Source organism: Cedecea sp. (genome assembly GCF_036500665.1).
Classification (GTDB): domain Bacteria; phylum Pseudomonadota; class Gammaproteobacteria; order Enterobacterales; family Enterobacteriaceae; genus Cedecea.
In genome coordinates this window covers 1-84761 of the sequence record NZ_DASYBS010000016.1, presented here as the reverse complement: position 1 = coordinate 84761, position 84761 = coordinate 1, and the positions used below count along the sequence as shown (strand labels likewise).

The following is an 84761-nucleotide window of genomic DNA, read 5'->3' as shown; positions in this document are numbered from 1 at the left end:
TTGATGCTCAAAGAATTAAAACTGTTTATAAAATCAGTAGTCACTCTTCAAGACTTGATATTTTGTTGCATCCGAAGATGCTGAGATATCAATCCTGCGAGTGCCCACACAGATTGTCTGATAAATTGTTAAAGAGCAGTGCTACTTTCTCAGTAGCGCGGGCTGTGCATATTACGCTTTCCCGCTGCGTAGTCAAGCATTTATTTTTCGCTTCACTTCGCCTGACACGCCGCTTTGCAAGCCGTTGTTCCGTGTCAGTGGAGGCGCATTATAGGGAGTTCTTCGGCGGTGACAAGCGTTTATTTAAAAAAACTTTCTGACCGCATTCTTTTTCGCCAACCCGCTTATTTACAACACTATTTGATGCTTAACTGCTCAATTTCATGGGCAAACCGGGTCACCTGCTGCCAATCGGTGTAAACCACTTCTTTACTCGTATCGGTTTCGCCATCGGTCATTTTCATAATTAAACGGATCATGAAGCGGTCCAGCCAACCATAGCGCGGGTAGCGTAGTGCCCCAGCAAATACCGCGCAGTGATCGGGACGCCACACTGAGTTAAGCAAGAACTTACGTGTATAGGCGTTAGTTTGAGGAGAACGCTTCTCCGGTTTACGCGCAACCAGGTTTACCGAGAAGAAAGCGCTGGCTCGCTCATTCAGCTGCTGCTGGTGCTTCTTCACAAATGTATCGACAGAAGCATGGAAATGCCCGTAGCGGATAGAAGCCCCGATCACTACCCGGTCGTAGTTAGCCCAGGCGATATCTTCGCAGCGATGAAGATTCACTACATCACTCTCAATGCCCAGCTCTTTCAGCTCAGAAGCTATATAGGAAGCAATTTCACGAGTTTGACCATCTCGGGTCGAAAACAGAATTAGGGTTTTCACACAGGCTCCGGTTACTCGCGCCAGAAGGTTGGCGTGAACAGTACTAATAGGGTGAAGACTTCAAGACGGCCAAACAGCATATTCACGATCAGGATCCATTTGGCGACAGGATTCATACTGGCAAAGTTATCCGCCACTACACCAAGACCTGGGCCGAGGTTATTGAGCGTTGCCGCAACGGAAGCAAAAGCCGAGAAGTCATCGACGCCGGTCGCAATGATGGCCAGCATACTGACGATAAATACCAGCGCATAAGCAGAGAAGAATCCCCATACGGCTTCGAGGATACGTTCCGGCAACGCACGGTTCCCAAGCTTGATGCTATAAACCGCGTTCGGGTGTACCAGGCGTTTTAGCTCACGGTTCCCTTGTTTAAACAGCAGCAGGATACGAATAACTTTCAGGCCGCCACCGGTAGACCCTGCACAACCACCGATAAATGCAGAGCAGAGCAGCAGTACCGGTAAGAATAGCGGCCAACGGGCAATGCTGTCTGTGGTAAAACCCGCAGTTGTTGCCATCGAAACGACCTGGAAGAAGGCCTGGTTGAGCGTCTGCAGGGCAGACTGGTAAGTATTGTGGAACCAGAGCACCAGCGTGCAAACCAATACTAGCGTTAGCTGCACGCCGATGAACATACGGAATTCAGGGTCGCGCCAATACACTTTCAGGCTCCGCCCGCTGAGCAAAGAGAAGTGCAAACCGTAGTTACACCCAGAAATCAGCAGAAAGATAGCGATGATGGTATTGATTGTTGGGCTATTGAAGTAGCCAACGCTGGCATCATGGGTAGAGAAGCCGCCAATCGCGATAGTGGAGAAGCTGTGCCCGATAGCATCGAATGCTGGCATACCCGCAAACCAAAGCGCCAGCGCACAAGCAACCGTCAGCAGAACATAGATAAGCCACAGCGTCTTTGCCGTTTCGGCAATACGCGGGCGCATTTTATTGTCTTTTAGCGGCCCCGGCATTTCTGCCCGATAAAGCTGCATTCCCCCGACGCCAAGAATAGGCAGTATCGCAACAGCCAGCACGATGATCCCCATCCCGCCAAACCACTGCAGCATTTGGCGATAGAAAAGAATGGCGTGAGGTAAGGAGTCAAGCCCTACCAGCGTGGTTGCTCCGGTAGTTGTCAGCCCGGAGAAGGATTCAAAGAAAGCATCGGTAACCGTCAGATTCGGCCGCTCGGCGAAGACAAAAGGCAGTGCCCCCACGCTCCCCAGCACGGTCCAGAACAGAACGACTATCAGAAATCCTTCCCTCGGCTTCAGCTCCCCCTTCTCTCTGCGGTTAGGCCACCACAGCAGGGAGCCTATTGTCAGAGCAACGAAAAACGTTTGGGTAAAGGCACGGCCGGCACCATCGCGATAGATTAGAGCCACTAAGCCGGGGAGTATCATGGTTCCGGAAAAGAGGATAACCAACAGACCAACGATTCGGGTTATGGCGCGAAAATGCATTTCAGCCGCTTCCTTAAATATCTATAAATAACGAGGTGGGATTATTGTTCAAACGGCAATAAATGCAATGCACCGCGGCTAAAATCACTCAGCCTGGCGCTGAAGGCTACCACCTGGGTTTGCGGCAACGCTACGTGCAAATCAACGGCAACCTGGAAGTCGCTTTCCACGATAAGACCATCGCTTTGCTTGAGCAGCGCTTCCACACCCGCCAGCTGCGAATAGTCGCACTGCAAAGTATATTCGGTTAACGGCACTTTGAGCACTGTCGGAAGCTGGTTTAACGCCAGCTGTACGCCGCCGCCGTAGGCTTTCACCAGGCCACCCGTGCCCAGCTTCACCCCGCCATAATAGCGCACTACAACCGCCGTGATTTCACCAATGCCTTTACCCATCAACTGAGCCAGCATGGGTTTCCCTGCGGTGCCGGCAGGTTCGCCGTCATCCGAGAAACCGAGCTGCTGCGAGTCATCCGGCGCTCCGGCGACCCACGCCCAGCAGTGGTGCCGGGCGTCCGGGTGTTCAGCCCGGACCTTCTCAACAAACGCTTTAGCCGCTATTACCCCGTCCGTATGAGCGACAAGGGTAATGAAGCGGCTTTTCTTAATCTCCTCGCTAACCGTGACGGGCTCTGCGGGGATTGGCCAGCTTTCCATTACGCGAGCTTCAGGTTACGCGTCATGTTTTCGGTGCTGTTTTCATAGATAACGACGTTATCTTCAATACGAATGCCGCCAAACGGCTTCAGGGCTTCAATGCGCTTCCAGTCGAAGTGCTTGCTGTATTGCCCTTCACGCCACGGTGCCAGCAACGATTCAATGAAGTACAGGCCAGGCTCGATGGTCAGCACCATGCGAGGTTCCAGCACACGGGTACAGCGTAGATAAGGATGCTGGGAAGGCGCTGCCAGATGCGTCCCGGTATCGTCCTGCATAAACCCGGCTACGTCATGAACCTGCAGGCCCAGCGGATGCCCGATGCCGTGAGGCATGAACGGCGTGGTGATCCCGGCTTCCAGCATCGCCTCTTCACTGATGTCGTTCACCAGCTTGTGGCGGTGCAGCAGCTTAGCCAGCCGCTGATGGAACTGGATGTGGTAGTCGGTGTAGCGCACGCCGGACTTCATGGTGTCAATAAGCGCCAGTTGCTCTTCGTTGACATCTTTAATCAGGTGAGCAAAGTCGCTGTCACCGTGGGTGGTCCAGGTGCGGGTCAGGTCGGCGGCATAGCCGTTATATTCTGCCCCGGCATCCAGCAGGAAACTGCGGATTTCGGCAGGTACGCGGTGATCCAGCTTGGTGTAGTGCAGCACCGAGGCATGCTCATTGAGCGCTACGATATTGCCATAAGGCACGTCAGTATCGCGGTGGCCGGTTGCCGTCAGATAAGCGATGTTAATATCGAACTCGCTCATACCGGACAGGAAAGCTTCATGCGCAGCACGATGGCCCACGACCGCCGTTTTCTGCGCTTCACGCATGCAGGACAGTTCGTAGTCCGTTTTATAGGCGCGATAGTAATGCAGGTAATCGATAACCCCTTTCGGGTTGATATTGGCTGGCGTGATATCTAGCTGCAAAGCGCGCTCTGGCACCGGGCCAATGTAGCCGATATTGCCGCGAGCGGCAGGCAGTTGGCTACCAATGCCGTCGGCTTTTGGCAGCGCTATCACTTCAATATCATCGGTCCAGAAGGATTCCGGCAGCGGCTCTACGTTATGCCAGTAATCCACCGGCAAATAGAACCACAGCTTCGGCTTATTCACGCCGTCCACCAGCAGCCAGCAGTTTGGTACCTGAGTGACCGGCACCCACGCCTTAAACTGCGGGTTAACTTTAAACGGATAGGCATGGTCATCAAGGAAGACGTTGAACAGCTCCCCGGAGTGAATAAGTAATGCATCAAGGTTAAAACGCGCCAGAACGTTGCGGGTACGCTCCTGTAGCGTTGCCACATGATCTTTGTAAAGCGCGGCCAGTGATTCCATAATTTATCCTTCTGTTTTTGTACCTGTTCGCCACGCATCTTAGCATACCGCACAAACCGTCGAGTTATTTCCGCCGCCTGTGATCGAGTTTGCAAATATTTAAAGAGAAATTTGCATTTCGTTAACATCAATTCCACACTCCGCCTCATCTGGTACGACCAGATCCCATTGCTGGATTCAGGAGACTGACATGCTCTACCAAGGTGAAACCCTACATCTCGACTGGCTGGAAGACGGCATCGCCGAACTGGTGTTTGATGCCCCCGGCTCCGTCAACAAGCTGGATACGGCGACCGTCGCCAGCCTCGGCGAAGCGCTGGCCGTGCTTGAAAAGCAGCCGAACCTCAAAGGCCTGCTGCTGAGCTCCAGCAAGTCCGCCTTTATCGTTGGCGCCGACATTACCGAATTCCTCTCGCTGTTCCTGGTCCCTGCCGAACAGCTGACCCACTGGCTGCAGTTCGCCAACAGCGTGTTTAACCGCCTGGAAGATCTGCCGGTCCCGACCATCGCAGCCGTGAATGGCTATGCGCTGGGCGGCGGATGCGAATGCGTACTGGCGACGGATTACCGCCTCGCCACAGCAGATGCCCGCATTGGCCTGCCGGAAACCAAATTAGGCATTATGCCTGGCTTCGGCGGTTCCGTTCGCCTGCCACGTTTGTTGGGCGCAGATAGCGCGCTTGAAATTATTACCGCAGGCAAAGACGTCGGTGCGGCAGAAGCGCAAAAGCTGGGCCTGGTCGACGGTGTAGTGAAAACCGAAAAGCTGCGCGACGGTGCGCTGGCGATTCTGCGTCAGGCAATCAAAGGCGAACTGGACTGGCAGGCTAAGCGCGAGCCGAAACTGCAGCCGCTGAAACTGAGCAAAATTGAAGCCGGTATGAGCTTCACCATTGCCAAAGGCATGGTGGCGCAGATCGCCGGTAAACATTATCCGGCCCCGATGACCGCGGTAAAAACGATTGAAGCCGCCGCTGGCCTTGGTCGCGATGAAGCTCTGAAGCTGGAAACCCAAAGCTTTGTACCGTTGGCTCGCTCCAATGAAGCCCGCGCGCTGGTCGGTATCTTCCTGAACGATCAGTTTGTTAAAGGTCAGGCGAAAAAGCTCACTAAAGATATCGAAACGCCTAAACACGCGGCCGTACTCGGCGCAGGCATTATGGGCGGCGGGATTGCTTATCAGTCCGCCTGGAAAGGCGTGCCGGTATTAATGAAGGACATTAATGAGAAATCGCTGGCGTTGGGGATTAATGAAGCCAGCAAGCTGCTGAACAAACAACTCGAGCGCGGCAAAATTGACGGCATGAAGCTGGCGCAGGTTATCTCAACCATCCAGCCAACGCTGGAGTATGCAGGGTTTGACCGTGTCGACGTCGTTGTTGAAGCCGTTGTTGAAAACCCGAAAGTGAAAAAAGCGGTACTGGCAGAAACAGAAGATAAGGTTCGTCCTGACGCCGTACTGGCTTCCAACACCTCTACTATCCCTATTAGCGAACTGGCAAGCGTGCTGAAACGCCCGGAAAACTTCTGCGGCATGCACTTCTTTAACCCGGTTCACCGGATGCCGCTGGTTGAAGTCATTCGCGGGGAAAAAACCTCGGACGTGACGATTGCCAAAGTGGTGGCGTGGGCGAGCAAAATGGGCAAAACGCCTATCGTGGTAAACGACTGCCCGGGATTCTTTGTGAACCGCGTGCTGTTCCCCTACTTCGCAGGCTTTAGCCAACTGCTGCGCGACGGCGCAGACTTCCGCCAGATTGATAAAGTGATGGAAAAACAGTTCGGCTGGCCAATGGGCCCGGCTTACCTGCTGGACGTGGTCGGGATTGATACGGCCCATCACGCTCAGGCAGTGATGGCCGCAGGCTTCCCGCAGCGCATGAGCAAAGATTACCGCGACGCGATCGACGTTCTGTTCGATGCCGGGCGCTACGGCCAGAAAACCCAGCAGGGCTTCTACCGCTTTAAAGAAGACAGCAAAGGCAAACCGCGCAAAGAGCAGGACGAAGCTGTCGATAGCCTGCTGGCAGAAGTCAGCCAGCCGAAGCGTAACTTTAGTGACGAAGAAATTATCGCCCGCATGATGATCCCGATGGTCAACGAAGTCGTTCGTTGCCTCGAAGAAGGCGTGATTGCCAGCCCGGCGGAAGCCGATATGGCGCTGGTTTATGGCCTCGGTTTCCCTCCGTTCCACAGCGGTGCCTTCCGCTGGCTGGATACGCTGGGCAGCGCGAAATATTTCGATATGGCGCAGCAGTACCAAAACCTCGGCCCACTGTACGTCGTGCCTGAAGGCCTGAAGGCCAAAGCATCACGCAATGAGCCATACTATCCACCGGTTGAGCCCGCCCGCTCGGCCAGTGACCTGAAAAGCGCCTGAGGAGTGATTATGGAAAAGGTTGTTATCGTTGATGCCATCCGTACGCCGATGGGCCGCTCTAAAGGCGGCGCGTTCCGCAACGTTCGCGCGGAGGATCTGTCGGCGCACCTGATGCGCAGCATTCTGTCCCGCAACCCGGCACTCGAAGCCGCAGCGCTGGATGATATTTACTGGGGCTGCGTGCAGCAAACGCTGGAGCAGGGCTTCAATATTGCACGCAACGCGTCGCTGCTGGCGGAAATCCCTCATTCGGTCCCGGCCACCACGGTGAACCGTCTTTGCGGATCGTCAATGCAGGCGCTGCACGATGCCGCACGCATGATTCAAACCGGTGACGCGCATGCTTGCCTGATTGGTGGCGTGGAGCACATGGGCCACGTGCCGATGAGCCACGGCATTGACTTTCATCCAGGCCTGAGCCGCAACGTGGCAAAAGCCGCCGGCATGATGGGCCTGACGGCTGAAATGCTCTCCCGCCTGCACGGCATCAGCCGTGAAATGCAGGATCAGTTTGCCGCTCGCTCGCATCAACGAGCCTGGGCCGCAACGGAAGCCGGACACTTTAAAGCCGAGATTATGCCTACCAGCGGTCACGATGCCGACGGCGTTCTGAAGCGCTATGACTTCGACGAAGTCATTCGCCCGGAAACCACGGTTGAAGGCCTGGCGGCGCTGAAACCCGCTTTCGACCCGGTCAACGGCACCGTAACCGCAGGCACATCGTCTGCGCTGTCCGATGGCGCATCCGCAATGCTGCTGATGAGTGAATCTCGCGCCAAAGAACTGGGCCTGAAAATCCGCGCTCGCGTGCGTTCTATGGCCGTCGTCGGCTGCGATCCGTCCATCATGGGCTACGGTCCGGTTCCGGCATCAAGGCTGGCGCTGAAAAAAGCAGGCCTGACGGCTCAGGATATCGACCTGTTTGAAATGAACGAAGCGTTTGCCGCTCAGATCCTGCCGTGTATTAAAGATCTGGGGCTGATGGATAAGATCGACGAGAAGATCAACCTGAACGGTGGCGCGATCGCGCTGGGTCACCCGCTTGGCTGCTCCGGCTCACGCATCAGCACCACGCTTATCAACCTGATGGAGCGACGCGACGCGCAGTTTGGCCTGGCCACGATGTGTATCGGTCTGGGTCAGGGCATCGCGACCGTATTTGAACGCGTTTAATAAAAAACGAAACTGGGTTTAGTTGCCGTGTTTCCCGCCTGTCAGGGGCGGGTTTTTTTATTTATTCGGCATAAAAAAACCACCGACGATGCGGTGGCTTATTCTGACGACGGACGGCCTTAGATAAAGGAGAACGCGTCGCCGAACATGTGATCAACCAGTGCACCGCGCTCGTTGCAGAACAGGTCACGGGCGATTTTCGCCATTTCGAAACGGCCGGCGATATAAATATCGTGCCCGCTCAGTGAACTGTAATCCTGCATAACGGCGGTCAGTACTGTCCCGCTACGCCCGCGCCAGCCTTCTTCCGGCTGCTCAACCACGGCTTCAACACGGAGATTCTGGTGCTGTAAGGTCAGCCCTTCAAGCTCGGCCAGATCGTAAAGATGCTTCTCTTCACGACCGCCCCAGTAAATGGCAATTTCACGCTGCGGATTACGCGCCAGCGCCGTCAGCAGAATGGAGCGAACGTAAGAGAACCCCGTTCCCCCGGCAATCAGAATGAGCGGGCGGTCTTCATCTTCACGCAGCCAGGCATCGCCGTGTGGCATATCAACCACAATTTCCTGCTCTTTCAGAATACGGTCCATGACCGCCATGGCGTAGAGGTTGAGCTCTGAGGCACCGATGTGCAGCTCAATGAACTCATGCTCGCTCGGCGTGGATGCCATAGAGAACGGGCGCTTATCCCGCTCGTCCATCACCACCATCAAATACTGCCCGGCCTGGAATGAGAAATCGCCTTCCGGCAGCAATCGAACGCGATACACCGTGTCGGTTATCGCTTCTACCGAGTTCACTTTACAGCTTAAGGTTGTCATGCGTCCCCTCTGTCGGGTCAATAATGCTAAACCGTAAAGGTCGCCGCTCAGGCGCCTTTGTCGTTATCAAAAATAGCCAGTTCATCCCAGATTGCATCAATACGCGCGCATACCTCAACATCTTTCTTGATTGGGCGCCCCCATTCACGCTGGGTTTCGCCCGGCCATTTATTGGTGGCGTCCAGTCCCATTTTAGAGCCCAACCCGGAAACCGGGGAGGCAAAGTCCAGATAGTCTATCGGTGTGTTATCCACCAGTACCGTATCACGGGACGGATCCATGCGAGTAGTGATCGCCCAGATAACATCGTTCCAGTCGCGCGCATTCACATCGTCATCGCACACGATAACGAATTTGGTGTACATAAACTGGCGCAGGAAGGACCACACGCCCATCATCACTCGCTTAGCATGCCCGGCGTACTGCTTTTTAATCGTCACCACCGCCAGCCGGTATGAACACCCTTCCGGCGGCAGGTAGAAATCGATAATTTCCGGGAACTGCTTTTGCAGGATAGGCACCAGCACTTCATTGAGCGCGACGCCCAGCACCGCTGGTTCATCCGGCGGGCGACCGGTATACGTTGAATGATAAATCGCATCCTGCCGCTGGGTAACGTGAGTCACGGTAAACACCGGGAAGCTGTCGACTTCATTGTAGTAACCCGTGTGGTCACCGTAAGGACCTTCCGGCGCCATTTCGCCAGGCTCAATGTAGCCTTCGAGAACGATTTCCGCGCCCGCTGGCACCTCAAGATCGTTGGAGATACACTTAACGACCTCGGTTTTTGTGCCACGCAACAGCCCGGCAAAGGCGTATTCTGAAAGCGTGTCAGGCACCGGCGTCACGGCACCAAGAATGGTTGCCGGGTCGGCGCCCAACGCTACGGAAACAGGAAAACGTTCGCCCGGGTGAGCCTCACACCACTCCTGGAAGTCAAGGGCACCACCACGGTGGGATAACCAGCGCATAATGAGCTTATTCTTGCCAATCAGCTGCTGGCGGTAAATACCCAGATTTTGGCGCTCTTTATGCGGGCCACGGGTCACCGTTAGGCCCCAGGTAATCAGCGGAGCGACGTCCTCCGGCCAGCAACGCATAATTGGAATACGATTCAGGTCGACTTCATCACCTTCCCAAATCTGCTCCTGACAAGGCGCGTTACGCAGACGTTTGGTTGGCATATTCAGAACTTGTTTAAACTGCGGCAGCTTATCAAACAGGTCACGAAAACCTTTTGGTGGCTCCGGCTCTTTGAGGAAAGCCAGCAGTTTTCCGACTTCACGTAAGGCGGTGACATCCTCCTGCCCCATGCCCATTGCCACGCGTTTCGGCGTTCCAAACAGGTTGCACAGCACCGGCATGGTGTAGCCTTTCGGATTTTCAAACAGCAGCGCCGGGCCACCGGCTCGCAGAGTGCGATCGGCAATTTCGGTCATTTCCAGATTCGGATCGACGGGCAATGCGATACGTTTGAGTTCGCCCTGCTGCTCTAGCAGCGCAAGAAATTCGCGTAGGTCGTGGTATTTCATGCAATTTATCATGACGTCGGATTTTGCCACCATTATACGGACTTCACTGCCGCCATGCTGTATTTTTGTTAAATTAGCGTGAAGCTGGCCGCCTACTCCCATCCCGGACCTGGTTATACTGAAGCTGTCTATCTCTGGGGAAGTCGTTTTGGTATTCTGACGTGCTCAAGCGGATGAAAAGAGAAATTATGGAATCCTGGTATCTTCTGTACTGTAAACGTGGCCAATTACTGCGCGCAAAAGAACATCTTGAGCGCCAGACGGTAAATTGCCTTACGCCAATGATCGCGCTGGAAAAAATAGTGCGTGGCAAAAGAACTACGGTCAGTGAGCCCCTGTTCCCTAATTATATGTTTGTTAAGTTCGACCCGGAATTCATTCATACCACCACAATCCATTCAACTCGTGGCGTCAGTCATTTCGTGCGCTTCGGCGCCCAGCCGGCAACGGTTCCGGAGAAGGTGATTGGCGAACTGGTGCACTACCAGGATGAGAATATCACCGATCCTGAGACACCTTATGCGGGTGACAACGTGGTCATCACCGAAGGCGCCTTCGAAGGGCTCCAGGCAATCTTCGCCGAGCCAGACGGTGAAGCGCGCTCAATGTTACTGCTTAATTTATTGAACAAGCAGGTGCGGCAAAGCGTCAGGAATACCGACTTCCGTAAGGTTTAATACAAAAAGGCCAGCAAATGCTGGCCTTTTTAGTTTGGTGACAAACAGCGGAAAACGCGGTTTTCAGCTGTTTGGGGCAAACCAGAGAACATCATTCATTGTTTTTATCAGGCCTGGGTTACGGCTTTTAAGGATAATGGACCGCGTCAGAACCTGAAAGGCCAGCAAATGCTGGCCTTTGAATAACGTCAATGCGACTAGCGCTGCATCTGCTCGTCGTGCAGCCACTGGGCGACACGTTTTGAGAAATACGTCAGCACGCCATCGGCTCCGGCACGCTTAAAGCACATCAGCGATTCCATAATTGCAGGTTTCTCTGCCAGCCAGCCGTTCTGAATAGCCGCCATGTGCATGGCATATTCACCGGACACCTGGTAGGCAAAGGTCGGTACGCCAAAGGTATCTTTCACCCGACGAACAACGTCAAGGTAAGGCATCCCTGGTTTCACCATCACCATATCAGCCCCTTCCTGCAGGTCCTGCGCCACTTCCTGCAGCGCTTCATCGCTGTTGGCAGGGTCCATCTGATAAGTCTTCTTGTTGCCACCTTTCAGGTTACCCGATGAACCAATTGCATCACGGAACGGTCCGTAGTAGCAGGAAGCGTATTTTGCCGCATAAGACATAATCTGGGTATTCACGAAGCCATCCGCTTCCAGATGATCGCGGATCGCGCCAATACGTCCGTCCATCATGTCGCTGGGCGCAACGATTTCTGCGCCAGCTTCAGCATGAGATAACGCCTGGCGAACCAGAATTTCGCGTGTCACGTCGTTCATAACATAACCATCGGCATCAATAACGCCGTCCTGGCCGTGCGTGGTATACGGATCCAACGCGACGTCGGTCAGCAAGCCAAGCTCAGGAACCGCATCTTTAAGTGCACGCACGGCACGCTGCACCAGCCCGTTAGGGTTATATGCTTCCTCTGCATGCAGAGATTTACCATCGCTTTCGATAACCGGGAACAAAGAGAGCACCGGCACACCCAGCTTCGCGACCGCCTCTGCTTCTTTCAGCAGCCGATCGATAGTCATGCGATAAACGCCCGGCATTGACGGCACTTCCTGCTGCTGGTTGTGGCCTTCCATGACAAACACAGGGTAGATGAGGTCGTTTACCGTGAGTTGGTTTTCAGCCACAAGGCGGCGGCTGAAGTCATGGCGGCGTACGCGACGCATACGACGACCGGGAAACGTACCGGGAAATGCATAGCTCATTTAACTTTCTCCTGATTAAAACCCAGTCGGAATAACCGACGAGCGTTGTCATCTGTTACCTGCGCAAGCCAGGCCGGGTCTTCACCTCGCCATTCAGCTACCTTATTCAGGATATGGGGCAGATAACAGGGTTCGTTGCGGCGGGACGCAGGTTTTGGTTGTAGATCCCGGGGCAACAAATAGGGTGCATCGGTTTCCAGCAGCAACTGCTGAGCGGGAATTACCGGAAGTAACTCTTTTAAGGCCAGCCCGCGACGCTCATCGCAAACCCAGCCGGTAATGCCGATAAACAGTCCGCGCAGCAGGCAGTCGCGCGCTTCGGCTTCAGTGCCGGTAAAACAGTGCAGCACCACGCCAGGCAGTTGCTCAAGCCATGGATCCAATAGTGCCAGGAAACGCTCATGTGCATCGCGACAGTGTAAAAATACAGGCATCATTAGCTCAGCGGCCAACGCCAACTGCGCGGTAAAAGCGCGTTCCTGCTCGGCCGGGGTAGAAAAGTTGCGGTTAAAATCAAGGCCGCATTCGCCTATGGCGACGACCTGAGGTGCTGCGGCTAACTGGCGGATGGCGTCCGCTGTTGCGTCATTCCACTGGCTGGCATAGTGCGGATGTACCCCCGCCGTCGACCAGCAGTTGTCATACTGCTGCGCCATGAGCAACGCGTGTTCACTTTCATGGAGGTTGGTACCGGTCAACATCATGCCGCTCAGGCCAGCCTGCCACGCTCGCGTGACCACTTCCGCATGGTCTTTCGCGAATTGCGAACTGGTTAGATTCACGCCAATATCAAACATCTCACCCTCCAAACGACAACCGCCCCTGAGGGCGGTTATTTAGTTACTGCTCTTTTTCAGAGCGCGTTTCTTCAGGTTCAGACTCATCATCTTCATCGCCATTACGCCCTTTACCGACGTAGAAGCGGGAGAAGAAGACGCCAACCTCAAACAGGCAGTACATTGGCACCGCCAGAAGGGTTTGCGAGAAAACATCCGGCGGCGTCAACAGCATGCCGACAACAAAAGCGCCCACCAGAATATAAGGACGTTTCTGTTTCAGCGACTCCGGTGTCGTCACGCCCATCCAGCACAGCAGAATAATGGCGACGGGCACTTCAAACGCCACGCCAAAGGCCATAAAGAGCGACATCACGAAGTCGAGATATTTCGTTATATCCGTTGACACCACCACCCCTATTGGCGCGGTTTTCGTCAGGAAGCCAAACGCGAGCGGGAAGACAACAAAGTAAGCAAAAGCAATGCCGATATAAAATAGCAGCGTGCTGGAGAACAGCAGCGGCATCACCATTTTACGCTCATGCTTGTACAGCGCAGGCGCGATAAAGGCCCAAATCTGGTAGAGAATGACCGGCGCTGCCAGGAACACCGAAACGTAAATCGTTAATTTAATCGGCGTAAAAAACGGTGATGCGACATCGGTCGCAATCATCGTTGACCCCAACGGCATGTGTTTTATCAGCGGTGCAGAGACTACCTGATAGATGTCGTTGGCGAAATAAACCAGCGCCAGGAAAATTACCAGCACGGCGATCATGCTGTTCAGCAGGCGCTTACGCAGCTCAATCAGGTGGCTGATGAGCGGTTGGGTATCTTCAACAGCCATGGTTACGATTTTTCACTCGGAGATTGCGTTGAGGTCGTGACGGGTGCAGCTTCAGACGCGGGTTTCACCTGCTGTTCAATAACAGGTTCCGGTCCCCCCCCCTGCGAGGCGGCTTGTTCCTGAGGAGCGACATCAGGCGAGCTGGCCTGATGCGCAGCGCTGGCAGGCGTCACGCCTTCATGGCTTTGCAGCTCATCCTTCACCAGAGGGTTATGGATGGTATGCGCCTCGTCACTGTTCTTTTCGGGATCGTTCTGGGTATACGAACGTTTCATCGACTCGGCGGCCTGGCGCAGTTCGTCCATTGACGCCTTTAGTTCTGGCGTCAAATTATCCATACTGGCTTTCTCGACCTTTTTCAGGCTGTCCTGCAGCTCCTGCAGCTTCAGTTCCTGAGCGAGTTCGTTCTGCACCGTGGTGGCGAGAGAGCGCAGCGCGCGTACCCAACCAACAACTGTTTTTACCGCCACCGGTAAGCGCTGCGGGCCCAGAACAATCAGGCCAATCACAAACACCAGCAGCAGTTCGCCGAAACCAATGTCGAACACGGTTTATACCTGCTCTTTGTCGTTGCTTTTCGCTTCGTCTTTTTTCACGTCGCTCGGTTTTTCAGAGAGGGATTTCGCTGTGAAATCAGCATCCTTCTCACCCTTTTCTTTCTCTTTACTGTCATCGTCACCCATGGCTTTTTTGAAGCCTTTAATGGACGCCCCAAGATCTGAACCTAAAGAGCCCAGCTTCTTGGTGCCAAACAATAAAACAACGATAACGACAATGATTAGCAATTGTGGCCAACTGATGCCCATACCTACTCCTGAATAAAGATGTTAAGGCAATGAGAACCGCTATTATACGGCAATCACCCGTTAATTCCGATTAAAGTTCAGGCAGTACGCCGCCAGCCAATGAGCCAAACAACGATTCCACCCGCCATCAACCAGGCAGGCATAAAGTCCCACTCAGGTTTGTTGATCAGCAGCAGCGTGCCACTCAATATGAGCGTGGCACCCATGCCGAACAGATAACGCGACTGTCCCTGCCGCACGTGATGAACTTGCAGGTCGCGCTGAATTTTATCAACGCTCTGCTGTAATTGCTTGCCCTGGCGCAAACTGTTGTACACCAGTTCCGGCAATTCCGGCATTTTTTCCACCCAGAAGGGGGCTTTTTCTTTAAAAGCTCGAACCAGGGCAGGGATACCAACCTGATCTTTGATCCAACTTTCAAGGAAAGGTTTCGCCGTTTTCCACAAATCAAGCTGCGGATAGAGCTGACGACCAACCCCTTCGACGTATAAAAGGGTCTTTTGCAGTAAAACCAGCTGTGGCTGCACTTCCATATTGAAACGGCGCGCGGTATTAAACAGGTTCAGCAGCACGTGGCCGAAGGAGATTTCAGCCAGCGGCTTCTCGAAAATAGGCTCGCAGACGGTGCGAATGGCAAACTCAAACTCTTCGACGTTAGTGTCCGGCGGTACCCAGCCGGAATCCACATGCAGCTCGGCGACTTTGCGGTAGTCACGGTTGAAGAAGGCGATAAAGTTTTCTGCCAGATAGCGCTTATCGTCTTTGTTCAGTGAGCCCACAATGCCGCAGTCGATGCCAATGTATTGCGGATCTTCCGGGCGATCGTAGCTCACGAAAATATTGCCCGGGTGCATATCGGCATGGAAGAAACTGTCGCGGAAGACCTGCGTAAAGAAGACCTGCACGCCACGCTCGGCAAGAAGCTTCATATTTGTGCCCTGAGCTTCCAGCGCGACGGTGTCGGACACGGGAATACCGTAAATTCGTTCCATCACCATCATATTTTCACTGCAATAGTCCGAATAAACTTCCGGCACATATAGCATCGGGCTGTTTTCAAAGTTGCGACGTAGCTGGATGGCATTGGCAGCTTCACGCAGCAGGTTTAGCTCGTCAATCAGCGTCTTTTCGTACTCACGCACCACTTCCAGCGGACGTAAACGACGACCATCAGGCAGCAAACGAGGCACCCAGCGGGCAAGGCGATAGATGAGCTTCATATCAGCCTTAATCACCGGAAGGATGTCCGGCCGAATAACCTTAATCACGACCTCTTTGCCGCTCGCTTTCAGCCGGGCGGTGTGCACCTGAGCGATAGATGCAGAGGCCAGAGGTTTGATTTCAAAGTCATCGAACCAGCTTTCAACCGGGATGCCGCCCATCGCCAGCTCAATTTGCTTTTTCGCCAGCGCACCGTCAAAAGGCGCAACTCTGTCCTGCAGCATCGCCAGCTGATCGGCAATCACCGGCGGGAAGAGATCCCGGCGGGTGGAAAGCATCTGGCCGAATTTAATCCATACCGGCCCCAGTTCCTGCAGCGCAAGGCGAAGACGTTCCCCCAATGGCTTCTCACGATGACGGTTAGGCATCCAGAACAGACAGCGCCGCCAAATGCGCAGCGGCAGCGTAATACGAATTTTAGGGATTAACTCATCGAGGCCATAGCTGAGGAAGGTACGGACAATGAAATAAAGGCGACGAAGTTCTCCTGGCGTCATTTGCCCTCCAGCTTATCCAACCGGTCGCTGAGCGTGGCCACCGAGCGAGCGAGCGCTTCGGTTTCCTCTGCAAACCAAGCCACCTCCAGTGAACCAGGAGCAACGCGCCACTCTTCAGTGAGCGCTTCGCCGAGGTACTGCTGATTGCGGATAAATCCTTTTTTCAACAGGCTCCCCCCGCTGCGAACGACTTTACTGATGCTTTCCGAGGCAATATCACCAATATAAGGCGCCAGTAATTCTGCCGGGTCAAACTCCGCGAGATCCATCAGGGATGCCAGATTTTGTACAACCTGAATGTCACCTTCGACTTCCAGCTCGCCGCTACGGATAAGCGCAGTGAGCTGCTGGCGGTCCCGCAGCTTTGGTAATACACCAATGCGCGTCGTAACATTACAGTCCGCCTCACCTTCCCACTGGCTCAGGACATCCAGATGCTGTTCACTGAACACCAGCACCAGCGGTGCGGAAAACTCTTTCAGGCTAACACGTAGCGTTTTGCCCTGCAGGCGCTGACGCGCAGATTTCAGACTACGGTCGCGCCAGAGGAAGGTGTTCAACACACCTTCAATTCCGGCAGTCATAAGCGGCATAAATGGCATCGCGACTCCCTGGTTAAAATTTATAGCCACGGTGCAGGGCGACGATCCCACCGGTCATATTGTAATAGGTGGTGTTTTCAAACCCTGCGTCTTCCATCATCCCTTTTAGCGTCTCCTGATCCGGATGCATGCGGATGGATTCTGCCAGGTAGCGGTAGCTTTCGCCATCCTGAGCCACCATTTCACCAATGCGCGGCAAAATGTGGAAGGAGTAGGCGTCGTAGGCTTTGTTCAACGGCTCGAAAGCCGGTTTGGAAAACTCAAGCACCAGCAGGCGGCCACCAGGCTTGAGGACGCGGAACATTGAGCGCAGCGCGGCGTCTTTATCTGTGACATTGCGCAGGCCAAATGAAATGGTGATGCAGTCAAAGGTGTTATCGGGGAACGGCAGCGCTTCGGCGTTGGCCTGCACGTATCTCACGTTCCCAACAATGCCGATGTTGCGTAGCTTTTCGCGCCCCATTTTCAGCATTGAGTCATTGATGTCCGCCAGCACCACTTCACCGGTTTCACCCACCAGGCGAGAGAATTTCGCCGTCAGATCGCCCGTGCCGCCCGCAAGGTCCAGCACGCGCTGGCCGCGACGTACGCCGCTACAGTCAATCGTGTAACGTTTCCACAACCGGTGGATACCAAAAGACATCAGGTCGTTCATTACGTCGTACTTCGCCGCAACAGAGTGGAACACGTTCGCCACCATATCGACCTTCTGCTCTTTTGCTACGGTACGGAAGCCAAAGTGCGTTGTTTCCTGGGATCCGGACTCCTGGGATTCATCAACCATCTCAATGCCTGCTTAATCAAGAAAATGTTCGGGAAGTGTAACAGAATGGGCGCGAAAGCCCTATGATTCAACCGTGCGGCTAAACCTTAGCTCAACGCCCTTCTCCTGAACGTTGTGAAGCAAATTCATCAAATTCAGGCGCTGATTCTGCGCTCTCGTGGCCCAGCCGTGCGGAATCATCTTCATCTTCCTGATGAGCACGTTCGACCAGATCTGGATTAATCTCACGCTTCACTTCTACCCCAAGCCCGCGAAATGCCTCAGCCTGAACCAGAATATTTCCACGCCCCGACGAAAGCTTTTTCATCGCCTGGCGGTAGTTATCTTGTGCCTTATCGAGGCTTTGGCCAATCGCGGACATATCATCCACGAACAGGCGCATTTTGTCGTACAGACGCCCAGCGCGCTCGGCGATTTGCTGGGCGTTACGGCTTTGATGCTCATAGCGCCACAAATTGGCAATGGTACGCAGCGCCACTAGCAGCGTCGTCGGGCTCACCAGCATAATGTTGTTTTTCAGCGCTTCACTAATCAGCTCGGGCTGGCGGTCGATTGCCAGCAAGAAGGCGGGTTCAACCGGGATGAACATCAGCACGTAGTCCAGCGAACGCAGGCCCGGCAGTTGCTGGTAATCCTTACGGCCCAGAAGGCGAATATGGCTGCGGATAGCGGCAATATGCTCATTCAGCGCGCTTTCACGCGTGAGTTCATCTTCACCGTTGAAGTAGCGCTCATAGGCCACCAGCGTCATTTTCGCGTCGATAACAACGTCTTTGCCCTGCGGCAGGCGAACAATGACGTCCGGCTGCATACGGCTGTTGTTTTCAAGCTGGATGTTCACCTGAGTCTGGTATTCATGACCTTCGCGCAGGCCAGAAGCTTCAAGCACGCGGGTTAACACCACTTCCCCCCAGTTACCCTGGGTTTTGTTGTCACCCTTCAGCGCTTTGGTGAGGTTCAGCGCCTCTTGCGCCATATGGGCGTTGAGCTGCTGCAGGTTGCGGATTTCGTGCGTTAGCGTATGGCGCTCGCGCGCCTCCTGGCCAAAACTCTCCTGGACCTGGCGACGGAAGCCGTCGAGCTGTTCGCGAAGTGGCGAAAGGAGCACATTCAGGCTTTGGCGGTTCTGCTCTTCCACCTTACGCCCGCTCTGCTCAAAAATACGGTTTGCCAGATTCTCAAACTGCTCGTTCAGGCGCTGCTCGCTGTTGAGCATTTGACGATGCTTGTCTTCGGCATTGAGCCGGGTTTGCTCCAACAGGGTGGTCAGTTCACGGATATCCGCCTCCTGCCCGCTATTGATTTCCATCTGGGTGCGGACTTCACGGTTAAGCTGCTCGCACTCTTCCCGCCAGTGCTGACTTTGCTGAAGCTCCTGGCGCGCGGCGGCAAGCTCCCCGTAGATTTCACGCTGTTCTTCGTGCAAAGCCGCCAGCCGCTGAGCCGCACGCAGGCTGGCAATAAGCCAGCCGGTCAGTAAGCCCACCAGCCCAATGCCCAGCCCAAACAACAGTGAAATATCCATGCTTCCCCCAAAACGATACCAACAGCGGCAAGATAAAATTCTGCTGTATAAATGTCCAGATGAAAAGGAATTTTCCGGAAGGCGCTACGCAAAGCATAAAAAAAGCCGGCGAGCGCCGGCTTCGAATTGAAAACAGGGAAAACTACAGCAGGCGACGGGCCGCCTCGACCACGATTTTCACCGCGTGGCTTTCCGTTTTCTTCATGGTTTCCGCGTTAGGGATCTCTTGCTGGGTACGGTTCACGATAACCCCGGCAACCATACCCGCACGCAGGCCCTGGCTGGAGCACATGGTCAGCAGCGTGGCGGATTCCATTTCATAGTTCATCACGCCCATCTCCTGCCACTCTTTCATCGAGCCCTTGAAGCGGCTAACGACGCGGCCGGACAGCGTGTCGTAACGCTCCTGCCCCGGGTAGAAGGTGTCTGAAGAGGCGGTTACGCCAATGTGGGTCGTGGCGCCTACGGCTTTTGCCGCCTCGACCAGCGCGGTGGTACAAGCGAAGTCTGCTACAGCCGGATATTCCATTGGCGCGAAGTGCAGGCTGGCCCCGTCAAGGCGAACGGATGCGGTAGTCACCAGCACGTCGCCCACGTTGATGTTCGGCTGAATCGCCCCGGTAGTCCCGACGCGCAGGAAAGTACGGATGCCAAGCTGCGCCAGTTCTTCAACCGCAATAGAAGTAGAGGGGCCACCGATGCCGGTAGAGCAGATGATAACCGGCTTACCGTCCAGCTCAGCACGCCAGGAAGTGAATTCACGATGGGAAGCCAGCTTAACCGGCTTGTCCATCAGCGCGGCGATTTTTTCCACACGCTCAGGATCGCCAGGGACGATGGCGAGCGTAGCCCCTTGCAGGTCATTTTTAGTGAGGCCGAGATGGAAAACATCAGACTTGGACATAACAAACTCCTCTGTTGAGTAGGTTTCAGGAGAAGCAAAGCGACACTTTACAGAACCCCTGAGCATAATTTCGTGATGACGCTCACTTTGAATGAAACAAATTACATTATCCGTATTCATATAAGTGACCAAAGTCACATATACAAATCGATCGGGCTATTTTTTGAACTTCATCTGCGTTTTTTGGCGACCAGATTTGTTACTAATCCTGGCTATAGTTATCACACTGCGCTAATGCTGGTTCGGAGAAAACCATGAAACAAAAGCAAACAACACATAACACACCGGGCGAAGGCTTCGCACCGGCGGCCTCACCCATCGCTTCCACCACCGTGTTAACACCGGACGATGCCATTGTTTCCGGGGAAACGTCCATTCCAAGCCAGGGCGACAATATGCCGGCTTATCACGCGCGGCCTAAAAATGCCGATGGGCCGCTTCCTGTGGTTATCGTCGTTCAGGAGATTTTTGGCGTACATGAACATATCCGCGATCTTTGCCGCCGACTGGCGCTTGAAGGGTATCTGGCCATCGCGCCAGAACTTTACTTTCGCCAGGGCGAACCGGGAGACTTCGCCGATATCCCAACGTTGCTGAGCGGGCTGGTTTCAAAAGTGCCGGACAATCAGATACTGGGCGACCTTGACCATGTGGCCAGTTGGGCTTCCCGTAACGGAGGCGACGCGCATCGCCTGATGGTGACCGGTTTTTGCTGGGGCGGGCGCATTGCCTGGCTGTATGCCGCGCACAATCCACAGCTTAAAGCCGCGGTGGCGTGGTACGGCAAGCTGGTAGGAGACAAAACATTAAACTCTCCGCATCATCCCGTAGATATCGCCGTCAACCTTAATGCCCCGGTGCTCGGCCTATATGGCGGCCAGGATACCGGGATTTCTCAGGAAAGCGTCGAGACGATGCGCCAGGCGCTGCGAGCGGCAAATGCCAATGCGGAAATCATTGTCTACCCGGAAGCCGGCCATGCTTTTAACGCAGATTACCGCCCGAGTTATCATGAAGAGTCGGCCAAAGACGGCTGGGAAAGGATGCTGGCCTGGTTTAAGCGGTATGGCGTGAGGAAATAACGCCTGTCGGATGCCTGTGGCCTGCACACTATGACGGGCCGTGGTATAGGCGGCTACGTCACATTTTTGACTGATTCAGATATTTCTCGCAATTTTCCACGAGTAAAATTAATTTAAGGAGTATGACGAAGTTTTGACCAATGGATGAGGTCTCGCATGATACGGGAAATGAACGATATAGATCGAGGCGGGTTAAGAAGGTTAACGCTCGGTGAGGTTAACCTGGCCCGCACACTCTACGCTTTCACCCTCCGCTATAACGAAGTTTGGATCCACCGCAGCAGCTACCTACCGTTTAATCTACAAAATAACAATTATGCCATGTCACCAAACGGCGAATTTTACTTTCAGGAAGGAACTTATGAACCTTATTTTTCGCACCCGTATTTAAATAATGATCGCGTGGGCGGACAACATCTATTTTTACATGAAATGATGCATGTCTGGCAGCACCAGAAGGGAATGATGGTGAGAATGCGAGGCTTGTTCTCTTGGGCTGTCGATTACAACTACACGCTAGATAAAGCCTCTCTTTTAGACTACGGGTTGGAGCAGCAAGCTGCAATGGTCACTGATTATTGGCTGCTTAAAACGTATGTATTCGGCAATCGCTCGGATTTGTATCGCCTCAAAGATTACGATCCTTCTGAGTCTACCCTTAGCCTCATGGCCCGCTATGAGAAGGTGCTGGGGAGGTTTCCGCATTGAAACGATTATTACTCATCTCTGTCTTGTCCACGCTGGCTGGATGTGGCGCAGGAGACCGGGTGCCCCCGTGGCGTAGTTTTCTCATCATGCACGATTTACTTTGCTTCTCCGTCAATAAGTCTGACGTCCTAAGCCGCTACGGCATCTATTCAGAACAGGGCAGAGACTACAAGATATTAGCGGAGAGGTCGCGTGTAACGCTCTCCTATCCTGAATCCTGCCTAAAAGTGCCGCTGACACCGGGCTACATCTATGCGACGTCATACACGCTGAACGGAGAGAACTACCGCTACAATTTTTTTATCGACAAAAACGGAAAAATACTAAGCACAAAAGCAGGAGAGCGATAATGTCATTACCAACCTACGTGTACATTTACGATGAGAACGGGCAACAAATTAAAGGCAGTTGCCTGTCGTTGGGCCGTGAGGACGCGATAGAAATCATGAATAGCGGTTAGAGCATGTACCAGGTGACTTGTTCAAGTACTGGTAAACTTATTATCGAGTGGTTTTACATCGACGGGAATATTAAATATGACGATGACTGGAGTCGCCCGGTTGGCTACAATCGCCAACAGCAGCAAAAACGAATCACTACCGCAGTGATTGGCTACTTTAGCCACTCACTAAGCGCCTCATAAATTGCCTTTTTGTCGGCCCCCCAACAGTCAGCAGCTCCAGTATATTTTGATATTCCCGGCATAAAGAATCGCAACAGCGTATGGGAGTAACCAGCTACCCTGTGAAAAGACGGAGACTCTCGCCTCCGTGACTAGCATCAAGCACTACGCAGGTTCTGTGCCGCCTGGACCATGTTCGCCAACGCCGCACGAGTTTCTGGCCATCCGCGCGTTTTCAGGCCGCAATCCGGGTTAACCCACAGGCGCTCTGCCGGTACGGACTCCGCGGCTTTCTTCAGTAGCGCTTCAATCCACTCAACATCTGGAACGTTTGGGGAATGGATGTCGTACACGCCCGGCCCGATTTCGTTCGGGTATTCGAACTCTTTGAACGACTCCAGCAGATCCATATCGGAACGAGAGGTCTCGATGGTTATCACGTCTGCATCCAACGCCGCGATAGAGTCCATGATGTCGTTGAATTCGCAGTAGCACATATGGGTGTGGATCTGGGTGTCGTCACGCACCACGGCGGCGTTCAGGCGGAAGGCCTCAACGCCCCACGCCAGATAAGCCTGCCAGTCGGACTGACGCAGCGGTAAACCTTCACGCAGAGCGGGTTCATCAATCTGGATGATACCGATACCTGCGGCTTCCAAATCCGCCACTTCATCACGCAGGGCCAGAGCAATCTGCTTCGCGATAGTCTCACGGGAAACATCTTCGCGCGGGAAGGACCAGCAAAGAATTGTCACCGGGCCCGTCAGCATACCTTTAACCGGTTTGTCGGTAAGAGACTGCGCGTATTTCGCCCACTCAACGGTGATCGGCTCAGGGCGACTGATATCGCCAATAACAATCGGCGGCTTCACACAGCGAGAACCGTAGCTTTGCACCCAACCGTTCTGAGTAAAGACGAAACCATCCAGATGCTCGCCGAAGTATTCCACCATGTCGTTACGCTCGGCTTCGCCGTGCACCAGCACGTCCAGGCCCAGACGCTCCTGCTCGGCAATCGCCTGTTTAATGTGTTCGGCGATGCCGGTGCGGTAGTTGTTGGCATCCAGCTTCCCTTTCTTGAAGTCCAGGCGCAGGCCACGGATTTCGGTCGTTTGCGGGAAGGAGCCGATGGTCGTCGTTGGCCACGCCGGCAGATTGAAACGTTCACGCTGTGCCGCCGCACGCGCGGTATAGGAACTCTGGCGCTGGCTGTCCTGCGCGGTGATTTTCGCCAGGCGTTCGCCCACTGCGGCATTGTGCACGCGCTTAGACTGACGGCGAGCCTGAATCGGCGCACTCCATTCGGCAATTTTCGCAGTATCGCCGCTGTTCAGCGCTTCGGTCAGTAAGGACAGCTCGGCACACTTCTGCAGGGCAAAGGCAAACCAGCTTTTAACTTCAGCATCCAGACGAGTCTCTACGCTCAGGTCAATTGGGCTGTGCAGCAGGGAGCAGGAAGAGGCTACCCACAGCTCACGTTTACCCCCCAGGTCTTTCAGTTGAGCATATTTCTCAGTCAGGTCGGCACGCCATACGTTACGGCCGTTGATCACGCCCGCAGACAGCAGCCAGTTTGCAGGCAGCTTCTGATGAATCTCTTTCACATCATCTTTGCCGTGAACAAAGTCTACGTGCAGGCCCTGTACCGGCAGCGCAGTGATGGTCTCCAGGTTCGGGCCAACGCCTTCAAAGTAGGTGGTCAGCAACAGCTTAACCTGGCCGGTCAACGCGTCGTAAGCTGGTTTGAACGCATCAAGCCACGCCTTTGGCAGCTCCAGAACCAGCGCAGGCTCGTCGATCTGCACCCATTCAACGCCGCGTTTCGCCAGCTCGGCCAGAACCTGCTGGTAAACCGGCAGAATGTCTTTCAGCAGGCTCAGGCGGTCAAACTGCTCGCCCTTCACTTTGCCCAGCCACAGGTAAGTCACCGGCCCCAGCAGGACAGGTTTCACCTTGTGGCCCAGCGCCAGCGCTTCGTCGATTTCTTCCAGCAGCTGAGTCCAGGTCAGTTTGAACTGCTGACCCTTGGTAAATTCCGGCACCATGTAGTGGTAGTTGGTATTGAACCATTTGGTCATTTCTGCGGCGGCGGCAGGCTCGCCGGTTGGCGCACGACCACGACCGATGCGGAACAGCGTATCGATATCGACGCTGCCGTCTTTGTTCTGATGACGAGCCGGCACGTTACCGAGCAGCAGGCTGGTGGTCAGAACATGGTCGTACCAGGCAAAGTCGCCCACCGGCAGTAATTCAACGCCGGCCTGTTTTTGTTGGTCCCAGTGGCGGGCGCGCAGCTCGCGGCCAACCGCCAGTAATTCTTCACGGGAGGTACTCCCTGCCCAGTAGCTTTCCTGTGCTTTTTTCAACTCGCGCTTAAGGCCGACGCGAGGGAACCCCAGGGTGTGATTATGGATTGTCATGGTCTTTCCTCTATTCGGTGCGATGTATTTAGACGTCCAGATGTTTACACTTCTATAATCCGCAGGTACTGTATATTCCTCAAGCGCAATTTGTTCATGCCGAAGTGAAGGACTTTCATGATCGAGATTAAACACCTGCGGACGCTGCAAGCGTTACGAAACTGTGGCTCACTGGCCGCAGCGGCCGCCGCACTGCATCAGACCCAGTCGGCCCTCTCCCACCAGTTCAGCGATCTGGAGCAACGGCTTGGCTTCCGCCTGTTTATCCGTAAAAGTCAGCCGCTTCGCTTCACGCCACAGGGGGAGATCCTGCTGCAGCTTGCCGAGCAGGTGTTACCGCAGATTGGCCGCGCGCTGCAGGCCTGCAACGAACCGCACCAGACGCGGCTGCGTATTGCGATTGAGTGCCACAGCTGCATTCAATGGCTGACCCCGGCGCTGGAGCAATTCCGCCAGCACTGGCCGCAGGTGGAGATGGACTTTAAGTCCGGCGTGACATTTGATCCGCAGCCCGCGCTACAGCAGGGTGAACTGGATATCGTATTAACGTCCGATATTCTGCCGCGCAGCGGGCTACATTATTCGCCGATGTTTGATTTTGAAGTTCGCCTGGTGATGGCCACCGACCATCCTCTGGCGAAGAAAGCGAGCATCGAGCCCGAAGATTTAAGTGACGAAACGCTGCTGATCTATCCGGTACAGCGTGAACGCATGGATATCTGGCGTCATTTCCTCCAGCCAGCGGGCGTTAGCCCATCGCTGAAAAACGTCGATAACACGCTGCTGCTGATTCAGATGGTGTCGGCGCGCATGGGCATTGCCGCGCTACCGCACTGGGTGGTGGAAAGCTTTGAGCACCAGGGCCTGATCGTCACAAAGACCCTGGGCGAGGGATTATGGAGCCGACTGTACGCCGCGGTCCGCGATGGCGAACAGCGCCAGCCGGTGACCGAAGCGTTTATTCGCTCGACGCGCCAGCACGCCTGTGACCACCTTCCGTTTGTGAAGAACGCGGAGCGCCCCATCGGCGATGTACCCACAGCGAGGCCATTATCACCGTTCCCCCAATGATAAAGCTCGGCCAGTGCGGCTGCTCCTGCCAGATGGCGAGGTTAACCAATAGCCCGGCGGGCACGTGAACGTTATTCATGATGCCGAGCGTACCGGCGTCCACCTGGGTTGCACCGTAGTTCCACATAAAGTAGCCCAGCCCGGAAGCCACTACGCCAAGCCAGACCAGAATCCCCCACTGTAGCGTAGTGGTGGGGAGCTTTTGTGGATTACCAAGAACAAACCAGGCCGCTGCGGCAACGATAAATGCCCCAAGATAGAACCAGGAAAACGCACAATGCTGCGGCATCGGGTGCGTTTCCATCAGGCGCTTGTAGCCAACCATCCCAATGGCGAAACAAATATTTGCCCCCTGCACCAGCAGCAGGCCAACCCAGAAATGGTCGCTCACTTTGTCGTAGCGGATGATCGCCGCGCCGATGACCGCCAGCCCCGCGCTTAGCACATAGCCCCAACGTAGCTTATTGCCGCTTAGTAAATCGTAGATAAGCGTGACGTACAGCGGCGTCATCACCGTGAACAACAAGAATTCGGAGACCGTTAGGTATAAATAGGCGCGGAAGCTAAGCAGGTACATAACGCCCAGTTGAAGCGCCCCCACCAGCATATACAGCAGCAGCGTTTTTAGCCGGTAGCCCTTAAAACGCAGAAACGGCAGGAATACCAGCGCGGCAAGCCCGACACGCATCAGCACCGAGAAGTAGCTGTCCACATGCCCGGCAAGGTATTCGCCTATCAGGCTAAAAGAGAAGGCCCACAGAATCGTGGTGATGATAAGTAATGGCACAATGAGCAGTCCGCAACGAACAAGATTACGCCATTGTACCCAGAGGCCAGAGCATCAGCTTAACTATTTAGTTGACGAGTGGTCACGAATAAACCACTCGTCATTGTACCTGTTATTCAGCCTTAAGGAACAACCTGCGCAGGTAGTGCGGCACGGCGTTATCGCCGTTGGTGCCAATCACTTCAAGCTCCGGTAGCAGGTCTTTCAGGCGCTGATGAGCATTGCCCATGATGCAGCCCTTGCCAGCCATGCTCAGCATCTCAGCGTCGTTCATGCCGTCGCCGAAGGCGATGCACTCTTTCAGGCCGTAGCCCATTGCTTTCGAAACTGCTTCCAGCGCGTGCCCTTTGGAGACGCCGCCCGCCATCACTTCCAGGCAGGTAAGGGTAGAAAAGCTCACGTTTACGCGGTCACCCCAGCGGGCGTTAATCGCCTGCTCCAGCGGCAGCAACGTATCGTGGTCGTCACAGGTGAAGAACACCTTGCTGACGCCGTCTGCCTCCAGCAGGCCCGGCTCAAATAAGGTGTAGCTGAATTTGGCTTCCTGGAAATATTTCATCTCTTCCGGGCGGTGGCGGTTCATAAACCACTCGTCGCCCCGGTAGACGTTGGTCACGATATCCGGGTTGTTATGCACCACTCCAAACAGATCCTGAGCAATATCATGGTCGAGATCGTGAGAGAAGAACAGATTGCCGTCGGTATCGTGCACGCGCGCCCCGTTAGAGGTGATCATGTACGCCTTGATCTCAAGGTTATCGCGGATTTGCGCCACATCGATATGGTGACGACCGGTAGCAAAAACAAAGTTAACGCCTTCAGCTGTGAGCAGTTTTAACGTTTCTTTCGCATAAGCGGAGAGGAAATGATCGGGAGACAGCAAGGTGCCATCTAAATCTGAAGCAACGACGTGGTACATAGAGACCTCTGGTAATACTCGTCATACTTCAAGTTGTAGGGGTGTTGGCTGCACTCACTTACCCAAATCACTTACTTCAGTAAGCTCATCGGGATAAGCTCTCTGGCCGCCTACCTACAACTCGAATTATTTAGAGTAAATTAATGAATTATGCCGGTCGAAAAACTCAAGCACGGCAGACAATGCTCTGGCACGCATAGCGTCCTTCTCAAACAGGATCTCGTGATACGCGCCTTCAATAACGTAAGGTGTTTCCCCCTCACAAGGGTGGCCCGCCGCGGCCATAATTTCGCAGAATCGCTGGTGCGCGCGGTTATCAACCACTCGCTCCTCTTCCGCCTGGAGTAAAAAGATCGGCGTGGTGATGGCAGTGGCTCCTGCTAACACCTTTTCTCCGGCGAGGATCCCTTCGCGTACCCAATGGAACGTTGGCCCACCCACCCGCAATGCTGGCTCATCAGCATAAAAACGCAGGCTGCGGCGATACCGCTCTTCACTGTGGGTCAGGACGTTAACGCTAAACGGCAGCGCGCGCCAGCGGCCAGTCCCAATGGCGTATCCTTCCCGAATACGTGGATGCCCTTCGGCCCAGTCAAGAATGTGGCGCACCATCCATTCCGGCCAGCGCAGCGTAATGCCGAACATCGGCGCGCAAAGCGCAACCGCGTCAAAAGCATCAGGTGCTTGCTGTAGCCATAATGCGGCAATAGCGCCGCCCATCGAATGGGCCAGCAGATAGCGTTTACGCCAGTGCCCTGACGCGACTTCCTGCTGATAGAAGCGGTCAAAATCTTCGACATAGTCGCTAAAATTGACGACGTGCCCACGGTGAGAATCCGACAGCATCCGCCCTGAACGGCCCTGCCCGCGGTGGTCAATTATCAGGACATCAAACCCGCTATAAAACAGGTCATAGGCCAGCTCAGCATATTTCACATAGCTTTCAATTCTGCCCGGGCAGACAACAATCACGCGGTCATGCTGGGGCGAACAGAAACGAACGTAGCGAACCGGAACGTCATCCACACCGGTGAACTCGCGCTCTTCCCGCCTGCGCCAGAAGTCCATTAGCGGACCCGTAGCAAAAGCAGCAAATGCGCCTTCCCGTTCTAACCATCCATTTTTATGCTGAGATATAGGGGTCGGCATCAGGTATCTGTGATTTTTTTGTGGCTCATAGCACGCTTATCAACAATAGCGTATTGTGGCATAAAAGTGCGCGTTCAGGGAGTTTCGCATGACCTTCGAGTGGTGGTTTACCTATCTGCTAACCACAATAATTCTTAGCCTTTCCCCCGGGTCCGGAGCCATTAATACTATGACCACCGCCATCAGCCACGGCTACCGCGGCGCAGCGGCCTCGATTACCGGGCTGCAAACCGGGCTGGCGCTGCATATTGTGCTGGTCGGCGTGGGGCTTGGGGCGCTGTTTTCACGCTCGCTGCTGGCCTTTGAAGTGCTGAAGTGGGCGGGTGTCGCCTATCTTATCTGGCTGGGGATCCAGCAATGGAGAGCAGCCGGTGCGCTGGATCTGAACACGCTGGCAACCACCCAACCGCGCAGTAAACTGTTTAAGCGGGCGGTGTTCGTTAACCTGACCAACCCCAAGAGCATCGTGTTTCTCGCCGCCCTGTTCCCGCAGTTTATCGTGCCTCACCAGCCTCAGGCGATGCAGTACGTGGTGCTCGGCGTAACAACGGTGGTGGTGGATATCATCGTGATGATTGGCTATGCGACTCTGGCAAAACGCATCGCCGCCTGGATTAAGGGGCCGCGCCAGATGAAGGCGTTGAACCGGGTCTTCGGCTCGCTGTTTATGCTGGTTGGCGCGCTGCTTGCCGGAGCGCGCCAGGCCTGATTATCGGGAGATGATCAGGTGAATACCAAACCCGGTAAACAAAGCGCCCGCCATACCGTCGATCCATTTGGCGAGGCGCTGGTAGCCGCGGCGCATTTTCGGTAAGGCAAACAGACTCGCCACAATCGTGAACCAGGCGAAAGTTTCAATCGCAATCAGCACAAACAGCCCCCAGCGCTCCGCGCTGCCCACGTCGTCGCCAACAAACAGCGAGAACACGCTGCCGAAGTAGATAATCGCTTTCGGGTTTGCCAGGTTCGTCAGCAGCCCTTTCACAAAGCTCTTCCCGCCGCTCGCCAGCTCAACTTTCGGGGCTTCTTCGCCTTTAGCTTCTTTCTTGAATGCGCCGCGCAGCATCTGATAACCCATCCAGCACAGATACAGGCCACCGCCGACCATAATGATGTTATGCAGCCAGGCCATTTTTTCGAGGATCAGGTGCAGGCCAAGCAGCGCTACGCCCGCCCAAACCATCACGCCAGCGGTAATGCCCATAACGCCCATCATCGCCTCTTTACGAGAGCGGCTTACGGCAGTCTGGGAAACAAAGAAAAAGTCAGGACCGGGGCTCATCAGGGCAACGATGTGCACCAGCGCCACGGTCAGGAATAGCATTAACATAGGGAATAGCTCGCGTGCAGATAATTTGAAGAGTCATTATCCTGCCACTTTTCATCGCGGCAGGCTACTCTTCATCCACACCATCGACATGGTCGCGAATCATCGTCATAAACGGGCGGCCAAAGCGCTCCAACTTGCGCGTGCCCACGCCGTTAATGCCCAGCATTTCACCCGGCGACAGCGGCATTTGTTCGGCCATCTCAATCAGAGTCGCATCGTTAAAGACCACGTAAGGTGGAATGTTTTCTTCGTCCGCGATGGACTTACGCAGTTTCCTGAGCTTGGCAAACAGCTTGCGATCGTAATTGCCGCCAAAGACTTTCTGGCTGGCGCGCGGCTTAATAGCCACGACGCGCGGTACCGCCAGCATTAGCGGCTCTTCGCCACGCAGATAAGGACGCGCCGCTTCCGTAAGCTGGAGGGCCGAGTGTGCGGCAATATTTTGCGTCACCACGCCAAGGTGAATGAGCTGGCGAATCACGCTGACCCAATGCTCGGTGGTGTGCTCGCGGCCTTCACCGTAAATCTTCAGCTTGTCATGGCCGAGGTCGCGAATACGCTGATTATTAGAACCACGCAGCACTTCAACCACGTAGCCCATACCAAAACGCTGGCCGACGCGGTAAATACAGGAAAGCGCTTTTTGAGCATCCATAAGCCCGTCATAACGACGAGGCGGATCGAGGCAGATATCGCAGTTGCCACAAGCCTGCTGGCGACCTTCGCCAAAGTAGTTAAGCAGCACCAGACGGCGGCAGGTTTGCGCTTCAGCAAAAGCGCCCATCGCGTTGAGCTTGTGGCGTTCGATGTCCTGAAGCTGCCCCGGCGCTTTCTCTTCGAGACATTTGCGCAGCCAGGCCATATCCGCCGGATCGTAAAACAGCATCGCTTCAGCAGGCAGGCCATCACGTCCGGCACGGCCGGTTTCCTGATAATAAGATTCGATGTTGCGCGGAATATCGAAGTGGGCGACAAAGCGCACGTTCGGCTTGTTGATGCCCATACCAAACGCGACGGTTGCCACCACAATCTGCAGGTCGTCTCGCTGGAATTTTTCCTGCACTTCCCCGCGTACCTGGTGTTCCAGGCCAGCGTGATAAGCGCCAGCGCTGACGCCCTTGCTTTGCAGACGAGCGGCGATGTCCTCCACTTTTGCCCGGCTGTTGCAGTAAATAATGCCGGATTTGCCGCGCTGCTCCTGAATATAGCGGGTTAGCTGATCGAGCGGCTTAAACTTCTCCATCAGCATGTAGCGAATATTCGGCCGGTCAAAACTGCTGATTTGTATAAACGGATCGTTAAGCCCCAGCAGGCGAACAATATCAAGCCGCGTGGTGTCATCCGCCGTGGCCGTTAATGCCACAAAGGGGACGGCAGGCAGTCGTTCGCGAAGCTGGCCAAGCGCGGCATATTCCGGGCGGAAGTCATGCCCCCACTGCGAAATACAGTGCGCTTCGTCCACCGCAACCATAGAAAGCTGCCAGTTGCTGAGATGGTCGATGAAGTTATCCATCATCAGGCGTTCAGGCGCGATATACAGCAGGCGAATTTGCCCGGTACGACAGCCGGTCATCACTTCCAGCTGCTGTTCGCGGGTCTGGGTCGAGTTAAGACAGGCCGCAGCCACGCCGTTAGCCAGCAGCTGATCGACCTGGTCTTTCATCAGGGAAATCAGCGGAGAGACCACCACCGTCAGGCCGCCGAACACCAGCGCAGGAATTTGATAACACAGCGATTTACCGCCGCCGGTCGGCATCACCACCAGGCAGTCACGCCCCTCCAGCACCGTATCGATGATGGTTTCCTGGCCAGGACGGAACTGTTGGTACCCGAAGGTTTCCTGCAGAACCTGCCTCGCCAGCGACGCCTGATTGATTACTTCCGCCTGTGTCACGCTATCCCCACTACCTAAAATCCAGGCGCCATTTTCAGCGCCTGGAAGAGAAACTGCAATGCTTTAGAAAAGATCGTTTAGCATAACGCCTACGCCAACCCGTGTCTGGTTAAAGTTGTAGTCGATCAGCGATTCGCCGTAACCGCTGTACACCTGGGTATAGAAACGAACGTTTTTCGAGACCGGGTAACTCACTCCAAACTCCGCACCACCGTAACCGCTGTTCCAGTTATATTGCCCCTTCACGCTGAAAATCGCGTCGCCGAGCTCGTATCCAACCTTAAGCTGGTAGTAGCCCATGTATTTGGTGATATCCGGGTTATCCTCAATGCTCCCCACGACATACCAGGGTTTCACCTCTACCTGCCAGTTGCCGTTCTGCGCCATCAGGCGGGTATAGAGGCGGTTCCAGCCGCGGGAAGTGGGGTCGGAACGACCGTTCGAGTCATGGTTATAGCCGAACTCCACGTCCCGCAGCGTCCAGCCGGCAAACGTGGCGTCAGTAGCAAAGCCGAGAAACAGCTGCGGTTCGTAGTTGGTTTCACGGAACGGTGAGGATTCATTGCGATTAGAAAGCTGCCACCAGGATTTCTGAGTATAGGAAGCGCCCAGTACCGAGTTTTCACCAAGAATACCGCGCCAGAGCGGGAACGCCAGGCTCAGCTGAAATTTCACTTCATCTTTACGCGCATTGCTGGCCCAGTCGTAAGAGCTAATCGCCTCTTTATTCAGGTCGCTAGTCCAGGTGTACAACAAGTAGTTTGTGTCGTAAGGGTATAGCGTAAAGGGGTTATCGTGTTCCTGAAGTAGATTGGCGATGATACTGCCGCGTACAGCGGGTTTGTCGTGGATTTTATCGATGGTCGCTTCTTGTGCGAAAGCGCTAAGAGGCAGCATCGCGGCCATCCCCCAGCCCAGAGATTTCAGCATTGGTCCCGTTCTCCATAACAAAAAAGTTTCAAAATATTAAGCACAGATCATTCTACAGCGTTATGCCTTACACCGCGTCCTTACGGTTCCAAAAGTGGAAAGCAACATTTGAGAAGCATAAACTAAACATCCTGTTAACTTACTTCTTTTTTGTTCGAGGAATGAACCATGTCTTCCCCTGTACTGACTACAGAAGCCGCCCTCAAGCTGGTGGGTGAGATCTTCGTGTATCACATGCCTTTTAATCGTGCACTTGGCCTTGAGCTCGAGCGCTATGAGAAAGCATTTGCCCAGCTGAGTTTTAATAATCAGCCAATGATGGTGGGGAACTGGGCACAAAGTATTTTGCATGGCGGCGTTATCGCCTCCGCGCTGGACGTCGCGGCAGGCCTGGTCTGTGTTGGCAGTACGCTGACTCGCCATGACACCATCACGGAAGATGAACTGCGCCAGCGCCTGTCAAAAATGGGTACCATCGATTTACGCGTCGACTATCTGCGTCCGGGCCGTGGAGAGCGTTTCACGGCCAGCAGCAGCCTCTTACGCGCGGGCAATAAAGTTGCCGTAGCTCGCGTGGAGCTGCATAACCAGGATCAGATACATATCGCCAGTGCAACGGCTACCTACATGGTAGGGTGAAAAGGTAAACCCTGTTATTATTTGTTCGCTATTTTTTTGGCTGAGTTTTCTTCATGGATCCGAAACAGACTCGTCAGGGTATTTTGCTTGCCCTAACGGCTTACTTCATCTGGGGCATCGCACCGGTATATTTCAAATTTATTCATTACGTACCGGCAACGGAAATCCTGACCCATCGCGTAATCTGGTCATTCTTTTTTATGCTGGCGCTGATCACCGTCTGCCGCCAGTGGCCGTTGGTGAAACGCGCCTGCCAGAACCGTAAAAAGATCCTCACGCTGGCGCTAAGTGCCGTACTGATTGGCGGTAACTGGCTGCTTTATATCTGGGCGGTCAATAATCACCACATGCTGGAAGCCAGCCTGGGTTACTTCATTAACCCTTTAGTTAACGTCGTGCTGGGAATGCTATTTTTAGCCGAACGCTTCCGCCGCATGCAGTGGCTTGCCGTGCTGCTGGCTACCTGTGGCGTGCTGGTGCAGCTGTGGACCTTTGGTTCGTTGCCTGTCATCGGTCTGGGCCTGGCCTTCAGCTTTGCTTTCTATGGCCTGCTTCGCAAGAAAATTGCCGTAGATGCACAAACCGGAATGCTGTTTGAAACGCTGTGGCTGCTGCCGATTGCGGGAATTTATCTGTTTGGCATCGCTGACAGTACGACCAGCCATATGGGGCTGAACCCGTGGTCGCTGAACCTGATGCTTATCGCCGCTGGCATTATCACCACCGTGCCGCTGCTGTGCTTTACGGCCGCCGCGACGCGCCTGCGCCTTTCAACGCTCGGTTTCTTCCAGTACCTGGGGCCAACGCTGATGTTCCTGCTGGCTGTCACGCTCTACGACGAAGTGGTGACTGAAGATAAGCTGATCACTTTTGGCTTCATCTGGGCAGCCCTGGCGCTGTTTATCGCCGATGCGATTTATACTCAGCGGCGCACAAAAATGAAGTCACTGAAACAGAAGTGAAAAAGGAGCCGAAAGGCTCCTTTTTTCTTACAACCAGTTTTTGCGCTTAAAGTAGAGATAAGGCGCCAGACCGGCGAGCATCATAAAGATAATCGCGCCAGGATAGCCGAAGCTCCACTTCAGCTCCGGCATAAACTCGAAGTTCATCCCGTAGCTGGATGCTACAAGCGTAGGCGGCAGGAAGACAACCGAAACCACCGAGAAGATCTTGATGATGCGGTTCTGCTCGATGTTGATAAAGCCCATCGCCGCTTGCATCAGGAAGTTAACCTTCTGGAACAGCGATTCATTGTGCGGGAGCAGGGATTCGATATCTCGCAGGATCTCACGGGCCTGTTCCAGCTGGCTGCCTGGCAAACGCGCCTTACGTACCAGGAAGTTCAGTGCGCGCTGGGTATCCATCAGGCACAGGCGAACCTTCCAGCCGATATCTTCCAGCTCCGCCAGCGTTGAGAGCGCGGCGTCGTATTCATCGCCCTGGTGCCCTTCCATGATCACACGGCTTAGCTGCTCCAGGTCGCTGTAGATATTTTCAATTTCATCCGCCAGCTGTTCGATTTTGGTTTCAAACAAATCAAGCAGCAGTTCCCACGCGTTGCCGTCCACCATCGACTGGTTACGGGCGCGCATGCGGTAAAGACGAAACGCAGGTAGCTCACGTTCGCGCAGCGTATACAGCCGGCCTTCGCGAATCGTAAACGCAACCGTGCTGTTGCCCGCGTGATCGTCCGCATCTTCAAAGAAGAAAAAGGAGTGGATATGAAGACCATCTTCATCCTCGAAGAAACGCGCGGAGGCTTCGATATCTTCCAGCTCTGGTCGGGTTGCCAGGCTTTGGCCAAGTTCCGTTTGCACACGCTCTCGCTCGCTCTCTTCTGGCTCGACCAGATCCACCCACACCGAGTTGGCCAGGGTATCTGTCTCGTCCAGCTCAAGGCGGGCAAGGCGATTATTTTCCAGTTGAAATGCGCTCAGCATGACCGGGACTCCCAATGCAAAAAAAGATCAGGGACAATTCGGTTGGCACACAGACAGAAACAATAGAGGTTTCAGACCATTAAACAGTCTGACTCAAGGGGCGACGGAATGAAAATACACGAGGTCGCTGACAACCACGAAGGCTATCAGCATCAGAGGATAGCCTTAGAAGTTGTACCTGGATGACAGGTTATTGAGCCAGTATCTACTGGGTGTGTCCAAGGCGAGTGTCCTCTTAGCGTAATCGTGCGCGCATGTTACGCCACCACCAATATGGCGTCAACACGCAACGGAACACGGCCGAACAAGTTCATGCCAGTGACATATTAAAGATAGCGCACACACATAAAATTGCTATTACTTTCTGTAGGTTACACCGTTTCCAGACGCGCGTAAGCGGCAACCAGCCACTTGATTCCCTGGCCCTGAAACGCCACCTGCAGGCGGCTGTGCTCCCCGCTGCCTTCAAGGTTCACAATGGTCCCTTCGCCAAACTTAGGATGGCGCACACGCTGCCCAAGGCTAAAGCCAGAATCGTTCTGCGCAATAGGTGTGCCCATACGCTGATGGCTTACCGGGCGGCTGATGCTTGCGCGCAGGCGCACTTCTTCGACGCAGTTCTCCGGCAGTTCGCCGATAAAGCGTGAAGGGCGATGGTAGGCTTCTTTACCGTACAGACGCCGCGTTTCCGCATAGGTCAGCGTCAGCTTCTGCATCGCACGGGTCACGCCGACATAGGCCAGGCGACGCTCTTCTTCAAGGCGTCCCCCTTCATCGAGGGACATCTGGCTCGGGAACATGCCCTCTTCCATTCCCACGATAAACACCTGCGGGAATTCGAGGCCTTTTGCCGAGTGGAGAGTCATTAACTGCACCGCATCCTGCCAGGTATCCGCCTGTCCTTCGCCCGCTTCCAGCGCGGCATGAGAGAGAAACGCCTGCAGCGGCATCAGGTCTTCGTCTTCATCGTTGTAACTGAACTGGCGCGTTGCCGTCACCAGTTCCTCTAAGTTCTCAATACGAGTCTGGCCTTTCTCGCCTTTTTCCTGCTCATACATCATGAACAGGCCGGAATCTTTAATCACCCGGTCGGTCTGGACATGCAGCGGCATATCCGCCGTTTCATGGGCGAGCGCATCAATAAGCTCCATAAAACGCTGCAGGGCCGAAGCCGCACGACCGGCCAGCACTTTTTCCTGCAGCAGCAAGCGGCAAGATTGCCATAGCGTTAATTGCTGGTCGCGAGCGGTCTGGCGCACTACGTCGAGCGTGCGATCGCCGATGCCGCGAGTTGGCGTATTCACCACGCGCTCAAAGGCCGCATCGTCGTTGCGGTTGGCCATCAGGCGCAGATAGGAGAGCGCATCTTTGATTTCCTGACGTTCGAAGAAGCGCATCCCGCCGTAGATACGGTAAGGCATGCTTCCCTGCAGCAGCGCTTCTTCCAACACGCGTGACTGGGCGTTACTGCGGTACAGAATAGCGCACTGCTCCAGCGCACCGCCGTTTTCCTGCCAGGTTTTAATGCGGTTGACCACGAAGCGGGCTTCGTCCAGCTCGTTGAACGCACAATAGATTGAGATAGGCTCGCCGTCGCTGCCGTCAGTCCACAGCTCTTTGCCGAGTCGGCCGGAGTTATTGGCGATCAGGGCGTTGGCGGCATTCAGGATATTGTTCGTCGAGCGGTAGTTTTGCTCCAGACGGATAGTCTGCGCGCCAGGGAAGTCATTCAGGAAGCGCTGGATATTTTCCACCTGAGCACCACGCCAGCCGTAGATCGACTGGTCATCATCGCCCACGATCATCACTTTGCCGGTATCTCCGGCCAGCAGGCGGATCCACGCGTACTGGATGCTGTTGGTATCCTGGAATTCGTCCACCAGGATATTGGTGAAGCGTTCACGGTAATGATTCAGGATGTGCGGCTTGTTCAGCCACAGCTCGTGTGCGCGCAGCAGCAGCTCGGCAAAGTCCACCAGCCCGGCGCGGTCACAGGCTTCCTGATAGGCCTGGTAAACCTTCTGCCAGGTTTGTTCCACCGGGTTGCCGTAGCTTTCTACGTGGTGCGGGCGCAGTCCTTCGTCTTTTTTGCCGTTGATGTACCACATCGCCTGGCGCGGTGGCCACTGTTTCTCGTCCAGGTTCATGGCTTTAATCAGGCGCTTAAGCAGCCGAAGCTGATCTTCGCTGTCGAGGATCTGGAAGTCCTGCGGCAGGTTTGCGTCCATGTGGTGAGCGCGCAGCAAACGGTGAGCCAGACCGTGGAAGGTACCCACCCACATGCCACCCTGGCTGGTGCCCATCAGCTGGCCAATACGGTGGCGCATTTCCGCCGCCGCTTTGTTGGTAAAGGTCACCGCCATAATGGAGTACGGCGAGCAGTTTTCTACCGTCATCAACCACGCGATACGGTGCACAAGCACGCGCGTCTTACCACTGCCCGCCCCGGCCAGCACCAGCATGTTGCTGCGCGTGGCGGCAACCGCTTCGCGCTGTTTATCGTTGAGGCTGTCGAGCAGGTAAGAAACGTCCATTGGCACCGCCGAAAAAGAGAAAGAGTTGGCTCAGCCAACCACTGGTGATTTGTACAGAGTTACTGTTGATTATATCAGCGCGGTCAGGGATGCCAACCGCGAAATTTCCAGATGTGGTAGCAAACGGCTGTCATCGATTCGCATCAGGTCGCCTTCGCGCAGGTTAATCCAGCAGGCCTGCATACCGCAGCGCAGCGCACCTGCTACGTCAGTAGTCAGGTCATCACCTACGTGCAGGATTTGCTCCAGCGGAACGCCTAAGCGCTGGGCGGCGGTATGGTACATATCGCTGAAGGGTTTCGCCCGACCATCCGGCCCGGCGCGAAGGATAAATTCAAAGTAGTTATCCAGCCCAAACAGGTGCGGCTCTGCATTGCCGTTGGTTATCGCTACCAGCGGCCATTTCTTCGCAAGCTTTGCCAGCGTGTCGTGCGTTTCCTGCGGCACGTCGATGCGGCTGCGCCACTGAGCAAAGTTTTCCATGGCGGCTGCCGCGCCGGAAAAAGCGTCTTCCGGGCTAAGTCCTGCATCCAGCATCATCTGCTCGACGGCACGTCTGCGCCACTCGGTGACATCATGATAGATATCCGGCTCGCTCAGGCGCAGCGCCTCGCGGCTGCGGTGGAAGTCCAGTGCAGTGAAAGCGCTAAGCTTCGGATGGTAGCTCTGCACAAAGGCCAGAGACTCCTGAGTAGTACGCAGAATCACCGGATGGTTATCATAAAGCGTATCGTCGAGATCGAAGGTCAGAGCGGCAATTTGCCCGAGCGGGCGGTAAAAATGCATTACGATTTCCCCCGTTTGGCGCGTGGATGCGCGGCATCATACACCGAGGCTAAATGTTGAAAGTCGAGATGGGTATAGATTTGCGTGGTGGAAAGATTGGCGTGCCCGAGCAGTTCCTGAACGGCACGCAAATCGCCACTAGACTCCAGCATGTGCGTGGCAAAAGAGTGGCGCAGTTTATGCGGATGTACGTGGCTGCTTAGCCCCTGCTTAATACCCCATTCGCCAAACCGCTTTTGCACGTTGCGGGCAGAGATTCGCTTTCCCGTCTTTGCCAGAAATAACGCATCGTCGTCAGGGCCAAACAGCTCGCGCAGATCCAGCCAGTGTTCAACCCAGGTGACTGCACTTCGGCCAACGGGCACGCGGCGCTCTTTGCTGCCTTTCCCCATCACCCATACTTCGCCGGTGGCGAGATCAATATGGCCGCAGTTCATGTTCACCAATTCGGAAAGACGTAGCCCTGCGCCGTACATCACTTCAAGCATCGCACGGTCGCGCACCGCCAGCGGATCGTTGAGATCGATATCCAGCAGATGATTAACGTCATCCACTTCAATGTTCTTCGGCAGATGCCGCCCGGCTTTTGGCGTTGTGATGCCTTTTGCCGGGTTAGCCTTCAGCTCGCCCTGGCTGACCATCCAGTCAAAAAAGCTGCGTAATGCGGATAGCCTCAGCGCGAGGCTGGATGCCTGCAGACCGGCTCTACGGCTGCGTACGGCCAACGAACGCACCGTCGCGGCGTCGCACCCTGGCCAGCTTTGCAGCTTCATTTCTTCGCCAAGGTGAATTATCGCCGTAAGCTGGCGCCGGTAGTTAAGCAGGGTAAGCGGGCTGAGCTGGCGCTCGACCTTCAGGTAACGCAGAAAACCATCAACGGCAGGCTGCAGCGGAGAGGCCGTCATGCCCGTTCAACCCAGCGCTCCAGCAGGTCAGGCAGCATCAGCGCCAGCTCGTGCAACAGCTGAGTCCCCTGCCCCTGTTGATAGTGTTGTGGGTCGCGGCTGCTGAACAGCAGGACGCCAAGATCGCCGTCGCTGCCCATCAGCGACATAGCAACAGACCCAATCGCTTTCGCCTGCGGCAAAACCAGAAGAAGCTCCGGGCCATTAAGGGGGCCAAGATAGTGCTGGCTTTCACCCAGACGCTGAATACGCAGCGGCTCAAAAGCCTGACGGTTCAGCGCAAGATGGGTAAAGTCCGAAGGAGCGCCGATGCGCCAGCGGTCAGCAAAAAGACGGACATTCGCACCCGCTAACCCAATCTCCCGCGCCCAGCGATGCAGCCGGTTCAGCATCTCTTGCAGGCTGGAGGCCGAGGCCAGTCGCCCCTGAAGTTTCAGCAGACGATAGAACAGGCCTTCGTTGGCGCTTGCCTGCTCCATCAACAGCGTCATGTTCTCTTCAAGGTGGTTGATATGGTTACGGCTCCTGGCCATATGCCATTCCACCAGCGAAACGGTGCCGCGCACCGGGTGAGGAACCTGCATGCTCTCCACCTGGTGGGCATTGCGAATAAAGAAGTCGGGGTTGCGCTGTAAGTATTCGGCAACCGCGAGATCGTTAAGCTCAAGAAGGGCTTCTTGCTGTTCCTCGGCATTCTTCATAGATGTATAAATCCATCATAGACGTGGGCCGCCGGGCCGGTCATGTACAGCGGAGAACCCGGCCCTTTCCAGGCGATATCAAGGCGGCCGCCAGGCAGTTCAACACGTACCTGTTCCGCCAGTAATCCTTGCAGGATGCCAACCGCTACTGCACCACAGGCACCGCTGCCACAGGCCTGGGTTTCACCCGCGCCGCGTTCATAAACGCGCAGTCGAATGTGTTCGCGGCTCACCACCTGCATAAAGCCAATGTTGGCACGTTCCGGGAAGCGCTCATGGCTTTCCATTACCGGCCCCAACGTTTCTACCGCTGCGGTTTCGATATCATCGACCTGAATCACGCAGTGAGGGTTCCCCATTGAGACAACGCCGCACATAATGGTTTGTTCGGCGGCACGCATAATATAGGTCTTTTCTGCTTTGTTTGCCCGAAACGGCACCTGAGAAGGTTCGAAGTTAGGCTCGCCCATATTGACGCGTACCGTCTCATCTTCCGTCACGCTAAGCACCATACGGCCATTAGCGGTGCTGACGCGAATTTCACGTTTATTCGTTAACCCCTTGAGGCGTACAAAACGGGCAAAACAGCGTGCGCCGTTGCCACACTGGGAGACTTCACTGCCGTCAGCATTAAAGATCCGGTAGTGAAAGTCGAGATCGGGATCGTACGGCGGCTCGACGATCAGTAGCTGATCGAAGCCAACGCCGAGATGGCGATCCGCCAGCCGTCGGATCAGTTCCGGAGAGAAATAAACATTCTGCGTCACCGCGTCGACGACCATAAAGTCATTACCAAGGCCATGCATTTTAGAGAACTGCATCTTCTGCTCCATTAGCGCGGTTACAAAGCACGGTTTAGCTAGTAAATAACCTGAGTCGGTGCGTCATCAATACCGCGGCTGTTGCGGGCTGGCGTCGACTGGATGGATTGTTCCGGGGTTGCGCTATGCGTTGTTGGGGTCGCTTTCTTATCGGCCGGCGGGAAATAAAGGGGCCCCTTCAGGCCGCAGCCGGTAAGGCTTACAAGCGTCAGTGCCAGAGCAAGAGGGCAGAAAATCTTCTTCATTATGAGGTTGCCTGTGATTCACTATTCTGCCGTCTATCATCGCAGGTGAACCCTGAAAAGCAATACTCTTCGTTATTCATACCGCTGAAAATCGCCTCTCCGTAAACCAGGCAAGAAAATAATCTCTGGTTTACGCTACTTATGGGGCATCCGTTCGGAAAATGCCGATCGCCGCCTCATCACTGCTCGTATCTGACGCTTGTTGTCTTTCATAAGGTGACGCAGATGAAACGGATTGGCATTACGGGTCTTGAACGTGAAGCAATGCAGAATTTAATAGAACAGGCCGCGCCAGGCAGATTTACCACCCAGCTGGTCAGCGACATGGATGCGGCAAACTACGTTAAGCGCGGTGAACTGCATTACACCATTGGCGCATTTCACTCCGGCATTGGCCCCGCTCTGGCCATTGCGGTCGCCGTTCTGGGCCCGGAAAAATGCTGTACCGTAGCCAGCCCCGGCTCACCAGCCAGAGAAGAGCAAATCGCCCGCTGGGTACGGGATGGAAAAGTTGCCTTCGGCATTGCCATCGAAAATGCATCACATGCGATTCCTCTGCTGGTGCACTACCTTGATGACGCCTGAGCCATAGTTTCTAATTCACGACGATGCTTTTATACTGCCCTGAAATCCCAACAGGAAGCAGACATGAACGACAGCGAATTTCACCTTTTAGCCGATAACCTGTGGCGTACCATTGAAGAGCGCCTGGATGACTGGGACGGCGATAGCGACATTGATTGTGAAATCAACGGCGGCGTGCTGACCATCAGCTTTGAAAACGGCAGCAAAATTATCATTAACCGCCAGGAGCCTCTGCACCAGGTGTGGCTGGCAACAAAAAGCGGCGGCTATCATTTCAATCTGAAGGGCGGCGAATGGATTTGCGATCGTAGCGGTGCGGAGTTCTGGCAGCTGCTGGAAGAAGCCAGCTCACAGCAGGCGGGTGAAGCGGTGAGCTTTCGCTGATTACTGTTGATACTGCTGCAGCAGCGGCGCTGAGTTATCGTCCGGATTAGCCGGCGCGGCTGTTGCCATTGACTGGGTGCGGAACGGAATGACCTGCATCCGGCCATCAACCTTCACTATCTGGTAGAACTGCGGCAGATTAAAGTTAATGAAGCTTGAGCCGTAGGTAAAGCGATCGTGGGACGAAGAGTAGAATCGGCTAACGTCGCGTACCAGCTCCTCTTTACTGCCCTCGCAATGGTGGTAAACCTCGGCGCGGTTGCTTTCATCCAGAATATAGATGTTGAAGCCCTGGTCTTCGCTGGCCTCTTCAAAGAAGAACTGAATAATCCCTTCGCTGGCAAAGCCATCCACCACCGCCGGCAGTTGAACCTGATTCGTGCCAACCTGCACTGACAGGCCGTGCAGTTTGTTGTGTGAAATAGCGCCATAAAACTCGACGGCATTTTCCAGCTTCTGCACGGAGACATTTAGACGTTCAAAGAACAGACCCCAGGTCTGGCCGGAAACCCGCACCGCTTTAAAGCGGCCAGGTTCCTGACGCGTGCTGGAAAGGCGGAATTCGATGCATTCAGACACCAGCTGCTGCACACGAGTACGGATCAGGCCGCGCAGGTGCTGGCTATAGCAGAAGACCTCGACACTATCCGGTGGCGCGGCATCCTGGTGCATTTTACCGAGAATGGTTTTTAACGCTTCGATCATCGCCTGCTCGCCGTTGAAGTGCAGGGTACGCACCTCATTCCACGAGTTGCGGTACAGCAGGTCAACGCTGCCAATCAGGCACTGCTGCTGTTCGCCGAAGCTGAACACGTCCAGCTTACGGAAGTCGAAGTGTACCACCTGATTGCGGAAGGCCGCCGTCGGGTCGTACTCAAGGTTGACGATAATCGCCAGGTGGCGAATCTCGCACGGGCTGTACAGCGCTTTCGGCGTCGGGGCCGGGAGACGCAGCGGGAAGTGATGGGAAACATCCGCCACCATTTCCTGCAGCTTAGGTAAGTCACAAATACCGTTGCCCTTAATAAACAGGCGGGTACGCGAGGTCAGCAGGCCGTTAAAGTAGGCCCATGCCACCAGCTTATTAAGATAACGGTTATATTCCAGCGGTTGATGGCTGACGATGGAGTCCATGTTTGGCGCACGGTTGTAGATATACCAGCCGGAACGGTTGGCTCGGCCAAGCGGCACATGGATAAAGGTCAGATTCGGTTCAGAGAGATCTGGCGAAATTTGCGGGTTAACCAGCGTGACTTTACCCGGCAGCGCTTCAAACGCAGCATACAGCTTACGCGTTAACACGCCGATATCCTGCGGGCTGGCAGAAACGCTCAGGTTATTGCGGCGCGCAAAACGAATCAGGTTACGGTAGCTCTGCATCATCGCGTCGAGCAGCTCGTTATGTGCTTCACGTACCTGGTCGATTTTCCAGTTAGCCCGGTTGTCCAGCATCGCGAGACGGACATCGTCCCAGCCCCAGCTTTTCACCAGCTGGCTCAACACTTCACGGCGCCAGCCAACGCAGGCGCGTTCCCGCGAGAGTTTTTCGCAAACCTTCAGGTAGAAGCAGCGGCGAACCAGGTCCAGACGCGCATGATCTTCAATTTGCGTCAGGTACTCGGTCACGCGCTCCAGCATCATGCAGTACGGGTCAAGACCAAAGGAGACTATCTCGCCGTCGTGCAGGCGCTGTTTGATATCTTTCGCCAGCAGGCGGGTATTCGGATATTCCCAGGAATAGGCTTCCAGCAGCAGCGTTTTCAACACTGCCTTGTAGGGAGAATCGATGCTTTTATACAGCTGCCACAGGCTGGCGCCAAAGTACTCTTCGGCAGACAGCGAGCTTAAACCACCGAGATCGAGCCACTCGTTTGGCGTCAGCACGCCCTGGGCGTAAAGGGTCATTACGTAATCGTCGTAATGCTCTTCTTCATCACCGGGCACCATGTTCCATAGAATGCGCTTCCCGGCCAGGCGTACAGCCGTACGGTAAAACTCGTCCAGCAACAGGATATGCTGCGTGGAACCACAGTCTTCACCGCCCAGGCTGCCGCTTTCGTTATGGCGGAAGCGGTTTTCGTCAATCAGGAAGAAGCTAACCTCAACGCCAAGGGACGCCGCCCAGCTCTCCAGCAGGCTGCATTTACGCTGCAACAGCTGGCGCTCGTCGTTGTCGAGCCATGACTGGTGGCAAACCCAGATATCAAGGTCAGAAGAGCAACTTTGCCCCACCGAGGAGGTGCTGCCCATGGAATAGAGGCCGGTTATCGGCAGTTCGCCCGCTGGCGTCTCCTGAGGCGGCATGCCGCGCTGCAGTTCGAGCTCGTCCAGGTAGTGGCGTTGGGTTTCATCAGGCGTGTAGATGCAAATGCCACAGGGAACGTTACCGTCAAGGTAACCCGGCATCAGCGGGTGATGATAATGTAATAACGTTGGCAGTAGACTGTAGACCTGTTGGAAGGCAGGCCCCATAGCAGCAAGCGCGCGATCTACGCGCAGTTGATTGATGGCATCCAGTCTCTGTTTAAGTGTCTCAATATAGAGGTACAAGACGTATCGCCTGATGGTTTCAGTATTACGAAAAAACCCGTTTCCTGGTTGTTGTCCCCATTATTATAAACGATCGGGACAGCAATTGCTGGAAACGTGATCAATTTAACACCTTGCCAGTTGACCGTAAAGAAAGATGCGCTACCAAAGTGGTAGATGCCGCGGTCAGTGGCCGTTTCTTCCATAATGCGAATCACGTCCCTCTGTTGCCGCAAAAACCGCCAAACCTGACAGCCTTCCGCTAACAATGGTAGGATGGTCGGTGGACGATAATTACGGTAACAAGCATGTTAGACAATATACTCAGAATTGCCACTCGCCAAAGTCCTCTTGCACTCTGGCAAGCACATTATGTTAAGCAGCGTCTTGAAGCTTTTCATCCACAGCTGACCGTTGAGTTAGTGCCGATGGTCACGCGAGGTGATGTTTTGCTGGACACGCCGCTCGCCAAAGTGGGCGGTAAAGGGCTATTCGTTAAAGAGCTCGAGCTGGCAATGCTGGACGGGCGTGCGGACATCGCCGTTCACTCCCTAAAAGACGTGCCGGTGGCGTTCCCTGAAGGTCTGGGGCTGGTCACCATTTGCGAGCGCGACGACCCGCGTGACGCCTTTGTCTCCAATCATTATCAAACGCTGGATGCGCTTCCGGCCGGCAGCATCGTGGGCACTTCAAGCCTGCGCCGCCAGTGCCAGATAGCCGAACAGCGTCCCGATTTAGTGATTCGCTCCCTGCGCGGTAACCTTGGCACCCGCCTCGGCAAGCTGGATAAGGGCGAATACGATGCCATTATTCTTGCCGTCGCCGGGCTGAATCGTCTTAAGATGCAGGATCGCATTCGCTACGCGCTGCCGCCGGAAGTGTCTCTACCCGCCGTCGGTCAGGGTGCCGTTGGCATTGAGTGCCGCCTGGACGATGAGCGCACCAAAGCGCTGCTGGCGCCGCTTAATCACCACGAAACCGCCATTCGCGTCAGCGCAGAACGCGCGATGAATATGCGCCTTGAAGGCGGCTGTCAGGTGCCAATCGGTAGCTATGCCGAGCTGAAAGATAATGAACTCTGGCTTCGCGCATTAGTCGGCGCGCCGGACGGTTCCGTGATGGTGCGCGGCGAGCGCCGCGGTAAGCCGGAAGATGCCTTAGCCATGGGCGTTTCACTGGCGGAAGAGCTGCTGGATAACGGTGCTCGGGAGATCCTCGCCGACGTTTATGATGGAGATGCTCCCGCATGACGATCCTTGTCACCCGCCCGTCCCCTGCCGGGGAAGAGTTAGTGAGCCGTCTGCGCGCACTCGGGCGGGTGGCGTATAGCTTCCCGCTTATCGAGTTCTCGCCCGGCCGGCAGCTGTCGCAGCTTCCGGCCCAGCTTGCGGCGCTTGCGCCCGGCGATTTGGTCTTTGTTCTTTCGCAGCACGTGATTGACTATGCCGCCCCTCTTTTGCGCCGCAGCGGTATCCCCTGGCCGGATAAACTAAGCTGGTTTGCCATAGGCCGGACAACCGCGCTGGCTTTTCATACCGTCAGCCATATTCCTGTTCGCTATCCACAAGATCGGGAAACCAGCGAAGTGTTGCTACAATTACCTGAATTACAGAATGTTGCCGGCAAACGCGCGTTAATTTTACGTGGAAACGGCGGGCGTGAACTGCTGGGCGAAACGCTTGAAGCGCGAGGCGCTGAGGTCAGCTTCTGTGAGTGTTATCAGCGAAGCGCTATTATTTACGATGGAACAGAAGAGGCCCACCGCTGGCATGCGCGAGGGATCTCAACGCTGGTGGTTACCAGCGGTGAAATGCTGCAGCAGCTTTACACGCTAACACCCGACTGGTATCGCAAGAACTGGCTATTTCGCTGCCAGTTGCTGGTTGTCAGCGAGCGTTTAGCGAACCTTGCCCGGGAAATGGGCTGGCAGAATATTCGGGTCGCCGCGCATGCGGACAATGACGCGCTGCTACGTGCGTTACAACACACCTAACAATAACAGGACGCCACAATGACGGAACAAAATAACTCCTCCGCCATGGTTGAGGAAACCACACCCGCGGTGGAGACGCCATCGCAACCCGAGCCAACGCCAAAGAAAAATCGTTCCGGCGTGGCGGGTATCGCGTTGGGGGCGATAGCCATCGCCATTGCCCTAGCGTTAGGCGGCGGGCTTTATAGCTATGGCAAGCACCAGGTATCAACTCAGACGGCGACCAGCGATGCGCTGGCTAATCAGCTGATTGCCCTGCAGAAGCAGCAGGAAGCGCAGAAGAGCGAATTTGATGCCACGCTGAAACAGCAGGCTACTGCACTCAGCGATGCCAATAAGCAGCAGGCAGCGCTGGCGCACCAGTTAGATGAAGTGCAGCAAAAGGTCGCGACAATTTCCGGCAGCGACTCGAAAACCTGGCTGCTGGCACAGGCTGACTTCCTCGTGAAGCTGGCGGGCCGTAAGCTGTGGAGCGATCAGGACGTTACAACAGCCGCGGCGCTGTTAAAAAGCGCCGATGCCAGCCTGGCCGATATGAACGACCCGAGCCTCATCACCGCTCGCCGTGCGCTAACGGACGATATTTCAACGCTGTCTACGGTGACCCAGGTCGACTACGACGGGATTATCCTCAAGCTGAATCAGCTCTCTAACGGCCTGGATAACCTGCGCCTTGCCGATAACGACAGCGATGATTCACCGATGGATTCTGACAGCGGCGAGCTGTCAGGCACGATTACCGAATGGCGTCAGAACCTGGTGAAAAGCTGGCACAGCTTTATGGATAGCTTTATCACTATCCGCCGCCGCGATGAAACCGCCGTTCCGCTGCTGGCACCGAATCAGGATATCTACCTGCGCGAAAATATTCGCTCCCGCCTGCTGGTCGCCGCGCAGGCTGTACCACGCCATCAGGAAGACACCTACAAGCAGGCTCTGGACAATGTGTCTACCTGGGTACGTGCCTATTACGATACGAATGATTCAGCCACCAAGGCGTTTCTTGAAGAGCTTGATGGCCTGAGCCAACAGAGCATTCATATGGATATTCCGCAGACGCTGCAAAGCCAGCCGCTGCTGGAAAAACTGATGCAAACCCGAGTACGCAATTTACTTGCCCAACCGGCAAGCCCTGCACTCAATAATGCTCAGCCAGAGGCAGCGCCAGCACAGCCTGCACCTGCCGCAAGTCAGGGAGAATAAGCATGATTAAAGTCTTATTGCTCTTCCTGCTGCTGATTGCAGGCATCGTACTGGGTCCCATGTTGGCGGGTCACCAGGGTTACGTGTTAATCCAGACCGATAACTACAACGTTGAAACCAGCGTGACCGGTTTAGTCATTATTTTGATCCTGGCAATGGTAGTACTGTTCGCTATCGAATGGGTGTTGCGCCGCATTTTCCGTACCGGCGCCCGCACCCGCGGTTGGTTCCTGGGCCGCAAGCGCAGCCGTGCCCGCAAGCAAACCAAAGCCGCACTGCTGAAACTGGCTGAAGGCGATTATCAGCAGGTTGAGAAGCTGATGAGCAAGAATGCCGATCACGCCGAACAACCGGTGGTGAACTATCTGCTTGCCGCAGAGGCCGCTCAACAGCGTGGCGATGAAATTCGTGCTAATCAGCATCTTGAGCGCGCAGCCGAACTGGCGGATAACGATCAGCTCCCGGTAGAGATCACTCGCGTTCGATTGCAGCTGGCACGTAATGAAAACCATGCGGCACGCCACGGCATTGATAAGCTTCTGGAAGTCGCACCGCGCCATCCTGAAGTCCTTCGCCTGGCAGAGCAGGCCTACCTGCGAACCGGCGCATGGAGTTCATTGCTGGATATTCTGCCGGCGATGGAAAAAGTGCAGATCGGTGACGACGCCCACCGTGAAGCGCTGCAGCAGCAGGCCTGGATCGGACTGATGGATCAGGCGATGGCCGATCAGGGTAACGATGGCCTGAAAGCCTGGTGGCGCAACCAAAGCCGTAAGACGCGCCATCAGAGCGTACTGCAGGTGGCTATCGCTGAACATCTGATTGAATGTGACGATCACGATGCCGCGCAGGAGGTAATCATTGACGGGCTGAAGCGTCAGTACGACGATCGCTTGGTGTTATTGATGCCGCGCCTGAAGTCCGGTAATCCAGAGCAGTTAGAGAAAGCCTTACGCCAGCAGATCAAAACGCAGGGCGATCGCCCTCTGCTGCAAAGCACGCTGGGGCAGTTGCTGATGAAACACGGCGAATGGCAGCAGGCAAGCGATGCATTCCGTGAAGCTATTAAGCAACGTCCGGATGCTTATGATTACGCCTGGCTGGCTGACTCTCTCGATAAACTGCATAAGCCAGAAGAAGCGGCAATCATGCGCCGTGATGGCCTGCTGCTGACCCTACAAAACCATCCCAATCCATAGCCGTTAAGGCGGCGTTTTGCCGCCTTCCCCTTTCCAGTATGCAAAAAAAAACACCTGCCAATTGGCAGGTGTTAAAACAGGTCTGTTTGACAACTAATTGGTGCTTCACTCAACGTTATGTCCATGGTGTTGGATGAGACCCCGCTGGGGCGACATCTGTGGGTGGACGATAAGCACCGTAATCGGCTCTGCGTCATTCCTGGGTTTATGAAGCCTAAGCAAACATAAGAAGTGGAATGAGCATCTACAGATTTATTATTGCACAATGCATGCCATGTTTGCATTTAGAAACTAAGCCAACCGCTAATATTAGTAGTTTCATAGCATTAACATGAGCAAAGTATTCCTTTCGGATACCCCGGCATTCCATTCATCATGAAAAGCTTTTGTCTCCTTAAGGAGACGCGTTATCACCTTATTTATAAATAACTTTAAAAACAAAGAACTAAATGTCTCCATTTGGAGACATGAAATGTCCCTATTGTCGCGTCTAAGCGACAAGGCAGCATGAAGCGTGAAAGAAGCGGCGTTTTCTTTGTGTGGTCGGCGAGAGAGGATGATTCCCCTGCGGGCCGTTGCTAAAGCAACGTTGTCTCGCTTCGCTCGGCTCAAACCTCCTTCGGAGGTTCTCATCCTCTTTGAGCTTCAGATGCAAAAAGGCCAGCTCGAAAGCTGGCCTTTTCTAAAGTGGTCGGCGAGAGAGGATGATTCCCCTGCGGGCCGTTGCTAAAGCAACGTTGTCTCGCTACGCTCGGCTCAAACCTCCTTCGGAGGTTCTCATCCTCTTTGAGCTTCAGATGCAAAAAGGCCAGCTCGAAAGCTGGCCTTTTCTAAGGTGGTCGGCGAGAGAGGATTCGAACCTCCGACCCACTGGTCCCAAACCAGTTGCGCTACCAAGCTGCGCTACTCGCCGAAATACTGCTCTTACTGCGGCTCTCAACGTGCCTGTGACCTTTTACGGTTCGGTGTTGAAAGCAAAAACCCTTCTTCAGAAGGGCTTTTTAAAATTGGTCGGCGAGAGAGGATTCGAACCTCCGACCCACTGGTCCCAAACCAGTTGCGCTACCAAGCTGCGCTACTCGCCGAAATACTGCTTTTACTGCTGATTAATTTAGGTGTGGTGCGAAGAGAGGGACTTGAACCCTCACGTCCGTAAGAACACTAACACCTGAAGCTAGCGCGTCTACCAATTCCGCCACCTTCGCATACATCTAAATTAATGGGGTGGCTAATGGGACTCGAACCCACGACAACTGGAATCACAATCCAGGGCTCTACCAACTGAGCTATAGCCACCACTGTAAAACTTTCACGCGGTACATATACCACCGCAGCTCAAGCGCCCTCTTAAATGGCGCGCCCGACAGGATTCGAACCTGAGACCTCTGCCTCCGGAGGGCAGCGCTCTATCCAGCTGAGCTACGGGCGCGTAGCGCCGTTGCGGGGTCGGATAATACGGGCTTCGTGCTCAGCTGTCTAGTGCTTATTTCAATAAAATACTCGCAAAACTGCGCGTTTGGTTATGCTTTGTGCATCCTGATGCTTATCCGTTCAGTTTTTCACTAACGGCATACTTATTCAGGCCAAATACCTTATAAACCAGCGTCACGGCAGCCAGGAAAATCACCCCAACCGTCAGCGACATTCGCGTATCTTCATTCAGCCCCATTCCCACCAGCACACACACCAGGAACGCCATGGTCAGGTAGTTCGCCCACGGGAATAAAATGGAGCGGAACGGATGGCTGGCAATAGCCTCGCGGTGTGCCTTACGAAAACGAATCTGGCTAATCAGGATGACAAACCACGGCACCATCCCGGGGAGTACGCTGGCGCTGTAGACATAAACAAAAACGCGCTGCGGATTAGGAATGATGTAGTTCAGGCAGGAGCCAAGCAGCAAAATACCGATAGAAATAGCCACGCCCACAACCGGCACGCCACTGCGGGAAACGGTGGCCATTTTAGCCGGGAGCTGACGGTTTTTGGCAAGGGCATACAGCATGCGCCCGCAGCTATACATCCCGCTGTTACAGCCCGACAGTGCCGCCGTCAGAACAACGAAGTTAATAATCCCTGCCGCCGCCGTAATACCAATCTTCGCAAAGGTCAGCACAAATGGGCTGCCGGTGGTGCCAATCTGGTTCCATGGGAAGATAGTCACGATAACGAAAATCGCCCCCACATAGAAAATCAGAATACGCCACAGCACTTTACCCACGGCGCTACGCAAGGTGACCTGCGGGTTTTTCGCTTCACCGGCGGTAATACCGATAAGCTCCACGCCTTGATAAGACGCCACAACAATACACAACGCGGTCAGGAAACCTTTCCAGCCTCCGGCAAAGAAGCCCCCGTGCTCGGTCAGGTTGCTAAAGCCGATTGCCTGCCCATGGTTGCCAAAACCGAAAAAGATAACGCCCAGGCCCACGACGATCATCACGATGATGGTGGTGACTTTAATCATCGCAAACCAGAATTCTATTTCGCCGTACAGGCGCACCGCGGCAAGGTTCGCTAACGCCACAAGCCCGACGGCAAGAATGGCGGGCAGCCACTGCGGCAGATCGGGGAACCAGTATTGAACATAAACCCCAATCGCCGTTATTTCTGAGATACCGACCGCCATCCACATAAACCAGTACGACCAGGCCGTAAGGTAACCGAAAAAAGGACTCATATAGCGGTGCGCGTAGACGGCAAAAGAACCGGCTACCGGCTCAAGGAATAACATCTCCCCCATTGAACGCATAATGAAGAACACGAACAGGCCTGCAACAATATACGCCAGCAATACCGACGGCCCGGCCCATTTCAGGGTACTGGCGGCGCCCATAAACAGGCCGACACCAATGGTCCCTCCCAGGGCGATAAGTTCGATGTGTCGAGCTTCCAGCCCGCGCTGCAGCTCTGCTTTTTTCTCTGCCATAAATCCTCTGTATTGTGTTTGCTTTACTCCGGTTTTTACCGGTTATTGTGATGGTCAAAACCATAGCTCAATAACAGGCCATGCAGCGTCGGCAATAGATTTGCTGGCGCAACATCACTACGGCACTGCATCGAGTGGGCGCAATGGTTCCGCATTTTTTGCAAAATTACAAATAACTGCGTAACAAATTGGGCTAAGTCTGGTGGAAAATCGCGCAGGAAAAGAAAAACGCGCCCGATGAGCGCGTTAGCGGGATTAAAGCTTGCCGGTGAGATGCCAGCGCTGGTAGCGCAGCAACCGAAGCTGACGTTTAATACGAGTCGGCTGTGAAAGCAGGCGATATAGCCATTCGAGACCGAGGTTTTGCCAGACTTTTGGCGCTCGCTTTACGCGCCCGGTAAAGACGTCGTAGGTGCCACCAACGCCCATATACAGCGCCTGAGGATGCACTTGCCGGCACGCCTGCATCAGAAGCTCCTGGCGCGGAGATCCCATCGCCACCGTGACAATAGCAGCCCCGCTATCACGAATGCGCTCGAACAATGCCTGCCGCTGCTCGTCCGTAAAATATCCATCCTGACTGCCGACAATATTGACCTGCCAGAGCTGGCGTAATTTAGCCTCAGTCTGCGCCAGAACCTCGGGCTTTCCCCCCACTAAAAATACCGGCGTCCCCTCCTGACCTGCGCGCTGCATCAACGCTTCCCACAGATCGGCACCGGCTACGCGGTTCACCACGGCTTCTGGGTATTTTTTACGGATAGAGCGAACAACGCTTATCCCGTCAGCATATTTGTATTCTGCGGCGGCAATAAGGCCCCGGATTTGCTCATCATCTTCGGCAGTAAGGACTTTTTCGGCATTGATTGCCACTAACGTGCCCTGACGCAAGTTGCCCCCCGCATAGAGATAATCCAGCGCATGCTGCATATCTCGCCACCCCAGCAGGTTCAGGCCACGGATGTTATAGGAAGGGGCTTCAGTAGAGTTGTTCATGAATATCCTTGTCATGCATTTTGCGTGTCGGCAGCAGGAGCAGGCACGCGGCGCAGGCGCTGATGAATAAGCCCTGCGCTTTCAAAAAGCCAGTAAAGGAGTTTTGCCACGACCAGGCAGGCGCCAAAAATGACGAGGAAGAACACCACCCGTGAGACAAAGGAGTCCAGCCCCTCACGGGCCAGAACGATCATATTGAAAATCGCGCCAAAACAGAACGCGTAGATTATCGCGGCTTTATAGCGGTTGCTTTCCCCGTTCGCCAACTCATAGAGCCAGTCAAACCATTTGATAATCAGCCCGACGACAACCGCGCCCAGAGGAATAAACCACGCGCCTCCCATCACCACCAGCGAACCAATTAATGTCGGGGAAATCGCCAACCCTGAGTGATTATTCAGTACCTGCCAGGTGAAGTAGTTCGCGGTGTTGAGTACGGTGCCCGGGCGGTCCGGCCATACCCAGCTTGGGATGAATACGTAGAAATCGCGGATAATCGGTGCCAGTCCCTGGAACTCGATCTTGTCGTAGTTTTGCAGCAGCAGACCAAGGTTTTCCCACGGAGAGAACGTATCGCGAGTCAGGTACAGGAAAGTATAAAAGGCTTCGTCTCCGCTGACGTTCAGGCCGTAACGCTTAAGCGCCAGCCAGAACATGCCCACAATCCCCAACACGCCTGCGGCTGCCAACATCCACAACGAGATCCAGCCGCGAATGATGCCGATGAACAAGAAGATGGCAAAGGCGATGATGATATTAGCGCGCGTCCCGCCAACAATCATGTACGTCAGCAGGCCGAAGGCAACGGTGCTAACCAGGAAGAAGATCCAGGCCCGGCTGTCCTGACGCAGGAAGTACACCACCAGCATCGCTGGAATAAAGAAATAGAAGAAGCGCTTGAGCGCTACGCCTGACACTTCGCTGGAGAAAATTTGGCTGTACGAATGCAGCTTAAACAGCAGGAAGCCATTATGGGCGAAGAAAATGCCGACGCTGACCAACGCCACCAGCACCAGCATCAGCCAGGTCAGGTGCGTCTCCACCCGGTTCATGGTAAACAACGGCCGCCGCGCTTTATGCTCAACCTTCGCCCTGACCCGGGTTTTATAGGTCACATAATAAATGCCGTAGAAGCAGGCTGCCGCAAGCTGAGCCTGCAACAGCACGTCTGCTGGCACCACCGATACGCCAAAACGGAACACCAGGGTACAGGTAAACGGAAAGCCGAAGAAAAAGGTCAGCAGATAAAGCAGCGAAAAGAAGACGTTGAAGTTAAACCGCACGCGGCGAAATTCCTGATACGTCAGCAGCCCGATAAACCCGACCGACAGGAACCAGACGACAAATAACCCGCCAAATTGTGCCAGACTCATTTTTGCTCTCCTGCCGCGATGCTCAGCGCGTGATGCCACCCATCGATATAGTTAGGGTTAAAGAAAGCGATGTTTTGTTTATCCAGTAAGCGTAGCTGGCGCTGAGCTTCCCGCACGGTCGCTTCATCAAGCACATCCCCGGTAAATAGCACCGGAACATGCTGCTCGACCATATCCTGCCAGAACGGATTTTTGCGGTTCAGCACGCAGGGGATCCCAGCCTGAATCAGCAGGCACAGCGTGCCGATACCCTGCTGGCGTTCAAAAATAAAATAGCCGAGATCGCACCGGCGCAGCAGCGCCAGGTATTCATTGAATTCAATTTTTTCCGTCAGTAGCCGGAGGTTTTCCGGGCTAAACAAAGCGCGGCCGGCCTGTTGCACCTCAGCAATATAAGCTTCGTTATTCGCCGGGTAGCCCATTGGCACAACAACGCGCACCGTGTCGCCAAATTGCTGGTGAATGGCTTTGAGGGCATCAACATGCCGGTTACTGCGATCGCCGGAATTCCCCACCAGCAGCGTTAGCTTCTCGCTATGTTGTCGATCGCCAGCCATCGTGTTGAGGCTCGGATCCATGCGGGTTGGAAAATACAGCAGCTCGCCGGTCACTCGTGGATGACGCTGATGAAAATAGCTTAAATCCCCGCGCGTGGCGAAAACGCGCCCTACGCGCCCCTGGGCAAACCGGCGCAGTTGATAGAACAAACGAAACTTAATGCTGCGCGAAACTTCATACAGATCGGCCCCCCAGATATGCCAGTTCGTCTGCTCTGGCTTCAGACCACCGGTTAACAGCGCAATCCAAAGGCTGCCATTAAACTGCCCGTGGAAAAAGAAATGCTGCTGCCGGTTCGCTCGCGCTTTAGCCAGAACTTCAGCGGCAATAGCCTGCTTTGAAGGACAAAGCGTGATCGACAGCGCCGGAAAAGCGGACAACAGGGATTGATCCCCGGACACCACGATAAATTCTCGGGCATGGGGAGTCGTGGCGGCCAGAACGTCGTTAAAGAAACGCAATACCGTCTGATTATGATGCGGGATATCAGATCCCAATACGTGAATCAGTGTTGTCATGCTCGTCTACGATAAATAAGGAAAACACCACAGCAGAGCGCAAAATAAACAATATAGGTGGCCATATAGGCCTGAGCTGCACCCAGCGCGCCGTGGGCTGGTATCAACCAACGCGAGAAGCCGGTTAATAGAGCAAACTGGCTGATTTCAGTCAAAATATAAAAGCGTAGCGACGCCTTTGCGATGACCAAATAACCAAACACGTAGGCCCCCACTTTCAACACATCACCGACCAGCTGCCAGGCAAAAAGATCCCGCATGGCAATAAACTTTGGTGAAAACAGCAGCCAAATTGCAAAATCACGCAGCAGCCACACGGTCAGGCTTGCCGCCGCCACGGCCGGGAGAACAAACTTTAGTGAACGCACGATTTCACGCGTAATGTCGCTTTTCTCTTTCAGGCGGGCAAGCGTAGGGAGGAGGTACACGCTAAAAGAAGCCGTAATAAACTGCAGATAAGCATCTGAAATACTGCTCACCCCTTGCCAGATACCGACTTCGTCCCAGCTGTAGTGCGCCGCCAGAAGGTTTCGCATCATCACGTAGGCCACGGGGAGCGTGACTGAGGTGATCAGCGCCATAATAGTAAACTTACCAAGATGGCTGGCCAGCAGCTTATCCCAGCTCGGCTTCATATAGCTCAGCGGAACGTGTTCACGCCTGACGAGCATGATGACGGCAGGGATAACGAGCAATGCAGGCACCAATGCCAGGCCTAACAGCGCCCCCTGGTAACCGCCAAAATGATAGCAGGCATAATAAGCCAGCACGCCGATGACGCTGCCGGTAATCAATGCAAGAGCGTTACCTGCGGCGTCACGAAAACCCTTCATGACGGCCAGCGACAGGTTTGCCCATGCAATCCCCATCTGGACCAATGCCACCAGGCGCACCAAATTCTGGTAATCAGCATGGCCGAATAGCCCGACGCTGATTGGCCGCGCGGCCAGGACAAAAATCACCGCCAGCAGCGAAGAAAAGCCCAGCACCATCGCCGAGGATGTGCCGAGCACCCGCTTCAGCTGTTCCGGGTTGTCATGATGCTCAGCAACGTATTTGGTGACGCCGTTAAATATACCCGCCCCGGCAAGCACGCCCAGCACGGTAATCATTTGGCGGAAGTTACCGGCCAGCCCCACGCCAGAAGGGCCAAAAGCAACGGCCAGCATTTTGACTACCAGTAAACCGGCACCAATTTTTACCAGCGTGGACCCTGCGGTCCACACTGAAGCTTTAGCTAACGACATATCAGGCGAAGTAGCTTTGCAGCGTATTGATGACGGTGCGTTGGTTCACCGGCGACAGGTTATAAAAAAGCGGCAAACGCAGCAGGCGCTCGCTTTCGCGGGTCGTAAAGCGGTCTTCCCCGTGGAAGCGACCAAACCGCTCCCCCGCAGGGCAGGCATGCAACGGAATATAATGGAACACTGCCATGATCTCCGCCTCTTTCAGGTATGAAATCAGCGCGCTGCGGTCTTCAATATCGCGCAGTTTGATGTAAAACATATGGGCGTTCTGCAAGCAGTTTTCAGGGATATCCGGCAACTCTATGCGCTCGGCTTTTGCCAACGGTGCAAGGGCATCATGATAGGCTTGCCACAGCTTCAGGCGCTGTTGGTTAATCTTCTCTGCAGCCTCAAGCTGAGCCCAAAGATAAGCGGCCTGCAAATCTGCCATCAGGTAGCTTGAACCGATATCACGCCAGGTATACTTATCCACCTGCCCCCGGAAGAATTGGCTGCGGTTGGTGCCTTTTTCACGAACGATTTCCGCGCGCTCAATCAGCGCAGGATCGTTAATCAGCGTCGCGCCACCCTCACCGCCCGCGGTGTAGTTTTTGGTTTCATGAAAACTAAAACAACCGATGTGCCCAATAGAACCTAACGCACGGCCTTTATAAGTGGACATCACACCCTGCGCGGCATCTTCCACCACGAAAAGGTTATGTTTTTTCGCGATAGCCATAATAACGTCCATTTCACAGGCTACGCCCGCGTAATGCACTGGCACGATAGCGCGTGTTTTTTCGGTGATAGCCGCTTCAATTTTGGTTTCGTCGATGTTCATGGTGTCAGGACGCACGTCCACAAACACAATGACCGCCCCCCGAAGCACGAAAGCATTAGCCGTCGAAACAAAGGTGTAGCTCGGCATAATCACTTCATCGCCAGGCTTGATATCCAGCAGGATAGCGGCCATTTCCAGCGACGCGGTACAGGACGGCGTGAGCAGAACTTTCTTGCTGCCAAAACGCTGTTCCATCCACTGCTGGCAGCGACGGGTGAAACCACCGTCTCCGCACAGTTTGCCGCTGCCCATGGCAGCCTGCATGTATTCGAGTTCTGTACCTACGACCGGCGGAGCATTAAATGGGATCATTTTTTCACCTGTATAACCAGAAGGCGGTGCTTTCTATCGTGGCACCGCTTTTAATATAGCGACGCAGCGCGGCGGTATTGCTCACCTGAGTCGCGACACGCAGGGTTTGCAGGCCACGCTGTATACACCAGTCTTGTGCCGCAGCCATCAGTTCCTCGCCTACGCCTCGTCCGGCGAGCAGGCCAATTCGGGCCTCGACGTCATTCAGTTGCCGCAAGGTCACAAAACCCAGATTCTCGTCACGGCTTTTAAGCAGCAGGCACTGATGGTCAAACGTGCCAAGCACGGCATTTTCAATCCACTGGGCGTAGAAACGGCCACTGTCACCGTTCTTGTACCACGGTGCGCGAAAGCGGCTCTGCGTGAACACCTGCGAGGCGGCCAGGCGAAGCGCGGGAATATCTTCGGGCTGCGCGATGTCGACAGGAATATCTGCATTTTGCGTGCCAGGAAAAAGCGCCAGATCGACTTCGCCTTCAACAAGCTGGAAACCAAGCCGCTGAAGGCCATCCAGCCAGTCGGTACGATGGGTAGGAATTTTTGCCTGAACCCGGGACCAGCGATTTAGCTGCTCTTCCTGCAGCGCAGGAGCGTCTTCAGAAAAACGGACCGCGCTGCTGTTCACGTCAAAGAAGCGATTTTCCCACTCCAGCGGGGCCAGGGTTGCATGAATCAGGCTCATCGCGGGTTACCGCCAAACGCCTTTGGTGTCGATAATCCACGGCTGGCGCACATTTTCGGCAGGGATAGCTTTAAACTCTTTATGATCGACCAGCATGACCAGCACGTCGGCCCGCTTAAGCGCGGCATCCACCGAAGTTAATTCGCAGTGCCCGGCAAGCTTCGTCGGCAGCGTGTGGATATTAGGCTCAACGACAAGCGTTTTACCGCTGTGCCATTCGGCCAGCAGCTCAGCAATTTCCATCGCCGGGCTTTCGCGTAAATCGTCGATGTTAGGCTTAAAGGCGAGGCCAAAACAGGCAATCGTTAACTCACTGGCGCGGCGGCCCGTCTCAGAAAGGCAGTCGGCAATTGCGGCTTTCACCTGGCTAATCACCCACAACGGCTTGCCGTCGTTAACTTCACGCGCGGTGCGGATAAGGCGGGCTTGCTCAGGATTCTGCGAGACGATAAACCATGGATCTACCGCAATACAGTGCCCCCCAACGCCCGGCCCCGGCTGCAGAACATTCACGCGAGGGTGGCGATTGGCCAGACGAATCAGTTCCCAGACGTTGATCCCCTGATCGGCACAGATCAGCGATAATTCATTGGCGAACGCGATATTAACGTCGCGGAAGCTGTTTTCCGTCAGCTTGCACATTTCGGCGGTGCGGGCGTTGGTGATAACGCATTCCCCTTCGAGGAAAATACCATATAGCTCGCTGGCGCGTGCGGAACATACAGGCGTCATGCCGCCCACAACGCGATCGTTTTTGATCAGCTCAACCATGACCTGGCCCGGCAAAACTCGCTCCGGGCAATAGGCGATATTGATATCCGCCTGTTCTCCCACCTGGTGAGGGAAGCTCAAATCCGGGCGCAGGGCAGCCAGCCATTCAGCCATTTGCTCGGTCGCGCCAACGGGAGAGGTCGACTCCAGCACCACCAGAGCGCCTTTTTTGAGCACCAGGGCAATGGACTCTGCGGCGGCTTTCACATAAACCATGTCCGGTTCATGATCGCCTTTAAAAGGCGTTGGTACGGCAATCAGATAAGCATCAGCCTCAACGGGCTGTACGGTGGCGCTCAGGTATCCATCCTCAACGGCGGACTTCACCACCTTATCCAAATCAGGCTCAACAATGTGGATTTCACCACGATTGATAGTATCCACCGCCCGCTGATTAATATCCACGCCGATGACTTTCCGTTGACGGGAAGCAAACGCGGCGGCGGTAGGTAAGCCGATATAGCCAAGGCCAATGACGGAGATGGTGGAAAAACTCATGATTTCACCTGATTTTGTTTTAAAGCATTCAAAATTCGGCTACAAGCGTTGCCATCACCATAAGGGTTATGGGCGCGGCTCATCGCATTATATTCCTGCTCATCACAGAGCAGTCGGGTGACTTCTGCCACAATTTTCTCTTCATCCGTCCCTACCAGGCGCACGGTGCCAGCGGCGACCGCCTCAGGACGTTCTGTGGCTTCACGCATCACCAGCACAGGCTTGCCAAGAGAGGGGGCCTCCTCCTGAATTCCGCCAGAGTCCGTCAGGATAAGCCATGCGTGATTCATGAGATAAACGAACGGCAGGTACTCCTGCGGCTCAATCAGAATCACGTTGTCGACGTGCCCCAGGATGCGTTTCACCGGCTCACTGACATTAGGATTCAGGTGAACCGGATACACAATCTGTACATCGCTGTTTTGTTCGGCGATTTTTGCCAACGCGTGGCAGATGCGCTCAAAACCATCGCCAAAGCTTTCACGGCGATGCCCGGTAACCAGGATCATTTTTTTGCTGGCATCAAGGAAGGTATGTTTGGCCTCAATCTCCCGACGCACGGCATCCTGAGTCAGCACACGATCGCGAACGGAGATCAACGCGTCGATAACGCTATTGCCGGTAACAAAAATCTTTTGCTCGCTGATGTTTTCTTTTAGCAGGTTCTGACGAGCGTTTTCGGTTGGTGCAAAATGCCAGGAAGCAAGGTGTCCAGTTAAGGTACGGTTTGCTTCCTCCGGCCACGGGGAAAAGAGATCGCCGGTGCGTAATCCCGCCTCAACGTGGCCGACAGGAATCCTCTGGTAGAATGCCGCAAGGCTCGCCGCGACGGTTGTAGTCGTGTCGCCATGAACCAACACGACATCTGGCTTAAAGGATTCCAGAATAGGCTTCAGCCCTTCAAGAATGCGGCAGGTAATTTCCGTCAAGCCCTGCCCCGGTTTCATAATATTTAAGTCGTAGTCTGGCGTAATGGAAAAGAGGTGTAATACCTGATCCAGCATCTCGCGATGCTGAGCCGTTACACATACTTTTGCGTCAAAAAACGCGTCTTTTGCCAACGCATCCACCAACGGGGCCATTTTTATAGCCTCCGGGCGCGTGCCAAAAACTGTTAACACTTTCACGGTGATTCTCTTATGTTGAGTAAGGCGGAGGCATTCCATCGCCCCTCCACCAGCAAAGGGCTTACGCTGCCCTCGGACGACGGGCTAGCGCCACGCCAGCACCGATAAGCGCCCCGACCGCACCCCACATAATCAGCAAGAATGCACGACGAGGACTGTCGCGCTTAACCGGCTCTTCTGGCGTGCGTAAATAGCGGTAAGTTTGGAAGCGAGCATCAACGGTCGGCCCGACGTTTAGCGTATTAAGCATCGCCCGGTTCTGATCGTAATCGATGTCAAAGTCAGGGCCGACGGCCTGAAGACTTTCCAGCCGCGCCTGTAGCATAGGGCGGCCCAGCATAAACATTTCTGAATCAGGAAGTTCTTCAGCAGGGACGTTAGTTTCGCTGCGGGTAATATTTTGCTGTTGAGCAATTTTCAGCGCCTGCTCGACGCTTTTTATTTTGCGGTCGTAGATGGACTGCGCCACCGCTTCCTGCCGTTTGACCTGCGCCTTCATCTGAATGGTTCGCGCAGCCCACGCCCCCGTCAGCTCTTCATTAAGGTGGCTGGCCGCACGCTGGCTGGCAAAAGCCACATACTGACGCAGGAGGTTGTTAGCATCGGCGGCGGTTTCAGCAACAAGCTTAACGCTGTCACTGATATTGCGCGCGCTATCGCTTGGGGTGTACAGAATATTGTCTACAATTTCATCCAACAGCGCGGCATCGGCCTTACTGTTGCCGACCTGACGCTGCTTGTAATAATCCGTCTGAAGCCAGAAATCCCTGCGGGTATCGTAGGCGGAGAGCTGCACAATGAACTCTTTGTAGGCTTCGTCCATCACCGAAGGCTGATCGGCCGTCACCATATTGGCTTTGACATCGAGGTTACGTAAGAACTGCTGTTGAGAATAGTAGCCCCCCAACATATTGACCGTTGGGCGGTCGGTTATCGCCGTTGAACTCCACTCTTGTTTCGCTAAAAAAGTGTAAATCAGCGCAATAAGGGCAAACACAAAGGCAATTCCGATAATCCAGAATTTGCCCTGCCACAGCGTGCGAAACAAACCACGAATATCCAGCTCGTTTTCTACTGCCGGGTAACTGCCTGGCACGTTGTCTTTCATCGCTTCCCCAATTCAAGTCAGACTAAATGTTTACGTTGTTGTTTCTGCGAACGCGACGTTTATGACGTCTGATAAAGCGAGCCACTTTCCAGGCTCGTTTAATACAAAAATCGTATAGTACAAATGCAAGCAAGAACAATGCCAACATTACCCACTCTGGGATAAAGTGCAGATATTCAGCGGCAACGCCAATAGCTGCAAGCAGTGCTGCGGCGAGCGTAATCAACACAAAAGCCTGCCGTGAAGTAAAACCTGCGCGCATGATTAAATGATGGATGTGCTGCCGGTCCGGAGAGAATGGGCTCATGCCCTTACGCAAACGACGATACATAATGGCAATCATGTCCATCAGGGGAATCGCAATGATCCACAGCGCGGTCACCGGGCTTATTGGATGTGTTTGTCCCTGCGTCGTCTCCAGCAGGATCCATATAACCGTAAAGCCAATTAAGGTGCTGCCAGCATCCCCCATAAAGACTTTATAGCGACGCCCAAGCACGCCCAGGTTAAGAAGGATGTATGGCAAGATGGCAACGATCATCGCAAAACACCACATCGCGAGACTGTACTGGCCATCAAAGAATAGAATAATGCCGATCGCAGCAAACGAAACGGATGAGAGCCCGCCAAGCAAGCCGTCAATCCCATCCACCATATTGAATGCGTTGATCGCCGCCCATACGGCAAACAATGTCAGGAAATAGCCAAATGGGCCAAGTACCAGCTCCCATGAACCAAATATGTAGCCCAGACTGCTAAGATGCAGATTGCCATAGAACATCATAACGATGCCTACAAGCGCTTGAATTGACGCGCGAATTTTTACTCTTACATCATAACGATCGTCAAGCGCCCCCACTAAAACAAGCACGCCTGCACAGGTTAAATAAAGCCAGCCATGGGGAATGTAGTACTTCCCTAGTATGAATGAAAAACAGATGCCTGCGTAAACAGAGATCCCACCAACCAGGGGAATCAACCCCTGATGGCGTTTACGGAAATTCGGTTTATCAACAAGACCAATTCTCTTCGCTACCTTACGTGCAATAAAAAGAAAGACGGTAGTAAAGATGAAAATTAGGAGTAAGTCAGTTACGGCGGTGACTAAATTCACAGTGAAAGTTCTCTGCAAGATTTATGGGCAAAGTCAGCATAGTCGAAATATGCAACTGTCCCGAAGAGATTAAACATAATTCCTCCCTGAACAAACTGTTAGCTATAGATTATTTCCATAGCAAAAGGAATTTTGAATAGATAACGATAGCGAATACATTCATCGTCTGTATATCGTATCTAGCAGAAAAGAAAAACGCCACGACTAAGCGTGGCGTTCCCCGAGTTTTTGTGACTTACGAGCGCTTCATCATGTCAAAGAAGTCATCGTTGGTTTTCGTCATCGCCAACTTGTTGATGAGGAATTCCATGGCATCAATTTCACCCATTGGGTGGATGATTTTGCGCAGGATCCACATTTTCTGCAGCTCTTCTTGCGTGGTGAGAAGCTCTTCTTTACGGGTACCGGAACGGTTGTAGTCGATTGCCGGGAAGACGCGTTTTTCTGCAATCTTACGGGACAGATGCAGTTCCATGTTACCCGTACCTTTAAACTCTTCGTAGATAACTTCATCCATTTTAGAGCCTGTATCGATAAGCGCGGTCGCGATAATGGTGAGGCTACCGCCTTCTTCCACGTTACGCGCGGCGCCGAAGAAGCGTTTTGGACGGTGCAGGGCGTTAGCGTCCACACCACCGGTCAACACTTTACCGGAAGCCGGCACGACGGTGTTGTAGGCGCGAGCCAGACGGGTAATGGAGTCCAGCAGGATGATAACGTCTTTTTTATGCTCAACGAGACGCTTAGCCTTCTCGATAACCATTTCGGCTACCTGCACATGGCGGGAAGCTGGTTCGTCAAAGGTAGAAGCAACCACTTCGCCTTTAACCAGACGCTGCATCTCGGTCACTTCTTCCGGACGCTCGTCAATCAGCAGTACCATCAGCACGCAGTCAGGATGGTTGTAGGCGATGCTCTGCGCAATATTCTGCAGCAGCATGGTTTTACCGGCTTTTGGCGGTGCCACAATAAGACCACGCTGGCCACGGCCGATTGGCGAAGCCAAATCCAGTACACGCGCCGTTAAGTCTTCAGTAGAACCATTACCACGTTCCATGCGCAGACGAGAGTTGGCATGCAGCGGGGTTAAGTTTTCAAACAGGATTTTGCTACGCGCATTTTCCGGTTTGTCATAGTTCACTTCGTTTACTTTCAACAACGCAAAGTAACGTTCGCCTTCTTTCGGCGGACGAATCTTACCGGAGATGGTATCCCCTGTGCGGAGGTTGAAACGGCGGATTTGGCTGGGAGAAACGTAGATGTCATCGGGACCGGCGAGGTAGGAGCTGTCTGCTGAGCGGAGGAAACCAAATCCATCCTGCAGTATCTCCAGCACACCGTCACCAAAGATATCTTCGCCACTCTTAGCGTGTTGCTTCAGGATGGAGAAAATGATGTCCTGCTTGCGCATGCGGGCTTGGTTTTCCAGCCCCATATTTTCGCCGAGAGTAATCAGCTCAGAAACCGGCGTATTCTTTAATTCGGTAAGATTCATAATGGTGGGTTCTTAAACTCGGGGTAAATCTCGAACTTAGTTTCGTGAATGGTATGGCAGGGTCATCCGTGCCTGTTTAATGGCTACCACACATGTCTAATCGCTGCCTGGTCATAGGAAAAACTCAGAACTGAAACGACACGACGGAATGAGTGATAAGCCCGAAATCGGTTATGCGTCCGTTGTGATTGCTGTAAAAGAGAGTTGATTAAACAGCGAACGGGAAGCATTAGGTATTACAAAGATTCAAACTAAAAGGCAAGTTCAAAGCGAAGTCAAAGTTAAGTTAGCATGACTGACGCCGGGCGTCCAGCAGCTCACAAAAAAATGCAAGCCCGGTACGCACCGGCTGAGATCCCGTTATGCCAGATTAGCGTCGAGGAACTCTTTTAACTGGCCTTTGGACAACGCACCGACTTTGGTGGCAGCCACTTCGCCGTTTTTGAACAGCAGCAGAGTTGGAATACCGCGAATGCCGTATTTAGGCGCAGTGCCCGGGTTCTGGTCAATGTTCAGCTTAGCCACGGTCAGTTTGCCCTGATATTCATCAGCGATCTCGTCAAGAATCGGGGCAATCATTTTGCAAGGACCACACCACTCTGCCCAGAAATCAACCAGAATCAACCCGTCAGATTTAAGCACGTCCGTGTCGAAACTGCCGTCAGTCAGGTGAATAATTTTATCGCTCATGTTCTACTCCACAGGATTGTGTCTACCTTGTTGGTGTAGCATTAACCAACTTGGGGTGACTTTATTTCACCCGGTTTATTTCAACGGATGTGCTTTCGTAAAGCAATAGTAAACTGATATTCTACCACACTATGAGCAAAACACATTTGACCGAAAAGAAGTTTTCCGACTTCGCCCTGCACCCTAAGGTGATTGAAGCCCTTGAAAATAAAGGGTTCCATAACTGCACCCCAATTCAGGCACTGGCACTACCGCTGACACTGGCGAATCGTGACGTTGCAGGGCAGGCGCAAACCGGTACAGGCAAAACGATGGCGTTTCTGACGTCCACGTTCCATTATTTACTCTCCCACCCGGTTCCTGAGAACCGCCAGGTGAATCAGCCGCGCGCCTTGATTATGGCGCCAACCCGCGAGTTAGCGGTACAGATTCACTCGGATGCAGAACCGCTGGCTCAGGCAACAGGCCTGAAGCTTGGCCTTGCCTATGGCGGCGACGGCTATGATAAACAGCTAAAAGTGCTGGAAAGCGGCGTTGATATCCTGATCGGCACTACCGGTCGCTTGATCGACTACGCAAAACAAAATCACATTAACTTAGGTGCCATTCAGGTTGTGGTACTGGATGAAGCCGACCGCATGTACGATCTCGGCTTTATCAAAGATATTCGCTGGCTGTTCCGCCGCATGCCGCCGGTGACCCAGCGTCTGAACATGCTGTTCTCTGCGACCCTTTCCTACCGTGTACGCGAGCTTGCTTTCGAGCAAATGAACAATGCGGAATATGTAGAAGTTGAACCGGAACAGAGAACCGGCCACCGCATCAAAGAAGAGCTTTTCTATCCTTCTAACGAAGAGAAAATGCGCCTTCTGCAAACGCTTATCGAAGAAGAGTGGCCGGATCGCGCCATCATTTTCGCCAATACCAAACACCGTTGCGAAGATATTTGGGGCCACCTGGCCGCAGATGGTCATCGTGTCGGGCTGTTAACCGGCGATGTCGCACAGAAAAAACGCCTGCGTATTCTCGAAGAGTTTACCCGTGGCGATCTCGACATTCTGGTCGCCACCGACGTTGCGGCTCGCGGCCTGCATATCCCGGCGGTAACCCACGTCTTTAACTACGATCTGCCTGACGATTGTGAGGACTACGTTCACCGTATTGGCCGTACAGGCCGTGCCGGGGCAAGCGGTCACTCCATCAGCCTCGCGTGTGAAGACTACGCCCTAAACCTGTCGGCGATTGAAACCTATATTGGCCACTCGATTCCAGTGAGCAAATATAACGCCGAAGCACTGTTAAATGAGTTCCCACCGCCAAAACGTCTGACCCGTAGCCGCCCAGGCAACGGCCCACGTCGCGGTGGCGCTCCCCGTGGTAATCGTCGTCGCGCAGGTTAAAAATCTATGCTTAGCACCACCTCACTGTATGCAGCAATTGATCTGGGTTCTAACAGTTTTCATATGTTGGTTGTGCGTGAGGTGGCGGGAAGCATACAAACCCTGACCCGCATTAAACGAAAAGTTCGCCTCGCTGCTGGCCTTAACAGCGAGTGCGTACTCTCCCCGGAAGCCATGGAGCGGGGCTGGCAATGCCTGCGCTTATTTGCTGAACGCCTTCAGGATATTCCTCAGAACCAAATCCGCGTTGTGGCTACTGCCACGCTGCGCCTCGCCGTCAATGCCGATGTTTTTCTGCAAAAAGCACAGCAAATCCTCGGCTGCCCGGTGCAGGTTATTCGCGGTGAAGAAGAAGCCCGCCTGATTTATCAGGGCGTCGCCCACACAACCGGCGGAGACGATCGACGTCTGGTGGTGGATATTGGGGGTGCGAGTACCGAGCTGGTGACCGGCACCGGCGCACAAACCACCTCGTTATTCAGCCTTTCAATGGGCTGCGTGACCTGGCTGGAGCGCTTCTTCAGCGACAGAAATCTCGCCCAAGAAAACTTTGCTGCGGCAGAAGCTGCAGCAGCAGAAGTCCTCAGCCCGGTGATTAACGAGCTGAAAAGCCACGGCTGGAAAATCTGCGTCGGTGCTTCGGGTACCGTGCAGGCGCTGCAGGAAATCATGATGGCACAGGGGATGGACGAACGTATCACCCTCGCAAAACTCCAGCAATTAAAACAGCGCGCTATTCAGTGTGGCCGCCTGGAAGAGCTGGAAATTGAAGGCCTCACGCTGGAACGTGCGCTGGTTTTCCCAAGCGGTCTTGCCATTCTAATCGCCATATTCGAACAGCTCAGCATTGAATGTATGACGCTTGCCGGCGGTGCGCTGCGTGAGGGATTGGTCTACGGCATGCTGCATCTTGCGGTTGACCAGGAGATTCGCCAGAGGACGCTGCGCAACGTTCAGCGCCGCTTTATGGTGGACACTAGCCAGGCGGCTCGCGTGGAACAGCTTGCGCAGAATTTTGCTTCACAAATCGCAGAGCCGTGGGGGCTGGATCCACTCAGTCAGCAGATGCTGGCAAGCAGTGCCCTGCTGCATGAAATTGGCTTAAGCATCGATTTTAAACATGCTCCGCAGCATGCGGCCTATCTGGTGAGAAATCTGGATTTGCCAGGATACACGCCGGCACAGAAAAAGCTGCTGGCAACGCTGCTGCTCAACCAGACCAATCCTGTCGATCTCTCTTCGCTCCACCAGCAAAACGCGGTCCCGCCGCGTGTGGCAGAAAGGCTTTGCCGCCTGTTACGCCTGGCGATTATTTTTGCAAATCGCCGCCGGGACGACATTCTTCCCGAAATTAAGCTGCAGGCCGACGGCGAAACGCTGCATCTGGCATTGCCCGATACCTGGCTGGCCTGCCACCCTCTCGGTGCCGAACTGCTGGAACAGGAAAAACTCTGGCAGAGCTACGTTCACTGGCCACTCAGCGTCAACTGATCTAGCTTTTACGTGCTTTTGCCAGCATTTCGCGGATGTTGGCCACATTACTCTGCCCTTTTTGCATTCTTTCTTCGGCAGAAACCACCTTCCGCTCGGTTTCCCAGCTTAAATCATCCTGAGGTAGTTCCAACAAGAACCGGCTTGGCTCCGGGCGCACCAGCTCGCCGTACTGACGGCGTTCGCGGCAAAGCGTAAACGTCAGCTCTTTTTGCGCCCGGGTGATCCCCACATAAGCCAGACGGCGCTCTTCATCCACGTTATCTTCGTCGATGCTGCTTTGGTGTGGCAGAATCCCTTCTTCCATGCCGACGAGGTAGACATAGGGAAACTCCAGTCCCTTAGAAGCATGCAGAGTCATCAGTTGAACCTGATCGGCCTCTTCCTCGCTTTCACCTCGCTCCATCATGTCGCGCAGTGTAAAACGCGTAACCACCTGCGTTAAGGTCATTGGTTCGTTCAGATCGCTGCCTTCAAGCATTTCCGTCATCCAGCTAAAGAGCTGATTAACGTTTTTCATGCGCATTTCCGCAGCTTTCGGGCTTGGTGAGGTCTCGTAAAGCCAGCTTTCGTAGTCAATACCGTGAATAAGATCGCGTACTGCCGCCACCGGTTCGCGTTCAGCAAGCGCAGCTACGTCCTGTAACCAATGGGTAAACCGCTGTAGCGACTCAAGGCCGCGTCCGCTTAGCGTCTGGCTCAGCCCCATATCGAAACTGGCGGTAAACAGGCCTTTATTACGCTGCATCGCCCACTCGCCGAGTTTTTGCAGCGTTGCCGGGCCGATCTCGCGCTTAGGCGTATTCACAATGCGCAGAAAGGCACTGTCGTCATCCGGGTTCGTCAACACGCGCAGGTAGGCTAGCAGGTCTTTAATCTCCGGGCGGGAAAAGAAAGATGTGCCGCCCGAGATACGATACGGGATGCGGTTTTGCATCAGCATCTTCTCAAACACCCGTGACTGGTGGTTACCGCGATACAGAATGGCGTAATCTTTGTAGTTGGTTTTATTGATAAAGTGGTGTGCGATCAGCTCGCCGGTGACGCGTTCGGCTTCATGCTCTTCGTGATTCGCCGTCACCACTTTTAACTCCGCGCCGTGCTCCAGCTCGGAGAAAAGTCGTTTCTCAAAAACGTGCGGGTTATTGGCAATCAGAATGTTTGCCGCATTCAATATACGGCGGGATGAGCGGTAGTTCTGCTCAAGCTTGATCACCTGCAACGCCGGAAAATCTTTGCTCAGCAGCACCAGATTCTGCGGGTTCGCCCCGCGCCAGGAATAGATAGACTGGTCATCGTCGCCCACAACGGTGAAACGCGCACGCGCGCCGACAAGCAGTTTCACCAGCTCATACTGGCTGGTGTTGGTATCCTGATATTCATCCACCAGCAGATAGCGGATGCGGTTTTGCCAGCGTTCGCGAACCTCTGCATTGCGCTGCAGCAGCAATGTTGGCAGCAGAATAAGATCGTCAAAATCCAGCACGTTACAGGACTTCAGGTGCGTATCGTAAAGGCCATAGCAATGGGCAAAAATACGATCCCGCTCGCCCTTCGCCTGCGCGGCGGCCTGAGCCGGAGATAATAAGCCGTTCTTCCAGTTAGAGATCGTCGAAATCAGCTGCTGGAGAAGCACCTTGTCATTTTCCAGCAGGCCTTCGGTTAACTCTTTTAACAGCGCGGTCTGATCGGTATCGTCGAACAAAGAAAAGTTAGATTTCATCCCAAGCGCCGCGTGCTCGCGCTTAATGATCTCCAGCCCCAGCGTATGGAATGTAGAGATCATCAGCCCACGCGCTTCTTTGCGTCCCAGCGTTTGCGAGACGCGCTCTTTCATTTCGCGCGCGGCCTTATTGGTAAAAGTGACCGCCGCAATCTGGCGCGCCTGATAGCCACTTTCGCGGATCAGATGTGCAATTTTATTGGTGATTACGCGCGTTTTACCCGAGCCGGCCCCGGCCAATACCAGGCAGGGTCCGGTGACAAATTCGACGGCTTGTTGTTGGCCAGGGTTTAAACGCATACGGTCACTCAATGAAAGTCAGGAGGGGACAAAAACAGCGTGGTAGTATAGCGAGCGTAATCAACATGACTCAAGGCACTATCATGGCAAAAACCGCAGCAGCACTGCATATCCTTGTAAAGGAAGAAAAACTGGCTCTGGACCTTCTGGAGCAGCTTAAAAACGGCGGCGACTTCGAGAAACTGGCGAAGAAGCACTCCACCTGCCCGTCCGGCAAAAAAGGCGGCCATTTAGGTGAATTCCGTCAGGGCCAGATGGTTCCTGCGTTCGATAAAGTGGTGTTTTCCTGCCCGCTGCTGGAGCCTTACGGCCCGCTGCATACCCAGTTCGGCTACCACATCATCAAAGTGCTGTACCGCAACTGAGTTAAAGGCCGGGTTCCCGGCCTTTTCTTTACTCTTTATTTCGTCGACTGCAAAGTTTGCTGGGCTTCATGCTTCAGCAAGTGTGTACCGACTGCCATCTGGAACACTTTAAAAATAATGCCGTTTACGAAGGTGGTCAGCGTGAGGGTAATAAAAGCCGTCATAATCCAGTCGATCACCGGCATCCCGCTGTGCAGCAAATAGGGACGGTAAATCAGCATCCCGGCAAACACCACCCAATGGCTCAGGCAGTAGAAGCACTGGAAGAGATGGCCCAGCATCGCATGCTTTTTTGCCGTCCAACTGCGCAACCCTGCAAACAGTTCAGTTTGCGTGATGGTCATCGAAATACTGGCTGCAGCCAGGGCGATCATCAGACAGACTGGCAGATCCGTGGTTAAGGTTGAAATCATTCCTCATGCCCCTTTTCATTGAAATAGCTAATAAATTCGCTACCGATATCTTGTAATGTCAGGCTTTTAAACCGCGCCAGCACTAAATCTTCAGCGGCGGCAAAAGTCTCGGACATCACTCGATTGACTCCCTGCTCCACCAGGCATTGCGGGTTTTCATTGCGATTGCCTAGCGCAAATAGCCCCGGAGATCCCAGTGCCAGATAAATATCCAGTAACGTCACCTCGCTGGCCGGGCGGCATAGCCTCCAGCCGCCGTGGTGGCCTTTGGTCGAGCAGACGATGTTGTTCTCGCGCAGACCGGCGAGCACTTTACGAATAAACGCCGGATTGCCGTCAATAAAAGCGGCCATTTGTTCCGAGGTTAGCGGTTTGTCCATCTGCTCCAGGTGAAGCAGAATGTGCAGCGTTGCTGAGAAGGAGTTATTTGTTTTCATGTAACTTACAATATTACATAAAAAGAAAGTCGGCAAGACGACGGGCACAAAAAAAGGCGCCTGGGCGCCTTTTTCGTATTGCTAAATAATTAGCCAGCAACAGCAATGCGTTTCATATCAGTCATATAGCCACGCAGTTTCTTGCCCACTTTTTCGATTTCGTGATGACGAATCGCTTCGTTCACGTCACGCAGCTGGGCGTTGTCTACAGCGGCAGCCGGGATCTCTTTACCCAGGTCGCCCGGCTGCAGAGTGGTCATGAACTCTTTCAGCAGCGGAACGGCGGCGTAGGAGAACAGGTAGTTACCGTATTCGGCGGTATCAGATATAACCACGTTCATTTCGTACAGGCGCTTACGTGCAATGGTGTTAGCAATCAGCGGCAGCTCGTGCAGGGACTCGTAATATGCAGACTCTTCGATGATGCCGGCATCAACCATGGTTTCGAAGGCCAGCTCAACGCCCGCTTTCACCATCGCGATCATCAGCACGCCTTTATCGAAGTACTCCTGCTCGGAGATCTTGCCTTCAAACTGTGGTGCGGTTTCGAAAGCAGTCTGGCCGGTCTCTTCGCGCCAGGTATGCAGTTTCTTATCGTCATTCGCCCAGTCTGCCATCATGCCGGAAGAGAATTCACCGGAGATGATATCATCCATATGCTTCTGGAACAGCGGAGCCATGATGGTTTTCAGCTGCTCGGACAGCGCGTAAGCACGGATTTTTGCCGGATTGGACAGACGGTCCATCATCAGCGTTATACCGCCCTGCTTCAGCGCTTCGGTGATAGTTTCCCAGCCGAACTGAATCAGTTTTTCTGCATACGCGGCATCGGTACCTTCCGCCACCAGCTTGTCGAAGCACAGCAGAGAACCCGCCTGCAGCATACCGCACAGAATAGTCTGCTCGCCCATCAGGTCAGATTTCACTTCAGCAACGAACGAAGACTCCAGAACACCCGCACGGTGGCCACCGGTTGCCGCAGCCCAGGCTTTGGCGATTGCCATACCTTCGCCTTTCGGATCGTTTTCAGGGTGAACCGCGATAAGCGTTGGCACACCAAAACCACGTTTGTATTCTTCACGTACTTCGGTACCTGGGCACTTCGGTGCTACCATCACAACGGTGATATCTTTACGGATAGTTTCACCCACTTCTACCACGTTAAAACCGTGGGAGTAGCCCAGCGCTGCACCGTCTTTCATCATCGGCTGTACGGCCTGAACAACTGAGGAGTGCTGTTTGTCTGGCGTCAGGTTAACCACCAGGTCTGCCTGCGGGATCAGCTCTTCATAGGTGCCGACTTTGAAGCCGTTTTCGGTAGCTTTACGCCAGGAAGCACGCTTCTCAGCGATAGCTTCAGCACGCAGGGCGTAGGAAACATCCAGCCCGGAGTCACGCATGTTCAGGCCCTGGTTAAGGCCCTGAGCGCCGCAGCCGACGATGACGACTTTTTTACCTTTGAGGTAGCTTGCTTCATCGGCGAATTCTTCGCGCCCCATGAAGCGACATTTACCCAACTGCGCTAACTGCTGACGCAGGTTCAAAGTGTTGAAATAATTAGCCATCGTAGAACTCCGTATGTGTCGTGTTGTGCTTATTGTAAGGGCTCTGCAGCCGTGTCGTGCTGCGAAGAATGAACCCACTATATGACAGGAAATGCGTTGCTGAAATTGATATATTAACAACGTCGCGTTGCAATTATTGCAATGCAAAAACGAGGCCTGATGACCATGGATTTACGCGATCTGAAAACCTTTCTGCACCTGGCCGAAAGCCGCCATTTCGGGCGTAGCGCGCGAGCCATGCACGTCAGCCCTTCCACGCTTTCGCGCCAGATCCAGCGGCTTGAAGACGACCTTGGGCAGCCTCTTTTTTTACGTGATAACCGCACCGTAACGCTGACAGAAGCCGGCGAGCAACTCCGCCAGTTTGCCCAGCACACGTTGCTGCAATATCAGCAGATGCGCCACACGCTCGGCCAGCAGGGCCCTTCCCTGAGCGGAGAGCTGCATCTTTTCTGCTCGGTGACCGCCGCCTACAGTCATCTGCCGCCCATTCTTGACCGCTTCCGGGCCGAACATCCCTCCGTTGAGATTAAGCTGACCACGGGTGACGCCGCGGATGCGGTAGAAAAGGTCGACTCCAACGAAGCCGACCTCGCGATTGCCGGAAAGCCTGAATCCCTGCCGCCTGGCGTAGCTTTCTCAATGCTGGAAAACTTATCCGTTGCTTTAATCGCCCCCGCACTGCCTTGCCCGGTGCGCGCGCAGGTGAGCCAGCCGGAGCCAGACTGGGCCAAAATTCCGTTTATCATGCCCGAGCAAGGGCCGGTACGCCGCCGTATCGAACTGTGGTTCCGCCGCCAGAAAATCAGTAATCCGGTGATTTACGCCACCGTCGCCGGGCATGAAGCCATGGTGTCAATGGTGGCGCTGGGATGCGGCGTTGCGCTGATCCCGGAAATCGTGCTGGAAAACAGCCCCGAACCGGTACGCAACCGCGTCCTGATTCTCGAGCGTAACGATGAGAAAACCCCGTTTGAGCTGGGCGTTTGCGTACAAAAAAAGCGGCTCAATGAGCCGCTTATCAGCGCGTTCTGGAAGCTACTGCCGGGTAGCCACTAGCCTGCCAGGAAGAAACGGAACGCCGGGTTTTGAGTTTCGTCGTGACATTCGTAGCCCAGCTCATTGAGTCGGGTTTCGAAGTCCGGCTCATTTTCGCCAAGCTCAAATGCCGCCAGCACTCGCCCGTAGTCAGTACCGTGGCTGCGGTAATGGAACAGTGAAATGTTCCAATGCGTCCCCAACGTGCTTAGGAACTTCAGCAGTGCGCCCGGTGATTCCGGGAATTCGAAGCTGTACAGCCTTTCACGCAGCGGCTTAGAAGGCCGCCCGCCGACCATGTAGCGAACGTGCAGTTTCGCCATCTCATCGTCGGAGAGATCTACCACGCCGTAGCCACCCTCGCTCAGCTGAGCAATGATCTCTTTACGCTCTTCCAGACCACGAGTCAGGCGCACGCCGACAAAAATGCAGGCATTGTCAGAGCTGGCGTAGCGGTAGTTGAACTCGGTAACCGAGCGCCCGCCCAACAGCTGGCAAAACTTCAGGAAACTGCCTTTTTGCTCAGGAATGGTAACCGCAAGCAACGCTTCCCGCTGCTCGCCCAGCTCACAGCGCTCGGAGACATAGCGTAATCCGTGGAAATTCACGTTTGCACCAGACAGCACGTGCGCCAGACGTTCGCCGCGAATGTTGTGCTGCTGGACGTATTTTTTCATTCCTGCCAGCGCCAGGGCGCCGGATGGCTCAGCTACAGCTCGCACGTCTTCGAACAAATCCTTCATCGCCGCGCAGATAGCGTCGCTGTCCACGGTGATGATGTCGTCGAGGTACTCCTGGCAAACACGGAACGTTTCGTCGCCGATGCGCTTAACCGCAACGCCTTCGGCAAACAGCCCCACTCTCGGCAGCTCTACCGGCTTTCCGGCATCCAGCGCCGCTTTCAGGCAGGCAGACTCTTCCGCCTCAACCGCGATCACTTTGATCTGCGGCATCAGCTGTTTGATCAGAACCGCCACGCCTGCCGCCAGGCCGCCGCCGCCAACCGGCACAAATACGCGATCGAGATGCGCATCCTGCTGCAACAGTTCCAGCGCCAGCGTGCCCTGCCCGGCAATCACCGCCGGATGGTCGAACGGAGGCACATAGGTGAAACCCTGCTGCTGCGAAAGTTCGACGGCCTTAGCTTTTGCCTCATCGAAATTCGCGCCGTGCAGCAGGACTTCGCCGCCAAACGCACGCACCGCATCGACTTTGATATCTGCAGTGGCTACCGGCATAACGATCAGCGACTTAATTCCAAGCCGTGTGGATGAGAGCGCAACGCCCTGAGCATGATTTCCCGCAGAAGCGGTGATCACGCCGCTGGCTTTTTGCTCGCTGTTCAGGCCAGCAATCATCGCGTAAGCACCGCGCAGTTTGAAGCTATGCACCGGCTGGCGGTCTTCGCGCTTAACCAGAATCACGTTATCCAGACGCGAAGAAAGTTTCTCCATTTTCTGCAGCGGCGTGACCTGCGCGACTTCATAAACCGGTGCACGCAGTACCGCTCGCAGATACTCGGCCCCGCAGGGGGCATCGGGTAGCGGTTGTGACTCAGCCATGATTAGCCTCCAAGCTTGCTTTTATCGCGCACAGCACCTTTGTCTGCACTGGTGGCGAGGCTTGCATACGCACGCAGGGCAAAGGAAACCTGACGCTCACGATTGCGAGGAGTCCATGCCGCTTCACCGCGAGCTTCCTGCGCTTCACGACGCGCCGCCATCTCCTGGTCGCTGAGCTGCAGCTGAATACCACGGTTAGGAATATCGATGGCAATCATGTCGCCGTCTTCAATCAGGGCAATGTTGCCGCCGCTGGCCGCTTCCGGGGAAACGTGACCAATCGACAAGCCAGAGGTACCACCGGAGAAACGCCCATCGGTGACCAGCGCGCAGGCTTTACCCAGTCCCATCGATTTCAGGAAGGTGGTTGGGTAGAGCATTTCCTGCATGCCCGGCCCACCCTTCGGCCCTTCATAGCGAATGACAACCACATCACCTGCCACGACTTTACCGCCGAGGATAGCGTCTACCGCGTCGTCCTGGCTTTCATAAACTTTGGCTGGGCCCCGGAATACCAGACTGCCCTCATCTACGCCGGCCGTTTTAACAATACAGCCGTTTTCCGCGAAGTTGCCGTACAGAACGGCCAGACCACCATCTTTGCTGTAGGCATTTTCCAGTGAGCGAATGCAACCATTGGCGCGATCGTCGTCCAGCGTGTCCCAACGGCAGTTCTGCGAAAAGGCCTGGGTGGTACGAATGCCTGCCGGACCCGCACGGAACATCGTTTTCACCGCGTCGTCTTTGGTCAGCATCACATCGTATTGCTCAAGAGTCTGCGGCAGCGAAAGACCGAGCACGTTTTTCACTTCGCGGTTAAGCAACCCGGCGCGATCCAGCTCTCCGAGAATCCCGAGCACGCCACCTGCACGGTGCACGTCTTCCATATGGTATTTCTGGGTGCTTGGTGCGACTTTACAGAGCTGAGGAACCTTGCGGGACAGCTGGTCAATGTCGGTCATGGTGAAGTCGATTTCAGCTTCTTGCGCAGCAGCCAGCAGGTGCAGAACAGTGTTAGTGGAGCCACCCATGGCGATATCCAGCGTCATGGCATTTTCGAACGCCGCTTTGCTGGCGATGCTGCGCGGCAGCGCGCTGGCATCGTCCTGTTCGTAATAGCGTTTGGTCAGTTCGACAATGCGTTTCCCGGCGTTCAGGAACAGCTCTTTACGATCGGCGTGCGTCGCCAGCAGTGAGCCGTTTCCTGGCTGAGACAGGCCCAGCGCTTCGGTCAGGCAGTTCATGGAGTTGGCGGTGAACATTCCGGAACAAGAGCCGCAGGTCGGGCACGCAGAACGTTCAACCTGCTCGCTTTGCTCGTCAGAAACTTTCGGGTCCGCGCCCTGAATCATCGCATCCACCAGGTCGAGCTTGATGATCTGGTCAGAAAGTTTCGTTTTGCCGGCTTCCATCGGACCGCCGGAAACGAAGATCACCGGAATGTTCAGGCGCAGCGAGGCCATCAACATCCCTGGGGTGATTTTGTCGCAGTTAGAGATACAAACCATGGCATCGGCGCAGTGAGCGTTGACCATGTACTCAACCGAGTCGGCAATCAGCTCGCGGGACGGCAGTGAATAGAGCATGCCGCCATGCCCCATCGCGATACCGTCATCCACCGCAATGGTGTTGAACTCTTTCGCTACGCCGCCGGAGGCTTCGATTTGCTCAGCAACCAGTTTACCCAGATCGCGCAGGTGAACGTGGCCTGGCACGAATTGGGTGAAGGAGTTAACCACCGCAATAATCGGTTTGCCGAAATCGGCGTCGGTCATCCCCGTTGCGCGCCACAGCGCGCGGGCACCCGCCATATTACGGCCGTGGGTTGTAGTGGCGGAACGATACTTAGGCATGCTTTATTTACTCCAGTCTGTCGGGTAGCAGGCGGTCAGTTGCCGCCCGCCTGATTATATTTTTTGTTTAAGACTTATGGGTTTACCTGATCTAACCAGCCCCATTTGTCTTCAGTTTCGCCGGTGAACAGACCAAAGAATGCCTGTTGAATACGTTTGGTGACCGGGCCACAGCGACCTTCACCCACCTGGATGCGGTCTACGCTACGTACCGGGGTGATTTCCGCGGCAGTACCGGACATAAAGACTTCATCGGCCAGGTACAGAGATTCACGCGACAGCACCTGCTCGCGCACTTCGATACCCAAGTCTTTTGCCAGCTTGATAATCGCGTCACGGGTAATGCCCGGCAGCGCTGAAGAGGTGAACGGCGGGGTGTAAATCACGCCATCTTTCACTTCAAACAGGTTTTCGCCCGCGCCTTCGGACAGGAAGCCATTCACGTCCAGCGCGATCCCTTCCTGATAACCGTGGCGGCGTGCTTCACTACCGACCAGCAGGGAAGAAAGATAGTTACCGCCAGCTTTTGCCGCCGTTGGAATAGTATTTGGCGCCGCGCGATTCCAGGAAGAGACCATTGCATCAATCCCCTGATCCAGCGCTTCGGCGCCCAGATAAGCGCCCCACGGGAAGGCCGCAATGATCACGTCGGTGGTGTACCCGTCCGGCGGGTTAACGCCCATGCCTACGTCGCCAACAAAGACCAGAGGGCGGATGTATGCGCTGGTGAGGTTATTTTTACGGATAACCGCCCGGCAGGCTTCCATCAGTTCATCAACGCTTTGCGATACCGGGAAGCGATAGATTTTTGCTGAGTCACGCAAGCGCTGCATGTGTTCACGATGACGGAACACCACTGGCCCTTTGTGCGAGTCGTAGCAGCGGATACCTTCGAAGACCGAAGTACCGTAGTGCAGCGCGTGGGACATTACGTGTACTTTCGCCTCTCCCCACGGAGTCATCTCGCCATTGAACCAGATGTAATCAGCTTTCTTGGTCGTCATTGTTCTCTTCCTTTTGCGCTCAGGCGCGGATTTGTTGTGATGTTGGTTGCTGGATTTCAACGCAGGCAACGTCAACCAGCTTGCTTAATTGGGTAAACAGTAATTCGACTGGCCGCAGGCTAGCAACGGTCAATTCAATATTAATATTGTCGGTATTCGCCGCCGTGGCCATATTCATGGCGCAGATCTGAAAGCCGCGATGGCGTATTACGCGTAAAACACGTTCTAACGTTTCCGGGCGGAAGCGAGCCTGTACTGCGAGCTGATGTTGCATCATGATAATTTCTCCAGCATTTGCGAGTTACTGGCACCGGGCGGTACCAACGGCCAGACGTTTTCGTACTCATCAATCGAGACGTGAAGCATGTACGGGCCGTCGCTGTTCAGCAGGGCGTCTAATGCGGCTTCTACCTGGTCTTTACGGGTGATGTGCTGGCCAGGGATGCCAAAAGCGCTGGCCAAAGTGAGGAAATCAGGATTATCAGTAAGCGTGGTTTCACTGTAGCGTTCGTCGAAAAACAGCTGCTGCCACTGCCTCACCATGCCCAAACGCTGGTTATCCAGCAGCAGGATTTTGACCGGTAACTGTTTCCGCTTGATGGTGCCCAGCTCCTGAACGTTCATCATGAAAGAGCCATCGCCAGACACGCAGATAACCGTATCTTCGGGTCTGGCGACCTGCGCCCCAACGGCGGCCGGTAAACCAAAGCCCATCGTGCCCAGGCCACTGGAGGTGATGAAGTTTTCCGGGCGGGTAAAGGTCATGTGCTGCGCAGTCCACATTTGGTGCTGACCGACGTCGGTGGTCACAACGGCTTCTGCTGACTTGCGCTCGGAAAGCTGCTTCAGCAGCAGGGGGGCATAAATAGCCTGGCCTGGATGGTCATAGCGCCACTGATGCTCTTCGTTCAGAGCAGCAATATGCTGCTGCCATGCAGCAATCTGCAGCGACTGCTGCAAAGCCGGTAACAGCTGGTTCAGCGGCCCCTGCAGTGCAACGTGCGCCTGACGCAGCTTACTCAGCTCCGCAGGATCGATATCCATATGAATAACTTTGGCGTGGGGCGCAAAGGTGTTCAACTTGCCGGTGACGCGGTCGTCAAAGCGGGCGCCAACGGCCAACAACAGATCGCATTCCTGAACGGCGAGGTTTGCCGCTTTGGTGCCGTGCATCCCGAGCATGCCGGTATAAAACGGATGATCGGCCGGTACAGCGCCCAAGCCTTTCAGCGTGACCGTCGAAGGCATTCCAGTCACGGAGATAAATTCACGAAGTGCCGGAACGGCCTGCGCCATGCCAACCCCACCGCCAACGTATAGCATCGGTTTTTTGGCGTACGTCAGCATTTCGCGCGCTTGCTGCAGCTCGGCAAACGGCAGATCCGCCTCATCCTCAACGGCAGAGAGCCATGCCTCAGGTTCGCCGCTGGCAAGCTGAATATCTTTTGGAATATCAACCAACACTGGGCCAGGACGGCCGGAATTGGCGATCTCAAACGCCTCAGCAAGGACGCGAGGTAATTCATCAAGGGATTCAACGAGGAAGCTGTGTTTGGTGCAAGCCAGTGACAGACCCAGGACGTCAACTTCCTGGAAAGCATCGGTGCCCATCAGCGGTGCGGCAACCTGCCCGGTGATAGCAACAACAGGGACAGAATCTAACAGCGCGTCCGCAAGACCGGTTATCAGGTTGGTTGCACCTGGGCCGGAAGTGGCAATACAAACGCCGGTTTTTCCCGTTGCGCGGGCATAACCGATGGCAGCCATCGCCGCCCCTTGCTCGTGGCGACACAATAGATGTTCCACACCGCCGTCGTACAACGCATCGTACACCGGCATGATCGCGCCGCCAGGATAACCGAAAACTGTTTCAACACCCTGCGCTCGCAACGCATGTACTACCCACTGTGCACCATTCATAGTTAGTTCCCCGTCTCACTACCGGAGAAACAGCATTTTATTCTGCAACACATGCTCTGTTCCTCGCTTCACATTCTTCATGTCAACAAAAAACCCCCGGACCTTTCGGTGCGGGGGTTCTTTTCGATTCAGGCTTGATTTTTAAGCCTTTCTTTCTCCAAGTGCAGCCCCGCACGGTGGGATAATAATCACCACCACGCTAATCACGACCAGGCTAATCACTCGTAGAAGGGCTGTCATTTTCTGTATGTTCTAACGTCTAGTTCGAAGTAATGCCTACAGAGTTATCACAGAGTTTATGCGAAGCACAATATTTTTTTATGACTAAAAGATCGATGCATAAATTAATTAGCATAAAAACTATTTAATTTCAGTGGATAACAGGAACGTGAAAATAATTCATAAAACTGGTCTGCTGAGGCTATTTTCTGCGTAATGCCAGTAAAAAGTTATTGTTCTGGGATCGCTATCGCAGAGATGATTGTAAAAAATTGAACGAAAAAAATAGCCCGGGGGATCTCTCCCGGATAATCAAAAGAACAATATTTAATCATCCGCTGGTCCGGCAAAATGGCGTTTTTCACGGAGGAAAAATGTCACTGTCGGTTGTCTACACCAGAGCAGCGCTCGGTATTCATGCTCCCCAGGTCACGGTTGAGGTGCATATCAGTGCAGGATTACCCGGGCTTACCCTTGTTGGTCTACCAGAAACAACCGTTAGGGAAGCCCGCGACCGTGTCAGAAGCGCGCTGATCAATAGCGGTTACGCCTTCCCGGCGCGCAAAATCACTATAAATCTTGCACCCGCAGACCTCCCTAAAGAGGGCGGACGATACGATTTACCTATTGCACTTGCGCTACTGGCTGCGTCTGAGCAGCTAAGCACATCAAGGCTGACACAGATAGAATTTATCGGTGAGCTCGCGTTAACAGGCGAATTACGTGGTGTTTCAGGCGCAATATCCTCGGCCATGGAGGCATTAAATATAGGCAGAGAAGTCGTTGTTGCCGCAGAAAACGAGGATGAGGTAGGCCTGATCGCTAAACCGGGCTGTTTCGTCGCCACACACCTGACGGAAGTCTGTGCATGGCTGGAAGGAAAAAGCGAACTCCGTGCACCTGTCAGTCCTGCATTATGGCAAGCCGATTACGCTGAAGACATGAACGAAATTATCGGGCAAAGTCAGGGAAAGCGAGCCCTGGAGATTGCCGCTGCTGGCGGCCATAACCTCTTGTTGATCGGTCCACCTGGAACCGGTAAAACCATGTTGGCGAGTCGGCTCAATACGCTTCTTCCCCCGTTGAACGATGCTGAAGCGCTACAGAGCGCTGCTATCCTGAGCCTGGTACAATCATCGATCTTGCAGCGCCATTGGCGTCAGCGACCATTCAGAGCGCCCCACCACAGCGCCTCATTAACTTCCGTCGTAGGGGGAGGCGCTATTCCACAACCGGGGGAGATTTCACTGGCGCACAACGGCGTGTTATTTCTGGATGAACTACCCGAGTTTGAACGCCGGGTACTGGACTCGCTCAGGGAGCCAATTGAGTCCGGAGAAATTCATATCTCCCGTACTCGAGCCAAAATTACCTATCCAGCAGATTTTCAACTTATCGCGGCCATGAATCCCAGCCCGACCGGGCACTACGAAGGCAACCATAATCGCTCCACACCGCAACAGACCCTTCGCTATATGAATCGCCTGTCTGGCCCTTTTCTCGACCGCTTCGATCTCTCCGTAGATATTCCACTTCTTCCTGCCGGGATGCTCAGCAAAACAAGTAATAACGAAGAGAAGAGCGAGGTAATAAGAGCAAGGGTCATGGAGACACGTAACAGGCAGTTCTTAAGGCAGGATAAGCTTAATGCGCGGCTCAGCAACCATGAGATCCGCAAACACTGTGCGCTTGTTCAGGATGATGCGATTTGGCTGGAGGAAACGCTGTTGAAGCTGGGATTATCTGTCAGGGCATGGCAGCGTCTTTTGAAAGTCGCACGCACCATCGCGGACTTACAGCATTGCGAGCAGATAACACGCACGCATCTCCAGGAGGCGCTAAGCTACCGAACCATCGATCGCCTGTTGCTGCATCTGCACAGGTTAACGGAATAAAAAATGGGGCTTTCGCCCCATTTTTTAATCATCGCTGTCGGTGTAGTCTTCAACGGTGTCCATCTGCGGTTTACCGCCGGACAGGGTATGAAAACGTTTTGGACGTTTGATACGTGCCATGTACTTGCTCCAGACACGTTCCGCCTCCGTAGCAGGCTCACGTACACCGCGGCACACAGCTACAAACTGCACTTCTTCTTCAGTACCGGGTTCGCGCTTGCCGAGATCCAGCTCATTGAACGCAAAACCATGGCGTTCTAACAGCTGCGCCTCTTTGATGGTGAAATCACCATGGCGAGCAAACCCGCGCGGATAATGTTTATTGTCGAAAAACCGATTAGTCGTCGTAAAGCTTTCCGCCATCCTACACGCTCCTGATTTTCTTGGCCGAGCTATTTATGGCGCGGAGTATTAGTTACGCTTGACAGAGTGTAAAACAAAACATTTAAATCATAACGACAAATTATTTTTTGGAGTAAGGCGTGGACACCGAATTACTAAAAACCTTCCTGGAAGTTAGCAGAACACGGCATTTTGGTCGCGCTGCAGAAGCACTTTATTTGACGCAGTCTGCGGTAAGCTTTCGCATCCGGCAGCTCGAAAATCAGCTGGGCGTAAACCTTTTTACCCGCCACCGCAATAACATACGGCTGACAACTGCCGGGGAGCGTCTGCTGCCCTACGCGGAAAATCTGATGAATACATGGTTAGCGGCGAAAAAGGAGGTATCGCACACTTCTCAGCACAATCAGCTAACGCTTGGTGCCAGCGCATCGCTTTGGGAGAGCATGCTTTCTGAATGGTTAATTGCGCTTTATCAACAGCATAATGGCCTACAGTTCGAAGCACGAATTGCACAGCGCCAGTCACTGGTCAAACAGCTCCATGAACGCCAGCTGGATCTGTTGCTCACAACAGAAGCGCCCAAAATGGATGAGTTTTCCAGCCAGTTGCTGGGGTATTTCAGCATGGGGCTTTACGCTCCCTCGCAGGAAAGCCGTAAAGATTCACTCAACTATTTACGCATTGAATGGGGGGCGGATTTTCATCAGCACGAAGCCGGTCTCATCGGTAACGATGACATTCCCGTGTTAACCACCAGTTCGGCAAAAATAGCCTGCAAGCTGCTCTCTGAACTTAATGGTTGTACCTTCCTCCCGGTTGAATGGGCAAAGGAACAGTCCGGGATCTGGCCAGTAGCTGAAAGTGCTACGCTTTCCAGACCGCTGTATGCCGTCTGGCTGCAAAACACTGATAAGCAAAATATTATTAAAGAGTTATTAAAGACACCATTAATGGCGCAGTAATGCGCTTTTAATAGCAAAGAACGTAAAGGAGAGGGGTATTTTGGACAAAAAAAATCCTTTGCATAAGCAAAGGATTATATATGGCAGGGGCGGAGAGACTCGAACTCGCGACACCCGGTTTTGGAGACCGGTGCTCTACCAACTGAGCTACGCCCCTAAATTTTTCTACTATTAAGCCTGCTTAATTAGCAGTCTTAATTTTAATAAGTGGCGGAACGGACGGGACTCGAACCCGCGACCCCCTGCGTGACAGGCAGGTATTCTAACCGACTGAACTACCGCTCCACCGAATTTTTCTACAACCACTGATTTTCACATCAGCTTACTGCTAATTTGATGCCTGGCAGTTGATGAACTTTCGTTCACCCTACGGGCCGCTGCTTCGCAGCGTTCAGACTCGCCTTTCGGCTCGTCAGTCCTACTCTCTGAGAGTAGTGAACTGCCTCGTATTACTGACCATTACTGCTAATTTGATGCCTGGCAGTTCCCTACTCTCGCATGGGGAGACCCCACACTACCATCGGCGCTACGGCGTTTCACTTCTGAGTTC

80 protein-coding genes, 7 tRNA genes, 1 rRNA gene and 2 other RNA genes are annotated in these 84761 nt (G+C 54.2%); 24 read left to right on the top strand and 66 right to left on the bottom strand.

Annotated features, from left to right (window positions below; genetic code table 11):
* Positions 1–320: hypothetical protein (locus VGM55_RS02770; protein WP_331634507.1), on the top strand; the 320-nt coding region annotated here is incomplete at its 5' end.
* A 36-nt stretch (positions 321–356) separates the two neighbouring features.
* Here VGM55_RS02770 and hemG read toward each other — a convergent pair.
* From hemG to pepQ, 4 genes are read right to left on the bottom strand one after another with little or no spacing between them, the layout of a single operon-like run.
* Positions 357–890 carry a menaquinone-dependent protoporphyrinogen IX dehydrogenase gene (gene hemG / locus VGM55_RS02765; protein WP_331634506.1) on the bottom strand — a complete coding sequence of 178 codons (534 nt, stop codon included), beginning with the start codon at positions 888–890 and terminating at the stop codon, positions 357–359.
* An 11-nt stretch (positions 891–901) separates the two neighbouring features.
* Positions 902–2353 carry a Trk system potassium transporter TrkH gene (trkH, locus tag VGM55_RS02760; RefSeq protein WP_154189481.1) on the bottom strand — a complete coding sequence of 484 codons (1452 nt, stop codon included), beginning with the start codon at positions 2351–2353 and terminating at the stop codon, positions 902–904.
* Between the two features lie 41 nt (positions 2354–2394).
* Positions 2395–3009, bottom strand: a complete 615-nt coding sequence (locus VGM55_RS02755; RefSeq protein WP_154189480.1) for an IMPACT family protein — start codon at positions 3007–3009, stop codon at positions 2395–2397.
* Positions 3009–4340 (bottom strand): Xaa-Pro dipeptidase, encoded by a 1332-nt coding sequence (pepQ, locus tag VGM55_RS02750; protein ID WP_154189479.1) that lies wholly within the window; start codon positions 4338–4340, stop codon positions 3009–3011. Before pepQ ends, VGM55_RS02755 begins: the two co-directional genes overlap by 1 nt.
* Positions 4341–4530: 190 nt before the next feature.
* On the opposite strand from pepQ, the gene fadB reads away from it, so the two are divergent.
* Positions 4531–6720: a fatty acid oxidation complex subunit alpha FadB gene (gene fadB, locus VGM55_RS02745; protein WP_331634505.1), complete on the top strand. Its 2190-nt coding sequence runs from the start codon at positions 4531–4533 to the stop codon at positions 6718–6720.
* 9 nt (positions 6721–6729) lie between these two features.
* Complete coding sequence (gene fadA, locus VGM55_RS02740) at positions 6730–7893, top strand: acetyl-CoA C-acyltransferase FadA (RefSeq protein WP_331634504.1); 1164 nt, start codon at positions 6730–6732, stop codon at positions 7891–7893.
* Positions 7894–8012: 119 nt separating this feature from the next.
* Here fadA and fre read toward each other — a convergent pair whose 3' ends face one another.
* Positions 8013–8714: an NAD(P)H-flavin reductase gene (gene fre / locus VGM55_RS02735; RefSeq protein ID WP_038476815.1), complete on the bottom strand. Its 702-nt coding sequence runs from the start codon at positions 8712–8714 to the stop codon at positions 8013–8015.
* A 47-nt stretch (positions 8715–8761) separates the two neighbouring features.
* A complete protein-coding gene (gene ubiD / locus VGM55_RS02730; protein WP_331634510.1) occupies positions 8762–10255 on the bottom strand; it encodes a 4-hydroxy-3-polyprenylbenzoate decarboxylase in 1494 nt (497 codons plus the stop codon).
* 179 nt (positions 10256–10434) lie between these two features.
* On the opposite strand from ubiD, the gene rfaH reads away from it, so the two are divergent.
* Positions 10435–10923 (top strand): transcription/translation regulatory transformer protein RfaH, encoded by a 489-nt coding sequence (rfaH, locus tag VGM55_RS02725; protein ID WP_154189475.1) that lies wholly within the window; start codon positions 10435–10437, stop codon positions 10921–10923.
* A gap of 197 nt (positions 10924–11120) precedes the next feature.
* Here the strand turns inward: rfaH and hemB are convergent, their stop codons facing one another.
* The 10 genes from hemB to udp all read right to left on the bottom strand — a co-directional run bounded on the left by hemB (position 11121) and on the right by udp (position 20105).
* Positions 11121–12143, bottom strand: a complete 1023-nt coding sequence (hemB, locus tag VGM55_RS02720) for a porphobilinogen synthase (protein WP_154189474.1) — start codon at positions 12141–12143, stop codon at positions 11121–11123.
* Positions 12140–12940, bottom strand: a complete 801-nt coding sequence (tatD, locus tag VGM55_RS02715) for a 3'-5' ssDNA/RNA exonuclease TatD (RefSeq protein ID WP_154189473.1) — start codon at positions 12938–12940, stop codon at positions 12140–12142. Before tatD ends, hemB begins: the two co-directional genes overlap by 4 nt.
* A gap of 43 nt (positions 12941–12983) precedes the next feature.
* Entirely contained in the window at positions 12984–13766 is a 783-nt protein-coding gene (gene tatC / locus VGM55_RS02710; RefSeq protein ID WP_061277786.1) for a Sec-independent protein translocase subunit TatC, read from the bottom strand.
* A gap of 2 nt (positions 13767–13768) precedes the next feature.
* The gene (gene tatB, locus VGM55_RS02705) at positions 13769–14314 is read right to left on the bottom strand and encodes a Sec-independent protein translocase protein TatB (RefSeq protein WP_331634503.1); all 546 of its coding nucleotides are present in this window, start codon (positions 14312–14314) and stop codon (positions 13769–13771) included.
* Between the two features lie 3 nt (positions 14315–14317).
* Positions 14318–14572: a twin-arginine translocase TatA/TatE family subunit gene (gene tatA / locus VGM55_RS02700; RefSeq protein ID WP_038476829.1), complete on the bottom strand. Its 255-nt coding sequence runs from the start codon at positions 14570–14572 to the stop codon at positions 14318–14320.
* Positions 14573–14649: 77 nt separating this feature from the next.
* Entirely contained in the window at positions 14650–16290 is a 1641-nt protein-coding gene (gene ubiB, locus VGM55_RS02695) for a ubiquinone biosynthesis regulatory protein kinase UbiB (RefSeq protein ID WP_154189471.1), read from the bottom strand.
* Entirely contained in the window at positions 16287–16892 is a 606-nt protein-coding gene (ubiJ, locus tag VGM55_RS02690) for a ubiquinone biosynthesis protein UbiJ (RefSeq protein WP_331634502.1), read from the bottom strand. The genes ubiB and ubiJ overlap by 4 nt, the downstream gene beginning before the upstream one ends.
* Before the next feature lie 13 nt (positions 16893–16905).
* Positions 16906–17676: a bifunctional demethylmenaquinone methyltransferase/2-methoxy-6-polyprenyl-1,4-benzoquinol methylase UbiE gene (gene ubiE, locus VGM55_RS02685; RefSeq protein ID WP_154189469.1), complete on the bottom strand. Its 771-nt coding sequence runs from the start codon at positions 17674–17676 to the stop codon at positions 16906–16908.
* Positions 17677–17767: 91 nt separating this feature from the next.
* On the bottom strand, positions 17768–19201 hold the full coding sequence (gene rmuC, locus VGM55_RS02680; RefSeq protein WP_331634501.1) for a DNA recombination protein RmuC: 1434 nt from the start codon (positions 19199–19201) through the stop codon (positions 17768–17770).
* Between the two features lie 142 nt (positions 19202–19343).
* Positions 19344–20105 (bottom strand): uridine phosphorylase, encoded by a 762-nt coding sequence (gene udp / locus VGM55_RS02675; RefSeq protein WP_008455474.1) that lies wholly within the window; start codon positions 20103–20105, stop codon positions 19344–19346.
* A 254-nt stretch (positions 20106–20359) separates the two neighbouring features.
* Between udp and VGM55_RS02670 the strand changes: the two genes are divergently transcribed.
* The 4 genes from VGM55_RS02670 (at position 20360) to VGM55_RS02655 (ending at position 22538) form a co-directional block, all read left to right on the top strand.
* Entirely contained in the window at positions 20360–21187 is an 828-nt protein-coding gene (locus VGM55_RS02670; RefSeq protein ID WP_331634500.1) for a dienelactone hydrolase family protein, read from the top strand.
* A gap of 156 nt (positions 21188–21343) precedes the next feature.
* On the top strand, positions 21344–21895 hold the full coding sequence (locus tag VGM55_RS02665; RefSeq protein ID WP_331634498.1) for a type IV secretion protein Rhs: 552 nt from the start codon (positions 21344–21346) through the stop codon (positions 21893–21895).
* Positions 21892–22245: a putative T6SS immunity periplasmic lipoprotein gene (locus VGM55_RS02660; protein WP_331634497.1), complete on the top strand. Its 354-nt coding sequence runs from the start codon at positions 21892–21894 to the stop codon at positions 22243–22245. The genes VGM55_RS02665 and VGM55_RS02660 overlap by 4 nt, the downstream gene beginning before the upstream one ends.
* 113 nt (positions 22246–22358) lie before the next feature.
* Positions 22359–22538 (top strand): hypothetical protein, encoded by a 180-nt coding sequence (locus VGM55_RS02655; RefSeq protein WP_331634496.1) that lies wholly within the window; start codon positions 22359–22361, stop codon positions 22536–22538.
* Positions 22539–22675: 137 nt separating this feature from the next.
* Here VGM55_RS02655 and metE read toward each other — a convergent pair whose 3' ends face one another.
* Positions 22676–24937, bottom strand: a complete 2262-nt coding sequence (gene metE, locus VGM55_RS02650; RefSeq protein WP_331634495.1) for a 5-methyltetrahydropteroyltriglutamate--homocysteine S-methyltransferase — start codon at positions 24935–24937, stop codon at positions 22676–22678.
* Positions 24938–25054: 117 nt separating this feature from the next.
* On the opposite strand from metE, the gene metR reads away from it, so the two are divergent.
* Entirely contained in the window at positions 25055–26008 is a 954-nt protein-coding gene (metR, locus tag VGM55_RS02645; protein WP_154189462.1) for an HTH-type transcriptional regulator MetR, read from the top strand.
* On the opposite strand, the gene VGM55_RS02640 is transcribed toward metR, so the two are convergent.
* From VGM55_RS02640 to pldB, 3 genes are all read right to left on the bottom strand, one after another.
* Positions 25896–26795 carry a carboxylate/amino acid/amine transporter gene (locus VGM55_RS02640; RefSeq protein ID WP_331634494.1) on the bottom strand — a complete coding sequence of 300 codons (900 nt, stop codon included), beginning with the start codon at positions 26793–26795 and terminating at the stop codon, positions 25896–25898. The genes metR and VGM55_RS02640 overlap by 113 nt on opposite strands.
* A 112-nt stretch (positions 26796–26907) precedes the next feature.
* Entirely contained in the window at positions 26908–27714 is an 807-nt protein-coding gene (yigL, locus tag VGM55_RS02635; protein ID WP_154189460.1) for a sugar/pyridoxal phosphate phosphatase YigL, read from the bottom strand.
* A gap of 126 nt (positions 27715–27840) precedes the next feature.
* On the bottom strand, positions 27841–28863 hold the full coding sequence (gene pldB / locus VGM55_RS02630; RefSeq protein ID WP_331634493.1) for a lysophospholipase L2: 1023 nt from the start codon (positions 28861–28863) through the stop codon (positions 27841–27843).
* An 88-nt stretch (positions 28864–28951) separates the two neighbouring features.
* Here pldB and rhtB point away from each other — a divergent pair, with 88 nt between their 5' ends.
* Positions 28952–29572, top strand: a complete 621-nt coding sequence (gene rhtB / locus VGM55_RS02625; RefSeq protein ID WP_008455495.1) for a homoserine/homoserine lactone efflux protein — start codon at positions 28952–28954, stop codon at positions 29570–29572.
* Here the strand turns inward: rhtB and rhtC are convergent, their stop codons facing one another.
* The 3 genes from rhtC to pldA all read right to left on the bottom strand — a co-directional run bounded on the left by rhtC (position 29573) and on the right by pldA (position 33017).
* A complete protein-coding gene (gene rhtC, locus VGM55_RS02620; protein WP_154189458.1) occupies positions 29573–30193 on the bottom strand; it encodes a threonine export protein RhtC in 621 nt (206 codons plus the stop codon).
* Positions 30194–30257: 64 nt separating this feature from the next.
* Positions 30258–32087: an ATP-dependent DNA helicase RecQ gene (gene recQ, locus VGM55_RS02615; RefSeq protein ID WP_331634492.1), complete on the bottom strand. Its 1830-nt coding sequence runs from the start codon at positions 32085–32087 to the stop codon at positions 30258–30260.
* Positions 32088–32150: 63 nt separating this feature from the next.
* On the bottom strand, positions 32151–33017 hold the full coding sequence (gene pldA / locus VGM55_RS02610; protein WP_154189457.1) for a phospholipase A: 867 nt from the start codon (positions 33015–33017) through the stop codon (positions 32151–32153).
* Between the two features lie 168 nt (positions 33018–33185).
* On the opposite strand from pldA, the gene yigI reads away from it, so the two are divergent.
* Entirely contained in the window at positions 33186–33656 is a 471-nt protein-coding gene (gene yigI, locus VGM55_RS02605) for an acyl-CoA thioesterase YigI (protein ID WP_331634491.1), read from the top strand.
* A gap of 53 nt (positions 33657–33709) precedes the next feature.
* A complete protein-coding gene (rarD, locus tag VGM55_RS02600) occupies positions 33710–34618 on the top strand; it encodes an EamA family transporter RarD (protein WP_154189455.1) in 909 nt (302 codons plus the stop codon).
* Between the two features lie 27 nt (positions 34619–34645).
* Here the strand turns inward: rarD and corA are convergent, their stop codons facing one another.
* The 8 genes from corA to lptM form a co-directional block, all read right to left on the bottom strand.
* Entirely contained in the window at positions 34646–35596 is a 951-nt protein-coding gene (corA, locus tag VGM55_RS02595) for a magnesium/cobalt transporter CorA (RefSeq protein WP_038476870.1), read from the bottom strand.
* A gap of 165 nt (positions 35597–35761) precedes the next feature.
* Positions 35762–35818: a YsgD/CorL family protein gene (gene ysgD, locus VGM55_RS02590; protein WP_331634509.1), complete on the bottom strand. Its 57-nt coding sequence runs from the start codon at positions 35816–35818 to the stop codon at positions 35762–35764.
* 149 nt (positions 35819–35967) lie between these two features.
* Complete coding sequence (uvrD, locus tag VGM55_RS02585; RefSeq protein ID WP_331634490.1) at positions 35968–38130, bottom strand: DNA helicase II; 2163 nt, start codon at positions 38128–38130, stop codon at positions 35968–35970.
* Between the two features lie 69 nt (positions 38131–38199).
* Complete coding sequence (gene yigB / locus VGM55_RS02580; RefSeq protein ID WP_154189453.1) at positions 38200–38916, bottom strand: 5-amino-6-(5-phospho-D-ribitylamino)uracil phosphatase YigB; 717 nt, start codon at positions 38914–38916, stop codon at positions 38200–38202.
* A complete protein-coding gene (gene xerC / locus VGM55_RS02575; RefSeq protein ID WP_331634488.1) occupies positions 38916–39821 on the bottom strand; it encodes a tyrosine recombinase XerC in 906 nt (301 codons plus the stop codon). The genes yigB and xerC overlap by 1 nt, the downstream gene beginning before the upstream one ends.
* Positions 39818–40522, bottom strand: coding sequence for a DUF484 domain-containing protein (locus tag VGM55_RS02570; protein WP_331634487.1), 705 nt, complete (start codon positions 40520–40522; stop codon positions 39818–39820). The genes xerC and VGM55_RS02570 overlap by 4 nt, the downstream gene beginning before the upstream one ends.
* Positions 40519–41343: a diaminopimelate epimerase gene (gene dapF, locus VGM55_RS02565; RefSeq protein WP_154189450.1), complete on the bottom strand. Its 825-nt coding sequence runs from the start codon at positions 41341–41343 to the stop codon at positions 40519–40521. Before dapF ends, VGM55_RS02570 begins: the two co-directional genes overlap by 4 nt.
* A 38-nt stretch (positions 41344–41381) precedes the next feature.
* Entirely contained in the window at positions 41382–41588 is a 207-nt protein-coding gene (lptM, locus tag VGM55_RS02560) for an LPS translocon maturation chaperone LptM (RefSeq protein ID WP_154189449.1), read from the bottom strand.
* Positions 41589–41813: 225 nt separating this feature from the next.
* Here lptM and VGM55_RS02555 point away from each other — a divergent pair, with 225 nt between their 5' ends.
* Together VGM55_RS02555 and cyaY are read left to right on the top strand one after the other, a co-directional pair.
* Positions 41814–42173 (top strand): DUF2620 family protein, encoded by a 360-nt coding sequence (locus VGM55_RS02555; RefSeq protein ID WP_154189448.1) that lies wholly within the window; start codon positions 41814–41816, stop codon positions 42171–42173.
* Positions 42174–42236: 63 nt separating this feature from the next.
* A complete protein-coding gene (gene cyaY / locus VGM55_RS02550; protein WP_154189447.1) occupies positions 42237–42557 on the top strand; it encodes an iron donor protein CyaY in 321 nt (106 codons plus the stop codon).
* Here the strand turns inward: cyaY and cyaA are convergent, their stop codons facing one another.
* On the bottom strand, positions 42558–45107 hold the full coding sequence (gene cyaA, locus VGM55_RS02545; protein WP_331634486.1) for a class I adenylate cyclase: 2550 nt from the start codon (positions 45105–45107) through the stop codon (positions 42558–42560).
* Positions 45108–45394: 287 nt separating this feature from the next.
* On the opposite strand from cyaA, the gene hemC reads away from it, so the two are divergent.
* Genes hemC through hemY form a run of 4 tightly spaced genes read left to right on the top strand, consistent with a single transcriptional unit; the run spans position 45395 to position 49481 of the window.
* Positions 45395–46336: a hydroxymethylbilane synthase gene (gene hemC, locus VGM55_RS02540; RefSeq protein WP_331634485.1), complete on the top strand. Its 942-nt coding sequence runs from the start codon at positions 45395–45397 to the stop codon at positions 46334–46336.
* Positions 46333–47079, top strand: a complete 747-nt coding sequence (hemD, locus tag VGM55_RS02535; protein WP_331634484.1) for a uroporphyrinogen-III synthase — start codon at positions 46333–46335, stop codon at positions 47077–47079. Before hemC ends, hemD begins: the two co-directional genes overlap by 4 nt.
* Before the next feature lie 18 nt (positions 47080–47097).
* On the top strand, positions 47098–48282 hold the full coding sequence (gene hemX, locus VGM55_RS02530) for a uroporphyrinogen-III C-methyltransferase (RefSeq protein ID WP_154189443.1): 1185 nt from the start codon (positions 47098–47100) through the stop codon (positions 48280–48282).
* A gap of 2 nt (positions 48283–48284) precedes the next feature.
* Complete coding sequence (gene hemY, locus VGM55_RS02525) at positions 48285–49481, top strand: protoheme IX biogenesis protein HemY (protein ID WP_331634483.1); 1197 nt, start codon at positions 48285–48287, stop codon at positions 49479–49481.
* Positions 49482–50021: 540 nt separating this feature from the next.
* Here the strand turns inward: hemY and VGM55_RS02520 are convergent.
* The 20 genes from VGM55_RS02520 to trxA all read right to left on the bottom strand — a co-directional run bounded on the left by VGM55_RS02520 (position 50022) and on the right by trxA (position 65719).
* Positions 50022–50135: non-coding RNA, RtT sRNA (locus VGM55_RS02520), on the bottom strand.
* A gap of 34 nt (positions 50136–50169) precedes the next feature.
* A non-coding RNA gene (locus VGM55_RS02515) (RtT sRNA) lies at positions 50170–50283 on the bottom strand.
* A gap of 34 nt (positions 50284–50317) precedes the next feature.
* Positions 50318–50394, bottom strand: a tRNA-Pro gene (locus VGM55_RS02510).
* Between the two features lie 95 nt (positions 50395–50489).
* Positions 50490–50566, bottom strand: a tRNA-Pro gene (locus VGM55_RS02505).
* 33 nt (positions 50567–50599) lie between these two features.
* A tRNA-Leu gene (locus VGM55_RS02500) sits at positions 50600–50686 on the bottom strand.
* Positions 50687–50701: 15 nt separating this feature from the next.
* A tRNA-His gene (locus tag VGM55_RS02495) sits at positions 50702–50777 on the bottom strand.
* A 56-nt stretch (positions 50778–50833) separates the two neighbouring features.
* Positions 50834–50910, bottom strand: a tRNA-Arg gene (locus tag VGM55_RS02490).
* A 114-nt stretch (positions 50911–51024) separates the two neighbouring features.
* A complete protein-coding gene (gene thrP / locus VGM55_RS02485) occupies positions 51025–52410 on the bottom strand; it encodes a bifunctional threonine/serine APC transporter ThrP (RefSeq protein WP_154189503.1) in 1386 nt (461 codons plus the stop codon).
* A 255-nt stretch (positions 52411–52665) separates the two neighbouring features.
* On the bottom strand, positions 52666–53406 hold the full coding sequence (wecG, locus tag VGM55_RS02480) for a lipopolysaccharide N-acetylmannosaminouronosyltransferase (protein WP_154189502.1): 741 nt from the start codon (positions 53404–53406) through the stop codon (positions 52666–52668).
* An 11-nt stretch (positions 53407–53417) separates the two neighbouring features.
* The gene (gene wzyE / locus VGM55_RS02475; RefSeq protein WP_154189501.1) at positions 53418–54779 is read right to left on the bottom strand and encodes an ECA oligosaccharide polymerase; all 1362 of its coding nucleotides are present in this window, start codon (positions 54777–54779) and stop codon (positions 53418–53420) included.
* A complete protein-coding gene (locus VGM55_RS02470) occupies positions 54776–55855 on the bottom strand; it encodes a TDP-N-acetylfucosamine:lipid II N-acetylfucosaminyltransferase (RefSeq protein ID WP_154189500.1) in 1080 nt (359 codons plus the stop codon). The genes wzyE and VGM55_RS02470 overlap by 4 nt, the downstream gene beginning before the upstream one ends.
* The gene (gene wzxE, locus VGM55_RS02465; RefSeq protein WP_154189499.1) at positions 55852–57102 is read right to left on the bottom strand and encodes a lipid III flippase WzxE; all 1251 of its coding nucleotides are present in this window, start codon (positions 57100–57102) and stop codon (positions 55852–55854) included. The genes VGM55_RS02470 and wzxE overlap by 4 nt, the downstream gene beginning before the upstream one ends.
* A gap of 1 nt (position 57103) precedes the next feature.
* A complete protein-coding gene (rffA, locus tag VGM55_RS02460; protein WP_331634480.1) occupies positions 57104–58234 on the bottom strand; it encodes a dTDP-4-amino-4,6-dideoxygalactose transaminase in 1131 nt (376 codons plus the stop codon).
* A 4-nt stretch (positions 58235–58238) separates the two neighbouring features.
* The gene (gene rffC / locus VGM55_RS02455; RefSeq protein ID WP_154189497.1) at positions 58239–58916 is read right to left on the bottom strand and encodes a dTDP-4-amino-4,6-dideoxy-D-galactose acyltransferase; all 678 of its coding nucleotides are present in this window, start codon (positions 58914–58916) and stop codon (positions 58239–58241) included.
* Between the two features lie 6 nt (positions 58917–58922).
* A complete protein-coding gene (gene wecC / locus VGM55_RS02450) occupies positions 58923–60185 on the bottom strand; it encodes a UDP-N-acetyl-D-mannosamine dehydrogenase (protein WP_154189496.1) in 1263 nt (420 codons plus the stop codon).
* A complete protein-coding gene (wecB, locus tag VGM55_RS02445; RefSeq protein ID WP_331634479.1) occupies positions 60182–61312 on the bottom strand; it encodes a non-hydrolyzing UDP-N-acetylglucosamine 2-epimerase in 1131 nt (376 codons plus the stop codon). The genes wecC and wecB overlap by 4 nt, the downstream gene beginning before the upstream one ends.
* 61 nt (positions 61313–61373) lie before the next feature.
* Positions 61374–62420, bottom strand: coding sequence for an ECA polysaccharide chain length modulation protein (gene wzzE / locus VGM55_RS02440; RefSeq protein ID WP_331634478.1), 1047 nt, complete (start codon positions 62418–62420; stop codon positions 61374–61376).
* 22 nt (positions 62421–62442) lie between these two features.
* Positions 62443–63534 (bottom strand): UDP-N-acetylglucosamine--undecaprenyl-phosphate N-acetylglucosaminephosphotransferase, encoded by a 1092-nt coding sequence (gene wecA, locus VGM55_RS02435; RefSeq protein ID WP_331634477.1) that lies wholly within the window; start codon positions 63532–63534, stop codon positions 62443–62445.
* A gap of 235 nt (positions 63535–63769) precedes the next feature.
* Entirely contained in the window at positions 63770–65029 is a 1260-nt protein-coding gene (rho, locus tag VGM55_RS02430; protein ID WP_008455558.1) for a transcription termination factor Rho, read from the bottom strand.
* A gap of 360 nt (positions 65030–65389) precedes the next feature.
* Entirely contained in the window at positions 65390–65719 is a 330-nt protein-coding gene (gene trxA / locus VGM55_RS02425; RefSeq protein WP_016538969.1) for a thioredoxin TrxA, read from the bottom strand.
* 131 nt (positions 65720–65850) lie between these two features.
* Here trxA and rhlB point away from each other — a divergent pair, with 131 nt between their 5' ends.
* Positions 65851–67119: an ATP-dependent RNA helicase RhlB gene (gene rhlB / locus VGM55_RS02420; RefSeq protein WP_061278190.1), complete on the top strand. Its 1269-nt coding sequence runs from the start codon at positions 65851–65853 to the stop codon at positions 67117–67119.
* 6 nt (positions 67120–67125) lie between these two features.
* Positions 67126–68610 (top strand): guanosine-5'-triphosphate,3'-diphosphate diphosphatase, encoded by a 1485-nt coding sequence (gppA, locus tag VGM55_RS02415; RefSeq protein ID WP_331634476.1) that lies wholly within the window; start codon positions 67126–67128, stop codon positions 68608–68610.
* 1 nt (position 68611) lies between these two features.
* Here gppA and rep read toward each other — a convergent pair whose 3' ends face one another.
* Positions 68612–70633 carry a DNA helicase Rep gene (rep, locus tag VGM55_RS02410; protein ID WP_331634474.1) on the bottom strand — a complete coding sequence of 674 codons (2022 nt, stop codon included), beginning with the start codon at positions 70631–70633 and terminating at the stop codon, positions 68612–68614.
* A gap of 83 nt (positions 70634–70716) precedes the next feature.
* Here rep and ppiC point away from each other — a divergent pair, with 83 nt between their 5' ends.
* Positions 70717–70998: a peptidylprolyl isomerase PpiC gene (gene ppiC / locus VGM55_RS02405; protein WP_008455569.1), complete on the top strand. Its 282-nt coding sequence runs from the start codon at positions 70717–70719 to the stop codon at positions 70996–70998.
* 35 nt (positions 70999–71033) lie between these two features.
* Here the strand turns inward: ppiC and VGM55_RS02400 are convergent, their stop codons facing one another.
* The 3 genes from VGM55_RS02400 to ilvC all read right to left on the bottom strand — a co-directional run bounded on the left by VGM55_RS02400 (position 71034) and on the right by ilvC (position 73413).
* Positions 71034–71411 carry a hypothetical protein gene (locus VGM55_RS02400; protein ID WP_039289206.1) on the bottom strand — a complete coding sequence of 126 codons (378 nt, stop codon included), beginning with the start codon at positions 71409–71411 and terminating at the stop codon, positions 71034–71036.
* Positions 71408–71848, bottom strand: a complete 441-nt coding sequence (locus VGM55_RS02395; RefSeq protein ID WP_331634473.1) for an Rrf2 family transcriptional regulator — start codon at positions 71846–71848, stop codon at positions 71408–71410. Before VGM55_RS02395 ends, VGM55_RS02400 begins: the two co-directional genes overlap by 4 nt.
* Positions 71849–71937: 89 nt before the next feature.
* Positions 71938–73413 (bottom strand): ketol-acid reductoisomerase, encoded by a 1476-nt coding sequence (gene ilvC, locus VGM55_RS02390; RefSeq protein ID WP_126358045.1) that lies wholly within the window; start codon positions 73411–73413, stop codon positions 71938–71940.
* A 165-nt stretch (positions 73414–73578) separates the two neighbouring features.
* Here ilvC and ilvY point away from each other — a divergent pair, with 165 nt between their 5' ends.
* Positions 73579–74472: an HTH-type transcriptional activator IlvY gene (ilvY, locus tag VGM55_RS02385; RefSeq protein WP_331634508.1), complete on the top strand. Its 894-nt coding sequence runs from the start codon at positions 73579–73581 to the stop codon at positions 74470–74472.
* On the opposite strand, the gene ilvA is transcribed toward ilvY, so the two are convergent.
* From ilvA to ilvL, 6 genes are all read right to left on the bottom strand, one after another.
* Positions 74469–76013 carry a threonine ammonia-lyase, biosynthetic gene (gene ilvA / locus VGM55_RS02380; protein WP_154189488.1) on the bottom strand — a complete coding sequence of 515 codons (1545 nt, stop codon included), beginning with the start codon at positions 76011–76013 and terminating at the stop codon, positions 74469–74471. The two genes, ilvY and ilvA, sit on opposite strands and share 4 nt — an antisense overlap.
* Before the next feature lie 2 nt (positions 76014–76015).
* Positions 76016–77866, bottom strand: coding sequence for a dihydroxy-acid dehydratase (gene ilvD, locus VGM55_RS02375; protein ID WP_154189487.1), 1851 nt, complete (start codon positions 77864–77866; stop codon positions 76016–76018).
* A gap of 74 nt (positions 77867–77940) precedes the next feature.
* Entirely contained in the window at positions 77941–78870 is a 930-nt protein-coding gene (locus VGM55_RS02370) for a branched-chain amino acid transaminase (RefSeq protein WP_038476963.1), read from the bottom strand.
* 19 nt (positions 78871–78889) lie between these two features.
* On the bottom strand, positions 78890–79147 hold the full coding sequence (gene ilvM, locus VGM55_RS02365; RefSeq protein ID WP_331634471.1) for an acetolactate synthase 2 small subunit: 258 nt from the start codon (positions 79145–79147) through the stop codon (positions 78890–78892).
* Positions 79144–80790 (bottom strand): acetolactate synthase 2 catalytic subunit, encoded by a 1647-nt coding sequence (gene ilvG / locus VGM55_RS02360; protein ID WP_331634470.1) that lies wholly within the window; start codon positions 80788–80790, stop codon positions 79144–79146. The genes ilvM and ilvG overlap by 4 nt, the downstream gene beginning before the upstream one ends.
* Positions 80791–80931: 141 nt before the next feature.
* Complete coding sequence (gene ilvL, locus VGM55_RS02355) at positions 80932–81030, bottom strand: ilv operon leader peptide (RefSeq protein ID WP_071530467.1); 99 nt, start codon at positions 81028–81030, stop codon at positions 80932–80934.
* A gap of 353 nt (positions 81031–81383) precedes the next feature.
* Here ilvL and VGM55_RS02350 point away from each other — a divergent pair, with 353 nt between their 5' ends.
* Complete coding sequence (locus tag VGM55_RS02350; RefSeq protein ID WP_331634469.1) at positions 81384–82904, top strand: YifB family Mg chelatase-like AAA ATPase; 1521 nt, start codon at positions 81384–81386, stop codon at positions 82902–82904.
* A gap of 24 nt (positions 82905–82928) precedes the next feature.
* Here the strand turns inward: VGM55_RS02350 and VGM55_RS02345 are convergent, their stop codons facing one another.
* The gene (locus VGM55_RS02345) at positions 82929–83267 is read right to left on the bottom strand and encodes a DUF413 domain-containing protein (protein ID WP_038476973.1); all 339 of its coding nucleotides are present in this window, start codon (positions 83265–83267) and stop codon (positions 82929–82931) included.
* A 119-nt stretch (positions 83268–83386) separates the two neighbouring features.
* Between VGM55_RS02345 and hdfR the strand changes: the two genes are divergently transcribed.
* Complete coding sequence (gene hdfR, locus VGM55_RS02340; RefSeq protein ID WP_038476975.1) at positions 83387–84211, top strand: HTH-type transcriptional regulator HdfR; 825 nt, start codon at positions 83387–83389, stop codon at positions 84209–84211.
* Positions 84212–84292: 81 nt separating this feature from the next.
* Here hdfR and VGM55_RS02335 read toward each other — a convergent pair.
* From VGM55_RS02335 to rrf, 3 genes are all read right to left on the bottom strand, one after another.
* Positions 84293–84368 (bottom strand) — tRNA-Trp (locus VGM55_RS02335).
* Positions 84369–84419: 51 nt separating this feature from the next.
* Positions 84420–84496, bottom strand: a tRNA-Asp gene (locus VGM55_RS02330).
* Between the two features lie 190 nt (positions 84497–84686).
* Positions 84687–84761: ribosomal RNA gene (rrf, locus tag VGM55_RS27580) — 5S ribosomal RNA — on the bottom strand; the annotation flags it as partial.

Bases quoted from the DNA above. Each gene is read 5' to 3' on its own strand.
- trkH (WP_154189481.1), bottom strand. From the start codon at position 2,353: ATGCATTTTCGCGCCATAACCCGAATCGTTGGTCTGTTGGTTATCCTC.
- VGM55_RS02755 (WP_154189480.1), bottom strand. From the start codon at position 3,009: ATGGAAAGCTGGCCAATCCCCGCAGAGCCCGTCACGGTTAGCGAGGAG.
- pepQ (WP_154189479.1), bottom strand. From the start codon at position 4,340: ATGGAATCACTGGCCGCGCTTTACAAAGATCATGTGGCAACGCTACAG.
- fadB (WP_331634505.1), top strand. From the start codon at position 4,531: ATGCTCTACCAAGGTGAAACCCTACATCTCGACTGGCTGGAAGACGGC.
- fadA (WP_331634504.1), top strand. From the start codon at position 6,730: ATGGAAAAGGTTGTTATCGTTGATGCCATCCGTACGCCGATGGGCCGC.
- fre (WP_038476815.1), bottom strand. From the start codon at position 8,714: ATGACAACCTTAAGCTGTAAAGTGAACTCGGTAGAAGCGATAACCGAC.
- rfaH (WP_154189475.1), top strand. From the start codon at position 10,435: ATGGAATCCTGGTATCTTCTGTACTGTAAACGTGGCCAATTACTGCGC.
- hemB (WP_154189474.1), bottom strand. From the start codon at position 12,143: ATGAGCTATGCATTTCCCGGTACGTTTCCCGGTCGTCGTATGCGTCGC.
- tatD (WP_154189473.1), bottom strand. From the start codon at position 12,940: ATGTTTGATATTGGCGTGAATCTAACCAGTTCGCAATTCGCGAAAGAC.
- tatC (WP_061277786.1), bottom strand. From the start codon at position 13,766: ATGGCTGTTGAAGATACCCAACCGCTCATCAGCCACCTGATTGAGCTG.
- tatA (WP_038476829.1), bottom strand. From the start codon at position 14,572: ATGGGCATCAGTTGGCCACAATTGCTAATCATTGTCGTTATCGTTGTT.
- ubiB (WP_154189471.1), bottom strand. From the start codon at position 16,290: ATGACGCCAGGAGAACTTCGTCGCCTTTATTTCATTGTCCGTACCTTC.
- ubiJ (WP_331634502.1), bottom strand. From the start codon at position 16,892: ATGCCATTTATGCCGCTTATGACTGCCGGAATTGAAGGTGTGTTGAAC.
- ubiE (WP_154189469.1), bottom strand. From the start codon at position 17,676: ATGGTTGATGAATCCCAGGAGTCCGGATCCCAGGAAACAACGCACTTT.
- rmuC (WP_331634501.1), bottom strand. From the start codon at position 19,201: ATGGATATTTCACTGTTGTTTGGGCTGGGCATTGGGCTGGTGGGCTTA.
- udp (WP_008455474.1), bottom strand. From the start codon at position 20,105: ATGTCCAAGTCTGATGTTTTCCATCTCGGCCTCACTAAAAATGACCTG.
- VGM55_RS02670 (WP_331634500.1), top strand. From the start codon at position 20,360: ATGAAACAAAAGCAAACAACACATAACACACCGGGCGAAGGCTTCGCA.
- VGM55_RS02665 (WP_331634498.1), top strand. From the start codon at position 21,344: ATGATACGGGAAATGAACGATATAGATCGAGGCGGGTTAAGAAGGTTA.
- VGM55_RS02655 (WP_331634496.1), top strand. From the start codon at position 22,359: ATGTACCAGGTGACTTGTTCAAGTACTGGTAAACTTATTATCGAGTGG.
- metE (WP_331634495.1), bottom strand. From the start codon at position 24,937: ATGACAATCCATAATCACACCCTGGGGTTCCCTCGCGTCGGCCTTAAG.
- metR (WP_154189462.1), top strand. From the start codon at position 25,055: ATGATCGAGATTAAACACCTGCGGACGCTGCAAGCGTTACGAAACTGT.
- yigL (WP_154189460.1), bottom strand. From the start codon at position 27,714: ATGTACCACGTCGTTGCTTCAGATTTAGATGGCACCTTGCTGTCTCCC.
- pldB (WP_331634493.1), bottom strand. From the start codon at position 28,863: ATGCCGACCCCTATATCTCAGCATAAAAATGGATGGTTAGAACGGGAA.
- rhtB (WP_008455495.1), top strand. From the start codon at position 28,952: ATGACCTTCGAGTGGTGGTTTACCTATCTGCTAACCACAATAATTCTT.
- rhtC (WP_154189458.1), bottom strand. From the start codon at position 30,193: ATGTTAATGCTATTCCTGACCGTGGCGCTGGTGCACATCGTTGCCCTG.
- pldA (WP_154189457.1), bottom strand. From the start codon at position 33,017: ATGCTGAAATCTCTGGGCTGGGGGATGGCCGCGATGCTGCCTCTTAGC.
- yigI (WP_331634491.1), top strand. From the start codon at position 33,186: ATGTCTTCCCCTGTACTGACTACAGAAGCCGCCCTCAAGCTGGTGGGT.
- rarD (WP_154189455.1), top strand. From the start codon at position 33,710: ATGGATCCGAAACAGACTCGTCAGGGTATTTTGCTTGCCCTAACGGCT.
- corA (WP_038476870.1), bottom strand. From the start codon at position 35,596: ATGCTGAGCGCATTTCAACTGGAAAATAATCGCCTTGCCCGCCTTGAG.
- uvrD (WP_331634490.1), bottom strand. From the start codon at position 38,130: ATGGACGTTTCTTACCTGCTCGACAGCCTCAACGATAAACAGCGCGAA.
- yigB (WP_154189453.1), bottom strand. From the start codon at position 38,916: ATGCATTTTTACCGCCCGCTCGGGCAAATTGCCGCTCTGACCTTCGAT.
- xerC (WP_331634488.1), bottom strand. From the start codon at position 39,821: ATGACGGCCTCTCCGCTGCAGCCTGCCGTTGATGGTTTTCTGCGTTAC.
- VGM55_RS02570 (WP_331634487.1), bottom strand. From the start codon at position 40,522: ATGAAGAATGCCGAGGAACAGCAAGAAGCCCTTCTTGAGCTTAACGAT.
- dapF (WP_154189450.1), bottom strand. From the start codon at position 41,343: ATGCAGTTCTCTAAAATGCATGGCCTTGGTAATGACTTTATGGTCGTC.
- lptM (WP_154189449.1), bottom strand. From the start codon at position 41,588: ATGAAGAAGATTTTCTGCCCTCTTGCTCTGGCACTGACGCTTGTAAGC.
- VGM55_RS02555 (WP_154189448.1), top strand. From the start codon at position 41,814: ATGAAACGGATTGGCATTACGGGTCTTGAACGTGAAGCAATGCAGAAT.
- cyaY (WP_154189447.1), top strand. From the start codon at position 42,237: ATGAACGACAGCGAATTTCACCTTTTAGCCGATAACCTGTGGCGTACC.
- hemC (WP_331634485.1), top strand. From the start codon at position 45,395: ATGTTAGACAATATACTCAGAATTGCCACTCGCCAAAGTCCTCTTGCA.
- hemD (WP_331634484.1), top strand. From the start codon at position 46,333: ATGACGATCCTTGTCACCCGCCCGTCCCCTGCCGGGGAAGAGTTAGTG.
- hemX (WP_154189443.1), top strand. From the start codon at position 47,098: ATGACGGAACAAAATAACTCCTCCGCCATGGTTGAGGAAACCACACCC.
- hemY (WP_331634483.1), top strand. From the start codon at position 48,285: ATGATTAAAGTCTTATTGCTCTTCCTGCTGCTGATTGCAGGCATCGTA.
- thrP (WP_154189503.1), bottom strand. From the start codon at position 52,410: ATGGCAGAGAAAAAAGCAGAGCTGCAGCGCGGGCTGGAAGCTCGACAC.
- wecG (WP_154189502.1), bottom strand. From the start codon at position 53,406: ATGAACAACTCTACTGAAGCCCCTTCCTATAACATCCGTGGCCTGAAC.
- wzyE (WP_154189501.1), bottom strand. From the start codon at position 54,779: ATGAGTCTGGCACAATTTGGCGGGTTATTTGTCGTCTGGTTCCTGTCG.
- VGM55_RS02470 (WP_154189500.1), bottom strand. From the start codon at position 55,855: ATGACAACACTGATTCACGTATTGGGATCTGATATCCCGCATCATAAT.
- wzxE (WP_154189499.1), bottom strand. From the start codon at position 57,102: ATGTCGTTAGCTAAAGCTTCAGTGTGGACCGCAGGGTCCACGCTGGTA.
- rffA (WP_331634480.1), bottom strand. From the start codon at position 58,234: ATGATCCCATTTAATGCTCCGCCGGTCGTAGGTACAGAACTCGAATAC.
- rffC (WP_154189497.1), bottom strand. From the start codon at position 58,916: ATGAGCCTGATTCATGCAACCCTGGCCCCGCTGGAGTGGGAAAATCGC.
- wecC (WP_154189496.1), bottom strand. From the start codon at position 60,185: ATGAGTTTTTCCACCATCTCCGTCATTGGCCTTGGCTATATCGGCTTA.
- wzzE (WP_331634478.1), bottom strand. From the start codon at position 62,420: ATGAAAGACAACGTGCCAGGCAGTTACCCGGCAGTAGAAAACGAGCTG.
- rho (WP_008455558.1), bottom strand. From the start codon at position 65,029: ATGAATCTTACCGAATTAAAGAATACGCCGGTTTCTGAGCTGATTACT.
- trxA (WP_016538969.1), bottom strand. From the start codon at position 65,719: ATGAGCGATAAAATTATTCACCTGACTGACGGCAGTTTCGACACGGAC.
- rhlB (WP_061278190.1), top strand. From the start codon at position 65,851: ATGAGCAAAACACATTTGACCGAAAAGAAGTTTTCCGACTTCGCCCTG.
- gppA (WP_331634476.1), top strand. From the start codon at position 67,126: ATGCTTAGCACCACCTCACTGTATGCAGCAATTGATCTGGGTTCTAAC.
- rep (WP_331634474.1), bottom strand. From the start codon at position 70,633: ATGCGTTTAAACCCTGGCCAACAACAAGCCGTCGAATTTGTCACCGGA.
- ppiC (WP_008455569.1), top strand. From the start codon at position 70,717: ATGGCAAAAACCGCAGCAGCACTGCATATCCTTGTAAAGGAAGAAAAA.
- VGM55_RS02400 (WP_039289206.1), bottom strand. From the start codon at position 71,411: ATGATTTCAACCTTAACCACGGATCTGCCAGTCTGTCTGATGATCGCC.
- VGM55_RS02395 (WP_331634473.1), bottom strand. From the start codon at position 71,848: ATGAAAACAAATAACTCCTTCTCAGCAACGCTGCACATTCTGCTTCAC.
- ilvC (WP_126358045.1), bottom strand. From the start codon at position 73,413: ATGGCTAATTATTTCAACACTTTGAACCTGCGTCAGCAGTTAGCGCAG.
- ilvY (WP_331634508.1), top strand. From the start codon at position 73,579: ATGGATTTACGCGATCTGAAAACCTTTCTGCACCTGGCCGAAAGCCGC.
- ilvA (WP_154189488.1), bottom strand. From the start codon at position 76,013: ATGGCTGAGTCACAACCGCTACCCGATGCCCCCTGCGGGGCCGAGTAT.
- ilvD (WP_154189487.1), bottom strand. From the start codon at position 77,866: ATGCCTAAGTATCGTTCCGCCACTACAACCCACGGCCGTAATATGGCG.
- VGM55_RS02370 (WP_038476963.1), bottom strand. From the start codon at position 78,870: ATGACGACCAAGAAAGCTGATTACATCTGGTTCAATGGCGAGATGACT.
- ilvM (WP_331634471.1), bottom strand. From the start codon at position 79,147: ATGATGCAACATCAGCTCGCAGTACAGGCTCGCTTCCGCCCGGAAACG.
- ilvG (WP_331634470.1), bottom strand. From the start codon at position 80,790: ATGAATGGTGCACAGTGGGTAGTACATGCGTTGCGAGCGCAGGGTGTT.
- ilvL (WP_071530467.1), bottom strand. From the start codon at position 81,030: ATGACAGCCCTTCTACGAGTGATTAGCCTGGTCGTGATTAGCGTGGTG.
- VGM55_RS02350 (WP_331634469.1), top strand. From the start codon at position 81,384: ATGTCACTGTCGGTTGTCTACACCAGAGCAGCGCTCGGTATTCATGCT.
- VGM55_RS02345 (WP_038476973.1), bottom strand. From the start codon at position 83,267: ATGGCGGAAAGCTTTACGACGACTAATCGGTTTTTCGACAATAAACAT.